We start from the raw sequence: 113396 nt of genomic DNA, 5'->3' as shown, positions 1-113396 counted from the left end.
CTCGGCCACGACTTCGAACGGGACCGCCCCGTCGTGCGCGGCAGGATCGGCGCGGCCGACGTACGCCTGTTCCCGTTGCCGGACGCGGTCGCCTACGCCGAGCGGTGGCTGCCCCTGCACCGCCCGCGCGTGTGAGACCCGTCCACGGTGCGAGAAGGGTTTTCCACACCCCCGCGCCCGGCCGGTCGTCCGTCTCCCTAGACTCGTGACCCATGCGAAGCGAGCCCGTGGTCCAGGTCCAGGCCCTGGTGAAGCGGTACGGCACGAAGACCGCGGTGAACGGCCTCGACCTGGTGGCCCGTACGGGCGTGACCGCCGTGCTCGGTCCCAACGGGGCGGGCAAGACGACCACGATCGAGACCTGTGAGGGATACCGCAGGCCGGACTCCGGGACGGTCCGCGTCCTGGGCCTGGATCCGGTGGGACAGGGCGCCGACCTGCGCCCGCGGATCGGCGTGATGCTCCAGTCCGGCGGCGTCTACTCCGGCGCCCGCGCCGACGAGATGCTGCGCCACGTGGCGAAGCTGCACGCCCACCCGCTGGACGTCGACGCGCTGATCGAGCGGCTCGGCCTCGGCTCGTGCGGCCGCACCACGTACCGCAGGCTCTCGGGCGGGCAGCAGCAGCGGCTCGCCCTCGCGATGGCCGTGGTGGGCCGCCCGGAGCTGGTGTTCCTGGACGAGCCGACCGCCGGCCTGGACCCGCAGGCCCGCCGCGCCACCTGGGACCTCGTGCGGGACCTGCGCGGCGACGGGGTCACGGTGATCCTCACCACGCACCACATGGACGAGGCCGAGCAGCTGGCCGACGACGTCGCCATCGTCGACGCCGGCCGGGTCGTCGCCCAGGGCTCCCCCGAGGAGCTGTGCCGGGGCGGCGCCGAGAACACCCTGCGGTTCACCGGCCGGCCGGGACTGGACGTCGCGTCCCTGCTCAAGGCGCTGCCCCCGGACTCCTCGGCCGCCGAGCTGACCCCGGGCTCCTACCGGGTGAACGGCGAGGTCGACCCGCAGCTGCTGGCGACGGTGACCTCCTGGTGCGCCCAGCACGGGGTGATGCCGGACCGCATCTCGGTGGAGCGGCACACGCTGGAGGACGTCTTCTTGGAGCTGACGGGCAGGGAGCTGCGCGCATGACCACGACCTCGACCACGGGCAGCACCGGCGCCACCGGTACGTACGCCCCCAGGCCCGGCGCCGCGCCGCTCGGGCGCATGATCGCGGCGCAGGCCGTGCTCGAGACCAAGATGCTGCTGCGCAACGGCGAGCAGCTGCTGCTGACGGTGATCATCCCGACGCTGCTGCTCGTCCTGTTCAGCTCCGTGGACATCATCGACACCGGAGCCGGCGAGGCGGTCGACTTCCTCACCCCCGGCGTCCTCGCGCTCGCCGTGATGTCGACGGCGTTCACGGGACAGGCCATCGCCACGGGTTTCGAGCGCCGGTACGGGGTGCTGAAGCGGCTGGCCGCCTCCCCCCTGCCGCGCTGGGCCCTGATGACCGCGAAGACGGCGTCGGTCCTGGTCACCGAGGTGCTCCAGATCGTGCTGCTGACCGTGATCGCCTTCGCGCTGGGCTGGTCGCCGCACGGCAACCCGGCCGCCGTCCTGCTGCTCCTGGTCCTCGGCACCGCCGCCTTCTCCGGGCTCGGACTGCTGATGGCGGGCACGCTGAAGGCGGAGGCCACGCTCGCCGCCGCGAACCTGGTCTTCCTGCTGCTCCTCGTGGGCGGCGGGGTGATCGTGCCGCTGGACAGGTTCCCGGACGCGGCGCAGAGCGTGCTGGGGCTGCTGCCCATCTCCGCCCTGTCGGACGGACTCCGCGACGTCCTCCAGCACGGCGCCGCGATGCCCTGGGGCGACCTGGGCATCCTCGCCGTGTGGGCGGCCGCGGGGCTCGCGGCCGCGGGGAAGTTCTTCCGCTGGGAGTAGGAACACATGCCGCGGACCGACCCTCGTGAAAGCGTGCACAAGCGGGCGCCTACGATGGACGGCGTGCCAAACGTGACCCGCGCCGACGCCGCAGCCGCCGTGCGCAATCCGCTCGCCTTCATCGCCGCACGCTGGACCCCGCACCCCCGGACGGTCCAGCGGGCGGCCCTCGCGCCCCTCGTGATGTCCGTGATCATCGTCATCACCGGCGGCGCCGTCCGGCTCACGGGCTCCGGTCTCGGCTGCCCGACCTGGCCGAAGTGCACCGACGACTCGCTCACCACCACGAGCGAGATGGGCTTCCACGGCGTCATCGAGTTCGGCAACCGCATGCTGACCTACGTGCTGTGCGCCGCGGTCGGCTGGGCGATCATCGCCGCCCGCTCGCAGAAGCCGTACCGGCGCAGCCTCACCCTGCTCGGGTGGGCGCAGTTCTGGATCGTGATGAGCAACGCCGTGCTCGGTGGCATCGTCGTGCTCGTCGGTCTCAACCCGTACACGGTCGCGGCCCACTTCGTGGCGACGACGGCACTGCTGACGGTGGCCACGGTGATGTGGCAGCGCACCCGGGAGGGCGACGGGGCACCGCGCCCGCTGGTCGGCGGGTCCGTGCAGCAGCTGGTGTGGGTGATGGTCGTCGTCTCCGCACTGCTGATCACGGTCGGCACCGTGGTGACCGGCGCCGGACCGCACGCGGGCGACTCCAGCGACGTGCCGCGGATGCCGGTCGACTGGGAAATAATCAGCAAGGCGCACGCCGTCCTGGCGTGGATCGTGGTGACGCTGACGTTCGCCCTGTGGTTCGTGCTGAAGGCGGTCGACGCGCCCAAGGGCCCGCTGGCCCGCACCCGCGACCTGTTCCTGGTGCTGCTGGCGCAGGGGGTCATCGGGTACGTCCAGTACTTCACCGACCTGCCCGAGGTCCTGGTCGGGCTGCACATGCTGGGCTCGTGCCTGGTGTGGATCGCGGTGCTGCGGGTGCTGCTGGCGCTGCGCGAGCGGCCCGAGGAGACGGTGCCCGGCCTGCCCGCTCAGGAGTACGAGGCCACCAGCGTGTCGATGGCCGGTCCCAGGTAGCTCCGGGTCAGGTCGGCGCGGCGGGCGGTCCACTCCGCCCTGGGTGCGGGCCGCGCGCGGTTCCCGTACCGCCGCTCGGCGACGTCCTCCACGACCTCGGCGGGCGCCCCCAGCGCGGGCAGCTCGGCCAGGGCCTCCCGCTTGGTGATCAGGCGGCCCTCCCGCAGCGTGACGGTGGCGCGGGCGAAGGTGACCAGACCCAGGTCGACCCAGACGTCCTGCCGCCACAGCTCCGCCCTGCGCACGTTCGGCCGCCAGAAGTCGCGCTGGTCGCGGACGACGAAGGCGTCCAGTTCCGGGCCCGGCACCGGCGGCAGCAGTCGGTCCGGCGCCTCGCCGTGCAGGACACGGCCGAAGCTGTGCAGTTCGCGCCGGGTGACGGGGGTGACCGGCCGCTTGAACAGCTGTTCGTGGGCCCAGGTCAGGTGCCGCCGGGCCGGGTCGGCGACCGTGTCCGGCGACAGGTAGGTGCAGTGCAGCAGCCCGGCCAGGGGTTCGTCGCGCAGCCGGGCGTGGAGCAGCGCGAGGCGCCAGGCCGTACGGGCGGTGGCCGGCCGGGGCAGGACCGCGATCAGGTCCAGGTCGCTGCGGCCCTCCTGGTAGTCGCCCGCGCCCAGTGAACCGTGCGCCCAGACGGCGACGGGCTCGAAGGGCAGCAGTCCGGCGAGGAAACGGTCGAGCAACGCGTCGGTCGGCATGCACCCAGTCTCGCCGACCCGCTCCGGTCCGTACACCCGTCACTCCAGTCCGTACACCCGTCCGGCGTTCCCCGACGCGATCATCCCCGCCACCCGCTGGGCGTCCCCGAGCGACCACGCCCCCTCGGCCACCCAGGCGCCCAGCACCCTGCCCAGGGCCTCGCGGAACAGCCGGGCGGCGACCACGTGCAGTTCGGGAAGGCCCTGGGCACCGCTGGAGAACAGGATCTTGCCGAAGGGCGCCAGCTCCAGGATCTCCGCGAGGACCGTCGCCGCGCGGGCGCCGGTGCGCACCAGGGCGGCGCCGGAGTCGGCGTAGACGTGCGGGAAGACGCCGGCCAGGTGGGCGGCGTGGCGGTGGTACGGGTAGCCGTGCAGCAGGACCAGGTCGGTGCCGAGGCCGGCGGTGGCCCGCACGAAGTCGGTGAGCAGCACCGGGTCGGTGCGGTCGATGCGCAGACCCGGTTCGCCGAGGCCCGCGTGCAGCTGGAGCGGCAGGCCCGAGGCGACGGCGATCCACAGCAGGTGGCGCAGCAGTACGGGGTCGCTCAGCTCCCCGCCGACCTCGCGCCCGGTGAGCCAGCGGGCGGCGGCCCCGCGCACCTCGCCGGGGCCGGGCGGTTCCGGGGCGAGGGACAGTCCGTGCCGTACCCCGGCGACGGAGGTGAAGGCGACCGCGTCCGCGGCGGCGCCGTGCACGGCCTCGGCGAGGTTGGCAAGGAAGGACTCGACGGTGCCGGAGGTGTCGGCGACCTGCTCGGCGAGGAGTTCCAGGCGCACGATCTCGCGGGTGTCGGCGTCCGCGGCGGAGGCCATCTCGCCGGGGCCGGTGAGGTCGCCGGGCAGTCCGGCGTCGACCAGGTAGGTGGTGATGCCGCTGCCGCGCAGCAGCCGGCGGTCGGCCTCCATGACGCCCAGTTCGCGGCGCCGGGCCAGGTAGCGGGCGGGCGGGCAGTGCGGTTCCAGGCCGAGCAGGGGCGGGCACCAGCGGCGTACCGCGAAGCCGGTCTGGGTGTCGAAGAGGGTGGTGCCCGGGGCGGGCGGACCCTCGGTGCGGGCCAGCTGGGCCTCGAAGGTGCCGAGGCCCAGCTCCGTTCTCAGGACGCCGTGGCAGTACTGGTCCACCAGGGACGGCGTTTCGATCATCCGGGCTCCCCGTGCTGGGACCGAGCGCCGCGCGGCTCGTGCGCCTCGCGGCCCGCGTGCCTCGCGGCTTCCTACGGTCCTAACGGGTGAACCCGGCCTCAGGTGTTGCTCGGGCCCCCGACCTGGATGCCCGCCATGCGCGACCACTCGTAGCGGCCGGTGGTGACCCTGGCCGCGTACTCGCCGTCGAAGTCGTCGTGGACGGTGATCCCGGACTGCTCCACGGCCTTCCGGGCCCGCTCGTGGGTGCGCGCGACCAGGTCGCCGAAGGCGCCGTCCGCACCGACGAGCACGATCCGGGCGCCGCGCTCACCGAGGTACGCCACCTGGGCCTCGGCGCCGCCGTGGGCCTTGGCGAAGGCCTCGATCCGCCCCGCCGTCCGGGTCACCTCGAACGCGTCCCACCGGTCGGCCCAGCCGCGCTTCGCGCCGGCCTGCTCCGTGTCCACCTGCTGCGTGTCTGCCATGACCAGGATGCTACCGACGGGTAGATCGAACGGCGACGGGCGGGGTGCGTGGCCTTGGCCACGCACCCCGCCCGTCGGACGTCTTCACCGGGGACTCAGCGCAGGAAGGGGTCCACCGCGATCGCGAGGAACAGCACCGACACATAGGTGATGGACCAGTGGAACAGCCGCATCTCCTTGAGCTTGCCGCCCGTGACCTCGGCCTTGGCGCGGTTCTGGAGCCCGTGCGCCTCCCACAGCCACATCCCGCCGGCCGCCAGGGCCACCGCCGTGTAGAACCAGCCGGTGTAGCCGAGCGGCTGCAACAGCAGCGACACGACGACCATCACCCAGCTGTAGATGACGATCTGCCGGGCGACGACCTTGTTGGAGGCGATCACCGGGAGCATCGGCACGCCGACGCGCGCGTAGTCCTCCTTGACCTTCATGGACAGCGGCCAGTAGTGCGGCGGCGTCCAGAAGAACATCACCCCGAAGAGGATGACCGGCGCCCAGGACATCGAGTTGGTCACGGCCGACCAGCCGATGAGCACCGGCAGACAGCCGGCGATGCCGCCCCAGACGATGTTCTGGGACGTGCGGCGCTTGAGGATCATCGTGTAGACGACGACGTAGAAGAGGAGGGCGCCGAGCGAGAGCCAGGCCGACAGCCAGTTGACCGTGAAGCCGAACAGCAGCGTCGAGACGACCGCCAGGGTGATGCCGAAGACGAGGCATTCCACCGGGCTGACCATGCCGGTCACCAGCGGGCGCTGCGAGGTCCGGTCCATCAGCGCGTCGATGTCGCGGTCGATGTACATGTTCAGCGCGTTGGCGCCGCCGGCCGACAGATAACCGCCGACGCAGGTCAGCAGCACCAGCTTCAGATTCGGAACACCCTGTTCGGCGAGGAACATCACCGGAACGGTGGTGATCAGCAGAAGCTCGATGATCCGCGGCTTGGTCAGCGCCACGAACGCCTTGACACGGGCCCCGAACGGCCGGTGACTCGGGCTCTGGCTCGTCCCGATTACCCCCGCAGGACGGGATTCAACGGCCGTCACGCACACCCCTGACAGAGACTCCCAGCAAGCCCGACCGTGTGAAGTGGCGGTAAAGGCTCGCGCGTACCACGCCACTTTAGACGTTGCCCATACCTCGGCCTTCGCGGGGGTGGGCTCGTGTTGTCGCGGGTGCTCCGACGTGCGCGCCGAGAGTCGATTGAGCAGTCAGATGAGCGCCTCCGTATTCACTTGCCGAATGCGGTTTCGCCCAGTCGACAGGCGGATCGAGAAGAGTCCCGGCAGTCTGGTTTCCAGCGGAAAAACGCACGTACTTACGGGGGTAGGCTCGGCCATGGCCGGCCGAACTCACGGACGCGCCGGCAGCCGGTGCACCCGTGCACCGGCAACCGACATGTGGAGAGGAGCCCTGACTCAGGGTGAGCACCAAGCCGACCACCACAGACCTCGAGTGGACCGAACTGGACCAGCGGGCCGTGGACACCGCCCGCGTCCTGGCCGCCGATGCCGTACAGAAGGTTGGCAACGGCCATCCGGGTACGGCGATGAGCCTGGCGCCCGCCGCCTACACCCTCTTCCAGAAGGTGATGCGGCACGACCCCGCCGACGCGAACTGGGTCGGGCGCGACCGTTTCGTGCTGTCCGCGGGTCACTCGTCCCTGACCCTCTACACCCAGCTGTACCTGGCCGGCTTCGGCCTGGAGCTGGCGGACCTGGAGTCCTTCCGCACGTGGGGCTCGAAGACCCCCGGCCACCCGGAGTACGGGCACACCACGTGCGTGGAGACCACGACCGGCCCGCTGGGCCAGGGTGTCGCCAACGCGGTGGGCATGGCGATGGCCGCCCGCTACGAGCGCGGACTGTTCGACCCGGAGGCCGCCGAGGGCGAGTCCCCGTTCGACCACTTCATCTACTGCATCGCCGGTGACGGCTGCCTCCAGGAGGGCATCTCCGCCGAGGCGTCCTCGATGGCCGGTCACCAGAAGCTCGGCAACCTGGTCCTGCTGTGGGACGACAACCACATCTCGATCGAGGGCGACACCGAGACCGCCGTCTCCGAGGACACCTGCAAGCGGTACGAGGCGTACGGCTGGCACGTGCAGCGCGTCGCGCCGAAGCCGGACGGCGACCTGGACCCGAACGCGATCTACGACGCGATCGAGGCGGCCAAGAAGGTCACCGACCGCCCCTCCTTCATCGCCATGCGCTCGATCATCGCCTGGCCGGCCCCGCACGCGCAGAACACCGAGGCCGCGCACGGCTCGGCGCTCGGCGACGACGAGGTCGCGGCGACCAAGCGGGTGCTGGGCTTCGACCCGGAGAAGTCCTTCGAGGTCTCCGACGAGGTCATCGCGCACACCCGCAAGGCCCTGGAGAAGGGGCAGGCGGCCCGCGCGGTGTGGGAGAAGTCCTTCCAGCAGTGGCGGGACAACAACCCGGAGCGCGCCGCCGAGTACGAGCGCGTGGCCAAGGGCGAGCTGCCCAAGGGCTGGGAGGAGAAGATCCCGGTCTTCGAGGCGGGCAAGGGCCTGGCGACCCGTGCCGCGTCCGGCAAGGTGCTCCAGGCGCTCGGCGACGTGGTCCCGGAGCTGTGGGGCGGCTCGGCCGACCTGGCCGGCTCGAACAACACGACGATCGACAAGACGTCGTCCTTCCTCCCCGAGGGCAACCCGCTGCCGGGCGCGGACCCGTACGGCCGCACCATCCACTTCGGCATCCGCGAGCACGCGATGGCCGCGGAGATGAACGGCATCGCGCTGCACGGCAACACCCGCATCTACGGCGGAACGTTCCTGGTCTTCTCCGACTACATGCGCAACGCGGTGCGGCTGTCGGCGCTGATGCACCTGCCGGTGACGTACGTGTGGACGCACGACTCCATCGGCCTGGGCGAGGACGGCCCGACCCACCAGCCGGTCGAGCACCTGGCCTCGCTGCGCGCCATCCCGGGCCTGAACGTGGTCCGTCCGGCCGACGCCAACGAGACGGCGATCGCCTGGCGCGAGATCCTGCGCCGCTGGACGAAGGAGTTCGGCAAGGGCCAGCCGCACGGCCTGGCGCTGACCCGCCAGGGCGTGCCGACGTACGAGCCCAACGAGGACGCGGCCAAGGGCGGCTACGTGCTCTTCGACGCCGAGGGCGGCGACGCCCGGGTCGTGCTGATCGCCACCGGGTCCGAGGTCCACGTGGCCGTCGAGGCCCGTGAGGCGCTCCAGGCCGAGGGCGTGCCGACCCGTGTGGTGTCCATGCCGTCCGTGGAGTGGTTCGAGCAGCAGGACCAGGGGTACCGGGACAGCGTCCTGCCCCCGTCCGTGAAGGCCCGGGTCGCGGTCGAGGCCGGGGTCGGGCTGACCTGGCACAAGTACGTGGGAGACGCCGGCCGCATCGTCTCCCTGGAGCACTTCGGTGCTTCGGCGGACGCCAAGGTGCTGTTCGCGGAGTTCGGCTTCACCGCCGAGAACGTGGCTTCCGCGGCGCGGGAATCCCTGGCCGCGGCCCAGCGCTGACGCCCATATACGACTCGTAGTAGGAGATGCAATTTCCATGACAGACGCACTCAAGCGCCTCTCCGACGAAGGCGTCGCGATCTGGCTGGACGACCTGTCGCGCAAGCGGATCACGTCCGGCAACCTCGCCGAGCTGATCGACCAGCAGCACGTCGTGGGCGTCACCACCAACCCGTCGATCTTCCAGAAGGCGATCTCGCAGGGCGACGGCTACGACACGCAGCTCACCGACCTCGCCGCCCGCGAGGTCACGGTCGAAGAGGCCATCCGCATGATCACCACGGCGGACGTCCGGGACGCCGCCGACATCCTGCGCCCGGTGTTCGACAACACCGGCGGCAAGGACGGCCGGGTCTCCATCGAGGTCGACCCGCGCCTGGCCCACAACACCCGGGCGACGGTCGCCGAGGCCAAGCAGCTGGCGTGGCTGGTGGACCGGCCCAACACGCTGATCAAGATCCCGGCCACCGAGGCGGGCATCCCGGCGATCGCCGAGACCATCGGCCTGGGCATCAGCGTCAACGTCACGCTGATCTTCTCGCTGGAGCGCTACCGCAAGGTCATGGACGCCTTCCTGACCGGCCTGGAGAAGGCCAAGGAGCGCGGCCTGGACCTCTCGCAGATCCACTCGGTGGCGTCCTTCTTCGTGTCCCGCGTGGACACCGAGATCGACAAGCGGATCGACGCGCTGGGCACCGACGAGGCCAAGGCCCTGCGCGGCAAGGCCGCCGTCGCCAACGCGCGCCTCGCCTACCAGGCGTACGAGGAGGTCTTCGGCACCGACCGCTGGGCCGCCCTGGAGAAGGCCGGCGCCAACAAGCAGCGTCCGCTGTGGGCGTCGACCGGCGTCAAGGACAAGGCGTACAGCGACACCATGTACGTCACCGACCTGGTGGCACCCAACACGGTGAACACCATGCCGGAGGCGACCCTCTTCGCCACCGAGGACCACGGCGAGATCGGCGGCAACACCGTCGCCGGGACGTACGAGCAGGCCCGTGCCGACCTCGACGCGGTCGAGAAGCTCGGGATCTCCTACGACGAGGTGGTCCAGCTCTTGGAGAAGGAAGGCGTCGACAAGTTCGAGGACGCCTGGAACGACCTGCTGAAGTCCACGGAGGCGGAGCTCAAGCGCCTCGCTCCCTCGAAGGGCTGAGAATTGTCGAGCAGCAATCCGCTGCGTGACCCCGCAGACCGACGGCTCCCGCGCATCGCGGGGCCGTCGGGTCTGGTCATTTTCGGCGTCACCGGCGATCTGTCCCGCAAGAAGCTCATGCCCGCCGTGTACGACCTCGCCAACCGGGGTCTGCTGCCGCCGGGCTTCTCGCTCGTCGGGTTCGCCCGCCGCGACTGGGAGCACGAGGACTTCGCCCAGGTCGTGCACGACGCCGTCAAGGAACACTCCCGCACCCCGTTCCGCGAGGAGGTCTGGCAGCAGCTCATCCAGGGGATGCGCTTCGTCCAGGGCACCTTCGACGACGACGACGCGTTCGAGCGGCTGCGCGGCACCATAGAGGAGCTGGACAAGGCCCAGGGCACGGGCGGCAACTTCGCCTTCTACCTGTCGGTGCCGCCGAAGTCCTTCCCGGTGGTCATCCAGCAGCTGAAGAAGCACGGGCTGGCCGACCAGTCGAGCGGCTCCTGGCGTCGCGCGGTGATCGAGAAGCCGTTCGGCCACGACCTGAGGTCGGCCGAGGAGCTGAACGCGATCGTCCACGAGGTCTTCGGCTCCGACCAGGTCTTCCGCATCGACCACTACCTGGGCAAGGAGACGGTCCAGAACATTCTGGCGCTGCGCTTCGCCAACACGATGTTCGAGCCGATCTGGAACCGGTCCTACGTCGACCACATCCAGATCACGATGGCCGAGGACATCGGCATCGGCGGCCGCGCCGGCTACTACGACGGCATCGGCGCCGCCCGTGACGTCATCCAGAACCACCTCCTCCAACTGCTCGCGCTGACCGCCATGGAGGAGCCCGCCTCCTTCGACGCGGACGCGCTGGCGGCCGAGAAGACCAAGGTGCTCGGCGCCGTCCGCCTCCCCAAGGACCTGGGCCGGGACACCGTGCGCGGCCAGTACGCGGCCGGGTGGCAGGGCGGTGCGAAGGCCGTCGGCTACCTCGAAGAGGACGGCATCGACCCCAAGTCGAAGACCGACACCTACGCCGCGATCAAGGTCGGGATCGACAACCGCCGCTGGGCGGGCGTCCCCTTCTACCTGCGCACCGGCAAGCGCCTGGGCCGCCGCGTCACCGAGATCGCGGTCGTGTTCCAGCGCGCCCCGCACTCCCCCTTCGACTCCACCGCCACCGAGGAACTCGGCTCGAACGCGATCGTCGTCCGCGTCCAGCCCGACGAGGGCGTCACCGTCCGCTTCGGTTCCAAGGTGCCGGGCACGTCGATGGAGATCCGGGACGTGTCGATGGACTTCGCCTACGGCGAGTCCTTCACCGAGTCCAGCCCGGAGGCGTACGAGCGCCTGATCCTGGACGTCCTCCTGGGCGACGCCAACCTCTTCCCGCGCACGGAGGAGGTCGAGCTGTCCTGGAAGATCCTCGACCCGATCGAGCAGTACTGGGACGCGCACGGCACCCCGGCCCAGTATCCGGCCGGCACCTGGGGGCCCGTCGAGGCGGACGACATGCTGGAGCGAGACGGACGGAGCTGGCGCCGGCCATGAAGACAGACCTCACGGACACCACGGCCAGCAAGATCAACAAGGCGCTGGTGCTGGGCCGCCGGGCGATCGGCACCCCGGCCATCGGCATGGTGCTCACCCTGGTCATCGTCACCGACGAGGAGAACGCCTACGACGCGCTGAAGGCCGCGAGCGACGCCGCGCACGAGCATCCCTCGCGCACGCTCGTCGTCATCAAGCGCGTCTCGCGCTCCCCCCGGGACCGCACCAAGTCCCGGCTGGACGCCGAGGTCCGCCTCGGTGCCGACGCGGGCACCGGCGAGACGATCGTGCTGCGGCTGTACGGCGACGTCGTCGACCACGCCCAGTCGGTGGTCCTGCCGCTGCTGCTGCCGGACGCGCCGGTCGTCGTCTGGTGGCCGGTGAACGCGCCGCTGGACCCGGCGAAGGATCCGCTGGGCGCGCTCGCCCAGCGCCGGGTCACCGACACCTACGCCTGCGAGGAGCCGATACGGGAGCTGGTGGCCCGCGCCGACGCCTACGCGCCGGGCGACACGGACCTGTCGTGGACCCGCATCACACCCTGGCGTTCGATGCTGGCGGCGGCCCTCGACCAGGTCGACTGCCAGGTGCAGGCGGTCGAGGTGGAGGGCGAGGAGTACAACCCCAGCTGCGAGCTGCTCGCGATGTGGCTCGCGGACCGGCTGGACGTGCCGGTGCGGCGCACGGTGTCGAGCGGCCCGGGTCTCACCGCGGTCCGCATGGACACCGACTGCGGTCCGGTCGTCCTGGACCGGGCCGACGGTGCGCTGGCGAACCTCTCCATCCAGGGCCAGCCGGCCCGCGCGGTCGCCCTCAAGCGCCGCGAGACGGCCGAGCTGATCGCGGAGGAGCTGCGCCGCCTGGACCCGGACGACACCTACGCCTCGGCGCTGCGCTACGGCGTGGACCGGCTGACCGCGCCGGCCAAAGGGGACGCCCGCAACGGGGAAGGCGCCGTCGCCGCTCCCGTGGAAGCGGTCGCGAAGGCTCCCGCGAAGGACGCGGCGCAGGAGAAGACACCGGTGAGGAAGGCGGCGGCGAAATGAGCGACACCCCGCAGCTGGTCGTGCACCGCGACAAGGAGCTGATGGCCGAGGCCGCGGCGGCCCGCCTGATCACGAAGATCGTGGACGCGCAGGCCTCCCGGGGCAGCGCGTCCGTGGTCCTCACCGGCGGCCGCAACGGCAACGGCCTGCTCGCGGCGCTGGCCGGCTCCCCGGCCCGGGACGCGATCGACTGGGGCCGCCTCGACCTGTGGTGGGGCGACGAGCGCTTCCTGCCGGAGGGCGACCCGGAGCGCAACGTCACCCAGGCGCACGAGGCGCTCCTCGACGCGGTGCCGCTGGACCCGAAGCGGGTGCACGCGATGGCACCGTCCGACGGCCCCTACGGCTCGGACGTGGAGGCGGCAGCGGCGGCCTACGCGCAGGAACTGGCCTCGGCCTCCGTCCCCGAGAACCACGCCGCGGTCCCGTCCTTCGACGTCCTGCTCCTCGGCGTCGGCCCGGACACCCATGTGGCGTCGCTCTTCCCGGAGCACCCGGGCGTCCGGGAGACGGAGCGCACGGTGATCGGCGTCCACGGCTCCCCCAAGCCGCCGCCCATCCGCATCTCCCTGACCCTGCCCGCGATCCGCGCCGCCCGAGAGGTGTGGCTGCTCGCGGCGGGCGAGGACAAGGCGAACGCGGTGGCGATGGCCCTGTCGGGCACGGGCGAGATCCAGGCCCCGGCAGCGGGCGCCCGGGGCCGCGCCCGCACCCTGTGGCTCCTGGACTCGGCGGCGGCTTCGCAGCTGCCGAGGTCGCTGTACCCGCCGGCGTCGGCCTGATTCAGCCCGTCCGGCGTTTGAGGACGAGGCCCGTTCAGGGCCGAAGCGTGGGTCTGGGGGCGCAGCCCCCAGGGACGGGAACGGGAAGGGGCGGCGGGGGCGAAAACCCTCCCCGCCCCAGCCCGCCCGTCACTTCACGGACCCCGCCATGACCCCCTGCACGAAGTGCCGCTGGAACGCGAAGAACACCACCACCGGCACCACCAGGGACAGGAACGCCCCCGGCGCCAGCACGTCGATGTTGCTGCCGAACTGGCGGATCTGCGACTGGAGCTCCACCGTCAGCGGCTGCGACGAACTGTCCGCGAAGAGCAGCGCGACCAGCATGTCGTTCCACACCCACAGGAACTGGAAGATGGCGAGGCTGGCGATGGCCGGCTTGCCGACCGGCAGCACCAGCCGTGTGAAGATCCGCCACTCGTTGCCGCCGTCCATGCGCGCGGCCTCCAGCATCTCCTTGGGCATCTCGGCGAAGTAGTTCCGCAGCAGGAACACCGCGAACGGCAGCCCGTAGGCGACGTGGAAGAGCACGACGCCCGGGATGGTGCCGAACAGGCCCAGCTGTCCGAAGAGCTTGGCGACCGGCAGCAGTCCGATCTGCACGGGCACCACCAGCAGCGCCACGACGACCAGGAAGACCGTCTCGCGCCCCGGGAAGTCCAGCCAGGCGAAGGCGTACCCGGCGAGCGCCCCGACGACCACGACGAGCACGGTCGTCGGTACGGAGATCAGCACCGTGTTCCAGAAGGCCTGGGTGATGCCGGAGTTGCCGAGCAGCGCCGAGTAGTTGTCGAAGGAGAGCTGCCCCGGGCTCGCCAGGGCCGTCCACCAGCCGCCCTTCGCCGTGTCCTCGGACGAGCGCAGCGAGGACACGAACAGCCCGGCCAGGGGTGTCATCCACACCAGCCCGATGAGCACGAGGAAGGCCTGGACGACCCCGTTGCCCAGATACCGCCGGACGGCGTTCATCGCTGACTCCTCATCGCTGACTCCTCTTGAAGCGGCGGACGTTGAAGACCATGGCCGGGACGACGAGCAGCAGGAGCAGTACACCCAGCGCGCTGCCGAGGCCCTGGTTGTTGCCGCCGCCGAACGACACCAGCCACATCTGCGTCGCGAGCACCGTCGCGTCCTCCTGCACGGGTCCGGGCGCGATGATGTAGACGAGGTCGAAGACCTTCATCACGTTGATCACGAGGGTGATGAAGACGACCGTGAGCACGGGTGCCAGCAGCGGCACGGTGATCCGCCGGAAGATCTGCCACTCGTTGGCGCCGTCCATCCGCGCCGCCTCCAGCGCGTCGCGCGGCAGCGAGGAGAGCCCGGCGCCGATCAGCACCATCGCGAACCCGGTCCAGATCCACAGGTACGCCCCGATGATGGCGGGCGTGACGAGAGCGGGTCCGAGCCAGGAGACGCCTTCGTAGGGCGGGGCGAAGTTCGAGGCGGGGAGCTTCACCGTGTAGGAGTCCGGGTCCAGCCCTTCGAACCGGAAGGCGCCGTCGTCGGAGGTGGTCGTGGTGGCGACCGTACGGCCGTCGCGCACCGCCTCGACCGTCATCCCGGGCAGCCCGCTCTCCCGCCGGTCGACCCGGCCCTGCTCCCCTCCCCCGCCGGGTGTGAAGTCCAGGTAGACGACGCCGCGCACCTCGTCGCCGGCGGCCCCGCGCCCCGCCGCCCCGTACGCGGGCTCCGCGCCGGACGGCAGGTCGTCGGGTGCCACGCCGACCAGGCCGAGGGCCACCGTGTCGCCGGGCGACACGCCCGCACCGGTCCGGTACGAGCCGTCGGCCCCCTTGACCAGACCGCCCTCCTGGCCCTCGCGTGCCCGGGCGCCCGGGTAGCTCGACGTACCGGCGAAGGCGTCGTGCACGCCGGTCACGGCGGCGTTGAGGACGCCCTTGTCCGGGTCGTGGTCGTAGGCGAGCCGGAAGATGATGCCGGCGGCGAGGAAGGAGACCGCCATCGGCATGAAGAGGAGCAGTTTGAAGGCGGTGGCCCAGCGGACCTTCTCCACCAGGACGGCGAGGATCAGGCCGAGGCCGGTCAGCAGGGTGGGCGCGACGACGACCCAGATCGCCGTGTTGCGGACGGCCTTGAGGGTGGCCGGGTCGCGGAACATCTCGGTGTAGTTCTCGCCGCCCACGAAGCGCGTGCCGGAGGCGTCGAAGAGGCTGCGGCCGACGGAGAAGAGCACGGGGTAGACGACGAGGGCGCCCAGCAGGAGCAGCGCGGGCAGGACGAAGAGCAGGGCGACGGCCGCCCGGCGCCGCCGGGGGCGCCGCAGGGGCGCCGGGCCGGGAGCGGCGGGCGGGCTCGCCTCTTTCACCAGGGTGGAGGTCATGACCGGTCGGCCCTCAGCCCTTGTAGGCCTTGGCCGCCGCGGTCTCCAGTGCGGCCGCGGTCGCCTTCGGGTCGGAGGGGTCGCGCAGGAAGTCCTGGAGGATCTTCCACTCGCCGGTGCCCTTGGTGCCGCCGAAGGCCGCGGGTGCCTGGTCGGACATGTCGAAGCGGACCGAGTTCCCGGCGCCGACGAGGGACTCGGCGGTGGCCCGGGTGACGTCGTCGCCGTAGGAGGCGGGGTCGAGGTTCTTGTTCGGGGAGAGGAAGCCGCCCGCCTCCGCCCACACGGCCGCGGCCTCGGGCGTCGCGAGGTACTCCAGGAGCGCCATGCCGGCCTTGGAGTTCTTGCCGTCCTTGAGGACGACGGCCGCGTCGCCGCCGCTGACCACGGGTGCCTCGCCGCCGCCGACCGCGGGGAACGGGAAGAAGTTCGCGTCCTTGCCGATCTCCTTGCCGAACTGGTCCTTGGCGACCCCGGCGACGAAGTCCCCCTCGTAGACCATGCCGGCCTCGGGCTTCGGGCCGAAGACCTTCTCCACCGAGCCCGGGAAGTCGGTGTTCAGGGCGCCCTTCTGACCGCCCGCGACGAGCTGCTTGTCCTTGAAGAGCTTGCCGAGGGTGGTGAGCGCCTCGACCACACTGGCGTCGGTCCACTTCAGTTCGTGGGCGGCGAGGGCGTCGTACTTCTCGGGTCCGGCCTGGGAGAGGTAGACGTTCTCGAACCAGTCGGTCAGTGTCCAGCCGTCCTGCCCGGCGACCGAGAAGGCGGCGAGCCCGGAGTCGGAGACGGTCTGCCCGGCCTTCAGCATCTCGTCGTACGTCTTCGGCGGCTCGACCCCGGCCTGCGTGAGGGCCTCGGGGCTGTACCAGACGGTCGACTTGTGGGCGGCCTTGAAGTAGAGGCCGTAGAGGGTGCCGTCGACGGTCCCGTACGTCTGCCAGACGTCGGCGAAGTTGGTGCCGACGGACTTCCGGGCCGTCTTGGACAGCGGCTTCAGCCAGCCGTTGCCGGCGAACTGCCCCAGCACGCCGACCTGCGGGACCATCACGACGTCGGGGGCGTTGCCGCCCTCGATCTTGCTGCCGACGACGGTGGAGACGTTGTCGCCGGTGGAGACGAAGGAGGTCTTGGCGCCGGTCTTCTCGGTGAAGGCGTCCAGCACCTTCTGGAAGTTCTCCTGCTCGGTGCCGGACCAGACGCCGGCCACGGTGACGGACTGTCCGTCGAGCGCCTTGTCGCCGCCGCCCGCGGTGACGGGTCCGGAGCCGCCGCAGGCGGTGGCGCCGAGGGCGAGGGCGAGGGCGGTGCAGCCGGTGAGCAGGGTGGTGCTGTGTCGTCGCATCATCGTTGATGTCCCTTCGAGGGTCGGGCAGGAAAAGGTCGGAGGCGAGGTCAGAGGTCGGCGATCCACCAGGCGGCGGTGGAGCCGGGCAGGACGCCGGGCGGGCAGGGGCCGTCGCTGGCGAGCAGCGGGGCTCCCGGCACGGGGGCGGGCGTGGGGGCGGTGCCGAAGTTGACGGCGCAGACCAGGCCGTCGCCGCGGACGAAGGCCAGGACGCCGGGCGGGGTGTCGAGCCAGCGCAGGGTGCCCTCGCCCAGCTGCGGCAGTTCCGAGCGGAGTTGCAGGCCGTCGCGGTAGAGGTGCCAGAAGGAGCGGGTGTCGGCGAGGGCGCGGTCGGTGGCGTACTCGGCGAAGTACTCGGGCTGCGGCAGCCAGGGCTTGGCACTCCCGTCGCCCGCGGTGAAGCCGAACGGGGACGCCTGGCCCGACCAGGGCAGCGGCACCCGGCAGCCGTCGCGGACGCGGGCACGGCTGCCGGTGCGGTGGAAGATCGGGTCGGTGAGCGCGTCGTCGGGCAGGTCGACGACCTCGGGCAGGCCCAGTTCCTCGCCCTGGTAGATGTAGGCGGCTCCGGGCAGCGCCAGCATCAGGAGGGCGGCGGCGCGGGCGCGGGCGGTGCCGAGTCCGCTGCCGTCGGTGGCGGGTTCGCCGTAGCGGGTGACGGTGCGGACCTGGTCGTGGTTGTTGAGGACCCAGGTGACCGTGGAGCCGGTGCCGGCGATGTCCTGCATGGCCTCGGAGATGACCTTGCGGAAGGCGTCGGGGTCCCAGGGGGCGCCGAGGAGGTCGAAGAAGAAGGCCTGGTGGAGTTCGTCGGGGCGGACGTAGCGGGCGTGTTCGCGGGCGCTGGGGACCGACACCTCGCCGACGAGGAGGCGTTCGCGGCCGTCGCGGGCGGTGTACTCCTCGCAGACCGCGCGCCAGTGCCGCCACACGTCGTGCACCTCGGGCTGGTTCCAGGCGAGCGGGTTGACCGAGTCGCGGGTGCGGGCGTCGGCCTCCGGGTCCGGGGAGTCGGGCAGTTCGGGGTGCTTGTAGAGGCCGGCGGCGACGTCGATGCGGAAGCCGTCGGCGCCCCGGTCCAGCCAGAAGCGGAGTATCCGGTCGAACTCGGCGGCGACCTCGGGGGTGCGCCAGTTCCAGTCCGGCTGCTCGGGCGTGAACATGTGCAGGTACCACTGGCCGGGGCGGCCGTCGGGCTCGGTCACCCGGGTCCAGGCGGGGCCGCCGAACATGGCGTGCCAGTTGTTGGGCGGCTCGTCGCCGTCCGGACCGCGGCCGTCGGCGAAGTGGAAGCGGGCGCGGGCCGGGCTGCCGGGCGGGGACGCGAGCGCCTCGCGGAACCACGGGTGCTCGCTGGAGCAGTGGTTGGGGACGATGTCGAGCAGGACCCGGATGCCGAGGCGCCGGGCCGCGGCGACCAGCGCGTCGAACTCGTCGAGGTCGCCGAAGAGCGGGTCGACTCCCCGGTAGTCGGCGACGTCGTAGCCGTGGTCGTGCTGGGGCGAGGGGTAGAAGGGGCTCAGCCAGATCCCGTCCACGCCGAGTTTGCGCAGGTAGGGCAGTCCGGACCGGACGCCGGCGAGATCACCGACGCCGTCGCCGGTGCTGTCGAGGAAGCTGCGGACGTAGACCTGGTAGATCACCGCGTCACGCCACCAGTGGTGCCTGTTCACCCCGAGGACCTGTCTGTCGAGAGCCGTCGCTGTTGTGCATGCATGTTAGGTAGCGGTGTCGCGAAGGTGTCAACGAACAGAACAGAAGCTACTGAACAGTTGGGGATTTATATGCGGACTTTTCACCGCACTGAAGGCAGAGATGAGACGTCGGCGTTACCTAACACGTAACTAGGCTTGGGGTTTCAGTGCCGCGAGATGTCGGCCAGCTCCCGGGCCAGCCGTCGCACCGCCGCCTCGGGCGTCTGCCGCCCGGTCATCGCGTCGTGCACGACCGCCTGCACGGCCAGGCTGACCTGGTCGTAGCGCGGGCTCTTGGGCCGCGGGGCGGCGGCGAGCACGCTCGCGCGCAGCGTCGGCAGGTAGGGGAACGCCTCGATCAGCGCGGGGTCCTCGTACAGGTCGGCCCGTACGGGCGGCAGCGCGCCCCGGGTGAGGACCTGGCGCTGGACGCGCTCGCTGGTGAGGTACGCGATGAGGCGCGCGGCCGAGTCGGGGTGCCGGGCGTGGGTGCCGACGGCCAGGTTGGAGCCGCCGAGGACGCTGGTGCCGGGGCCGTCGGGGCCGGGCAGCGGTACGGCGCCGACCTTCCCGGCGACCGCGGAGTCCGGGGCGGAGGCGCTGACGTAGGCGTAGGGCCAGTTGCGCAGGAAGAGCAGGCGGCCGTCCTGGAAGGCCTGCTTGGACTCCTCCTCCTTGTAGGCCAGCGCCGCCTTCGGTATCCAGCCCTCGCGCACTCCGCGTGCCAGGAATCCGATGCCCTCGCGGGCCGCCGCCGAGTTGACGGTGACGCGTTCGCCCTCGTCGCCGAGGATGCTGCCGCCGGCCGAGTAGACGGACTCGGCGGCGTTCACGGTCAGGCCCTCGTAGGGCAGGAACTGGCCCGCGTAGCCGTCCAGTCCGTGCTTCGGGGCGATGGTCTCGGCGTACCGCTCCAGCTCCGCCCAGGTGCGCGGCGGCGGCACGCCCTCCGCGGCGAGGACGTCCTTGCGGTACAGGAGGAGGCCGGCGTTGGTGACGTACGGGACGGCGTAGAGCCGGCCGTCGTAGGTCGCGGTGCCGACGACGGGCGGCAGGAAGGTGCCGAGCGGGAAGCGGTCGCGGGGCAGCGGGCGTATCCAGCCGGCGGCGGCGAACTCGGAGGTCCAGTTGACGTCGATGTTGAGGACGTCGAAGCGGTGCCGGCCGCCGTCGCGCAGGTCGGTGGCCATCTGCGCGCGGGTCTCGTCGGCGGAGTCGGGCAGTTCGACGAGGGTGACCCGTTCGCCGGGGTGGGCGCGGTTCCAGCCCTCGAGGAGCGGGCCGAGGTAGCCGGTGAGGTCGCCGGCGGTGGCCAGGGTGAGCGGGCCCCGGCCGCTCGCGGCACCCACCTGCGCGCGGGCGCCGGAGGCGGCGTACCCGGTCAGGACGACGAGGAGGACGAGGAGGCCCCTACCGGCGGCGTGGATCCACCGCATAGGTTCCTCCCTGTACACCCTCGTACACCGGGCTCACTGGCTCGCACCGGCACCGGGCGTCCTCGTCCCGGTCAGAGGCCATGTATACCTGTTAGGTATGCGCGATACTAGGGCCTGGAGCACATCCGGGGACTCGAACAGAAGCGGGAGGACGGCTGAGTGCGCCTGCACCTCCTGGCTCTCCTGGCCCGCGGTCCGGCCCACGGCTACGAGCTGAAGCAGGACCTTGAGCAACTGCTGGGCTCCGCGTACCCTCAGCCGAACGTCGGCCAGATCTACGTCACCCTCGGCCGTCTCGAGAAGACGGGACTGATCGAGGGCGAGGACATCGAGCAGTCGAGCCGGCCCAACAAGAAGGTCTACCACCTCACCGACGCCGGGCGCGACGAGCTGCGGGCCTGGTACGAGGAGACGACGGACGAGCCGCGGGTGCGCGACGAGTTCTTCATGAAGCTCGCCCTGGCTCCGCAGACCGGGCTCGCCGACCAGATCGCCCTGATCAACAAGCAGCGGCGCCAGTACCTGAACACGATGCGGCAGCTGTCGAAACTGGCCGCCGCCGAAGACCGGGACAACCGCGTCGCCCACCTCCTCATCGAGGGCGCGATGCTGCACCTCCAGGCCGACCTCGACTGGCTGGAACGGTGCCAGGAAGAGCTGGAGGAGCTGGAGTGAGCGCTGGGACGAGTGCCGGCCCCGCTCCCGTGCTGCGCGCCGAGGGCCTGGTCAAGACGCACCGCGGTGAGGGCGCCCCCGCGCACGCCGTGCGCGGGGTGGACCTGACCGTGCGGCGCGGCGAGTTCGTGGCGGTCACCGGGCCGTCCGGTGCCGGGAAGTCGACGCTGCTGCACCTGCTCGGCGGGCTCCAGCGGCCGGACGCGGGCAGCCTGTGGCTGGACGGCGCGTGCACGGACGCGTACAGCGAGAAACGCTGGGCGGTCGAGCGTCGGAAGCGGATCGGGATCGTCTTCCAGTTCTTCAACCTGGTCTCCGACCTGTCCGTCGCCGACAACGTGGAGCTGCCCGCCCTGCTCGCCGGGCTGCCGCCGAAGCGGGCGCGCGCCGAGCGGGCGGAGCTGCTGGCCGAGCTGGGCCTGACGGGCAAGGAGCGCAGCATGCCCGGTGAGCTGTCCGGCGGCGAGCAGCAGCGGGTCGCGCTCGCCCGGGCGCTGGTCAACCATCCGCCGCTGCTGCTGGCGGACGAACCCGCGGGCAGCCTGGACGGCAAGGGCACCCGCGAGGTGATGCGGCTGCTGTCCCGCTTCCACCAGCGGGGCCAGACGATCCTGCTGGTCACCCATGACGCGCGGCTCGCCAGCGCCGCCGACCGGGTGATCAGTTTCTTCGACGGGCGGATAGCCGACGACGCCGAGCTGGACGCCGCGACGCCACCGCGCCGCCGTCCCGGGGCGTCCGCCGTCCTGGAACTCAAGGACTGACATGCGGGCGTACGACCACCGCGCGCACCGCGCACCGGAGGGCTGAGGCCGTGCGAGCGACCCTGCGCTGGGCCCACTCCGATCTGCGCACGCACCGGGGCGAGGCGCTGTTCCTCGTCCTGGCGACCGCCGGGATCGTCGCGTCGCTGCTGCTGGCCGCGGCCCTGTTCGGGTACGCGACCAACCCCTGGCAGCGGGTCTTCACGCAGGCCCGCGGCGCCCACGTCTGGCTGCACACCGACCGTGCCGCCGACCCCGGCGAGCTGGCCGCGCTGGACGGCGTCCAGTCCGTCGCCGGCCCCTATCCCACGGCCTCCGCGACCGTCGCCGTACGCGGCACCCGGGCCTCCGTCGAACTGCGCGGCACCGGCGAGGAGCCCGACGTGGGGCGCCCGCTGCTCACCGCCGGGCATTGGCTCGACGCCGACGAACCCGACGGGGTGGTCCTGGAGAGCCACCTCGCCCGCGCGCTGCTGGCCCAGCCCGGCGACATCCTCACCCTGCCCGGCACCCCGCGGACCCTCACGGTGCTCGGCATCGCCGACAGCCCCGAACGCCGCTACCGGCCGGGCGAGCAGCCGGGCCTGGTGTGGGCGCCGCCGGCCGCGGTGCCCGACCCGGGCGGTCAGGTGATCGGCCTGCGGCTGACCGATCCCGGGGAGACGGACTACGCCGTGCAGCGGGCGGTGACCGTGCTGGGCGCCGGGGCGATCGGGCAGGTCTCCACCTGGGAGCAGGCCCGCGCGGAGGCGCAGGGCGACAACCGGCTGCTCGGTCAGGTCCTCGGCCTGTTCGGACTGGGCGCGCTGCTCGCCGCGGGGCTGGCGGTGCACGGGGCGATCGGCACCCGGATCCGCGGTCATCTGCGGGACATCTCCGTGCTGAAGGCGATCGGCTTCACGCCGGGCCAGGTCGTGCGGGTCTTCCTGCTCCAGCACCTCGCCTACGCGCTGCTCGGCGCGGTGGCCGCCGCCGGGCTCACCCAGGCCCTCGGCAGCCGGGTGCCGGGGCGGCTCGGGGACGCGGTCGGGGTGTGGCAGGGGTTGCCCGAGCACACGGTGGCGCTGTTCGTCGTACCGGCGTGCGCGGTGCTGTTCATCGGCGCCACCACCGGCCTCGCGGCGTGGCGGGCGGGCCGGGTGCCGCCGGTTCCGCTGCCGCGCCCGGCGGGGGCGCAGGGCGGCGGGCTGTCCGGGGCGGCTCGGCGGGTGCTGGGGCTGCGGGTGTTCCGGGTGCCGGCGGGAGTCCGGACAGGGGCGCGTGGTGTACGAGGGCGTGATGTACGGGCGCGTGGGGTTCGGGGTTCCGGCGGAGCCGGTGCACCGGGTGCCGAGGCGTCGCCCGGCGTGCGCGAACTGGAGGTACGCGTGCCGCCCGCGCTCGTGCTCGGCTGGCACAAGGCGTTCGCCCGCCGCCCGCGCTCGTTCGCGACGGTGGCCCGGCTCACGCTGCCGCTGCTGCTGATCGTGGTGGCGATGAGCGCGTGGACCACCATCGACCGCTTCCACAGCCGGCCCGAGGAGATCGGCCTGCCGACCGCGCTGACCGTCCGCGTGGACGCCGACGCCGGTGACCGGAACACCCGGGCCCTGCTGGAGCACGACCCCGGGGTAGCCGCCGCCTACCCGGGTGTCGAGGTGGCCGCCCTGGTGCCGGGGCAGACCGCCACGATCGCGCTGCGCGGACTCGGCACCCGCGAGGACCCCTACCCGTACGCCCTGGCCGAGGGCCGCCGCGCGCACGGACCGGACGAGGCGGTGGCCGGGCAGGGGCTGCTTGACCTGCTGGAGGTGGAGGTCGGCGACTGGGTGCGGATGACCGTCGGCGACCGGCCGCAGATCCTGCACATCGTGGGCCGCAGCATCGAACCGGAGAACGCCGGCCGAGTCGTCTCGACCTCCCTGGACACTCTCCGGGAGAACGATCCGCGGCTCGAGCCGGCCCTCTACCAGCTGCGTCTGCACGCGGGCGCCGATCCGGACGAGGTCGCCGGGCGGCTCGCCGAGGCCGGGCAGGGCCGGCTCGACGTGCATGCCGTGGCGAACCCGGCCGACGGGCTCTCCCCGCTGCGCGGAGTCGTCCTCGGACTGGTGGCCGTCCTCGCGCTCGTCGGGCTGATCGAACTGCTCACCGCCATCGGCGGCACCGTCCGGGAGGGCGAACGGGACCTGCTCGCCCTCAAGGCGATCGGGCTCTCCCCGCGCCAGATCACCGGCATCACCGTCACGGCCACGGGCTGCACGGCCCTGGCGGCCGTGCTCCTCGCCGCCGCCCTCGGGCTGCCGCTCGCCCACTGGCTGATCGACGCCCAGGGCGCCTCCAGCGGCATCGGCGCGGGGATCGCCCGGGCGCCCTCCGCCGGTCTCCTGGTGGCCGTGGGCGCGGCGGCCGTGCTCGGTGCGGCGGCGCTGGCCGCGGTGCCGTCGGCCCGGGCGGCCCGGCGCCGCCTCGCGGACACGCTGAGCGCGGTGGCCTGACCGGAACCGCTCCGGCCACCCCTGGCAGCCCCCAGTCCGACCACCGCGCCGGTTCCTCACTGCCGGTCGCGCAGCTCCCGGTAGGCGGCGACCAGCGCCTCGGTGGAGGCGTCCAGGCCGGGCACCTCGGCGCCCTCGGTCAGGGCCGGTTCGACGCGCTTGGCGAGCACCTTGCCGAGCTCGACGCCCCACTGGTCGAAGGAGTCGATGTTCCAGACCGCGCCCTGTACGAACACCTTGTGCTCGTAGAGGGCGACGAGCTGTCCGAGCACCGACGGGGTCAGCTCGCGGGCCAGGATCGTGGTGGTGGGGTGGTCGCCTCGGAAGGTCTTGTGCGGGACCAGTTCCTCGGGCACGCCCTCCGCGCGCACCTCGTCCGGGGTCTTGCCGAAGGCCAGGGCCTGGGTCTGGGCGAAGAAGTTGGCCATCAGCAGGTCGTGCTGGGCCTTCAGTTCGTCGCTCAGCTCACCCACCGGCCGCGCGAAGCCGATGAAGTCCGCCGGGATCAGCTTCGTACCCTGGTGGATCAGCTGGTAGTACGCGTGCTGCCCGTTGGTGCCCGGCGTACCCCACACCACCGGCCCCGTCTGCCACTCCACCGGATTCCCGTCCCGGTCGACGGACTTGCCGTTGGACTCCATGTCCAGCTGCTGGAGGTACGCCGTGAACTTCGACAGGTAGTGCGAGTACGGCAGCACCGCGTGCGACTGCGCGCCCAGGAAGTCGCCGTACCAGACGCCCAACAGCCCCATCAGCAACGGGACGTTGGACTCGGCGGGGGCGGTGCGGAAGTGCTCGTCGACGAGGTGGAAGCCGTCCAGCATCTCCCGGAAGCGGTCCGGGCCGATGGCGATCATCAGGGACAGCCCGATCGCCGAGTCGAAGGAGTACCGGCCGCCAACCCAGTCCCAGAACTCGAACATGTTCGCCGTGTCGATGCCGAAGTCCGTGACCTTCTCGGCGTTCGTCGACAGGGCCACGAAGTGCCGGGCGACCGCGGCGTCGTCACCGAGGGTCTCGAGCAGCCAGGTCCGGGCCGAGGTGGCGTTGGTGACCGTCTCGATCGTGGTGAAGGTCTTGGAGGCGATGACGAACAGGGTCTCGGCCGGGTCCAGGTCGCGGACCGCCTCGTGCAGGTCGGCGCCGTCCACGTTGGAGACGAAGCGGACCGTGAGCGAGCGGTCGGTGAAGGCGCGCAGCGCCTCGTAGGCCATCGCGGGGCCCAGGTCGGAGCCGCCGATGCCGATGTTGACGACGTTCCTGATACGCCGGCCGGTGTGGCCGGTCCACTCGCCGGAGCGGACCCGGTCGGCGAAGCCGGCCATCTTGTCGAGCACGGCGTGCACCTTCGGGACGACGTTCTCGCCGTCGACCTCGATCACCGCGTCGCGCGGGGCCCGCAGCGCCGTGTGCAGGACGGCCCGGTCCTCGGTGATGTTGATGCGCTCACCGCGGAACATCGCGTCGCGCAGCCCGAACACGTCGGTCGCGGCGGCCAGTTCCTGGAGCAGGGCCAGCGTCTCGTCGGTGACGAGGTGCTTCGAGTAGTCGACGTACAGGTCGCCCACGCGAAGCGTCCAGCCGGTGCCGCGCCCCGGGGCGGCGGCGAACAGCTCACGCAGCCGCACCTGGCCGAGCTGCTCGCGGTGCTTGGCCAGCGCGGCCCATTCGGGCGTCTGGTGGAGCCTGGTACGACCGTCTGCGTTCATGTCGGACGTCAGCCTTCTTCCTTGAGATGTCCCAGCTGTCCCGGCTGTACAGCTGTTCCAACCTAAGTGATCAGGAGTGAAGGCGACCGACCGAATCGGAAACCGACGGAGGCGGAGACCGACGGTGTACGGAGCTAGATCTCGCCGCGCAGTTTGGCGAGTGCCTCGGCGAGGATCGCCTCGCCGTCCGCGTCGCTGCGGCGCTCGCGCACGTACGCGAGGTGGGTCTTGTAGGGCTCGGTGCGGGGCGGGTCCGGCGGATTGTCCCGGTCCTGTCCGGCGGGGAAGCCGCAGCGCGGGCAGTCCCAGGTCTCCGGGACCTGGGCGTCGCTCGCGAAGCTCGGCTGTGTCTCGTGTCCGTTGGAGCACCAGAAGGAGATGCGCAGACGCGGCGCGGACTCGCCGCGCTCGGCCTCGCCCATCGGCCCCGCCCCGACCCGGCTTCCCCGGATCGCGTTGCCACTTGCCACGGTCGTAACTCCCTGCGTGATGGTGCCGCGAAGCGAGTCGGCGTTTCGCTTCGCTGCGAGCGCCTCAGTCTACGTAAGGCCCAACGCGCGTCCAGTATTTGGAGTTACAAGCTCCAGTGCACAGACGCAAGCCCCATGATAGGCGGCGCGCCGAGGCGCGTACCGGACATGGGGCTTTACGTGCACAAGTGTGTGACGGGTCGACGCGACCGGTCAGTTGTTGGCCTTCAGGAGCAGGCCGAGCACCATGATGCACGCGAACCAGGCCAGACCGACCACCACGGTGATCCGGTCGAGGTTGCGCTCGGCGACCGAGGAGCCGCCGACGGACGACTGCATGCCGCCACCGAACATGTCGGAGAGACCGCCGCCCTTCCCCTTGTGCATCAGCACCAGCAGCATCAGCAGCAGGCTGAAGACGATCAGGGCGATCGAGAACCCCAAAACCACGGCTGGACCAACTTCCTCGGATTCGGATGAACGACGGGGGCACGGTGACAGCAGGCCACCATGCCCCCGCAAGGGTACGACGTATCGCCGCTAGCGCATACTCACTGGTCGATCTGCCTTCCGACCAGCGCGCCGGCTACTGGTCGCGGAAGCGGACGATCTTGACGAACTCGTCCGAGTCCAGCGAGGCGCCGCCCACCAGGGCACCGTCGATGTCGGGCTTCGCCATGATCTCGGCGACGTTGCCGGACTTGACGGAGCCGCCGTACTGGATGCGGACCTGGTCGGCCAGCTCCTGGGAGTACAGCTCGGCCAGCTTGCCGCGGATCGCCGCGCAGACCTCCTGGGCGTCGTCGGCGCCGCAGACCTTGCCGGTGCCGATGGCCCACACGGGCTCGTAGGCGATCACGACGGTCTCGGCCTGCTCGGCCGCAAGGTCCTTCAGGCCGCCCTCGACCTGGGCGAGGGTGTGCTCGACGTGGTTGCCCGCCTCGCGGACGTCCAGCTCCTCGCCGACGCACAGGATCGGGGTCAGACCGTGCTTGTAGGCGGCCTTGACCTTGGCGTTCACGATCTCGTCGGTCTCGGCGTGGTACTGCCGGCGCTCGGAGTGACCGACGGCCACGTACGCGCACTTCAGCTTGGCCAGCATCGGGCCCGAGATCTCGCCGGTGTAGGCGCCGCCGTCGTGCGCGGAGATGTCCTGGGCACCGTACTTGATCTTGAGCTTGTCCCCGTCGACCAGGGTCTGCACGGAGCGCAGGTCGGTGAAGGGGGCGAGGACGGCGACCTCGACGGCGTCGTAGTCCTTGTCCGCGAGGGCGAAGGCGAGCTTCTGGACGTGGGCGATGGCCTCGAGGTGGTTGAGGTTCATCTTCCAGTTGCCCGCCATCAGCGGCGTGCGGGTGGTCATCGGGGTCAGTCCTCCAGTGCGGCGAGGCCGGGGAGCGTCTTGCCCTCGAGGTATTCGAGGGAGGCGCCGCCGCCGGTCGAGATGTGGCCGAATGCGTTCTCGTCGAAGCCGAGCGTGCGCACGGCGGCGGCGGAGTCGCCGCCGCCGACCACGGTGAAGCCCGGGGCGTCGACGAGGGCCTGGGCGACCGCTTTGGTGCCCTCGGCGTAGTCGGGGTGCTCGAAGACGCCCATGGGACCGTTCCAGAAGACGGTGCCGGCGTCGGCGAGCTTCGATGCGTACAGCTTGCGGGTCTCGGGACCGATGTCCAGACCCTCCTGGTCGGCCGGGATGGCGTCCGCGGCGACGGTGGTGGGGTTGGCGGGGGCCTTCGTCTTCAGGTCCGGGAACTCGGGCGCGACCAGGACGTCGACGGGCAGGACCAGCTCGACGCCGTTCTTCTCGGCGCGCTCGATGTACTCCTGGACCGCCGGGATCTGGTCCTCCTGGAGCAGCGAGATGCCGACCTCGTACCCCTTGGCCTTGAGGAAGGTGTACGCCATGCCGCCGCCGATGAGGAGCCGGTCGGCCCTGCCGAGCAGCTGGTCGATGACGGCGAGCTTGTCGGAGACCTTGGCACCGCCGAGGGCGACCACGTACGGGCGCTTGACGTCGTCGGTGAGCTTCTTGAGGACGCCGACCTCGGTGGCGATGAGGTACCCGGCGTAGTGCGGGAGCCGCTTCGGCAGATCGAAGACGGAGGCGTGCTTGCGGTGCACCGCGCCGAAGCCGTCACCGACGTAGACGTCCGCGAGGCCGGCCAGCTTGTCGGCGAAGGCGGCGCGCTCGGCGTCGTCCTTGCTGGTCTCACCGGCGTTGAAGCGCAGGTTCTCGATGACGGCGACGCCGCCGTCGGCGAGGCCGGAGACGACGGCCTCGGCGGAGGTGCCGACCGTGTCCTCGGCGAAGGCGACGTCGGCGCCGAGCAGTTCACCGAGGCGGGCGGCGGCCGGGGCGAGGGAGAAGGCGGGGTCCGGGGCACCCTTGGGGCGGCCCAGGTGCGAGGCCACGATCACGCGGGCGCCCGCGTCGGCCAGCGCCTTGACGGTGGGCACCACGGCGCGGATGCGGCCGTCGTCGGTGATGGTGGTGCCGTCCAGCGGGACGTTCAGGTCGGCGCGGACGAAGACGCGCTTGCCCGCAACGCCTTCGGAGAGCAGTTCGTCGATCGTCTTCAAGAGGGCTCCTGGATTCTCGGATCGCTCGTGATCCTACGAGGGCTGGTGGCGGCGGACGCGACGCAGGGCCCGGACAGCGCGACCTTGCGCTGCCCGAGCCCTGCTACCGCATGAGGTGCCTTGCTGAAGTGGATCAGAGCTGGTTGCCGACGAAGACCGTGAGGTCGACGAGGCGGTTCGAGTAGCCCCACTCGTTGTCGTACCAGCCGAGGATCTTCACCGACTTGCCCTCCTGGACCATGGTCAGGGAGGAGTCGAAGGTGCAGGAGGCCGGGTCGCCCGTGATGTCCGAGGAGACGATCGCGTCCTCGGTGTAGAACAGGATGCCCTTGAGGTCGCCGTCGTCGGCGGCCTTCTTGAACGCGGCGTTGACCTCGTCCTTGGTGACCTCGCGCTGGAGCTCGACGACCAGGTCGGTGGCCGAGCCGGTCGGGACCGGGACGCGCATCGCGATGCCGTCGAGCTTGCCCTTGAGCTGCGGCAGGACCAGCGCGGTGGCCTTGGCGGCGCCCGTGGTGGTCGGGATGATGTTCTCCGCGGCGGCACGGGCGCGGCGCAGGTCCTTGTGCGGGAAGTCCAGGATCCGCTGGTCGTTGGTGTACGCGTGCACCGTCGTCATCAGGCCCTTGACGATGCCGAAGTTCTCGTCGAGGACCTTGGCCATCGGCGCCACACAGTTGGTGGTGCAGGAGGCGTTGGAGATGACGTGGTGGCTGGCCGGGTCGTACTTGTCCTGGTTGACGCCCATCACGATGGTGATGTCCTCGTCCTTGGCCGGAGCCGAGATGAGGACCTTCTTCGCGCCACCGGCGATGTGCTTCTCCGCGTCCGCCTTCTTCGTGAAGATGCCGGTCGACTCGACCACGATGTCGACGCCCAGCTCACCCCACGGGATGTCGGCCGGGTTGCGCTCGGACAGGACCTTGATGGTCTTGCCGTCGACGGTGATGGTGTCCTCGGTGTGCGAGACCTCCGCCTTGAGGCGGCCGAGGATGGTGTCGTACTTCAGCAGGTGGGCGGTGGTCGCGGTGTCACCCAGGTCGTTGACAGCCACGATCTCGATGTCCGCACCCTGCTCCAGCAGCGCGCGGAAGTAGTTACGACCGATGCGGCCAAAGCCGTTGATGCCTACGCGGATCGTCACGAACCGATCTCCTCGTTGGTACGCCGGCCCGATGTGCCGGCGAGCTGTATTTGGGATGTCCCCGACCACCTCCGACCCTACCTCTCCGGGGCCTCGGGGGTGACATCGAGACGCCCCATACCCGGCAGGGCGGTCCGTACCCGCCAGTAGGGGTACGGACCGCCCTGGGCGACGGGGACCGATCACCCGATTTCGCTACACCGGGTCAGTCCCCCGCACACCGGAATTCACTCGTCCAGGGCACGCAGCGCCTGCCGGACCAGTGCCGCGCGGGCGGCCGGTTCGGCGAGGTGCTCCAGGCCGAAGCCGAGCAGCACGGTGTCGTCCGTGGTGACGGCGCCGTAGGTCTGGAACAGGGTCCCGGTGCGGGTCCAGTCCTTCAGGACGGCGGGGCTGCCCGCGGGCGGGCCGGAGACCCGCCAGGCGCCCAGCGAGGTCTCGAAGCCCTCGGTCTGCGCCGCCGCGCCCCCGACGACCAGGGAGGCCACGTCGGCGAGGACGCCGCGGCCGCCGCTGCCCGGGTCGGTGACGTACGCGATCGAGACCTCCACGGACTTCCCTGCGTAGGCGCTCAGGTCGAACTCGACCTGCTTCCAGCCGCCGGAGGAGCCGGTGAGGCTGTTCCACTGCCCGGTGGTGCCGGTCGCGGTGCAGCCCTCGTCGGACAGCGTCAGGTAGTGCGCCAGCCAGGGGTGCCCGGCCAGGTAGAACCCGGCCGCGCACTCGGCGGGCACGGCCGTGCCGGTGGCGCCGTTCGCCTCGGGCAGCGTGGTCCAGTCGTCGGCGCCGGTGGTGTGGGCCTCGACCAGGGCGTTGTCGTAGCCGCGCTCGGTGTCCCACAGCAGCTGGGTGCGGAGCGTGGGACGGTCGGAGGCGGTGACTCCGGTGAGGTCGACGGTGCGGGTGAGTCGCTTGTAGGCGTCGTCGGTGTGGACGGCGGCGGCCATCCACTCCCCCGCGTACGGCCCGTACGGGTTGACCGTTCCGGCGAACTTCCCGGCGCCCGCGCTCGCGAACTGCGGGTACGTGCCGGGGTCCAGCTCGTCGGAGGTCACGCTGTACGCGCCGGCGGCGTCCAGCGGGTTGCCGGGGGCGTCGCCGAGGGTGCCGTCGGCCTTGTCGAGCTTGCCGGAGCCGGTGAACCCGGTGGCGCCGGAGGTGGCGGTGCGGGTGTAGGCGCCCAGGTAGTACTGGCTGAAGTCGTCGGAGAGGGTGCCGCCGCCGAGGTCGACGTCGCCGCCGGCCTGCTCGCCGGCTTCGATCAGCTTGCCGCCCTCGTTGAGGAAGGCGCGCAGCTGGAGCTGGGTGGCGTTGCCGGGCACCGCGGCGCCCGTGTAGTGGACGACGGTGCCGAAGTGGCCGAGGACGCCGAGCGCGTCGGGGGCGCCCTGCGTGGCGACGTCCCAGACGGCGGCGCGGTGGCCGTTGGCCTTGAGCGCGTCGACGTACGTCTGGGTCTGCGTGGTCTTCGCGCCTTCCTCGGCGACGACGAGGACGTCGGCGCGGGGCCGCTCGGCGACCTTGTACGTGAAGTGCTCGCTCTCGGTGCGCTTGCCGTGCCGGTCGTGGCCGTGGTGGGTGCCCCGGGGTGCCTCGCCGGTGAACCAGACCTCGACGCGGTCGCCGGGGTCGGCGCCCCTGACCTCGGCCCGGTACTCGTCGAAGTAGAGGTTGTCCTCGCCGCCGTACGTCTCGCCGCCCCGCCAGGGCCGCAGCGTCGCGTCGTGGGTGCGGCCGCCGTTGACGCGGTACTTCAGCTCCTTGTCGCGCACGGACTTGCGGACGACGACGGAGACCTCCTGGTCGGCGCCGCGTGCGTAGGAGGTGGTGAAGGGGGCCGGGGTGAAGTCGGCGGCGTCCAGGCCGACCGAGGAGGACGGCCGGTCGGGGTGCGCGGCGGACTCGGCGACGGAGAGCGCGAAGGGGATGTTCTTGGCGAACTCCTGCTGGATCAGCTTCTCGTCGTCGGGGAAGTTGAAGCCCGACTGGCAGTCGCGGGCGTTCCACTGGTCGTCGGGGTCCACGTCGGAGGCCGTCTGGCAGGTCGACATCTCCGGGGTGAACATCGCCATGCCGTTGACGTTGGCCGCGTGCCCGTCGGCCTCGCCGTTGGTGGTGTACAGCTCGGAGGAGACCTGCGGGTGGTAGCCGGGGATCGCGGAGTTGTCGGGGGTGCCGGCCAGCGCCTGGTAGAGGACGTCGTCCGGGGTGTTGGTGGCCACCTGCCAGCCGACGCCGTAGAGGAGGAGTTCGGCGGCGGAGTGGTAGTTGATGCCGTACGTGAAGCCGATCCGCTTCTGGAAGGCGTCCAGTGCCTTGGTCTCGGGCTCGGAGCCGGGGCTCGCGCCGCGGTAGGTCTCGCTGGTGGGGTTGGGGGACGAGCCCTCGTCGTCGTAGCCCCACTTGTAGGCGAAGTTGCGGTTGAGGTCGACGCCGTCGCCGGTGCTGATGGTGCCGTCGCCGTTGACGTCGCGCAGGTTCTTGCGCCAGAGGCGGTTGTCGTCGCTCTCGAAGGTGTAGTCGTAGCCGTCGGGGTTGGCCGACAGGACGAACCACAGTTCGGTGGAGTCGACGATCTTCCTGATCCGCCGGTCCTTCTTGTAGTTGTCCAGGTAGTGGTGCATCAGCCGCCGGGTCATCTCCGGGGTGATCCACTCGCGCGCGTGCTGGTTGGACATGTAGAGGACGGAGGGCTTGGAGCCGTCCTTCGACTTCTTCGCGTGCTTGGTGAGCTTGAGCGCCAGGATGTCCTGGCCGTTGACCGTCTTGCCGATGGAGACGACCTTGGTGAGGCCGGGGTTCTCCTGGGCGGTGCGCAGGATCTCCTCGCGCAGGCCGCCGCTGCCGCTGTAGGGGCGGAAGACGCCGTCGGCGGCGTCGTCGACGCGCTCGGCGGCCTTGGCGGACAGGGTGTGCTCGGTGAGGTCGACGCCCTGTTCCTCGAGCGTGCCGGCCTGCTTGTCGGTCAGGTAGAGCTCGACGGCGGCGGTTCCCCGGGCGGGTACCTGCTCGCCGAGTTCGTGGCCGTCCTGGCCGGCGGCCAGCAGCAGGGGTACCTGCTCCTTGGTGACGTCGGCGCGGAAGACCTTCACTTCGTTCGCGTCCGGGGTCGCCGGGTCCGCGGGGTGTGCCTGGGCGTTGGGTGCGAAGCTCGCTCCGCCGATCAGGAGCGCGCCGACGGCGAGGATCGATCTCGCTCTTCGTCTCATGAAACCCCCTGGGTGGGGCCTGTCCGACAGGCCTGGGTCCGCCACGGCGGCGAACAGATGCCAGGCTCATGACAGCTCATGATCGAGTCAAGAGTGCGGCAAGGACACGCGAAAGCCGGTACCGGTCACCCAAGTGGGCGCCGGCACCGGCTCGTTGTCCTCGTTCCGTACGGCCCGGGGGCCCGGGGCCCGGGGGCGTCCGCTCAGCCGACGAGGTTGTCGGCCATCTCCTCCTCGCCGAGGTTGGCGTCCGTGCCGGCGATGCCCAGGTCCGAGGCCCGCTTGTCGGCCATGGCCAGCAGACGGCGGATGCGGCCGGCGACGGCGTCCTTGGTCAGCGGCGGGTCGGCGAGGGCGCCCAGCTCCTCCAGGGAGGCCTGCTTGTGCTCCATACGGAGCCGGCCCGCGGCGGCGAGGTGCTCGGGCACGTCGTCGGCGAGGATCTCCAGGGCGCGCTGGACCCGGGCGCCGGCGGCGACGGCCGCGCGGGCGGAGCGGCGCAGATTGGCGTCGTCGAAGTTGGCGAGGCGGTTGGCGGTGGCGCGGACCTCGCGCCGCAGCCGCCGCTCCTCCCAGGCCAGCACCGCGTCGTGGGCGCCGAGCCGGGTGAGCAGCGCGCCGATCGCGTCGCCGTCGCGGACGACGACCCGGTCCACACCGCGCACCTCGCGCGCCTTGGCGGGGATAGACAGCCGGCGGGCGGCGCCCACCAGCGCGAGCGCGGCCTCCGGGCCCGGGCAGGTCACCTCCAGGGAGGAGGAGCGGCCGGGCTCGGTGAGCGAGCCGTGCGCCAGGAATGCTCCGCGCCAGGCGGCCTCGGCGTCGCAGGTGGCCCCCGAGACCACCTGCGGCGGCAGACCGCGGATCGGGCGGCCCCGGCCGTCCACCAGGCCGGTCTGCCGGGCCAGCTGGTCACCGCCCGCGACCACCCGGACGACGTAGCGCGAACCGCGGCGCAGCCCGCCCGGCGCCATCACGATCAGCTCGGAACTGTGTCCGAAGATCTCCAGGATGTCCTGCTTCAGCCGACGGGCCGCCCTCGCGATGTCCAGCTCCGCCTCGATCACAATGCGCCCGCTCACCAGGTGGAGGCCGCCGGCGAACCGCAGAATGGCGGAGACCTCCGCCTTTCTGCAGCAGGTCCGGGTGACGGGGAGCCGGGAGATCTCATCCTTCACCGCTGCCGTCATCGCCATGGGCCGATCCTTCCATGCATCCGAAAAATACGGTCGTACGCGGCGGCCAGCAGCTCCGGGTCGTGCCTCGGGGTCCCGTCGGTCCGGGCGACCGGAGCCAGCTCGACCGCGGCGCCGAACCGTTTCGCGGCGTCGGTGAGCGAGTCACGGTCGGGCACGGCGGCCTCGTCGGCCAGCACCACGTCCAGGGCGAGTTTAGGGGCGTGTCGTCCCAAAACCTCCAAATGACGCTGCGGTGAGAAGCCCTCAGTTTCTCCGGGCTGCGGGGCGAGGTTCAGCGAGAGCACCCGGCGCGCCTTCGTCTCGACCAGCGCGTCCAGCAGATCCGGCACGAGCAGGTGCGGGATGACCGACGAGAACCAGGAGCCGGGGCCCAGCACCACCCAGTCGGCGTCCAGGACGGCGTCGACCGCGTCGGGGACGGCCGGCGGGTCGCTGGGCACCAGGTGCACGGACTGCACCTCACCGGGCGTGAGCGCCACGGTCGCCTGTCCCCGTACGGTGTCCACCTCGTCGGGCCGCTCCGGGTCGTGGCCCCTGACCAGGGCCTGGAGCTCCAGCGGGACGGCGGACATGGGCAGCACCCGCCCGTGCGCGCCGAGCAGCTTGCCCACCAGGTCCAGCGCCTGGACGTGGTCGCCGAGCTGCTCCCACAGGGCGACGATCAGCAGATTGCCGACCGCGTGTTCGTGCAGGTCGCCCTGGGACTGGAAGCGGTGCTGGATGACGCGGGCCCAGGTCTGGCCCCAGTCGTCGTCGCCGCACAGCGCGGCCAGCGCCTTGCGCAGGTCGCCGGGCGGCAGCACGCCCAGCTCGTCGCGCAGGCGCCCGCTGGAGCCGCCGTCGTCGGCGACGGTGACGACGGCGGTGAGGTCGCCGGTGATCCGGCGCAGTGCGGCGAGCGAGGCGGACAGGCCCATGCCGCCGCCGAGGGCGACGACCTTGGGCTGGGCCCCCCGGCGGCGCGGCTTGCCGCCGCGCGTCTGTTCGGGCCGGGCCGCCCGGGCGTCGGCGGGCCTGCCGCCGCGCCCCTCGGGCACCACCCGGCGCAGCCTGCTCAGCCGCGGAGTGCGTCCTGTCATTCCCCTGTCATTCCCGTCCCATGTCCCGGTGGACGACCACCGTCTCCACGCCCTCGGCGGCGAGCCGGGCGGCGAGCTTCTCCGACATGGCCACGGACCGGTGCTTGCCGCCGGTGCAGCCGACGGCGACGGTCACATAGCGCTTGCCCTCCCGACGGTAGCCCGCGGCGATCAGCTGGAGCAGCTCGGCATAGCGGTCGAGGAACTCCTTGGCCCCGGGCTGGTTGAGGACGTAGCTGGAGACCTCCTCGTTGAGCCCGGTGAAGGGGCGCAGCTCCGGGACCCAGTGCGGGTTGGGCAGGAAGCGCATGTCGACGACGAGGTCGGCGTCGACCGGGAGCCCGTACTTGAAGCCGAAGGACATCACCGTGGCCCGCAGCTCGGGCTCCTCGTCGCCGGCGAACTGCGCGTCCATCTTGGCGCGCAGCTCGTGCACGTTGAGGCTGGAGGTGTCGATCACCAGGTCGGCGTCGCCGCGCAGCTCCCGCAGCAGCTCGCGCTCGGCGGCGATGCCGTCGACGATGCGGCCGTCGCCCTGGAGGGGGTGCGGGCGGCGCACCGACTCGAAACGGCGCACCAGGGCGTCGTCGGAGGACTCCAGGAAGACGATCCGGCGGGTGACACCGCGGGCGTCGAGGTCCGCGAGGGACTCGCGCAGGTTGTCGAAGAAGCGCCGGCCGCGGACGTCGACGACCACCGCGATGCGGGCCACGTTGCCCTGGGAACGGGCACCCAGCTCCACCATCGTGGGGATCAGCGCGGGCGGCAGGTTGTCGACGACGAACCAGCCGAGGTCCTCCAGACACTTGGCGGCCGTCGAGCGGCCGGCCCCGGACATGCCGGAGATGATCACCAGCTCGGGGATGGCCGCCTCGTGCGCCCCGGCTGTTTCCTTGCCCGTACTCACCTGTGCTCCGTCGTCGCGCGTCTGTTCTCGGTCCGCTGCGGGCTGTGCCTCGTGCTCGGTCATCTCTCCTGCCCCCGTCGTTCGTCCGGGGTGCCCGCGGACACGGGCTCCCCCGGGGCATCCGCCGTCGTCTCGGGTGCCCCGTCCTCGTCATCCATGATCTCTCCGGTCGCCGTGTTCACGGCGGGCCCGGCCGGGGTGGCCCCGGCCAGGGCCGCGGCGACGGTCTCGGCCGTCTTGCGGCCTATGCCGGGCACCTCGCAGATCTGGTCGATCGTCGCCGACCGCAGCCTCTTCACCGAACCGAAGTGCTTGATCAGTGCCTGCTTGCGGGTCTCCCCCAGGCCGGGCACCTCGTCCAGCGGGCCGGCGCGGAAGCGTTTGGCGCGCTTGGCGCGCTGGTAGGTGATCGCGAAGCGGTGGGCCTCGTCACGGACCCGCTGGAGCAGGTAGAGGCCCTCGCTGGTGCGGGGCAGGACGACCGGGTCGTCCTCCCGGGGCAGCCAGACCTCCTCCAGGCGCTTGGCGAGACCGCACACGGCGACGTCGTCGATGCCCAGCTCGTCCAGCGCCCGCTGGGCGGCCGCGACCTGCGGCTGCCCACCGTCGACGACGACGAGCTGCGGCGGGTATGCGAACCGCTTGGGCCGGCCGTCCTCGTCCTTGAGCGCCGGGCCGTGGGTGAGGGCCTCGCCGTCGTCCGGTCCGGTCCCACCGGCCGTGCCGGCTTCACCGTCGGTGCGCTGCCCGCCGTCGGTGCGCTGCTCACCGTCAATGCGCTGCTCACCCTCGGTGCGCTGCTCACCGTCGGTGAGTCCCTCGCCGTCCGCCCACTCGCCGGTCTTCTCCTTCTCGGCGAGGTAGCGGCGGAAGCGGCGGGTGATGACCTCGTGCATGGAACGGACGTCGTCCTGTCCCTCGAAGCCCTTGATCTGGAACCGCCGGTATTCGCTCTTCCGGGCCAGCCCGTCCTCGAAGACGACCATGGAGGCCACGACGTCGTCGCCCTGGAGGTGCGAGATGTCGTAGCACTCGACGCGCAGCGGGGCGCTGTCGAGGTCGAGGGCCTCGGCGATCTCCTCCAGCGCGCGCGAGCGCGTGGTCAGGTCGGAGGCGCGCTTGGTCTTGTGCAGGACGAGGGCCTGCTGGGCGTTGCGCTGGACGGTCTCCATCAGCGCCTTCTTGTCGCCGCGCTGCGGAATGCGCAGCGACACGCCCGACCCGCGGCGCTCGGTCAGCCACAGCTGGACGGGCTCGACCGGGTCGGGCAGGGCGGGGACCAGGACCTCCTTGGGGACGGCGTCGCCGCTCTCCTCGCCGTACAGCTGCTGGAGGGCGTGCTCGACGAGGGCGCCGGTGGTGATCTCCTCCACCTTGTCGGTGACCCAGCCGCGCTGGCCGCGCACCCGTCCGCCGCGCACGTGGAAGATCTGGACGGCCGCCTCCAGCTCGTCCTCGGCGACCGCGATCAGGTCGGCGTCGGTGGCGTCGGCGAGCACGACCGCGCTCTTCTCCATCGCCTTCCTGAGGGCACCGATGTCGTCCCGCAGGCGCGCCGCCCGCTCGTACTCCATCTCCTCCGCGGCGTCGGCCATCTGCCGCTCCAGGCGGCGCAGGTAGGTCCCGGTGCGGCCGGCCATGAAGTCGCAGAACTCGTCGGCCAGGTCCCAGTGGTCGTCTGGCGTGATCCGGCCGACGCAGGGCGCGGAGCACTTGCCGATGTAGCCGAGCAGACAGGGACGGCCCGTACGGGCGGCGTTCTTGAAGACGCCCGCGGAGCAGGTGCGCACCGGGAAGACGCGGAGCAGGAGGTCGACCGTGTCGCGGATCGCCCAGGCGTGGCCGTAGGGCCCGAAGTAGCGCACGCCCTTCTTCTTGTGGCCGCGCATCACCTGGACGCGCGGGAACTCCTCGTTCATCGTCACCGCGAGGTACGGGTAGCTCTTGTCGTCGCGGTACTTGACGTTGAACCGGGGGTCGTACTCCTTGATCCAGGAGTACTCCAGCTGTAGCGCCTCGACCTCCGTGGACACCACCGTCCACTCCACGGACGCCGCCGTGGTGACCATGGTGCGGGTGCGGGGGTGCAGGTTCGCCAGGTCCTGGAAGTAGTTCGCCAGGCGCTGGCGCAGGCTCTTCGCCTTTCCGACGTAGATCACCCGGCGGTGCTCGTCGCGGAACCTGTACACCCCCGGGGAGTCCGGGATCTCTCCCGGCCTGGGGCGGTAGCTGGAGGGGTCGGCCATGACTCACACCCTACTGGCGCGGACCGACACTACGGCGGGGCTGTGGACGACGGGCCGGGCCCTCTGTGGACAACCGGCGGGGAGACCGTGGGCACCCGGCGAGGAGGGGGCGCGGGCAGCCGGAGAAGGAGGTGGCGGGCAACCGGAGAGGGGGTCCGGGGCAGCCGGAGGAGAGAACGCGGGAAGACGGTGCGGGGCCGGCCGGTCACGGTGGGTGGCCCCCGGGAGGGCGGGCCCGTGCGTTCTCGGCCAGGAGCGCACGGCGGTGGGCCGCCAGGTGTTGTCGGGACTAGGTCAACACGCTTCAATGCGGGGGGACTCGGGGCCTGAAGCGCGGCGTACGGATGTGAAGACCTCTGCGCCGCGACCGGGGGCGGCCCCGGCCGATCCGTGTCGACGGTCTGACCAGCCGTCGTGAACTTCACAGAAGGGCCCCTGCATGCCGCACGCCACACAGCACGCGGACGTCGCCACCGCTCAACTCGACTCGGCCCTGCGCGGTGGCCCCTTCCACGTCGCGCTGCGCGCGGCGATCGCCGCACGCGGGCTGCCGCTGCAGCGCGTGCAGCACCATCTGTCCCGCCACGGTGTGAAGGTGGGCGTCACGAGTCTGAGCTACTGGCAGCAGGGGGCCCGGCGCCCGCAGCGTCCGGAGTCCCTGCGCGCCGTGCGGGCCCTGGAGGAGATACTCCAACTGCCCGAGGAGTCGCTGATCCGCCTGCTCGCCGAGTCCGACGCACAGGCCCCGGACCGGCGGCCCGCCCACCACACCTACCGCGCCCGCCTGGCGGCCTCGGGCGTCCTGGACGGGCTGCTGACCGAACTGGGATGCCCGTCACCGGACGGCGGGGTGCACACCCTCGGACACCACGAACGGATCCGCGTCGGGCCCGGCCGTGAACTGGCGGGGCGCGAGTCCCACCTCATCGTCCGCGCCCACCGGGACGGCGTCGACCGCTTCGTCGCCGTCCACTACGGCGATCCGGGGTGCGTCCCCGCGCGGATGAGGGTCCATGCCCTGGAGAACTGCCGCACGGGGCGGGTGCGCGCCCACCACGAGACCGGTCTGCTCGTGACCGAGCTGCTCTTCGACACGCGACTGGGGACCGGCGACACCCATCTCTTCCGTTACGGCGTCGAGGACGGCACGGCCGGTGTGTCGCGCGAGTACGTCCGCGGGTTCGGTACGGCGGGCGGGCAGTACGCGCTCCAGGTGCGGTTCGACGTCGCGGCCCTCCCGGTGCGCTGCCACCGGTTCACGCAGCACTCGCCGGCGGCACCGCGCGGCGGCCGGCAGGAGCTGGCGCTCAGCGGACGGCACCACTCGGTGCACCTGGTGGAACCGCGGGTCAGGTCGGGGATGCTGGGCATCGGCTGGGACTGGGAGTAGGCCTTACGAGGAGGACGCCGGCCCCTTCCGGGGAGGACGACGCCCCCTTCCCGGGAGGACGACGGCTCCCCACCGGTCAGGTCCCCGGGCTCGCGACGATCCGGCCCTGCTTCACCTCGACCGGCAGCTCGACGAGGGGCACGGTCGCGGGGGCGTGCAGCACTTCGCCAGTGCGGGCGTCGAACTCGCTGCCGTGGCAGTTGCAGACGAGGGTGGTTCCCTCCAGCTTCTTGATGGGGCACCCGGCGTGCGTGCACACCGTGCTGAACGCCTTCAGGGAGCCGTCCTCGGCCCGGCTGACCACCACGTTCCCGTCCGGGAAGAGTTTCGTCGCGCCCTTGGCGACCTCGCCGTCCGCGCCGAGGTCCACCGGCGCGGTCGGCCTGGCCGGGACGGCGCCGTCGTCGCCCGGGGAGCAGGCGGCCAGACCGAGTCCGGCGACGGGCGTGGCGGCCACCGAACGCAGGACGGTACGGCGACTCGGAACGGGGCGGCCGGTCATGGGGTCTCCACTGGTCGGGCGGGGTGTGGCGTGAGCGGGGCTGCACTTCGGAGCGACGATATCCGGCTGTCCGGGCGGCCCCGCGGCCCGGGTGGCGGGGAGGCGGAGGCCGCCGTCCGTGGGCGCGTAAACGCTTGCGCAAGCGTTTACGCGTCCATCGGGCATGGGGTACGGTCCGGGCCAGAGCGCGACCGCGAGGCAAGCGAAGGGGGGTGCGCGGTGACGACCATGGCCGACGTCGCGCGGAGCGCCGGGGTCTCCGTGGCGACCGTCTCCCACGTACTCAACGACACCCGCCCGGTGCTGCCGCACACCCGCCGGGCGGTGCTCGACGCCGTCGAGGAGCTGGGCTACACCCCGAACACCCTCGCGCGGTCCCTGGTGACCTCCCGCACCCGCTCCATCGGGCTCGCGGTGTCGGCGATCAGCAACCCGTACTTCACGGAGATCCTCCAGGGCGTCGAGGCCAGTGCGCTCGAACACGGTTACGGCCTGCTCATCGCCGATCCGCACGACGACCCCGGGCACGAGCGCAAGGTCGTCCAGCTGCTGCACGAGCGGCGCGTGGACGGCATGATCGTCGCGCCCTCCGCCGACCCCCGGGATCTCGTCGCCTACCTCGCGCGCCACCGGGTGCCCACGGTGTTCCTCGACCGGATGGTCGACGTACCGGAGGCCGAGGACACCCCGCGTTTCGACCAGGTCTGCGCCGAGGGGGCCGAGCCGACCACCGGACTCGTGGACCATCTCGCCGGGCTGGGCCACCGCCGGATCGGACTGGTGGCCGGCCGGCCGGGACTCAGCACGACCCGCGAGCGGATCACCGGGTACCGGCACGGCCTCGCCGCCGCCGGGCTGCCCTTCGACGAGCGGCTGCTGGTCCACGGCGACTCCGAGGCGGCCGGCGGCGAACGGGCCGCGGCACGACTGCTGTCCCTGGCGGTGCCGCCCACCGCGCTGGTCACCGCCAACAACGCCATGACCATCGGCGCCCTGCGCGCCGTCCGCGAGCGCGGCCTGTCCGTGCCCCGCGACCTCGCGCTGTGCTGCTTCGACGACTTCGCCTGGGCGGACCTCTTCTCGCCCCGGCTCACCGCGGTCGCCCAGCCCAGCAGGGACATCGGCGCGCGGGCCGTACGGCTGCTGCTGGAGCGCCTCGCCGAGCCGGACCGGCCCGCGCGGACCGTACGGCTGCCCTGTTCCTTCGTCCACCGCACCTCCTGCGGCTGCCCCGAGCAGCCCGAAAAGCCCGAACGGCCCGCGCAGCTCCCGGAGCGGTCCGGGCGGTTTTCCTGGCCGTCCGGACCAGCCCACGCCAAGGCCCACGAAAGGACCCTCCCGTGATCGTCGTCGCCGGTGAGGCACTGATCGACCTGGTACCGCAGGGCACGGGCGCCCTCGCCGCGCTGCGGCCCGCGCTCGGCGGCGGTCCGTACAACACCGCCGTCGCGCTGGGCCGCCTCGGCTCGCCCGCCGCGTTCTGTTCCCGGGTGTCGTACGACGCCTTCGGTGAGGCGCTCCTCGACCGGCTGCGCGAGACCGGCGTGGACGTCTCGCCGGTGCAGCGCGGGACCGAGCCGACGACCCTCGCGGTGGCCTCGCTCGAGGCGGACGGCTCGGCGGCGTACTCCTTCTACGTGGACGGGACGGCCGACCGGCTGTTCACGACACCCGCCGGTCTGCCGCCCGGCACCCGGGCCGTCTCCTTCGGGACCTGTTCGCTGGTGCTGGAGCCGGGCGCGAGCGCGTACGAGGAACTGCTGCGCGAGACGGCCGCGCGGGGTGTGTTCACGGCCCTGGACCCGAACATCCGGGCCGGGCTGATCCCGGACCCGGACGCCTACCGGGCCCGGTTCAAGAGCTGGCTGCCGTCGGTGTCGCTGCTGAAGCTGTCCGCCGAGGACGCCGAGTGGCTCGGCGGCACGCCCCGGGAGTGGCTCGCGGCGGGCCCGGCCGCGGTCGTGGTCACCCGGGGCGGCGACGGCCTGACGGCGTTCACCCGTGACGGGGGCGAGTACACGGTGCCGGGGGAGCGCGTCGAGGTGGTGGACACGATCGGCGCCGGCGACACGGTGAACGCGGCCCTGCTGTACGGCCTCGCGGCACGGGACGCGCTCGGCGAGGTGGCGGTGGCCGCTCTGGGGGCGGACGGCTGGGCCGGGCTGCTGGGCTTCGCCGCCCGTGCGGCAGCGGTCACGTGCTCCCGCGCGGGCGCGGAACCGCCGTATGCCCATGAGGTCGCCGGTGCCCATGAGGTCGCCGGCTGACGGACGGACACGGACACCGGATACGGCGCCGGGCCCCACGGACGATTCCGTGGGGCCCGGCGCCGACCGGACTCAGGCCTTGCTCGTCCGCGTGGTCTTCTTCGCGGCGGGCGCGGCGGCCTTCTTGGACGTCTTGGACGTCTTCGCCGCCGTCGCCGTCTTGGCGGCGGTGGCCTTCTTGGCGGCCGTGGCGGTGACCGCCTTGGTGGCGGTCTTCTTGGCGGTGGCCTTGGTCGCGACGGTCTTCGCCGCCTTGCGCGGCCTGGTCACCGAGGCCGCGTCGCTGACCCGGTCGGCGCCGAGAACGTCTTGCAGGAACTTGCCGGTGTGGCTGGCGGGGACGCCCGCGACCTGCTCGGGCGTGCCCTCGGCGACCACGAGGCCGCCGCCGGCGCCGCCCTCCGGGCCCATGTCGACGACCCAGTCGGCGGTCTTGATCACGTCGAGGTTGTGCTCGATGACGATGACCGTGTTGCCCTTGTCGACGAGACCGCCGAGGACGGTCAGCAGCTTGCTGATGTCCTCGAAGTGCAGACCGGTGGTCGGCTCGTCCAGGACGTAGACCGTGCGCCCGGTGGAACGGCGCTGCAGCTCGCTGGCGAGCTTGACGCGCTGGGCCTCACCGCCGGACAGGGTGGTCGCGGACTGGCCGAGCCGGACGTAGCCGAGGCCGACGTCCTTGAGGGTCTTCATGTGCCGGGAGATGGCGGGGACCGCCTCGAAGAAGTCGGTCGCCTCCTCGATCGGCATGTTCAGCACGTCGGCGATGGACTTGCCCTTGTAGTGGACCTCCAGGGTCTCCCGGTTGTACCGGGCACCGTGGCAGACCTCGCACGGGACGTAGACGTCCGGGAGGAAGTTCATCTCGATCTTGATGGTGCCGTCGCCCGAGCAGTTCTCGCAGCGGCCGCCCTTGACGTTGAAGGAGAAGCGGCCGGGCAGGTAGCCCCGGACCTTCGCCTCGGTCGTCTCGGCGAACAGCTTGCGGATGTGGTCGAAGACGCCGGTGTACGTCGCCGGGTTCGACCGCGGGGTGCGGCCGATGGGCGACTGGTCGACGTGGACGACCTTGTCGACGAGGTCGTCGCCGTCCACGCGCGTGTGCCGGCCCGGGACGTTCCGCGCGCCGTTCAGCTCGCGGGCCAGGTGGGTGTACAGGATGTCGTTGACCAGCGTCGACTTGCCGGAGCCCGAGACGCCGGTGACGGCCGTGAAGACGCCCAGCGGGAAGGACACGTCGATGTCCTGGAGGTTGTTCTCCCGGGCACCGTGCACCGTGAGCCGCCGGGAGGGGTCCTGCGGGCGCCGGATGTCGGGCAGCGGGATGGCCTTGCGCCCGGACAGGTACAGGCCGGTCTGCGACTCGGCGTTGTCGAGCAGCTCCTTGAGCGAGCCGCTGTGCACCACCTTGCCGCCGTGCTCTCCGGCACCGGGACCGATGTCGACGATCCAGTCGGCGACCTTGATGGTGTCCTCGTCGTGCTCGACGACGATGAGGGTGTTGCCCATGTCGCGCAGCCGGACGAGGGTCTCGATCAGCCGGTGGTTGTCGCGCTGGTGCAGGCCGATGGACGGCTCGTCGAGGACGTAGAGCACGCCGACGAGTCCGGAGCCGATCTGGGTGGCCAGCCGGATGCGCTGGGCCTCGCCGCCGGAGAGGGTGCCCGCCGCGCGGTTCAGCGAGAGGTAGTCGAGGCCGACGTCGACCAGGAAGCGCAGCCGCTCGTTGACCTCCTTCAGCACTCGCTCGGCGATCTTCTTGTCGCGGGCGTTGAGCTTCAGCTCGCCCAGGAAGTCCGCGCAGTCGCTGATCGACATCGCCGAGACCTCGGCGATCGACCTGCCCATGACGGTGACCGCGAGGACGAGGGGCTTGAGGCGGGTGCCCGCACAGGTGGGGCAGGGCACCTCGCGCATGTAGCCCTCGAAGCGCTCGCGGCTGGAGTCGCTCTCGGCCTCGCTGTGCCGGCGCTTGACGAAGGGGATGGCGCCCTCGAAGGCCGTGGTGTACCGGCGCTCGCGCCCGTACCGGTTGCGGTAGCGGACCTCGACCTGGGTCTTGTGGCCGTTGAGCAGGGCCTTGCGGGCGCGCAGCGGCAGGCCGGCGAAGGGGATGTCCGTGCGGAAGCCGAGCGCGTCCGCGAGGGCGCCGATCAGGCGGCCGAAGTAGTCCTTGGTGTGCCCGTGCGACCAGGGGTGGATGGCGCCCTCGTCGAGGGACTTGTCCTCGTCGGGGACGATCAGCTCCGGGTCGACCTCCATGCGCGTGCCGATGCCGGAGCAGTCGGGGCAGGCGCCGAAGGGCGAGTTGAAGGAGAAGGAGCGGGGCTCCAGCTCCTCGAAGGACAGGTCGTCGTAGGGGCAGTAAAGGTGCTCCGAGTACATGCGCTCGCGCTCGGGGTCGTCCTCGGGGAGGTCGACGAAGTCGAGCACGACCATGCCGCCGGACAGGCCGAGCGCGGTCTCCACGGAGTCGGTGAGGCGCCGCTTGGCGGTCTCCTTCACGGTGAGGCGGTCGACGACCACCTCGACGGTGTGCTTCTCCTGCTTCTTCAGCGTGGGCGGGTTGGACAGCTGGACGGTCTCGCCGTCCACCCGCGCGCGGGAGTAGCCCTTGGTCTGGAGGTCCGCGAAGAGGTCGACGAACTCGCCCTTGCGCTCGCGCACCAGCGGCGACAGCACCTGGAAGCGGCTGCCCTCCGGCAGCTCCAGGACCTTGTCGACGATGGCCTGCGGCGACTGGCGCGAGATCGGCCGGGAGCACTCCGGGCAGTGCGGCTTGCCGATGCGGGCGAAGAGCAGGCGCAGGTAGTCGTAGACCTCGGTGATGGTGCCGACCGTGGAGCGCGGGTTGCGCGAGGTCGACTTCTGGTCGATGGAGACCGCCGGGGAGAGGCCCTCGATGAAGTCGACGTCCGGCTTGTCCATCTGTCCGAGGAACTGCCGGGCGTAGGAGGAGAGCGACTCCACGTAGCGCCGCTGGCCCTCGGCGAAGATGGTGTCGAAGGCCAGGGAGGACTTGCCCGACCCGGACAGGCCCGTGAAGACGATGAGCGAGTCACGAGGCAGGTCGAGCGAGACGTTCTTCAGGTTGTGCTCACGCGCGCCACGGACGATGAGACGGTCGGCCACGCCGGTCCGCACCTTTCTTGAGAGAAGTGACAGGGGCGGGGCCCCCGTCTTTCTCAGACTAGGGGGAGCCACTGACAACGCCGGTCGGATTCACCGGTTGTCAACAAACCCCGACTTCCCAGCATGCCCGACGCCGCAGTCGAGCTTATAGCACGTGCATTCGATTTACGGGGGTCGGCCGCAACCTTCACCCGAAGGTGTGGTGCGGTCTAGGGTCAGCAGCATGATTGATCACGCTCATGACCTGGCGTCTGTACGTGACGCTACCGAGCGGCTGCTGACCGCGGTCGGGAAACTGGACAACGCGTCCGTGACGCAGTCGTCACGGCTGCCCGGCTGGAGCCGCGGTCACGTCCTCGCCCACCTCGCCCGCAACGCCGACGCCCTCGTGAACGTCCTCGAAGGACGCCCCATGTACGTCTCCGGCGAGGCCCGGGACGCCGACATCGAGCGGGACGCCCCGCGCCTCCTCGACGCCCAGCTCGCGGACGTGCGCGAGAGCGCGGCCCGGTTCCAGGACGTCGGTGCCGCCCCCGCGGACTGGTCGCGCACGGTGGAGCTGCGCAACGGGATCACGGACTCGGCCTCCAGGGTGCCGTTCCGCAGGTGGGTCGAGGTGGAGCTGCACCACGTCGACCTGGGCATCGGCTACGAGCTGGAGGACCTTCCGGCGGAGTTCACCGAGCGGGAGACCGACTTCCTCGCCGCCCGGTTCACCGGGCACCCCGACGTACCGCCCACCCGGCTCACGGACGGCACGCGCACGTGGAGCACGGGACGGGAGGCCGACGCCCCCGAGGTGACCGTCACCGGTCCCCCGGCCGATCTGCTGGGCTGGCTCGCCGGTCGCCGTGCGGGCACCGCGCTCACGGCGGAGGGCGGCGCGCTGCCGGCACTGCCTCCGCTGTAGGCAGGCGGAAGGCGGCCGGGGAGGCGGCTTGCGGGCCGCCTCCCGGCGCTAGGCTGGCCGTCATGACGTACAGCGGAGAGGTGACGGTCGGCGGACCCGCCGACGTGCACGAGCTCAAGGATCTGATGATCACCAAGGTCGCGGTCGGCCCGATGAACAACAACGCCTATCTGCTGCGCTGCCGGGCCACCGACGAGCAACTGCTGATCGACGCCGCCAACGAAGCGCACACCCTGCTCGGCACGATCGGTGACGACGGCATCGCCTCCGTCGTCACCACCCACCGGCACGGCGACCACTGGCAGGCGCTCGCCGAGGTCGTCGCGGCCACCGGCGCCCGCACCCACGCCGGCCGGCACGACGCCGAGGGCATCCCGGTGCCGACCGACGTCCTGGTGGACGACGGCGACACCATCCGGGTGGGCCAGGTGGAACTCACCGCACGCCACATCGTCGGACACACACCGGGCTCCATCGTCCTGGTCTACGACGACCCGCACGGGCATCCGCACGTGTTCACTGGCGACTGTCTCTTCCCGGGCGGGGTGGGGAACACGTTCAAGGACCCGGAGGCCTTCGCGAGCCTGATCCACGACGTGGAGACCAAGGTCTTCGACGCGCTGCCGGACGAGACCTGGGTCTACCCGGGGCACGGCGACGACACGACGCTCGGCGCGGAGCGGCCGCACCTGCCGGAGTGGCGGGCGCGCGGCTGGTGACGGGCGGGCGCGCGGGCCGGCGGCGGGTGGACCCGCGCCGGTGACGGACCGGCGGGCGCGTGCGGTGCGAGCCCGCCGACCCGCGCACGGCCGCGCGTACGCGCTCCGCGACCTCCGTACGCGCCCCGTGTGAAGCGTTCGCACACACCCGCGGGCCGCGCGCGCTCCCGCCGCACCGGTGCGGCGCGGTCGACTGGTGGCAGCCCCGCACAGGATCGACGGCTCCTGGGCGGCACGGGCCGCCGGCCTCCCGATCCCCGCCCTCGGCCGGCGGCCCCGGCGCCTCAGGTCCTGGCCGAGCCCGCCCCGGCCAGGGCCGCGATCCGCTCCACGCCGAACACGTACCCCTGGACTCCGCATCCCGCGACGACGCCGTCGGCACGCTGCGAGACGTAGGAGTGGTGACGGAACGGCTCGCGCTGGTGGATGTTGGAGATGTGGACCTCCACCACCGGCAACCCGTCGCACGTGTTGAGGGCGTCCAGGATGGCGACGGACGTGTGCGAGTAGGCGGCGGGGTTGATCACGATCCCGCAGTGGTTCAGCCGGGCCTCCTGGATCCAGTCGACCAGTTCGCCCTCGTGGTTGGACTGCCGGAAGTCCACCGTGCCGCCGTGTGCGGCCGCCGCCTTGACGCACAGCGCCTCGACGTCGGCGAGGGTGTCGGAGCCGTAGATCTCCGGCTGGCGCTGGCCGAGCAGGTTCAGGTTGGGCCCGTTGAGGATCATGATCGGGGCGGTCGCCAGGGTGCGGGGCACGGTTCCTCCGGTCCGTGAGGGGTGCGGCGGCCCTTGCACGACCGCTGCTCGGTCCCCGGTTTATCACGGTGCGCGGCCGCCCCGGCGAGCCGTACTCTCCGCGTATGACGGTGATCGCGTACCCGCCCAAGCCCTCGCCGGGTGACCGCGTCGCGGTGGTGTCCCCCGCGTCCGGACTGCCGGGACTCTTCCCGCTCCCCTACGAGTTGGGCGTGGAGCGCCTGCGCAAGGAGTACGGCCTCGAGCCCGTCGAATACCCGGCTACCCGGAAGACGGGCTCGTCGCCCGCCGAGCGTGCCGCCGACCTCCACGCGGCCTTCGCCGACCCCGGCATCAAGGCGGTCTTCGCGTCGATCGGCGGCGACGACCAGATCACCGTGCTGCCGTTCCTCGACCGGGAGCTGATCCGGGCCAACCCGAAACCGTTCTTCGGCGTGAGCGACAACACCAACCTGCTCGCCTACCTGCGCAACACCGGGATCGTCGGCTTTCACGGCGCGAGCGTGATGGTGGAGCTGGGCCGTCCCGGCGCCATGCACCCGCAGACCGCCGACTCGCTGCGTGCCGCGCTGTTCACTCCGGGTCCGTACGAACTGCGGCCCGCCGAGCGCTGGAACGACGTCGACCGCGACTGGGCCGACCCCGCGACCTTCGACGCCGAACCCGAGACGCGCCCCGGGGCGGGCTGGTCCTGGGAGAACGCCGGCCGGGTGGTCGAGGGACGTACGTGGGGCGGCTGCCTGGAGATCCTCGCCTGGCTGCTGATGGCCGACCGCGAGATCGCGCGCGATCCGGCGGAGTACGACGGTGACGTGCTGTTCCTGGAGACGTCCGAGGAACTGCCGGCCGCGGAGGAGGTTTTCCGCATCCTCCGCAACATGGGCGAGCGCGGGCTGCTCGGACGCTTCTCGGCGCTGCTGATGGGCCGCCCGAAGACCTGGTCCTTCCAGCGTCCCAACGGCCCCGAGGAGGCTGCCCGGTACGCGGCGGAGCAGCGTGCGGCGGTCCTGCGCGCGATGCGCGCCTATGCTCCGGACACCATGATCGTGTTCGACGTGGACCTCGGCCACACCGATCCGCAGGTGGTCGTCCCGTACGGGGGCACCGTGCGGGTCGACGGACCCGCCCGGCGCATCACCGTGACCTACTGACCCTCCCGCCCGGTCTACGGATTGACGGCCAGCTCCAGGTACGCCGCGAACAGCACCAGGTGGACGCCGCCCTGGAGGGGCGTGGCCCGGCCCGGTACGACCGTCAGGGAGGCCACGACCACGGTCAGGGCGAGCAGCACCATGTGGATGGAGCTGAGGCCCAGGACCAGCGGCCCGGAGAGCCACACGGAGGCCAGGGCGACCGCGGGGATGGTCAGGCCGATGCTGGCCATGGCGGAGCCGAGTGCGAGGTTCAGGCTGGTCTGCACCCGGTCGCGGCGCGCGGAACGCACCGCGGCGATCGTCTCGGGGAGCAGGACCAGCAACGCGATGACCACGCCGACGACGGCGTGGTGGAGTCCGGCGGCCGCGACCACGCTCTCGATGGTCGGCGACACGCCCTTCGCGAGGCCGACGACCCCGATGAGTGCCAGGCCCAGCATGCCGAGGCTGGTCAGGGCCGTGCGCGAGGACGGCGCGTCGGCGTGCTCCTCGGACGTGATCACTTCGCCCTGCCGGGTGATCGGCAGGAAGTAGTCGCGGTGCCGCACGGTCAGGGTCGCGATGAACAGGCCGTAGAGGACGAGCGAGGACAGTGCCGCGAAGGTCAGCTGCACGGTGGAGAACTCCGGGCCGGGCGCGCTGGTGGTGAACGTCGGCAGCACCAGGCTGAGGGTGGCCAGGGTCGCCACCGTCGCGAGGGCGGCGCCGGTGCCCTCCGGGTTGAAGACCGCGATGCCGTGGCGCAGGGAGGCGACGAGGAGGCTGAGGCCGACGACCCCGTTGCAGGTGATCATGACGGCGGCGAAGACGGTGTCCCTGGCCAGGGTCGCGCTCTTGTCGCCGCCGTCCGCCATGAGGGTCACGATGAGCGCGACCTCGATGACCGTGACGGCGATGGCGAGGACCAGGGAGCCGAAGGGCTCGCCGACCCGGTGGGCGACCACCTCGGCATGGTGCACGGCGGCCAGCACGGACGCCGCCAGGACGATGGTGAGCAGGGCGACGACCACACCGGGCAGCGAGCGGCCCCAGGTGAGTACGAGCAGCACGACCGCGACCACGGGCGTGACGGTCGTCCACCGTGCGAGGAACGCCCTGGGACCGGTGACCATGCGGTGATCGTCGCAGAGGGCGACGGGGCACGCACGCCGGGTCCCCGGGCCGCTCACCCGCCGGGCCGGCCGCCCCTGCCCGGCACGCGAAGGGCGCCGGGCATGCGGGGAGCGGCGAACGGCTCCGCGCCGTTCGCCGCTCCCCGGCCCGGTGGGTCAGGCCTCGACGCTGTCCTTCGAGGCGTCGCCGCTCCCGGCGGCCGCCGCTTCCGCCTCGGCCTGCTTCTTCGAGGCGCGGAGGCTGGTGATCGTGGTGACGATCAGGACGGAGCAGATCACGCCGAGCGAGACCGGAATGCTGATCTCGGGGACATGGACGCCGGACTCGTGCAGAGCGTGCAGCACCAGCTTGACGCCGATGAAGCCCAGGATCACGGAGAGTCCGTACGAGAGGTGGACCAGCTTCTTCAGCAGACCGCCGATGAGGAAGTACAGCTGGCGCAGGCCCATCAGCGCGAACGCGTTGGCCGTGAACACGATGTACGGGTCCTGGGTCAGGCCGAAGATCGCCGGGATGGAGTCGAGGGCGAAGAGCACGTCGGTGGTGCCGATCGCGAGCATCACGACCAGCATCGGGGTCATGATCCGCTTGCCGTTCTCCTCGATCCACAGCTTGGTGCCGTGGTACCGGTCGGCGACGCCGAAGCGGCGCTCGGCGGCCTTGAGGAGCTTGTTCTCCTCGAACTCCTCGTCGTCCTCGTCGGCCCGGGCCTCCTGGATGAGCTTCCAGGCGGTGTAGATGAGGAAGGCGCCGAAGATGTAGAAGACCCAGGCGAAGCTGGCGAGGATCGCGGCACCCGCGGCGATGAAGATGGCCCTGAGGACCAGGGCTATGAGGACACCGATGAGCAGGACCCGCTGCTGGTACTGCGAGGGCACCGCGAACTTCGCCATGATCAGGACGAAGACGAAGAGGTTGTCCACGCTCAGCGACTTCTCGGTGATGAAGCCCGCGAAGAACTCGCCGGCGGGTTCACCGCCGCCGAAGAGGAGCAGGCCGAGCCCGAAGAGGCCCGCCAGGGCGATCCAGACGCCGGTCCAGATGCCGGCTTCCTTGATCGATACGTCGTGCGGCTTGCGGCCGATGAAGAAATCGACCGCGATGAGGGCGGCGAGGCCCACGATGGTCAGGACCCACAGGGTCACCGAAACTTCCACTTACGCCTCCGGCAGTACGTCACACGGCAGATGTCAGCGTCGTCGCTGCCGGAGGTCTCTTCCACCCCGGTCCGGGACACGTGAAGCGTCCGAACCACGGGCCGACGCCCCGGGATCTGGCCTGATCCGTATTGACGGGTACGCCGCAGCAGACAGGGAGTACTCCCCTCCGTACGGACGACAGTACCCCAATCACCAAGGGAAGGTAAAGAGATTTGCAAATTAAGCTCAAAAGACCAGCTCGGAGGCGGTCACCGATCCCATGAGCGGCGGGCGGCGGCGACCTGCGCGAGCACCTGCTGGAGCACCTGGCTGCCGGGCGGCACGAGCGGCGGCTCGTACGTCCAGGCATGCCCGACCCACGGGTCGGCGAGGTGGTCCTCGGCCACCGGTGTCAGCCGGAGCAGGGAGCGCCACAGCGGGTCGAGCAGCGGACCGAACCCGGAGGACTCCTCACGGTCGGCGACCATCATCAGGTGGACACCGACGGCCGGCCCCTCGTCGGCGAGGTAGCGCAGCTGGTTGACGGCCCGGTCGTCGAAACCGTGCGGGAAGTCGTTGACGATCAGCAGTTGGTGCGAGGTGTCGAGGCCGGGCGGGAGCGCGTCGGGAGCGCCCCCGCGCAACGCCATCTGCACCAGGTCGACGCGCTCGGTGAGACGGGACAGCACCTCCGTCGCCCCCGCGGCGCCCTGGGCCGGCGGCGCGGCGAGCACCCCGCTGTGCACCAGCGGCGCCAGTGCCTGCGCGCCGGAACCGGCCGGGTCGATGACGTGCACGGTGAACTCGCCCGGCGGATAGACGGCGAGCAGCCGGGCCGCGTGGGCGACGGCCGTCTCCAGGCCCAGGCGCCTCATCTCGTGGGAGTCGGCGAACGAACCGTCGAGCGAGGCGGAGCGTCCGCTGTCGATCCACAGGCCGCGCTCGAGCGGCAGCCGGATCAGCATGGGGATGCGTATGCGGTCGGCCTCGGGCAGGTGGAGATCGCCCAGCCGCAGCGCCATCGGGATCTCCATGGGGACGCGGTAGGCGTGCCAGACGGGGTTGTCCCAGCGCGCGAACGCGGCCGGGAGCGCGGGCTCCACGACCTCGGCCTCCGCGACGAGCTGGGCGACGTCCCGGTCCAGGACCTCCCGGGCCTGGGACACCAGCTCGCCGTGCCGGGCACGCGCCGCCTCCCGGGCGGCGTCGCCCTGTCCGCCGATCCGGTTGCGCGGGTCGGACAGGACCTGGTCGAGCTCCTTCTCCATGCGGGAGTCGGCGAAGTCGACGGCGCTGCGGTAGGCGGCCGTGGTGCGGGCCAGGTCCTCGAACATGCCCCACACCTGGTTGTAGAGCCGCTCCTCCATGGACCAGCCGGTGGCGTCACCGGCGACGGGCCGGGCGGGCCGGCCCGGTTCGGCCGGGGCCGCGGCCGGCGGGGGCGGGGGCGGCGCCGCGGTCTGCCGGCGCGGGTGGCTGTAGTCGATGGGGCCGTCTCCGCCGGGCGCGGCCGGCTGGCCGGCGGTGGCGGGCTCCCCCGGACCGCCCGGGTACGGCTGCTGCGCTCCGTGCTGTCCGGGCGCCCCGGGACCCTGCGGGCCGGGCCCGGAACCGGGGGCACCCTGGGAGTCGTACGGCGACGACGCCGGCGGTACGGAGCCGCCGGTACCGGTCCGCGGCGCGGTGCCTTGGTCCGGACGGTGCGCCGGGGCGGCGGCCGGAGGGGCCGGCACCGAACGGGCCAGCCCGCTCGCCACCGCCTCGTGGATGCTCCCCGCGAGCTGGTGGGCCTGGGGCAGCTGCTGGTCGGCGAAGAGTTCGGCGAGGCCGCCCGCGTAGCCCTGGCCGACGGCGCGCACCTTCCAGGCGCCCTGGCGCCGGTAGAGCTCCAGGGCGACGACGGCGGACTCGGCCTCCAGGCCGGTGATGGTGTAGCTGGCGACCTCGGCGCCGTCGAGGCCGGTGACGGCGACGAAGGGCGCGGCGACGGCGCCGAAACGGGCCGGTCCCCTGCCGCCGGTGGGCAGGGCGAGCAGCACGCTGACGCGGTGCACGGCGTCCGGGACGGCGTCCAGGTCCACCGCGAGGCGGTGGTCGGCGGCGGCCTGCCGGGAGACCTCCAGGCCGGGCAGGGTGGGCGCGCCCGGGTGTGCCACCTGTGCGACGCCGTGGACGGTGCCGTCCTCGTCGCCCAGCGTGGCCCCGGCCACGACCGGTGTGCCGGCCGAGACCCGGATCTCGAGACGAGCCCCGGGAAGCGGGTGGTTCTGTCCCCGCGTCAGCTCGGCCGTCATCGCCTGTCCCCCTGTGTCAGTCGTACGTCGCCCGCGAGGCGTCACGCGGGTCTGGCCGGCCCCGCGTACGGGACCGGCCGGTTGTGTCGGACGGCTGCGGGCCGGACCGCCGCAGCCGGCTCCAGCGTGCCGGGCGCTACAGGACCGGCAGGATCGCCGGCATCAGGTCCTGGAAGGTGCGGCCATTGGCCGGGGTGCCGATCGCGGTCATCGCCCAGCCCTGGCCCGCGCGGTGCACCTTGGCCATGATCTGCGCCGTGAAGGCGCCGCCGCCGGCCAGGGTGTAGCGGGCCAGTTCCTGGCCGTTGGTCTCGTCGACCAGGCGGCAGAAGGCGTTCTGCACCTCCTGGAAGGTCTGGCCGGTGAAGGAGTTCACCGTGAAGACGATCTGGTCGATGTGGACCGGAACGCGCTGGAGGTCGACGAGGATCGCCTCGTCGTCCCCGCCCTGGCCGACACCGCCGACGAGGTTGTCCCCGGTGTGGCGCACCGAGCCGTCGTCGCTCACCAGGTGGCGGAAGAAGACGACGTCGACCGGCTGCTTGTCCGCGAAGAGGACCGCGGAGGCATCCAGGTCGATCTCCCGGGTGCGCGAACCGAACAGGCCGCGCCGGGGAGCCGCCTGCCAGCCGAGACCCATGCGCACGGACGTCAGGGTGCCGCCGTCGCTCTTCTGCAGACTGATGGCCTGACCCTTGGTCATGTTGACGGTCACGCGCTGATCCCCTCTCGAACTGTCCCCTGTTGCCGCGTTGCCCGCGGTTGACCAGAACACTACGCAGGGGCACTGACAGTGCCCCACCCCGGACCGCGCTTTGTGTCGGTCTTGCAACACAGTGCGCTGTTCCGACGGGCCGTCAGGCCAGGCCCGCCTCCTTCATCTGACGCAGTTCCTTCTTCATTTCGGAGACCTCGTCGCGCAGCCGGGCCGCGATCTCGAACTGGAGGTCGGCCGCGGCGGCGCGCATCCGGTTGGTGAGATCCTCGATCTGCTCGGCCAGATCCGCCGCCGGGCGGTCGCTCACCGCCGTTTCCTTCGCCCGGCCCTTGGCCGCCTTGGTCCCGCCCGTCGTCTGGCCGCCCAGCGCGGGCACCGGGGCCTTGGCGCCCTTGCCCTCCTTCGTCTGGCGGTAGCCCGAGCCGAGGAGCTGCTCGGTGTCGACGTCCTCGCGGGCGATCTGGGCGACGATGTCGTTGATCTTCTTGCGGAGCGGCTGGGGATCGATGCCGTTCGCCTTGTTGAACGCGACCTGCTTCTCGCGGCGCCGGTTGGTCTCGTCGATGGCCTTCTCCATCGCCGGCGTGATCTTGTCCGCGTACATGTGGACCTGGCCGGAGACGTTGCGCGCCGCGCGGCCGATGGTCTGGATCAGGGACGTGCCGGAGCGCAGGAAGCCCTCCTTGTCGGCGTCGAGGATCGCCACCAGGGACACCTCGGGCAGGTCGAGGCCCTCGCGCAGCAGGTTGATGCCGACCAGGACGTCGTACTCGCCGGCGCGCAGCTCACGGAGCAGCTCGACGCGGCGCAGCGTGTCGACGTCGCTGTGGAGGTAGCGGACCTGGATGCCGAGCTCCACGAAGTAGTCGGTGAGGTCCTCGGCCATCTTCTTGGTGAGGGTGGTGACCAGGACGCGCTCGTCCTTCTCGGTCCGCGTGCGGATCTCGTGCACCAGGTCGTCGATCTGCCCCTCGGTGGGCTTGACGACGACCTCCGGGTCGACCAGGCCGGTGGGGCGGATGATCTGCTCGACGGCGCCGTCCCCACGGGAGAGCTCGTAGGCGCCGGGGGTCGCGGACAGGTACACGGTCTGCCCGATGCGCTCCTGGAACTCCTCCCACTTCAGCGGGCGGTTGTCGAGGGCGGAGGGCAGCCGGAAGCCGTGGTCGACCAGGGTCCGCTTGCGGGAGGCGTCGCCCTCGTACATGGCGCCGATCTGCGGGACGGTGACGTGCGACTCGTCGATGACGAGCAGGAAGTCGTCCGGGAAGTAGTCGAGGAGCGTGTTCGGCGGGGAGCCGGGCGAGCGGCCGTCGAAGTGCATCGAGTAGTTCTCCACGCCGGAGCAGGAGCCGATCTGGCGGAGCATCTCGATGTCGTACGTGGTGCGCATGCGCAGCCGCTGGGCCTCCAGGAGCTTGCCCTGCTTCTCCAGCTCGGTCAGGCGCTCGGCCAGCTCCTTCTCGATGTCGTTGACCGCCCGCTCCAGGCGCTCGGGGCCGGCGACGTAGTGGGAGGCCGGGAAGACGTACAGCTGCTGGTCGTCGCTGATGATCTCGCCGGTGACCGGGTGGAGCGTGGACAGGGCCTCGATCTCGTCGCCGAACATCTCGATGCGGACGGCCAGCTCCTCGTAGACCGGGAAGATCTCGATGGTGTCGCCGCGCACCCGGAAGGTGCCGCGGGCGAAGGCCACGTCGTTGCGCGTGTACTGGATGTCGACGAAGCGGCGCAGCAGCTCGTCCCGGTCGTGCTCCTCGCCGACCCGCAGGGGGACCATGCGGTCCACGTACTCCTGGGGGGTGCCGAGGCCGTAGATGCAGGAGACGGAGGCGACCACGACGACGTCGCGGCGGGTGAGCAGCGAGTTGGTGGCGGAGTGACGCAGGCGCTCCACCTCCTCGTTGATCGAGGAGTCCTTCTCGATGTAGGTGTCCGACTGGGGGACGTACGCCTCGGGCTGGTAGTAGTCGTAGTACGAGACGAAGTACTCGACGGCGTTGTTGGGCAGCAGCTCGCGGAACTCGTTCGCCAGCTGGGCGGCCAGGGTCTTGTTCGGCGCCATCACCAGGGTGGGGCGCTGGAGCTTCTCGATCATCCACGCGGTGGTGGCGGACTTGCCGGTGCCGGTGGCGCCGAGCAGGACGACGTCCTTCTCGCCTGCCTGGACGCGCCGGGCCAGCTCGGCGATGGCGGTCGGCTGGTCGCCGCTGGGCTGGTAGGGGCTGACGACCTCGAAGGGCGCCACCGTGCGTTCGATCTGGGAAACGGGCCGCATGGGTTCCACCGTACGACCCCGCACTGACAACGGGTCCCGGTCAGCGGTTCTGCGGGGTGCGGGAGCGCCGGTGGGCGAGGGGCCGGCGGGCGCGCCGGGCGGGGTGGTGCGCCGGGTGCCGGACCGTGCGCGGCACCTCGGTGTGGGCGGGGATGCCCGGTTTCCGCTCCACGGGGGCCACGGCGGGCCTCCCCATGACCATCAGCGGGTCGAACAGGACGACGACGCCGGCCAGGAGGAGGAAGGCGAGGGGGCCGATCAGCATGGGCGCGAGCAGTTCGGCGGACGATCCGCCGACGGTGGGCTCGGTCGTGCCGGTGAGATGGACCTCGAGGGCGGCCATGCCCGTGTAGTGCATGCCGGTGACGGCCAGCCCCATGACCAGGGCGGCGCCCACGCTCCACAGGAAGCCCCGGACCTGTCCGGCCGCCCACAGGGCGGCGGTGGCGGCGGCCATGGCTATGACGACGGACGCGGCGACGGTGACGGTGTTGTACGTCAGCTGCCCGTCCAGGTGCATCCCGGCCATTCCCAGGTAGTGCATCGAGGCGATGCCCAGGCCGGTGACGGTGCCGCCGGTGAACAGGGCCGTGCCGCGCGCGCCCCGGTAGCCGACGATGAAGATCCCCACGCCGACCATGACCACGGCGACGGCGAGGCTGGCGAAGGTCATCAGCCAGTCGTAGCGGATCGGGGTGTGTTCGATCGTGAACCCCATCATCGCGACGAAGTGCATGGTCCAGATGCCGGAACCGATCGCGGCCGAGCCGAGGGCGAGCCATCCGGGGCGCCACGAGCGGGTGACCAGCATGGCCCTGGCGGTGCAGCGCAGACCGAGGGCGCCGCCGAGGCAGGCCATCAGATAGGCCACCAGCGGTGTGACGAGTCCGTAGCTGAATCCGTCGACCGTGCTTTGCATGTGCGGCTGCCTTTCCGCCTTCTTACACCCCGGTGGTGTCCCGGTTGCTCCTGATGTGCGCCCCCTCCCAGGACCGCGCGGGCGATCAGGGTCGAGGCAGAGAGTATGACTTCCACCGGAATGGTCGAACGATTCTCCGGCAAAGAATCACGGTCTCGCCCCAGTTGTGCCGCCTCCGTGAGCGTAGTTGAGCAACTCCATTCAGCCCGTGGCCACTCCGCGCCCCTCTTTTGTTGACGCTCTGGTGTCACAGTGGTGCTGTCCGTGATCGTTCGAGGCGAGGAGTACGCATGCCCGTACGCGCAGTAGCCGTCACGACCACCGCTCTTCTGGGGGTCGCCCTCACAGCACCCCTCTCGCACGCCCGGGCCGACGAGGCGGCCGGCGACGGGCCCGTGGTCGTCGCCCACCGGGGTGCTTCCGGGTACGCGCCCGAGAACACGCTGGCCGCCGTCGACCGGGCGGCGGAGCTGGGTTTCCGCTGGGTGGAGAACGACGTCCAGCGCACCCGGGACGGCGAACTCGTCGTCCTCCACGACGAGAGCCTGGCGCGTACGACCGACGTGGAGGAGGTCTTCCCGGACCGGTCGCCCTGGAAGGTGAAGGACTTCACCGCCGCCGAGATCGCGCGGCTGGACGCGGGGAGCTGGTTCGGGCCCGAGTACGCGGGCGCGCGCGTGCCGACGCTGGAGCAGTACGTGCACCGCGTGGAGCACAACCACCAGAAGCTGCTGCTGGAGCTGAAGAGCCCCGGACTGTACCCGGGCATCGAGCGGCAGACCCTCAAGATCCTCGCCAACGAGGGCTGGCTCGACCGGCGGCACGTGGCGGGACGGCTGGTCGTGCAGAGCTTCGACGCCGACAGCATCCGAACGGTCCACGATCTCAAGCCGGCCGTCAAGACCGGTTTCCTCGGCACTCCGGCCGTGTCGGAGCTGCCGGCGTACGCGGAGTTCGCCGACCAGATCAACCCGTCGCACGGCTCCCTCTCCATGAGCTACGTGTCCTCGGTGCACGCGTTCACGGGCCCGCACGACAGGCCGCTGGAGGTGCTCACCTGGACGGTGAACGACGCGGAGACCGCGCGCCGGGTCGCCGGGTACGGGGTCGACGGCATCATCACCAACAAGCCCGACGTGGTGCGGGACGCCGTGGACTGACCCGGGCGCCGTGGACCGGCGGGGCGTTGTCAGTGGCGGGTCGTACGGTGGGCGCATGGACAGCCATGGGCAGTACGAGCAGCGGGTCGTGTGGACCGTCGTCGGCACCGGCATCGGTCCGCTGCTGCTGGCCGCCACCCGCGACGGCCTGGTCAACGTCGTGTTCCACGCCACCGACGCCGCGCGGGACCGGGCGCTCGAAAGGCTCGCTGCCCGGCTGGGCACGGAGCCCGTCGAGGCGTCCGGTTCTCCGCTGCTGACCGAGGCGATACGTCAGGTGGAGGCGTACTTCGCCGGCCTCAGGCGCGACTTCGAGCTGCCGCTTGACTGGTCGCTGATCTCGGGCTTCAACCGGCAGGTGCTGCGCGAGCTGGCCTCCGGCGTTCCCTACGGCGAGGTCGTCGGTTACGGCGACCTCGCCGGCCGGGTGGGCCGCCCGGGCGGCGCGCAGGCGGTGGGCATGGCCATGGGGGCCAATCCGTTGCCGGTCGTCGTGCCGTGTCACCGGGTCGTGGAGAGCGACGGCGGCATCGGCGGGTTCGGCGGCGGCGTGGACACCAAGCGGCGGCTGCTCGCCCTGGAGGGCGTGCTGCCCGAGCCGTTGTTCTGACGGGCGGCACCGGCCTCCGGGCGGGCAGGCAGGCAGTCGGGCGGGGGGCGGGACCAGCAGGCCGCTACTCGTAGTGCCTGGCCTCGATGATGTTGCCGTCCGGGTCGCCGAAGTAGAAGCTGCGCCGGGCGCTGCCGCGGGCTCCGTAGGCGCCGTGCGAGAGGTCGGACATCGGTATGGACTGCTCGTCCAGGCGGACGCGCAGGGCGTCGAAGTCGTGCGCGGACAGGGATACGCAGATGTGGTTGACGGGATGCCCGGCACTGGCGTCGGCTCCGGGCAGCATGCGCATCCGGGCCGCCATGGAACGCGGTGCGAGGTCGAGGATGGTCTCGTCGTCGATCCGCACGGAGGGGAAGCTCACGGTCCCCGCGGTGTACTCGCCGACCCGCAGGGGTTCGAAGCCCAGGTTCTTCTCGTAGAAGCCGGCCGCGGCGACCGGGTCGCTCACCCACAGGACGACGTGGTCGAGACGTGTCGTGTTGTCTGTCATGGCCCCAGGCTCACGGCCCGCCCCGGGGGCCGCAACGGTTTTGTTCCCGCACCGGCGGGGTTTGGCCGGGGCCCCGGCCCGCCAGGGATGAGGGAGAGCTGAGCACAGGGAGACCGTCCGGACGGGAGGCAGGCACGTGATGCTGGTGGTGTCGGAAGAGGTGCGGGAGGGGGTCGACGCACGTCGCCCCGTGGTGGCCCTGGAGTCCACGATCATCGCGCACGGCCTGCCGCGCCCGCGCAACCTGCTGGTGGCCCGGGAGCTGGAGGAGGCGGTGCGGCGGGAGGGCGCCGTACCCGCGACGGTCGCCGTGCTGGACGGTCGGCCGCATGTCGGCCTGGACAAGGAGCAGCTGGAGCGGGTCGCCAATGAGGACGGCATCCGCAAGCTGGGTCACCGGGACCTGCCCCTCGCGGTGGCCTCGGGGGCGAGCGGGGCGACCACCGTGTCGGCGACCGCCCTGCTGGCGGCCCTCGCGGGCGTGCGGGTGTTCGCGACGGGCGGGCTGGGCGGCGTCCACCGGGAGTGGACGGTGACCCAGGACGAGTCGGCCGACCTGGGCCTGCTGGCCCGCACCCGGATCACGGTGGTCTGCGCGGGCGTGAAGTCCATCCTGGACGTCCCGGCGACCCTGCAACGGCTGGAGACGCTGGGCGTCGCGGTGGCCGGTTACGGGACGGACCGCTTCCCCGGCTTCTACCTGTCCGACTCGGGACACCCGGTGGACTGGACGCTGGACGACCCGGAGCAGGTGGCGGCGGTCATGCGGGCGCAGGACGCGCTGGGCGTGCCGCCGTCCGCGCTCGTGGTCGCCAACCCGGTGCCCGAGGAGGAGCAGCTCGATCCCGCGCTCCACGCGCGCGTGCTCGCCGACGCGCTGCACGCGTGCGAGGCGGAGGGGATCTCGGGCCAGGCGGTCACGCCGTTCCTCCTCGAACGCCTGGTACGGCTCACCGACGGTGCCTCGCTGAGCGCCAACCTGGCGGCGGTGCGGGGGAACGTGCGGCTGGCGGCCCGGATCGCGGCGGCCTGGACCGGGGCATGAGCACCGCTCCGGTGAGCACCGCCCCGGAGGGCACCGCCCCCGGGGACGCGCTGCTGGTCGTGGGGGACGTGGTCACGGACGTCGTCGCCCGGCACCGGGGACCGCTGGCCGCCGGCACGGACACCGCCGCCTCGATCCGGCGGCTGCCCGGCGGAGCGGGGGCCAACGTGGCCTGCTGGGCCGCGTACGCGGGCTGCGCGGACGTAAGGCTGCTGGGCCGGGTGGGCGCGGACGCGGCCGCGTGGCACGAGCGGGAGCTGGCGGCGTGCGGGGTGCGTCCGCTGCTCGTCGTCGACGCGACGGCGCCCACGGGGACGGTGATCTGCCTCGTCGACACCGGTGACTCGGCCGAGCGGACGTTCCTGACGGACAGCGGGGCGTCGCTGCTGATCGGGCCGGACGACTGGTCGGACACGCTGCTCGACGGCGTCGGCCGGCTGCACCTGTCGGGCTATCTCCTCTTCTCGGAGCCGGGCCGCGCCCTGGTGTCGGCCGCCCTGGCCGCGGCCCGCGCGCGTGGGGTGCCGGTCAGCCTGGACCCGGCGTCGGCCGGGTTCCTCACCGAGCTGGGCGTCGGCCGTTTCCTCGGCCTGGTCGAGGGCGTGGACGTGCTGCTCCCCAGCCGTGCCGAGGCGGGTCTGCTCACCGGCCTGCCCGACGCGGCGGACGCGGCCGCGAAGCTCAGCCGGCACGTTCCGCTGGTGGTCGCCAAGCAGGGCGCGGAAGGGGCACTGGTGGCCCGGTCCGGCACGGTGAGCGCGCGGGTCGCCGCCGTCACGGCGTCGCCGCGGGACAGTACGGGCGCGGGGGACGCCTTCACCGGCGCGTTCCTCGCCGCACTGCTCACGGGCGCGGAGCCCGAGGAGGCGGCGGCCGCCGGGTGCCGGGCGGGCGCACGGGCGGTCGAAGGGGTGGGCGGGAGACCGCCGCGTGCGGAGGAACCGCGTACGGAGGAACCGCGTACGAACGAGCCGCGTACGGACGGGCCGCGTACGGACGGGCCGCGAGCGGCCGACGGGTAGCCGCGGTCACCCCTTGCGGCCCCATGCCGAGATCATCGGCGCGGTCGCGAGGTCCATGCCGCCGGACGCGACGTTCGCGAGGTGGCGGTCGATGTCGTCGTGGGAGGCCACCCCCGCGGAGACCAGCTGGTCGCGGACCTGACGTACGGTCGCCGACTCCAGGGCGGCGCACGCCGGCGAGGTGACCGGAAAGTAGGCGTCGGCCTCCACCCGGCGCAGGCCCGCATCCCGCAGCAGCCGGGGCAGCCGGCGGCCGTAGGACAGGTCGGCGCCACGCCGGGACAGCAGCTGGCGGAAGCCGTGCCGCAGCCGGTTCGCCAACTGCTGCTCCGGGCCGTGCTCGTCGGGGCAGAGCAGGGGCTGGAGCGCCGGGTCCGCGTCCTCGACCAGGAGGCGGCCACCCGGCCGCAGGGCCTTGATCATGGACCGCAACGCCTGTTCCCGGTCGGGGACATGGACGAGCACGAGCCGCGCGTGGACGAGGTCGAAGCCGTCCCCCGGCGGTTCCTCCGCGCCGACGTCGTGCACCCGCACCTCGACCGGCGGACGGCCGGCCGGGGCGACGCGTGAGGTGTCGATGTCCGTCGCGAGAACCCTGCCGGTCGGCCCCACCCGCTTGGCCAGCCACGACACCACCGACGTGCCGCCGGCCCCGACCTCCCAGCAGCGCCACCCCGGGCCGACGCCGAGCGCCTGGAGGTGCCGGAACGTGGTGGGGTCGAAGAGCGTGGCGAAGGCGTCGAAGCGCTCCGCAGCCTCGGACTGACCGTTGTCGAGGAGGTATCCGTCGGTTCGCGTCATGCTGGGATCATCCCAGTTGTCCCGCTTGCCCGAAGGGGGCGACGCTCCGGCGGCGGGGCCCTCCGGGTCAGCCGTTCCAGGCGGGACGGCGTGGATCGTCGGCGCGCACCACGACGTCGGCGGTGCCGGACGGGTCGGTCTCCTCGTCGTAGCGCGCGAAGGCGGGCAGGGTCCAGTGCTCGCTCTCGGGAGTGCGGCGGCGCAGCGCGCCCGGGGTCAGGACGAGGTGGACGCTCAGGTCCAGGGGGAACCAGTGGCGCAGCAGGAAGGGGCCGTGGAGCAGCAGCGCGCCGCCGGCGGGCAGCCGGACGCGGGGGCTGCGGGTGGCGCGGTCGGTGACCGGGTCCCACAGGTCGGGCAGGACCCGCCCGTCGCCGCCGGGCCCGAGGGGGTCGAAGACCTCCCGCCACAGGGCGCCGGTGTCGTACCAGCCGTTGTAGTAGGACTCGACGTCCTGGTGCCCGTATTCCAGACGGAGCGAGGCGGGGCGCAGGAATCCCGCCGTCCCCACGACGAGCGAGGGGCGGCCGCGGACGCGCAGCGCCTCACCGACGCGGTCGGCGAGGTCGCCGGGGCGGGCGGCCGGGGCGCCGTCGAGGGCGACCCGCGTCCAGGTACTGCCGTCGGCGGGTTCCACGTCGAGCAGTCGCTCGGCGAGCCGGTCGCCGAGCCGGTCCCAGGTGATCGCTTCCAGTCGCACCCGCCCATGATGCGTCACCCGGCGGGCCGGCCGTCGCGTCGTCGTGCGGGCGGTCGTGCGGGCGGTCGCCGGCCCGGCGGCCTGGACGCTCGCGCATGGGTCCGCGGCGCTCGGCCATGGTCACCGTGCCGACGGGGAGGTTGACTTGGGGTGATCGGTGGCCGGGAGGACGGCCGCCGCGCGAGGGGTGGGAGTGGACAGGACATGACCGACGGACCGTACTTCGTGCTGACGGTGCTGGGCGTGCTCGGGACCGGCGTGGTGGCCGGTGTCTTCTGCGCCTTCTCCACGTTCGTCATGCGGGGACTCGCCGCGCTGCCGCCCGCGCAGGGTGTCGCCGCGATGAACGCGATCAACACGGCCGCGGTACGGCCGGCCTTCATGTCGGTGTTCCTCGGGACGGCGGTACTGGCCGCGGCGATCGCCGTGGTGACGCTCGTGCTGTGGCCCGAGGAGGCCGCGGTGGAGTTGCTGCTCGGCAGCGCGCTGTACCTGGTCGGGGCGTTCGGGGTCACGGCGGCCGCCAACGTGCCGCGCAACGAGACGCTGAGCCGGCTGGAGCCGGGCTCGGCGGAGGCGGCCGACCGCTGGCCCGCCTACGTGCGCGAGTGGACGGCCTGGAACCACGTCCGCGCCGTCGCCTCGGCCGCCGCGGCGGTGGCGTACGTGCTGGCCCTCGCCTGAGCCGGTGGGTGCGGACCGGCGGGGCGACGAGCCGCCGGCCGCCCGGCCGCCGTCGGCTCGTCGCCTCGCCGGCCGGGTGGTCGTCCTTTCACTCCAGGTGGTGAGTCCTCCTCGCGACGGGTGATCGACTCAGTGCCAAACAGCTTAAAAACAACAATCCGAAGCGCAGGGTTCAGGACAGCAGGAAGTCCGCCTCTCCCGCCTTGGCGCCCTGGATGAAGGCCGTCATCTCGGCCGAGGTGTAGATCAGCGCCGGCCCGTCCGGGTCGGTGGACTGCCGTACCGCGATCCGGCCGTCGGAGAGCTTCATCGCCTCCAGGCAGTTGCCTCCGTTGCCGCCGCTCCACGGCTTGTGCCAGCCCTCGCTGCCCAGTTCGCGGGCGGGCATGCCGTTGTAGATCCGCTCACCGCGGGTCAGTGGCGGGCGCTGGGGTTTGATGCGGTTCATTCACAGCTCCTTGCGGAGATCCCTGAGGATCTCCTTCGTGCGATGTGCCGTGGCGGACTGCGCCGCCATGCGGTCCATGACCTCGAGGTGGGTCGCCACCTCGGCACGCGCGTCGAGATAGACGGCGCCGGTCAGGTACTCGCTGTAGACCATGTCCGGGAGTTCCGGCATGGCGAATCGGAACAGCACGAAGGGCCCGTACGTGCCGGGGTGCGGCCCGTTCGCGAACGGGGCGATCTGAAGCGTCACGTTGGGCAGCTTCGCGGCCTCGAGCAGCCGGTCGATCTGGGCACGCATCACCTCCGGTCCCCCGACGGGGCGGCGCAGCGCGGTTTCGTCCATCACGACCCACAGCCGGGGTGCGTCGTCACGGGTGAGCAGTTCCTGGCGTTGCATGCGCAGGTCGACGTGGCGCTCGATGTCGTCCGGCCGGGTCTGTCCGATGGCGCCCGAGCGCAGCACCCCGCGCGCGTAGTCCTCGGTCTGGAGGACTCCGGGGACGAAGTGGGGCTCGTAGGAGCGGATCAGGGAGGCCGCGCCCTCGAGGCTGACGTACAGCGAGAACCAGCCGGGGAGGATGTCGTGGAAGCGCTGCCACCATCCCGGCTTGTTGGCGTCCTCGGCCAGCCGGACGAAGGCGTCGGCCTCCTCGTCGCCGACACCGTAGGCCTTCAGCAGGAGCTGGAGGTACGGGATCTTGAGGGCGACCTCGGCCATCTCCATGCGGCGCACCGTGGCGGGGGCGACGCGCAGGACGCGGGCGGCTTCCTCGCGCTTGAGACCGGCGCGTTCCCGCAGGTCCAGCAGGCGCCGGCCGAGTACGACCTGGCCGACCGTCGGCGCGGACCGCGGCTCGCTCACCGCCCACCTCCTGAAGAGTCCCGAAAGAGTCCTTGCTTCCCTGTTCCGTTGTACGGACAGCCTCGGCGAGCCCGGCGTGTCCTGGTGCGGACAGCCCGGCGGCGCCATTCGAAGGTCTGTTCGAAAGCCGGAAAGGCCTTTCGAACGACCTGAAGTGGCGCCGCTCGACGTGCTGTTGCGAGCAGTGTGCCACGGCCGTCCAGAACGTCACACAGCACTCTGCATTTTTCAGAGTGACACTTGCCAAGTGTTCACGGCGGGGCGATAGTGGCAAGCGTGATTCCGTCCGCGCCCTTAGGAACAGACGCCACCGTGGGCTCCCTGGGCCTCGGTGCCGCCATGGGAGCCGGCTCCTCGGGAGCCACCGCCGCCGAGCGCCGGTTCCGTTTCGAGCTGGCCGCCCATCCGGGCTCTCCCTCGCAGGCCAGACGCCTGACCCGGGCCCGGCTGAGCGGCTGGGCGGTGTGCGAGGACACCTGCGACACCGCGGCCCTGGTGGTCTCCGAACTGGTGACCAACGCGATCGTGCACACGGCGAGCAGACACATAGTGTGCGAACTGCACGACGCCGACGACTTGGTCCGCATAGCCGTGCGCGACGAGGGCTGCGCTCCCGGCCAGCCCCACCCCTCGGAGGATCAGCAGCCCGAGGACGAGCACGGCAGGGGCCTGCTCCTCGTCGACGCCCTGTGTGACGCCTGGGGCGCCCACGAGAACGGTCCCGGACTGCTGGTCTGGGCCGAACTGCCGCGCAGGGCCGACGGACCGACCGGCCCCGCGGAGCCCCGCAACGACCTGGGCTGGGGCGCCCGCCCGAAGCCCGGCCCCGCGGACACTCCCGGAGACGAGGACGAGGCGGAGGCCCGCCGCCGGGTGAGCCGGGAGAGCCGAGAGACACGCCGCGGAACGGGGACCGAATGGCTATGAGGGCTACGTCCGGCATCCGACCGCTCGGCCTGGACACCATGGTCCGCCTCCAGCGCGGACGGCGCGGTGCCGGGACGCCCGTGCGGCTGCCCGTGCCGGACGGCATGACGGCACCGCTGGGCTGCGACGCGGTGGCGGTACCCGCCCTCCTCGCCCAGCAGGTTCTGCCCCGGCTGCCGCGCGTGGGGTGCGTCTACGCCGATGAGACGCACTGGTGGTGGATCGTTCCGTCCGACTCCGACTACGCCCTGGAGTGGCCCGCGCCCGCGCGCTACGCCACCGGTGCGGTGGTGCCCGGGGCCGCGGATGTCCCCGGCCTCCTGCACCGCTCGGACGGCACGGTCCCCTACACGCCGCCCATCCCGCTGTACCTGGCCCTGTGCCGGCTGACGAACACGACGCCCACCTGGTCGCGGACGGTGGGCGCGCAGGCGCAGTGAGCGCTTGGGCACCGTGAGCGCGGCGGAACAGTGGCGCCTGTGCCCCGTGAGCGCCTCGGCGCCGGGCGGCCGCGCGTCAGGCGGCCGCGTCACCCACGGCGTCGCCACGGTGCACGACGACCAGGAACATGTCCGTGGCGAGGTCCATGACGACCTCGGCGGGCAGGCCTTCCAGACGCCGCGCCTGTGCGAACTCCTCCGCCGGCCAGGATCCTCGGGGTCCGCCGGCGGGAAAGCGTTCGAGCACCGTTCGCCCGTTCACTCCGCACCTCCATGTAGCGCTGTACTCGTAGAGTTAAACGCCAACCATGGAGCGAACGCCTCGCGTGGTGATGGTACTGAGACACAGTTGACACCCGTTCACCGCAAAGTGTGAGCGGCGCCTCGGCCGTTCGGCCGTTTTCGCTACGGAGCGTCTCAGTCCTCGTACTCGTCGTGGTATCGGACTCTCCCACTGCCCACAGGCGCACCGAGGGCCGCCGCGCGCCCCTCGGGTTTCTCCCAGGGCTCCCGCCGGCCGAGCGCGGTCAGGTCGAGCAGGCTGGTGGTCGAGCCGATCCCGTCCAGGCCGCGCCCGTACACGGAGTAGGTGTGGAAGACCCGTTCGCGGTCCCGCAGGAAGCAGCTCAGCCCCGGCCGCTCCACCAGCTCGCCCTCGTGCTCGAGGGTCGCCTCGAAGTCGGTGTTGAAGTCGCTGACGAACGACGAGTACCAGGGCAGCGTCCAGCCCATCCGCGCCTTGAACGGCAGGATCCTCGGATACGGCGCCCGGGAGACGGCCGCGAACGACGTACCGCGGGCCCTCAGGTGCGCGAGGTGCCCGATCTGGTCCAGGAACGCCGAGCAGCCGCGACAGCCGGACTCCCACTCGGGCGCGAACATGAAGTGGTGGACGACGAGCTGGTCCCGGCCCTCGAAGAGGTCGAGCAGAGTGGCCTTGCCGTCGCCGCCCTCGAAGACGTACTCCTTGTCGACCTCCACCATGGGCAGCCCGCGCCGCTCGGCGTTGAGGACGTCACGCGCGCGGGTGGCCGCCTTCTCCTTGGCCAGTAAGGCCTCGCGCGCCGCGCGCCAGTCCGCGCGGGTGACGATCTCGGGCAGCGACATGGCTCCAGCCTCCTGTGCGACATGCGTCGTGCTTCGGTCCGACGGCCGGCGGTCCGCAAGCGGCCGGGCCGTCCGGGTGGTGACCGAAGGGCGGAGCGGAACTCATCGCTGCCCGGGAGGTTTTTTTCCCACGCGCCTCTGAACAGGCGTTTCAGGTGTCGTACTCCTGGATGCGCCGCCCGTGCCGCCGGTCGGTCAGGGCGGGCAGCCGCTCCCCCAGCTCCCGGACCACCTCGGGCACGTCCACGGTGAGCAGTCGGCGGTCGCGCATGAGGACGCGCCCGTCGACGATCGTCGTGCGCACGTCGGCGGAGCGCGCGCTGTGCACCAGGGTGGCGGCGAGGTCGTGCACGGGCTGCGTGTGCGGTCCGGTGAGGTCGACGAGGATCAGGTCGGCCCGCCGCCCCGGTGCGATGCGGCCGACGGCGTCCCCGAGCCCGACCGCCTCGGCGCTCTGCACGGTGGCGTGGTGCAGTGCCTGACGGGAGGTCAGCCAGCGGGGGTCGCCCTCGGTGGACTTCTGGATGAGGGACGTGAGTGCCATCGACTCCCACACGTCGAGGGAGTTGTTGGAGGCGGCTCCGTCGGTGGCGAGCCCCACGGGGACGCCGATGTCGCGCAGGGCGCGCACGGGCGTGGTGCCGGGCCAGGCGAACTTGAGGTAGCCGCGGGGCGCGGTCGCCACCGCCGTACGGCCGTCCGCACGCGCGAGGAGCGGCAGGTCGCCCTCGGTGATGCCGGTGCCGTGGGCGATGAGCACGTCGGTGCCGAGGACGCCGGTGCGTTCCAGGACCCCGATCGGGGTGACCCCGTGGCGGGCGAGGCTGGTGTCGGTCTGGTCGCGGTTCTCGGCGGCGTGGAGGTGCACGGGCAGGCCGTGCTCGCGGGCGAGTTCGGCGGTCGCGGCCAGGTCGGCGTCGACCACCGTGTAGGGGGCGTGCGGAGCGAGGGCGGTGGTGATCCGGCCGCCCGCGGCGCCACGGCGGCGCAGCGCGAACTCCAGCGACGCCGCCATGCCTTCGGGCCCCTGCGAGGAGAAGTACGCCTGCCCCAACTGCGCCCGCATCCCGCACTGGTCGACGACCGCGGCCACGGCGTCCATGTGGAAGTAGCTGTCCGCGAAGGCCGTGACGCCCGCGCGGATCATCTCGGCGCAGGCCAGTCGGGCGCCCAGGATCACGTCCCGCACCGTCAGGTTGGACTCGACGGGCCAGACGACGTCGTTGAACCACTCCTCGGTGGGCAGGTCCTCGGCGAGTCCGCGCAGCGCGACCATCGGCGCGTGCGTGTGGCAGTTGATCAGCCCGGGCAGGGCGACCTGACCGCGTGCGTCGATGCGTTCGGCGGCGGGCACCGCGGCCCCGGCCGCGGCGGTGGTCACGGAGTCGACGATGCCGTCGCGCACGACGACGGCCGCGTCCTGCTCGAATCCGATCCGTCCCCGGTCGTCGTGCACGAGAACGGTGCAACCGGTGATGACGAGATCGGCCGGCCGGCCGGAACTGCCGCGGCAGGCGCCGGGCTGCGGCTTCTCATGCGGAGAGGGCGTCATCACGCCAACGTACGGCCCCGGGAGTCGGCCCGGCATCCGGCCCGGCTGATCAGCCGGCCCGCCGCGTCACCCGGACCGGGCCGTCCGCACGGCCTCGTCGAGCAGCGTCCCGCAGTCGTCGACCGCGCGTGCCAGGCTCTCCGGCTCCGGTGTCAGGGCCGCGACCAGTGCGTCGACCCCGTCCAGTCCGGCCCGGCCGACCATCCCCTTCTCGTTCGTCACCCATTCCCCGCGTGCCGCCAGGACCGCGTGCGCCGTCTGGGTCGTGGCGAGGGCCAGGGCGCCGGCGACCTGGGTGAGGGCGCCCCTGGGGGCGTGTCCGGCCCTGGCGTAGGCGAGGGTGGCGGTGGCGGCGCCGTACCAGCGGTCGGGGGCTGTGGTGCGGAGGGCCTCCGGGTAGGCGGGGCGGGGCAGACTGCCGCGCAGCACCTTGTTGATCGCCAGTTCGGCGACCACGAGGTACGTGGGGATGCCCGCCAGGTGGAACATCAACGGTTCGACGCCGAAACGGCCCGCCCGTGCCTCGGTCTCCTCGTGCTCGACCACGTCCAGGTCGCGGTAATGCACGTCGACCCGGCGCCCGTCGACCGTCAGCCAGGCACCGCCGTTGAACACGCCGCCGCCCCACGCGCCGATCTCCGAGATCTCGCCCTCCCAGCCCACCGCCCGGAGGTCGTCCGGGTCGAAGGCGCCCCGGTAGTAGACCGCCAGGTCCCAGTCGCTGTCCGGTCCGTGCGTGCCCTGTGCCCGGGAGCCGCCGAGGGTGACCGCCCGGACCGCGGGCAGGGCGGCGAGCCGGTCGGCGGTGGTGTCGAGGAACGCCTGGTCCGTGAGTGTGGGGGTGGAGGTGGGGGTGGGCACTGGGTGGGCTCCTGGCGTGGGAGGGGGAGGCAGGGCGGGGCTGATGCCGGGAGCCTAGGCGGCCGGGACGCGGGTCGCGAGCGAAATTCGGGTGCGCGGCGCGGGCCGGGAACGGACGATCGGGATGTTGTCCGCCCCTCTTCCAGGAGTCCCCGTGATCCAGCGCGTCACCGTGCCCGGTCTCTTCCCGCCGCCCGTCTACTCCCACGCCACCGTCGTCGAGGCCGGGACCAGGCTCGCCTTCCTCGCCGGGTCCGTGCCGCTCGACGCCGAGGGGAAGCTGGTCGGTGCGGGGGATCCGGCCCGCCAGGCCGAGCAGGTGATCGCGAACCTCACCGAGCAGTTGCGCGCCGTCGGGAGCGGCCTGGAGCACGTGCTGTCGACCGACGTGTACGTCGTGAGCACCGAGACCGCCGCGCTGTCCGCCGTCTGGGACGTCGTCGAGGCGTCCGGGCTCAGTGCGGGCCCGCACTCCTCGACGCTGCTCGGGGTGTCCTGTCTCGGGTATCCGGGGCAACTGGTGGAGATCACCGCGACCGCTGCGGTGCCGGAGGGCGGACGTCCGTGAACCGGGGAGCCGAGCCCGTTGCGGAGGCCGGGACGGGCGCCGGTGCGGTCCTCCTGCGGCGCGCCTCCGCCGCCGACGCGCGCGCGGCGGCCGACGTCTGGCTGCGCTCCTTCGCCGCCGCACTGCCGGACGTGGTCCGGCCGCGCACCGACACGGAGGTGCGGGCGTACTTCCGGCACGTGGTGGTGGAGCAGTACGAGACCTGGGTGGCGGAGGCGGCCGGCGGCGCGGTGGTCGGGGTGATGGTGCTGGAGGGCGAGGAGCTGTCGCAGCTCTACCTCGCCCCCGAGTGGCGCGGCATCGGGCTCGGGGACCGGTTCGTCGCCCTGGCCAGGCAGCGGCGGGCGGCCGGGCTGTCGCTGTGGACGTTCCAGGCCAACACGCCCGCGCGCCGCTTCTACGAACGGCACGGTTTCACGGCCGTGGAGTGGACGGACGGCGCCCGGAACGAGGAACGGGAGCCGGACGTGCGCTACGTGTGGCGGCCCTAGGTCCTCACGCCCCGGTGCCACCGAGTCCTTCGCACCCTGGTGTCGCGGCGTCCTTCACACCCCGGTGTCGCCGCGTCCTTCACGCCCCGGTGTCGCCGCGTCCTTCACGCCCCGGTGTCGCCGCGCGCGTACTTGTCCGTCGCCGCGATCAGCGCCTCGTCGCCGGCCGCTCCGGCGTCGTGCCCGGCCTCGTCCACGACCACCAGCTCGCTGTCCGGCCAGGCGTGGTGGAGCCGCCAGACGATGCCGAGGAGGTTGCCGAAGTCGAGGCTGCCCTGGACCAGCGTGCCGGGGACGCCCCGCAGCAGGTGCGCGTCCCTGAGGATCACGCCCTCGTCGTTGCCGTCGCCCAGGAAGTGGTCGTTGCCCCAGTAGTGCGTGACGGTACGCGCGAAGCCCATGCGGAACTCCGGGTCCCGGAACCGGGCGACCGAGCCGGGCGGTGCCGGGATGATCGCCGTCTCCCAGTCGGTCCAGGCCCGCGCGGCCCGTTCCCGCACCGCCGCGTCCGGCGACTCCAGCAGGCGGTGGTACGCGGCCGCGAGGTTGCCGTCGCGTTCGTCCGGGGGCAGCTCGGCGAGGAACCGCTCGTGGGCCTCCGGGAAGATGTTTCCCAACCCGCGGGTCAGGAGGGCCACTTCGGCGTCGGAGCCGGTGGCAACGCCCGTCAGCACCAGCTCGGTCACCACTCCGGGGTGCGTCTGCGCATACCGCAGGCCCAGGGCCGAGCCCCACGACACGCCCCACACCAGCCACCGCTCGATGCCCAGGTGGGCGCGGAGCAGCTCGAGGTCGGCCATGAGGTGGGCGGTCGTGTTGACGCTCATGTCGGTGTCGGGAGCACTCGCGCGGGGCAGCGAGCGTCCGGCGCCCCGCTGGTCGAGCAGGACGATCCGGTAGGCGGCGGGGTCGAAGTACCGCCTCAGGCCCGGACTCGCGCGGCTGCCCGGCCCGCCGTGCAGCACCAGCGCGGGCCTGCCGTGCGGGTTTCCGCACGTCTCCCAGTAGACGCGGTTGCCGTCTCCGACGTCGAGCATGCCGTGGTCGTACGGTTCGATCTCCGGGTACCGGCCCATCGGGACACCGTAGTCGCAGCGGCCCCGGGCACTCATCTCCTTTTACGGGGTGAGGCCTACCGGGCGGCCAGGCCCGCCGTCTCCGCCGCCCCGCGCAGCACGTCGCGCAGCATCTCGGGGGTGAGCCGGCCGGTGAAGGTGTTGCGCTGGCTGACGTGGAAGCAGCCGAAGAGGTGCAGGTCCGGTCCGTCGGGCGCGTCCAGCGTCACGTGTCCGCCGTGCGCGAAGGCCGGGCGGGGGCGGGGCACGGTCCAGCCCGCTCCGGCGAACGCGGGCAGCGCCGCCTGCCAGCCGAAGGCACCCAGGACGACCACCGCCCGCAGCGTCGGCCGCAGCAGTTCGAGCTCCTGGACCAGCCAGGCCCGGCAGGTGTCCCGCTCGGCGGGGGTGGGCTTGTTGGCGGGCGGGGCGCAGTGCACCGGCGAGGTGATGCGCACCCCGTACAGTTCCAGGCCGTCGTCCACGCGGACCGCGGTGGGCTGCGAGGCGAGGCCCACGTCGTACAGCGCCTGGTACAGGACGTCACCGGAACGGTCGCCGGTGAACATCCGGCCGGTGCGGTTGCCGCCGTGGGCGGCGGGCGCCAGTCCGACGATCAGCAGCCGCGCGTCCGGCGGGCCGAAGCCGGGCACCGGCCTGCCCCAGTACGTCCAGTCGGCGAACGCCGCCCGTTTGGTACGGGCCACCTCCTCCCGCCACTCGACCAGCCTCGGGCAGGCCCGGCAGCCCGCGATGCGCTGGTCGAGCACGGAGAGTCCACCGGTGTCCATGCGTCCACCGTAGGACCGTCCCGGCCTCCGTGAGGTACGCCGGGGCCGTGCTGCCCGGTTCCACCCGCCGGCCGGCCGGGGAAATCGGGGCCCGTGCCACCGTGCCGGGCGGTTAAGGTCGAGGCATGGCTTCCGAGCATGACGAAAGCGGAAGCGGCCGGGTGGCCGCCCCGCAGGACGGTGCCGCTCCCGCCGCCGGGACACCGGACCCGAAGACCGCCGCGGCGATCGCCGCCGCCGAGGCGGCCGGGCCGCAGAACGGCGAGAGCGTCCGCGTGGACAGCTGGATCTGGGCCGTCCGTCTGATCAAGACCCGCTCCCTTGGCGCCACCGCCTGCCGCGGCGGCCATGTCCGGGTGAACGGCGAGCGGGTGAAGCCCGCGTACTCGCTCCGCGTCGGTGACGAGGTGCGCCTGCGGCAGGAGGGCCGGGAACGCGTCGTCGTCGTGAAGCGGCTGATCCGCAAGCGCGTCGGTGCCCCGGTCGCCGTCCAGTGCTACATCGACAACTCCCCGCCGCCCCCGCCCCGCGAGGCCGTCGCCCCCGCCGGCATCCGCGACCGGGGAGCCGGCCGCCCGACCAAGCGCGACCGCCGCGAGATGGACCGGCTGCGCGGGCTGGAGGGCCTGAGCAGCTCCCGAAGGGACGCCGGGAGCAGGCCCTGAGCCCGGCCGGGGCACGGCAGGGTTGGCTCAGCCCCGCCGGACCCGGGCCCGCACCAGGCGGCCCAGCTCCTCGTTGGACCCTCGGCGGGCCCGGGCGACGATCAGGAGCGGCACCATCAGGATGAGCGGTGTCGCCGCGTTCTCACCGTCGAAGTACATGAGCTGGACGACGAACGCGCCCACCATCAGCGCGCTCAGGGCCGTCGCCGCCACCGACTGCAGCAACGGGACCATCAGCGCCACCGCTCCCGCCAGCTCGAGGACACCGATCGCGTACATGCCCGCGTCGCCCCAGCCCATCTCGGCGAAGGTGTCGGCCGCCGAGGAGTGCCCGATCAGCTTGGGCAGGGCGCTCGCGACGGCGAAGAACAGCGCGAGGAGCACCTGCACGACGCGCAGGGCGACCCGGAGGCCGCGCCCGCGGGCCGGCAGGGTGGTGGCGGGGGACGTGGTGGTGACGGGGGACGTGGTGGTGTCCGACATGGCGGTCTCCTGAGCCGAGCGGTCCGTGCTGCTGTCGGGATACAGACCGCTCGCCGCCCCGGAACTCATCGCCGGACCGTCGCCCTTCTTCCTCCCGTTCTCTCCACTACCCGTGCCGCACGGGCACGGCCCTCACCCATGTCCCGTCGTCGGTGAGATACCGGTCCACCGCGAGTCCCGCCTCCCCGAGCGCCTCCTCGAACTGCTCCGTGGTCAGCGGCCGGGCCCGGAAGGTCTGGGTCCAGACCGCGTCCGGGAACTCGTACTCGGCCCGGACCGAGTTGACTCCGTCCCCCACCGGATCCGCCGACAGGATCCGGACGGTGAAGCCGCTGGGGTCCACCCGCTCACGCGGCAGATTCGTGTGGTAGTCCGCCCCCTCGCGCTGGATCAGTACACAGCCGTCCGCCGCGACATGCCGGGCGCAGGTGCGCAGCAGCCCTCTCCGCACCTCGGCCTCCCCGGTGTGCACGAGGAACGACGCCAGCATCACCGCGTCGAAGCGCTCGTCGAGGTCGAGGTCCTCGATCGGGCTGCATATGGTGCGCGCCCCGCGCACGCGCTCCAGCATCTCGGCGGACTCGTCCACCGCGGTGACGGTGAAACCCCGCTCCAGCAGCGGATGGGTCATGCGTCCCACGCCACTGCCCAGCTCCAGGATCCGCGCGCCCTCGGGCACGGCGGCGGCGACGATGTCCGGCTCGGCTCCGGCGGGCAGCCGCGCATAGAGCTCGACCGCGCAGCCGTCCGGGGTGATGGCCCCGGGTCCCGTGCCCTGGTGTCCCTCTCGCATTTTCAGCTCCATGCCCGTCCAACGGCCCGCCCTCGCACGCCCGTTCCCTCGTAGCGGCGGTTCACCCGACCGAGTGAACGGACCCGGTCGCGTGGTGCGGCCGGCCCGGCGGCAGGCCACGCTTCCCCCTCGCGGTCCGCCGGAGTACGTTCGTTGCAGGAAGTGGTGAACCGATGCGTACGGGCAGTGAACCGGCCACCGCGCGCAGTGCCCTGCGGGCGCGTTTCTGGCTGAGCCTGTGGGGGCTGGCCTGGGCGGTCTTCGGCACGGCCGCCTTCGCGCTCACGGGACGGTTCGGCTGGGCGCTCGCCTGCGGGGTGCTGTGGCTGATCGCCACGATCGACCTGACCGTGATCCTCCGGCACATCCGCCAGGGCCCGCACTACCAGCCGGGCCGTGACATCCCGCCGTACCTGCCGCCGAAGCGCTGACCGGCCCTCGACCGCCCGCACACCCCGGAGCGGCGGCCGTCGGGAGCCGAGCGGTGGTCAGGCATTGAGGGCCGTCAGGAATCGAGCCGCCGTCAGGAGTCGAACCGCGCCTGCTGCAAGTACTCCGGGTTCGGGTCCAGCGCCGCCGCCAGCCGGAAGTGGCGCCTGGCCTGGTCGGGGCAGCCCCGGCGCTCGTAGGTGCGGGCGAGTGCGAAGTGCGCGAACGCGTTGTCCGGCTCGCGCTCCAGCACGATGGTGAACTCCAGCTCGGCCGGTCGCAGTTGCGCCGCCGCGAAGAAGGCACGCGCACGCAGCATCCGCGCGGCGGTGTTCTCGGGATGGGCGCCGATGACCCCGTCGAGGAGCTTCACCGCGCCACGCGGGTCCCGCGCCGCGAGCAGCTGCTCGGCGGCACGGAAGTCGATGACATCCGTCTCCGGCGTACGTCCGGTCGAACCGCTTGTCTCGGGCACGGCAGAGTCCTTCCCTCGCTGGAAGGGATCAACGCGCGCGCGGGGTTCGCTATTCCGTGCGCCGCCCGGCGTGCCGTTCTGTGTGCGCCTTGCGCACCAGTCCGGCCCACACGTCTGCCACCCGTCGGCGCAGTTCCTCGAGCGGTACGTCGTTGTCGACGACCACGTCGGCGATCTCCCGGCGCTGCTCGCGCGTCGCCTGGGCGGCCATGCGGGCCCGCGCGTCCTGCTCGGTCATGCCCCGCAGCCGTACCAGCCGGTCGAGCTGGGTGGCGGGGTCGGCGTCCACGACGACCACGAGGTCGTACAGCGGGGCGAGGCCGTTCTCCGTGAGCAGGGGGACGTCGTGGACGACGACGGCGTCCTCGGCGGCGGCCTCCTCGAGGGCGCGGGAGCGCTCACCCACCAGGGGGTGCACGATGCCGTTCAGAACGGACAGCTTCTCCGGGTCGGCGAAGACGATCGAGCCCAGTTTCGGCCGGTCCAGGCTGCCGTCCCGGGCGAGGACGTCCTCGCCGAACGCCTCCACGACCGCGGCGAGCCCCGGCGTCCCGGGGGCGACGACCTCGCGCGCGATCCGGTCCGCGTCGATCAGCACGGCGCCGTGCTCGACGAGGAGCCGGGACACCTCGCTCTTGCCGGCGCCGATCCCGCCGGTCAGGCCCACCTTCAACATGAGCGGAAGCTTAGGGCCTGCCGGTTGCGGCGTCAGCCGTCGCCCTCCCGCTCCGCCAGGAACCGTTCGAACTCGCGGCCGATCTCGTCCGCCGAGGGGATCTCGAGGGGCTCGGCGAGCATGTTGCCCCGGGTCTCGGCGCCGGCGGCCGCGTCGTACTGGTGCTCCAGGCCCTGGACGAGCGCGGTGAGTTCCTCGTCGCCCTCCTGGATCTGCCGGTCGATCTCCGTCTGGGTGCGGTGGGCCTCCGTGCGCAGGGCGTGCGCGATGCCGGGCAGGACCAGACCGGTCGCCGCGGTGATCGACTCCAGGACGGTCAGCGCCGCGTCCGGGTACGCGGAGCGGGCGATGTAGTGCGGGACGTGCGCGGCGACGCCGAGCACCTCGTGGCCGGCCTGCGCGAGCCGGTACTCGACGAGCGCCTCCGCGCTGCCGGGGACCTGCGCCTCCTCGAAGGGGCTGCGGTGGCCCGGCACGAGGTCGGTGCGGGTGCCGTGCGGGGTGATGCCTACGGGACGGGTGTGCGGGACGCCCATGGGGATGCCGTGGAAGCTCACCGACAGACGGACGCCGAGCCGCTCCACGATCTGCCGTACGGCGGCGGCGAAACGCTCCCACTCGACGTCCGGCTCGGGGCCGGACAGGATCAGGAAGGGCGCTCCGGTGGCGTCCTGGACGAGCCGCACCTCGATGGTGGGTTCCTCGTAGTCCGTCCAGGTGTCGCGTTTGAAGGTCAGCAGCGGCCGGCGCGCCCGGTAGTCCACGAGCCGGTCGTGGTCGAAGCGGGCGACGACCTGGTGGGGCAGCGAGTCGAGCACCTGGTCGACGATCTGGTCGCCGGTCTCGCCGGCGTCGATGTATCCGTCGAAGTGGTACAGCATGACCAGTCCGGCCGACTCCTGGGCGAGTGCCATGTCGACGACGGCAAGGCCCTTCGGCTCCCAGGCGTACAAATCCTGCGGATCAAGCACAGTGACCGCTCCCCTCCTCGTGTTCACACGTGACAACGCCCTTGCGGGGCGGGGCATTCCCAGAAGGAACCGCCCCGGGAGAAACCCGAAGGGGCCGCACCTCGGAAGGTGCGGCCCCTCGGTCAACCGCTGTGCTTCAACCGCCGTGGGTCAGCGGCCGGTGTGCGGAGCTTCAGCTCTGGCCGCCGGCCAGCTTCTCGCGCAGCGCGGCCAGCGCCTCGTCCGACGCCAGGGCGCCGGAGTTGTCGCCACCCTCGGAGGAGTACGAGCCACCGCCGCCGCCACCGCTGCCGGACGCGGCCTGAGCCGCACCCGCGGTGTCGACACCCTCGGCCGCGGCCTTCTCGTCCGCCTCGCGGGACTTGATGACCTGCGCCTGGTGCTGCTCGAAGCGCTGCTGGGCCTCGGCGTACTGCGTCTCCCAGGCCTCGCGCTGGGTCTCGTAGCCCTCGAGCCAGTCGTTGGTCTCGGGGTCGAAGCCCTCGGGGTAGATGTAGTTGCCCTGGTCGTCGTAGGACGCGGCCATGCCGTACAGGGTCGGGTCGAACTCGACCGCCGACGGGTCGGCACCGAAGGCCTCGTTGGCCTGCTTCAGCGAGAGGCTGATGCGGCGGCGCTCGAGGTCGATGTCGATGACCTTGACGAAGATCTCGTCGTTGACCTGGACGACCTGCTCCGGGATCTCCACGTGGCGCTCGGCCAGCTCGGAGATGTGGACCAGACCCTCGATGCCCTCGTCCACGCGGACGAACGCACCGAACGGCACCAGCTTCGTGACCTTGCCGGGCACGACCTGGCCGATCTGGTGGGTGCGGGCGAACTGCTGCCACGGGTCTTCCTGGGTCGCCTTCAGCGACAGGGAGACACGCTCGCGGTCCATGTCGACGTCGAGGACCTCGACGGTGACTTCCTGGCCGACCTCGACAACCTCGGACGGGTGGTCGATGTGCTTCCAGGACAGCTCGGAGACGTGGACCAGACCGTCGACGCCACCCAGGTCCACGAAGGCACCGAAGTTGACGATCGAGGAGACGACGCCGGAACGGACCTGACCCTTCTGGAGGGTGGTGAGGAACGTCTGGCGGACCTCGGACTGGGTCTGCTCCAGCCAGGCACGGCGGGACAGGACCACGTTGTTGCGGTTCTTGTCCAGCTCGATGATCTTCGCCTCGAGCTCCTTGCCCACGTAGGGCTGGAGGTCGCGGACGCGACGCATCTCGACCAGGGAGGCCGGGAGGAAGCCGCGGAGGCCGATGTCGAGGATGAGACCACCCTTGACGACCTCGATGACGGTACCGGTGACGATGCCGTCCTCTTCCTTGATCTTCTCGATGGTGCCCCAGGCACGCTCGTACTGGGCGCGCTTCTTCGAGAGGATCAGGCGGCCTTCCTTGTCCTCCTTCTGGAGAACAAGGGCCTCGATCTCGTCACCGACGGCGACGACCTCGTTGGGGTCGACGTCGTGCTTGATCGAGAGCTCGCGGCTCGGGATGACACCTTCGGTCTTGTAACCGATGTCGAGCAGGACCTCGTCCCGGTCGACCTTCACGATGACGCCGTCGACGATGTCGCCGTCGTTGAAGTACTTGATCGTCTCGTCGATCGCGGCGAGGAAGGCTTCCTCGTTACCGATGTCGTTGACCGCAACCTGCGGGGTGGTGGCGGTGGTCTCGGTGCTGCTCGTCATGTGGGAAAGGGCTCCGGTACGGACATTGAGTCGTAGGTACTGCTTGCGCCGGGAGCCCGTTTCGCTCTGAAGAAGCCGGACAGCTTAGGAAGCGTCACCGAAACCAGGGGTGACACCTCGAGAACCGAGGGGACATACAACAGATGCGAGCGCGACCTGCTACGTCTGAGGTGCGCAGGCCCGCAGCGCAACTTGTAGCATACGGGGGCAGCCGGGCAGGGTCAATGCGCGAAGCCGCACACCCGGGGCGGATCGTCGCATACCCGGCACAAAAGCCGTCTCCCGAGGCCACACGGAGCCCTGGACGCCCCTTGCGCGACACGCGGGCGGCGGCACGGAAGAGCCCGCAGACTAGTACGAGGGAGCCGGTCATCCAAGAGCCCGCAACGTCCGAAGCCGTATCCGGGGTCGCATCCGGGGCCGAGGGAGCCGAAGGACCAGAACCCGAGGCCACCCGGCGTGCCGCCGGTGTCACGGAGAGTTCCCGCGCCAACCGCGGCTGGTGGGACCGGAACGCGGACGAGTACCAGACCGAGCACGGCACCTTCCTCGGCGACGACCGCTTCGTGTGGTGTCCCGAGGGGCTGGACGAGGTGGAGGCCGAGCTGCTCGGCCCGCCGGAGGACCTGAAGGGCAAGGACGTCCTGGAGATCGGGGCCGGCGCCGCCCAGTGCTCGCGGTGGCTGACCGCCCAGGGTGCCCGCCCGGTGGCACTGGACCTCTCCCACCGCCAGCTCCAGCACGCCCTGCGCATCGGCGGCTCGTTCCCCCTGGTGTGTGCCGACGCGACGGTCCTGCCCTTCGCGGACGGCTCGTTCGACCTGGCGTGCTCGGCGTACGGGGCGCTGCCGTTCGTCGCCGACCCGCGGCTGGTGCTGCGGGAGGTGCACCGGGTGCTGCGGCCCGGCGGCCGCTTCGTCTTCTCGGTCACGCACCCGCTGCGCTGGTCGTTCCCGGACGAGCCCGGGCCCGAGGGGCTGTCGGTGTCCGCGTCGTACTTCGACCGCACGCCGTACGTGGAGCAGGACGACGAGGGCCTCGCGGTGTACGTCGAGCACCACAGGACGCTCGGCGACCGGGTGCGGGACGTGGTGACGTCGGGGTTCCGGCTGGTGGACCTCGTGGAGCCGGAGTGGCCGGAGTGGAACACCTCGGAGTGGGGCGGCTGGTCGCCGCTGCGCGGGCATCTGATCCCGGGGACGGCGATCTTCGTCTGCGAGCGCGACTGAGCCGCGGCGGCATCGGCCCGGGTGCGGGTCCACGCGCGCGTGGAGGGCGGTTTCGCGGACGTACGACACTGGGGGCATGATCCGTTACGACGCCCTGGACGCGCTGCCCGTGCGCGGCGCCCTGCCCGCGCTGCACGACGCCCTGGAGGGGCCCGGCACCGCGGTGCTGGTCGCGCCGCCCGGCACCGGCAAGACGACGCTGGTGCCGCTGGCGCTGGCCGGGCTGCTGGGCGGGGAGGAGGCTCCCGCGCGGCGGGTGGTCGTCGCCGAGCCGCGGCGGATCGCGGCGCGGGCGGCGGCGCGGCGGATGGCGTGGCTGCTGGGCGAGAAGCCGGGCGAGCACGTCGGGTACACGGTGCGCGGTGAACGGGTGGTCGGGCGCCACGCGCGCGTGGAGGTCGTCACGACCGGTGTGCTGCTCCAGCGGCTCCAGCGGGACCAGGAGCTGACGGGCGTCGACGTGGTGGTGCTGGACGAGTGCCACGAGCGGCATCTGGACGCGGACACGACGGCCGCGTTCCTGTGGGACGTGCGGCAGGCCCTGCGGCCCGAGCTGCGGCTGGTGGCCGCGTCGGCCACGACCGACGCGGAGGGCTGGTCCCGGCTGCTGGGCGGCGCGCCGGTCGTCGAGGCGCCGGGTGTGTCGTATCCCGTCGAGGCCGTGTGGGCGCCACCGGCGCGTCCCGTGCGGCCGCCGCACGGGATGCGGGTGGACCCGGCCCTGCTCGCGCACGTGGCGTCGGTGGTGCGGCGGGCGCTGGCCGAGCGGGACGGGGACGTGCTGTGTTTCCTGCCGGGGGTCGGCGAGATCTCCCGTGTCGCCGGGCATCTGGGGGCGCTCGGGGACGTCGACGTGCTCCAGGTGCACGGCCGGGCACCCGCGGCCGTACAGGACGCCGTGCTGGCGCCCGGGGCGCGCCGCAGGGTGGTGCTGGCGACCTCGGTGGCCGAGTCGTCGCTGACGGTTCCGGGCGTGCGGGTGGTCGTGGACGCGGGCCTCGCGCGGGAGCCGCGCGTGGATCACGCGCGCGGGCTGAGCGCGCTGGCGACGGTACGGGCCTCGCGGGCGGCGGCGCGGCAGCGGGCGGGCCGGGCCGGCCGTGAGGCCCCGGGGGTGGTGTACCGCTGCTGGGCGGAGGCGGAGGACGCCCGTCTGCCGCGGTTCCCGGCGCCGGAGATCAAGGTGGCCGACCTGACGGCGTTCGCGTTGCAGGCGGCTTGCTGGGGCGACCCGGACGCGTCGGGTCTGGCGCTGCTCGATCCGCCGCCGGGCGGGGCGATGGCGGCCGCCCGGTCGGTGCTGGAGGCGGTCGGCGCGGTGGATCCGGCCGGCCGGGCGACGGAGCGGGGCGCACGGCTGGCCCGCCTCGGGCTGCACCCCCGGCTGGGCCGGGCGCTCCTGGACGCGGAGGAGCTGAGCGCTTCCAGGGCCGGCGGCTCCGGGGCGGACGCGGCCGGAGCGGCCCCCTCCACGACGGACGCCCCCGGGACGGCCTCCCCCCGGGCGGGCATCGCCGGGACGCACACCGCCGCCGCAGGCGATGACCGGACCGGCGGCTTCGAGGGCCGGGGAGCCGGGGTGGGTGAGGTGGTGGCCGAGGTGGTGGGGCTGCTGAGTGAGGAGGCGCCTCGGGAGTACGGGGACGACCTCCCGGCCGTCCTGCGGGCCGCTCGGCGCGGCGGGGACGCGTACGCGGCGCGGTGGCGGGCCGAGGTGCGGCGGCTGCGGGGCGCCGTGGAGGGCCGGGGCGGTGGACGCGGACGGCGGGTGGGCGAGGAGGCTCTCGCCGGACTGGTGGCCGCCCTGGCGTTTCCCGAACGGGTGGCCAGGAAGGACGGCGGTTCGTATCTGATGGTGTCCGGCACCCGGGCGGAGCTGCCGGAGGCGTCCGCGCTGCGCGGGGCGCCGTGGATCGCCGTGGCCGTGGCCGACCGGCCCGTGGGAAGGGGGCACGCGCGCGTGCAGCTCGGTGCGGTCGTCGACGAGGACACCGCCCGGCTCGCGGCCGGGGCACTGCTGACGGAACGGGACGAGGTGCACTGGGCCGACGGCGACGTGGTGGCCCGGCGTGTCGAGCGGCTCGGGGCCGTGGAGCTGGCGGTGCGGCCCCTTTCCGCCGCCGACCCCGGTCTCGTGCGGGGCGCGCTGCTGGAGGGGTTGCGGCGGGAGGGGTTCGGGCTGCTGCGCCGGTCGGCGGACGCGGAACTGCTGCGCCGACGGCTCGCGTTCCTGCGGAGCCACCTGGGTGAGCCCTGGCCGGACGTCACCGACGACGCGCTCCTCGCGCGCGCGGACGAGTGGCTGGAGCCCGAGCTGAGCCGGGCCCGGCGGCGGTCCGACCTGGGGCGGATCGACGCCGCGGAGGCGCTGACCCGGCTGCTGCCCTGGGCCTCCGGGGAGGCGGCGCGCCTCGACGAGCTGGCCCCCGAGCGGATCGCCGTCCCCAGTGGGTCCAGGATCCGGATCGACTATGCCGACCCCGAACAGCCCGTGCTCGCGGTGAAGCTGCAGGAGATGTTCGGGCTCCAGCGGTCACCGGAGGTCGCCGGGGTGCCGCTCCTCGTGCATCTTCTCTCCCCCGCCGGCCGTCCCGCCGCGGTCACGGCGGACCTGGCCTCGTTCTGGAGGGACGGATACAAGGGCGTACGGGCGGAGCTGCGCGGCCGGTATCCGAAGCACCCGTGGCCCGAGGACCCGGCCACGGCGGAGCCGACGCGGTACACGAAGGCCCGGCTCGGCAGGTGACCGCGACGGCCCGGCGGGGCGGAGGGCGCCCGCCGGGCCGGGCGGCCTAGGCCTCCGGTCCGGTGGACGGTTCGGCGGTGGGCGTCTCGGACGGGCCGGCGGAAGGGGTCCCGGACGGGTCGGTGGAGGGTTCCGGTGTCGTTCCGGCCGCCTTGGCCACCGTCAGGGTGACGTCGAGCGTGCCACCGCCCGGCGTGGTGAGGCGGAGGATGTACGTGCCCTCGGCGTCGTCGGCGAAGAGCTTCGGCAGCTCCAGCACGCCCTTGGCGTCGGTCTTCCGGCCGGTCAGCGTGCGGACGGCCTTCCCGTCGGCGTCCTTGAAGTAGGGACCCTTGTCGTTCTCGGTCGGGTCGGCGTCCGACTTGATGAGCGTCGCGGTGACGGCGACCTTGTCCGCGACCGCGCCCTTGAGCGTGGCCTTCACGGCGACCGGGTCGGCGAACTCGCCGCCCGGCGTGCAGGTCAGCTCGGTGTCGGTGGTACGGGTGAGGGTGTCGGCGACGCGCTCGGTGACGGTGGCCTTGTAGTCCAGGCCCGGGAGGGTACGGCCGATCACCGTGGCGCGGACGGTGAACTCGCCGGTCTGCTCGCCGGCCACCAGCGCGGGTGCCTCGGCGGTGCCGGAGGCGTCGGTGGTGACCGCGGCGAACTTGTCACCGCCGGTGAAGGCGGCGTCCGTGTCGCCCAGGACCGTGAAGCGGATGCGCACCTTGCCGACGGCGTCTCCGGCCTTGGTCTCGGCACGGGCGCTGATCCTCTTGGCGAAGGTGTCGCCCGCGGTCGCGGTGAGCCCCGTGGCGCCGGCGTTCTCCAGGTGGTGAACGGTGTCGGTGGGGGTCGGGACCGGCGTGGGGGTGCTGGTCGGCGGCTCCGGGTCCTTCGGGGGCTTGGTGCTCGGACCGCCGGGGTTGGTGGTCTCGCCCGACGTCGGCGGCGTACTCGGGCTCTTGCCCGGGCCGGGCGTCTTACCGGGGGCCTTGGGCGGGGTGCTCGTGCTCGTCCTGCCCGGCGCGGGACTGGCGCCCGCGCCGGTGTCGTCGCTGCGGCCGACCGGGAGGCTGCCGGTGCCGTCCGGGATCTCGTGGGTTCCCCTGCGGTAGTGCTCGAGCCACGACAGGACCGTGTTCAGGTAGTCCTGCGAGTTGTTGTAGCTGAGGATCGCGCGGTCGAGGTCGGCCTGGTCGGACAGGTTCCAGTCGTAGCGGCACAGGTAGTGGCCTGCGGCGAGCGCGGCGTCGTAGACGTTGTTGGGGTCTTCCTTGCCGTCGCCGTTGCCGTCGCGGCCCGCCCATGCCCAGGTGGACGGGATGAACTGCATGGGGCCCACGGCGTTGTCGTAGCTGCTGTTGCCGTCGTAGACGCCGTTGTCGGTGTCCTTGATGAGCGCGAAGCCGTTGCCGTCGAGCTGCGGGCCGATGATCTTGCCGATCGTGGTGCCGCCCGCGTCCACGCGGCCGCCGCGGGCCTGACCGGACTCCACCTTGCCGATGGCGGCGAGCAGTTGCCAGGGCAGGTTGCAGCCGGGCTTGGCACGGCGCAGCTCCGCCTCGGCCTTCTTGTAGGCGTCGAGGACGGTCGCGGGAATGCCGGCCTCGGGCGAGCCCGGGGAGGTGGGCGTGCCCGTGGTCGGGGCGGGGCTGGGGCTGTTGAGCGGCGGCAGGTCGGTGTAGTAGGGCGAGTTGCCGGTGGCGCTCTCCGCGGAGGGTGTGTCGGACGTCGGCACGTTGTCGGCGGTGGTCTGTCTGCCGTTGCCGTCGGCCGTCACGTCGGGAGCCTGGGACGCGGACAGGGCCGCGACCGCGACCGCCGCCACGGTGGTGGTGACCGCCGCCTTGCGGAGCCTCCTGTCGAAATGCGCCGCCATAGAGTGATCCCCTCCCCTGGACGCCCGCGCGTCCTTTCCCGTCCGTCTTCCGCTGTCGTGCTCGCCCGTTGTACCCGCTGTATCCGCCCTGTTGTGACGATCGTCGGGCACCGACGGTTGCACCGCACTCCTCCGAGCACGGTGTCCGTCTGTTCGACCCGTACGGTGCCGCAGGCGACCCTACGACAACTTGCTTTGCACGGGCACCCGTTCCTGCCCGATATTCACCACTTGGCCATATGAGCCCCAGGGCCGTGCTCAGTACGGAGCCGTACCTCCGCGTCGTGCGCCCAGAGGGTCGGCGCTCGCGACGAAGACGGTGAAGGTGCGGGCGGGGCGCGGCCGGGGCAGCAGGCTGAGGGTCAGGGCGAGGTAACCGCGGGCCAGGCCGGCCCACAGGCGCCAGGCGGGTGTCTCGTGCGGGGCGGAGGTGGCGGAGGTTCCGGGGACCGCGGGAGCCTTGCGGGCGAGGCTGCGGCGGAGGTCCTTCGCGGTGTGCCGCAGGGCCGTCGTGAGGGTGGCGGGGGTGCGGCCGGTACTTGCGCCCGGCGCGAAGACCGGGACGGGGAGGAGTGGCACGCGGGCGGGTCCGTCTGTGCGTGCCCGTGCCGGTGTTGTCCGGGGGTGGAGCATGCGTATACCCATGCCCGCATCCTCGGCGGAGAGCGGGGGCGGGGCGTTTCCTCGGGGGCCAGCGGAGTGACGGGGGGGGGCGGGGCACGGGTGTCCCGAGTGGAACAGGGGGGCCGCCCCCGGTCCGACAGGGCCGCCCGGCGTTGGCTGGGGGCGGGGGGGGGGAGGGCGCAGCCCGGCGTCGCCGGGTGCCTCCCCCACTCTCGGCTTCGCTCGAGCGGGGGGATCCCCACCGCCCACCCGTGCCGCCCCAGCGGCAGGGCGGCAGGGAGGCAGGGAGGCAGGGAGGCTAGTGCGCTGCCGACTCCCAGTCCCGGCCCGCGCCCACCGAGACCCCCAGGGGGACCCTGAGCCGTACCGCGTCGGCCATTTCGCGGCGGACCAGTTCCTCTGCCGTCGCGCGCTCACCCGGCGCGATCTCCAGGACGATTTCGTCGTGGACCTGGAGGAGCATGCGGGACTTGAGGCCGGCCTCGCGCAGCGCCTTGTCCACGTTGAGCATGGCGATCTTGACGATGTCGGCCGCCGTGCCCTGGATCGGCGCGTTCAGGGCCATGCGCTCGGCCGCCTCGCGGCGCTGGCGGTTGTCGCTGTTGAGGTCGGGCAGATAACGGCGGCGGCCGAAGAGGGTCGCCGTGTAGCCCGTGGCCCGTGCCTCGTCGACGACCCGGCGCAGATAGTCCCGTACGCCGCCGAAGCGCTCGAAGTAGGCGTCCATGAGGCCGCGGGCCTCGGCCGCCTCGATGTTCAGCTGCTGGGAGAGACCGAAGGCGGACAGGCCGTACGCCAGGCCGTAGGACATGGCCTTGATCTTGCGGCGCATCTCCGCGTCCACGGCCGACTGCTCGACGGAGAAGACCTGGGCCGCCGCGGTGGTGTGGAGGTCCTCGCCGGACGTGAACGCCTCGGTCAGGCCCTCGTCCTCGGACAGGTGGGCCATCACGCGCAGCTCGATCTGGCTGTAGTCGGCCGTCATCAGGGACTCGAAGCCCTCGCCCACCACGAAGCCGCGGCGGATGGCGCGTCCCTCGTCGGTGCGGACCGGGATGTTCTGCAGGTTCGGGTCCGTGGAGGAGAGGCGGCCGGTCGCGGCGACCGTCTGGTTGAAAGTGGTGTGGATGCGGCCGTCCGCGGCGATCGTCTTGATCAGGCCCTCCACCGTGACCCGCAGCTTGGCCTGCTCGCGGTGGCGGAGCATGATCACCGGCAGTTCGTTGTCCGTCTGGGCGGCGAGCCAGGCCAGGGCGTCGGCGTCGGTGGTGTAGCCGGTCTTGGTCTTCTTGGTCTTCGGCAGGTTCAGCTCGCCGAAGAGGACCTCCTGGAGCTGCTTGGGCGAACCCAGGTTGAATTCTCGTCCGGCCGCCGCGTGCGCCTCCTTCACCGCCTGCTGGACGGCGCCCGCGAACATCTGCTCCATCGCCTGGAGGTGCTCGCGGTCGGCCGCGATGCCGTGCCGCTCCATGCGGGCGAGCAGCGCGGACGTGGGCAGCTCCATGTCGCGCAGCAGGTCGGCGGCGCCGACGTCCGCCAGGCGGCCCTCGAAGGCCTCGCCCAGGTCGAGGATCGCGCGGGCCTGCACCATCAGCGCCTCGGCCTCGGCGCCCTCGTCCGCGCCGAAGGCGAGCTGTCCGTCGGCCGCGGCGGCGGGGGCCAGCTCGCGGTGCAGGTACTCCAGGGACAGCGCGTCCAGGTCGAAGGAACGGCGGCCGGGCTTGACCAGGTAGGCGGCGAGCGCGGTGTCCATACCCACGCCGGCGACGCTCCAGCCGTGCTCGGCGAAGACGCGCATCGCGCCCTTGGCGTTGTGCAGGACCTTCGGCCGGTCCGGGTCGGAGAGCCAGGCCCGGAACGCCGTCTCGTCGGCCTCGTCGGTCTCCGTCGGGTCGAACCAGGCGGCCTTGCCGTCGGCCGCCGCCAGCGCGACCTCGGTGACCGAGCCGGTGCCCAGGGCCCAAGTGTCGACCGTGGCCACGCCGAGCGGCCGGTCGCCGTGCTCGGTGAGCCAGCCGGCCAGCTCGCCCGTGCCGAGCACCGTGCCGTCCAGCTCCACGCCGTCCGCGACCACCGGGGCGGCCTCGGCCTCCTCGGCGCCCGGGTCCACGGCGTAGAGCCGCTCGCGCAGGGAGGGGTTCCGGATCTCCAGGGTGTCCAGGATCACCGCGACGCCCTTGCGGTCGTACGCCGTCCGCTCCAGGTCGGTGACCGTCTTCGGCAGCTCGACGCGCCGCTCCAGCTCGGTGAGCCGGCGGTTGAGCTTGACCGACTCCAGGTGGTCGCGCAGATTCTGCCCGGCCTTGCCCTTGACCTCTTCGACACGCTCGACCAGCTCCGCGAAGGACCCGAACTGGTTGATCCACTTCGCGGCCGTCTTCTCGCCGACGCCCGGGATGCCGGGCAGGTTGTCGGACGGGTCGCCGCGCAGCGCCGCGAAGTCGGGGTACTGGGCGGGGGTCAGCCCGTACTTCTCGAAGACCTTCTCCGGGGTGAAGCGGGTCAGCTCGGAGACGCCCTTGGTCGGGTAGAGAACCGTGGTGTGCTCGCTGACCAGCTGGAAGGAGTCCCGGTCACCGGTGACGATCAGCACGTCGAAGCCCTCGGCCTCGGCCTGGGTGGCGAGGGTGGCGATGACGTCGTCCGCCTCGAAGCCCTCGACGGCGAACCGGGGGACGTGCATGGAGTCGAGCAGCTCGCCGATCAGCTCGACCTGCCCCTTGAACTCGTCCGGGGTCTTGGAGCGGTTCGCCTTGTACTCGGTGAACTCCTCGGACCGCCAGGTCTTGCGGGAGACGTCGAACGCCACCGCGAAGTGCGTGGGCGCCTCGTCACGCAAGGTGTTGGCCAGCATCGACGCGAAGCCGTAGATCGCGTTGGTCGGCTGGCCCGTCGCGGTCGTGAAGTTCTCCGCGGGCAGCGCGAAGAACGCGCGGTACGCCAGGGAGTGCCCGTCCATGAGCATCAGCCGCGGTCGGCCGCCGGAGGTGCTGTCGGTCTTCTTCGATGCTGTCTTCGCCACGACACCGATCCTGCCACGTGGCACTGACAGCCGGTGCCGCGATCGCCGGTGGCACCAGCGCGGTCACTCCGGCTGCGGGTGCGTCGTGGCTGGTCGCGCCGTTCCCCGCGCCCCTGCGGGCGCGGCTCCCGCCCGGCGCCACTAGCTCGCCCTCGTTCCGCCGGCGCAAGCACTGCCTGCGGCCCCGCCCCGCCCCGCCCCGCCCCGCCCCGCCCCGCCCCGCCCCGAGCAGCCTCGCCGTGACCGGCGCGTGCGAGGATCGGAGACCTACTTCACAACGCGTAAGCGAAGGAGCGCGCGATGGCGACCAAGCCGCCCAAGGGCGACCCGGTTCAGGACGCGCCGCAGGTCTCGGAGCCGCAGCACGCGGCGGCGGGCATCCCGGCGATCGGCCACACCCTGCGGATCGCGCAGCGGCAGATGGGCGTGCGGCGGACGGCGCTGACGCTGCTGAGCGTCAACCAGAAGGACGGCTTCGACTGCCCGGGCTGCGCCTGGCCGGAGGGCGACCACCGGCACAAGGCGGAGTTCTGCGAGAACGGTGCGAAGGCGGTGGCCGAGGAGGCCACCCTGCGCCGGGTCACCCCGGAGTTCTTCGCCGCGCACCCCGTGGCCGACCTCGCGACCCGCAGCGGCTACTGGCTGGGCCAGCAGGGCCGGCTGACGCACCCGGTGTACCTGCCGGAGGGCGGCGAGCACTACGAGCCGGTCACCTGGGAGCGCGCCTTCGACATCGTCGCCGAGGAGATCACCGCCCTGGACTCGCCCGACGAGGCGGTCTTCTACACCTCGGGACGCACCAGCAACGAGGCGGCGTTCCTCTACCAGCTCTTCGCGCGCGAGCTGGGCACCAACAACCTGCCGGACTGCTCCAACATGTGCCACGAGTCGTCCGGCTCGGCCCTGTCCGAGACCATCGGCGTCGGCAAGGGCAGCGTCCTGCTGGAGGACCTCTACAAGTCCGATCTGATCATCGTGGCGGGCCAGAACCCGGGCACCAACCACCCGCGGATGCTCTCCGCCCTGGAGAAGGCCAAGGCGAACGGCGCGCGGATCATCAGCGTCAATCCGCTGCCCGAGGCCGGTCTCGAGCGCTTCAAGAACCCGCAGACCCCCAAGGGGCTCACCGCGGGCGCGTCCCTCACCGACCTGTTCCTGCAGATCCGGCTCGGCGGCGACCAGGCCCTCTTCCGGCTCCTCAACAAGCTGATCCTCGAGACGGAGGGCGCGGTCGACGACGCCTTCGTCGAGGAACACACGCACGGCTACGAGGAGTTCGCCGCGGCCGCCCGCGCCGCCGACTGGGACGACACGCTCGCCGCGACCGGTCTCACGCGCGCGGAGATCGAGGAGGCGCTGCGCATGGTGCTCGCCTCGAAGCGCACCATCGTGTGCTGGGCGATGGGCCTGACCCAGCACAAGCACTCGGTGCCCACCATCCGCGAGGTCGTGAACTTCCTGCTCCTGCGCGGCAACATCGGACGTCCGGGTGCGGGCGTCTGCCCGGTGCGCGGCCACTCCAACGTGCAGGGCGACCGCACGATGGGCATCTTCGAGCGGCCCGCGCCCGCGTTCCTGGACGCCCTGGAGAAGGAGTTCGGCTTCGCCCCGCCGCGCGAGCACGGCTACGACGTCGTACGGGCGATCCGCGCGCTGCGGGACGGCGAGGCGAAGGTCTTCTTCGCCATGGGCGGCAACTTCGTCTCCGCGTCCCCCGACACGGAGGTCACCGAGGCGGCCATGCGCCGTGCGCGGCTCACCGTGCACGTGTCGACGAAGCTGAACCGCTCGCACGCCGTCACGGGCGCACGGGCGCTGATCCTGCCGACGCTGGGCCGCACGGAGCGTGATCTCCAGGGTGGCGGCGAGCAGTTCGTCACCGTCGAGGACTCCATGGGCATGGTGCACGCCTCGCGCGGCCGGCTGGAGCCCGCGAGCCGGCAGCTGCTGTCCGAGCCGGCGATCGTGTGCCGCCTGGCCCGCCGGGTGCTGGGCGAGGGCAGCCGCACGCCGTGGGAGGAGTTCGAGAAGGACTACGCGACGGTCCGTGACCGCATCGGGCGTGTCGTGCCGGGCTTCGAGGACTTCAACACGCGCGTGGCGCATCCCGGGGGCTTCGCGCTCCCCCACGCCCCGCGCGACGAGCGCCGCTTCCCGACGGCCACGGGCAAGGCCAACTTCACCGCCGCGCCGGTCGAGTTCCCCGAGCTGCCCGAGGGGCGGCTGCTGCTCCAGACACTGCGCTCGCACGACCAGTACAACACCACGATCTACGGCCTGGACGACCGTTACCGGGGGATCAGGAACGGCCGCCGCGTCGTCCTGGTCAATCCGGAGGACGCCCGGAAGCTGGACGTCGCGGACGGTGCGTACGTCGACCTGGTGAGCGAGTGGCGGGACGGGGTGGAGCGGCGGGCGCCCGGTTTCCGCGTCGTGCACTACCCGACGGCACGGGGCTGTGCGGCGGCGTACTACCCGGAGACCAACGTCCTGGTGCCGCTGGACGCCACGGCGGACACCAGCAACACCCCGGCCAGCAAGTCGGTGGTCGTCCGTCTGGAACAATCGGCGACCGACTGAGCGTTTGCTCAGCTAACCGAAGCGAAGCGATGCGAAGCAGCCTGCCGGTCACCGCGACCGGCAGGCGGGCGGACGCACGGACGGATCGACGAAACGGAGCCGGCCCATGGGCGAGCAGCAGCAGGTGCAGTTCCCGCAGGAGGTCATCGACGAGTACGCCGCGCTCGGCGTCGACCTGCCCGCCCTGTTCTCCGCCGGGCACCTGGGGACGCGCATGGGCGTCCAGATCGTGGCGGCCTCGGCCGACCGGGTCGTCGGCACCATGCCGGTGGAGGGCAACACCCAGCCTTACGGGCTGCTGCACGGCGGCGCCTCGGCCGTGCTGGCCGAGACGCTCGGGTCGGTCGGCTCGATGCTGCACGGCGGCGCCTCCAAGATCGCCGTCGGTGTCGACCTGAACTGCACCCACCACCGCGGCGTCCGCTCCGGCCTGGTCACCGGGGCGGCCACGCCGGTGCACCGGGGGCGGTCGACGGCGACGTACGAGGTCGTGATCAGCGACGAGCAGGACCGCCGGGTGTGCACCGCCCGGCTGACCTGCCTGCTGCGGGACGTGAACCCCGGCGACGGGGCCGGGGCGGGCAAGGCGGGCTGAGCCGTACGCCCGCCCCCGGCGGCCCCGTGACGGCCCGTCAGCACCCTCGTGCCGCGCGCCCCGGGCCCGCGCGCCACGGGTCCGCGGCACCCCCTGACCGTGGCACGCCCCCTAACCGTGGCACGCCCCCTGACCGCGGGGCGCACTCCTGACCGCGGCATTGCCCCCGCTCGTCCCGCGCCCTAGCGTCGGGCCATGGGACGGGGAGGGGTGCTCCGGCCGGGACTGGCGGCACTGGGGCTGGTGATGGCCGTCGCGGCCGCCGGCTGCGGCGGCTCCGGTGACCCGGTGGGCGCTTCCGCCGGTGCCGCGCACAGCGTGCCCGCGCCGTCGGCGACGTCCGGGCCCCCGCGCCCCCTGTCCGGCACGGAGTTGTGCGTGAGCGCCGTCGGGTACTGGGCGCACGAGATGCTGGACGGCGGCGAACCGTACGGCGACTATCAGTCGATGGGACTGTCCAACCGGCAGTACGACATCCTGCGCCAGGTCGTGGAGGCGGCACGGGCCGCTAAGCGGACCCAAGGCGTTCGCGCAGCCGAAGAGTTGATCGGCCGTCAGACGCGTGAGGCATGCACCGAGAGGTACCGCGACGGCGGTCCGAGCCGCGGTCCGTGGCGGTCATGAGCGGCGTGGGCCCCGTCGAGCCCGGCGAGCACACCCTCGTCCGGGAGACACCGCCGCCCCGGCCGCGCGGACGGCTGGCCCTGCGCTACGAGCGCCACCGCCGGACCGTCCTCGCCTCCGCCACCGTCCTCGTCGCCCTGGCGGGCGGCGGCTACCTGTACGCGAGCCGGCCGCAGCCGCGTCCCGCTCCCCCGCCGCCCTACCCGTCGCAGGCGATCGACCTCGTCTACGTGGCGCCGGTGACCGGCCCGCCCGGAGCCGCGGCCGACGGCTTCAGCTTCACGGTGCTGCTGAGCGTGCGGTCGGGCCCGCCCGTCACCGTGACGCGGCTGACCCAGCCCTACGACGGCCTGTCGGCGACCTCCTCCCCCGCGGCACCTTTCCAGACAAAATCGCATTCCGCCCGCAAGATCATTGTCACGCTCCGGGTGACGGAATGTGAAAAAGCGCCCCGGAATCCCGGACTCCCTTTCCTGGATGTAACGCTGCGTAATGCGCGCGCAATAGAGGCGCACAGTTTCATCCTGGGGACGCGCTATGCGCGGGACCTCTCCCGAACCCTTGCGGTCGCCTGCGGCAACGTTTCCAGGTAATCACCAAAACGCCCCAGACACCTGAACACGCACCGTCGGTCCTGCGGGTTCTCAGCATGCGGACAGGGCGAATCGGCCTGAATTCAGCCCTTCTTCCCAGCCAGTACCGCTCTGCAATACCCGGTGTCATAACAAGAGAGTCACAGCCTGAGTCAGACCCTCCTCCACCTTCCCTACACACGCTTAGAGTCACGGCCAGTCACCGCGCCGTCGGATTGTCATTTCGGCCTCGCGCTCGACTCGACCGCCTCCACGGGGAAGCGGCCGTGCCAGGGAAAGGACTGATCGTGCGTCAACGTTCGCTCATCGCCATCACCGCCGCTCTGGCGGCGGGAGCGCTCACCCTCACCGCCTGCGGCTCGCGCGACGACGACGGCGGCGGCTCGGACTCCGGCAACGGCGGCGGTGGCACCACCGTCGTCATCGGCGTCGACGCCCCGCTGACCGGCGACCTGTCCGCGCTCGGCCTCGGCATCAAGAACTCGGCGGACCTCGCGGCCAAGACTGCCAACAAGGAGAAGACCGTCGAAGGCGTCACCTTCAAGGTCGAGGCCCTCGACGACCAGGGCCAGCCCTCCGTCGGCCAGCAGAACGCCACCAAGTTCGTCGCCAACGACAAGGTCCTCGGCGTCGTGGGTCCGCTGAACTCCTCGGTCGGCGAGTCCATGCAGAAGGTCTTCGACACGGCCAAACTGGTCGAGGTCTCCCCCGCCAACACCAACCCCTCGCTCACCCAGGGTGTGGACTGGCAGACCAAGAAGGTCCGGCCGTACAAGTCGTACTTCCGTACCGCGACCACGGACGCCATCCAGGGTCCGTTCGCCGCGCAGTACGTCTACAACGACTCCAAGAAGCGCAAGGTCTTCGTCATCGACGACAAGAAGACCTACGGCGCCGGCCTCGCCGCCACCTTCACCCAGGAGTTCAAGAAGCTCGGCGGCAAGGTGGTCGGCACCGAGCACATCAACCCGGACACCAAGGACTTCAACGCGGTCGCCACCAAGGTCAAGAACTCCGGCGCCGACGTCGTCTACTACGGCGGCGAGTACCCGCAGGCCGGACCGCTCAGCAAGCAGATCAAGGCCGCCGGTGCCAAGATTCCGCTGGTCGGCGGCGACGGCATCTACAGCGCCGACTTCATCAAGCTCGCCGGCGCCAGCGGCAACGGCGACCTCGCGACCTCCGTCGGCGCCCCGGTGGAGGAACTCCCCTCCGCCAAGGAATTCGTCGCGAACTACAAGGCCGAGGGATACAAGGAGGCCTACGAGGCGTACGGCGGCTACTCCTACGACTCCGCCTGGGCGATCATCGAGGCCGTCAAGAAGGTCGTCGAGGCCAACGACGGGAAGCTTCCCAGCGACGCCCGGGCCAAGGTCGTCGACGCCATGCAGGACGTCTCCTTCGACGGTGTGACCGGCAAGGTCTCCTTCGACGAGTTCGGTGACGCCACCAACAAGCAGCTCACCGTGTACGCCGTCGAGAACGGTGCGTGGGGCTCCGTGAAGTCCGGCACCTTCACCGGCTGACCCCGGACACCCGCACCACAGCCCACGAGCCGCGCGGGGCGCTGTTCCACAGGCGCCCCGCGCGGACTCGCATCCGGCCACATCCGTCGATTATCCGAAAGTCTCGGAGGACATGCGGTGAACGAACTGCCGCAGCAGCTGGTCAACGGCCTGCTACTGGGATCCATGTACGGGCTGATCGCCATCGGCTACACAATGGTCTACGGCATTGTCCAGCTCATCAACTTCGCCCACGGCGAGATCTTCATGACCGGCGCCTTCGGCGCGCTCACGGTCTACGTCTACATCCTGCCCGACGGCACCTCCATGCTGATCGCCCTGCCCCTGATGCTCCTCGGCGCCATGGTCGTCTCCGTCGCCGTCGCCGTCGGGGCGGAACGGTTCGCCTACCGTCCGCTGCGCGGCGCACCCCGTCTCGCGCCCCTGATCACCGCCATCGGCCTCTCCCTCGCCCTCCAGCAGGCGGTGTGGGCCTGGTACCCCGAGGCCAAGTCGGCCCGGACCTTCCCGCAGATCGACGGCGGCCCCTTCCACATCGGCAGCGTCACCCTGCAGACCGGCGACATCTTCCTGTTCATCGCCGCCCCGGTGAGCATGGCCATCCTCGGCTTCTTCGTGATGCGCACCCGCACCGGACGGGGCATGCAGGCCACCGCGCAGGACCCGGACACCGCCAAGCTGATGGGCGTCAACACCGACCGCATCATCGTGGTCGCGTTCGCGCTCGGCGCCGTCTTCGCCGCCGTCGGCGCCGTGGCCAACGGCCTCAAGTACGGCCAGATCGACTTCAAGATGGGCTTCATCCTCGGCCTCAAGGCGTTCACCGCGGCCGTCCTCGGCGGCATCGGGAACATCTACGGCGCCATGATCGGCGGCATCACCCTGGGCGTCGCCGAGACCCTGGCCACCGCCTACATCGCCGACATCCCCGGCCTGGACAAGTTCGGCAGCCAGTCCTGGTCCGACGTCTGGGCCTTCATCCTCCTCATCCTCGTGCTGTTGTTCAGGCCACAGGGCCTGCTCGGCGAACGCGTTGCGGACAGGGCGTGACACCGATGACCACACAGACCACCGCGCCGAAGAACACCGGTGCCCCCGCCGCGGGCGACGCGTCCGGCCTCATCGGCATCCCCGCGCACATCGGCCGCGCCCTCGCCACCGGCGGCGGCGTCCTCACGGTCGTCTCCACCTTCCTCGCCTGGACCTGGACCGCGGAGTTCCCCGGCGACCTCACCGTCTACGGCTACCCGGGCGGCCTCCAGGTGCTGGTGCTGGTCGCCGGCGCCCTCACCGCCCTCATCGGCCTCGCGTCGTACGGCGTCAAGGGGCTGCGCTGGCTCGTGCCGGCCGGCGCCGACGCGGCCCTCCGGTTCGCCGCGCTCGCCGCCTTCGCCACCGCCTGGTACACGGTCATCGCGATCAGCACCCAACTCGGCGGCCTCGTCAACCTGGAGCCCGGCGGCTACATAGCCGCCGCCGTCACCCTGATCGCGCTGCTCGGCTCCCTCGCCCTGCCCGTCGAGCGCCCCGAACCCGACCCGTTCGACCCGGACGACACCGGCTGGGAGCGGTTCAAGCACACCAGCGCGCACAACTGGCAGATCGTCAAGGCGGCCTTCGCCTCCGGCAGCCCGCGCCCCGTGCGCGCCCTGCCGTCCTACGCCGAGATCCTGATCATCGTCGCCGTCCTCGCCGCCGGCCTGTTCGTCTTCACCTACGGCATCGGGACCGAGTACGACGAGCTCTTCGTCGGCTTCCTCATCACCGCCGGCTTCGGCTTCGCCGCCCTCAACAAGTCCGGCCTGATCGCCCAGGCCTCCGAGATCACCGCACGGCACCAGAACATCACCGTCTGCGGCGCCTTCATCGCGGCGGCCTGCTTCCCCTTCACCCAGTCCGACGACCAGTACGCCACCATCGGCGTCTACATCCTCATCTTCGCCACGGTCGCCCTCGGTCTGAACATCGTCGTCGGCCTCGCCGGTCTGCTGGACCTCGGCTACGTCGCGTTCCTCGGTGTCGGCGCCTACGCCGCCTCCATGGTCTCCGGCTCCCCCAGCTCCCCGTTCGACCTGCACCTCCCCTTCTGGGGCGCCGTCCTCGTCGGCGCCGCCGCCTCCCTGGTCTTCGGCGTCCTCATCGGCGCCCCCACCCTGCGGCTGCGCGGCGACTACCTGGCCATCGTGACGCTCGGCTTCGGCGAGATCTTCCGGATCACCGCCAACAACCTGGACGGCACGTCGGGCCCGGACATCACCAACGGCTCCAACGGCATCTCGTCCATCCCCGACCTCAAGGTCCTCGGCTTCGACCTCGGCATCGCGCACGAGTTCGGCGGCTTCACCATCGGCCGGTTCGCGAACTACTTCTTCCTGATGCTCGTCATCACGGCCGTCGTCGTCCTCGTCTTCCGGCGCAGCGGCGACTCCCGCATCGGCCGCGCCTGGGTCGCCATCCGCGAGGACGAGACCGCCGCGCTCGCCATGGGCATCAACGGCTTCCGCGTCAAGCTGATCGCGTTCGCCGTCGGCGCCTCGCTGGCCGGACTCGCCGGCACCGTCCAGGCACACGTGACCTACACCGTCACCCCCGAGCAGTACCTCTTCGCCGGCACCACCCCGCCCAACTCGGCCTTCCTGCTCGCCGCGGTCGTGCTGGGCGGCATGGGCACCATCGCCGGCCCGCTCATCGGCGCCTCGCTGCTCTTCCTCATTCCCAACAAGCTCCAGTTCCTCGACGACTACCAGCTCTTCGCCTTCGGACTCGCGCTGGTCCTGCTGATGCGCTTCCGCCCGGAGGGTCTCATCGCCAACCGGCGCCGGAAGCTGGAGTTCCACGAAGAGGACGAAGCGCCCGCAGTCCTGAGCAAGACAGGGGCCTGACCACCATGACCACCGACACCACCACCAAGGACACCGCACCGGGCGCCCCCGCCCCCGGCACCACCATCCTCGACGCACGCGGTGTCACGATGCGCTTCGGCGGACTGACCGCCGTCAACGGCGTGGACCTCACCGTGAACAGCGGCGAGATCGTCGGCCTGATCGGCCCCAACGGCGCCGGCAAGACGACCTTCTTCAACTGCCTGACCGGCCTCTACATCCCGACCGAGGGCGAGGTCCGCTACAAGGACCGGGTGCTGCCGGCCAAGTCCTTCAAGGTGACCGCCGCGGGCATCGCCCGCACCTTCCAGAACATCCGGCTGTTCGCCAACATGACGGTCCTGGAGAACGTGCTGGTCGGCCGCCACACCCGGACCAAGGAAGGCTTCTGGTCGGCCGTGCTGCGCGGCCCCGGCTTCCACCGGGCGGAGAAGGCGTCCCGGGAACGCGCCCTGGAACTCCTGGAGTTCGTGGGACTCGCCGCCAAGGCCGACCATCTCGCCCGCAACCTGCCCTACGGCGAGCAGCGCAAGCTGGAGATCGCCCGCGCGCTGGCCAGCGAGCCGGGGCTGCTGCTCCTGGACGAGCCGACGGCCGGCATGAACCCGCAGGAGACGCGGGCCACCGAGGAACTGGTCTTCGCCATCCGCGACAAGGGCATCGCCGTCCTCGTCATCGAGCACGACATGCGGTTCATCTTCAACCTCTGCGACCGCGTCGCCGTGCTCGTCCAGGGCGAGAAGCTCGTCGAGGGCGACAGCGCCACGGTGCAGGGAGACGAACGCGTCGTCGCCGCCTACCTCGGCGAGCCCCTCGCCGACGACCCCGGCGCCGCGGAGGCCGCCGAGGTGGAGGCCGCCGAAGCCGCCCAGGCACAAGCCGCGGAAGCCACCGGAGCCGCGGAGACCGCCGAGGCCGACACCACCACGGACACCGCGGCCGGCAAGGAGAACGACCGATGACCGCACTGCTCGAGGTCGAGGACCTCCGCGTCGCCTACGGCAAGATCGAGGCCGTCAAAGGCATCTCGTTCAAGGTGGACGCCGGCGAGGTGGTCACCCTCATCGGCACCAACGGCGCGGGCAAGACCACGACCCTGCGCACCCTGTCGGGGCTGCTCAAGCCGGTCGGCGGCCAGATCAGGTTCGGCGGCAAGTCCCTCAAGAAGGTCCCCGCCCACCAGATCGTCTCCCTGGGGCTCGCCCACTCGCCCGAGGGCCGGCACATCTTCCCGCGCATGACGATCGAGGACAACCTGCGCCTCGGCGCCTTCCTGCGCAGCGACCGGGCCGGCATCGAGAGGGACATCCAGCACGCGTACGACCTCTTCCCCATCCTCGGGGAACGCCGCAAGCAGGCCGCGGGCACCCTCTCCGGCGGCGAGCAGCAGATGCTCGCCATGGGCCGCGCGCTGATGTCCCAGCCCAAGCTGCTGATGCTCGACGAACCCTCCATGGGCCTCTCGCCGATCATGATGCAGAAGATCATGGCGACCATCGCCGAGCTGAAGTCCCAGGGCACCACGATCCTGCTCGTCGAGCAGAACGCCCAGGCGGCCCTCTCCCTGGCCGACCACGGCCACGTCATGGAGGTCGGAAACATCGTCCTGTCCGGCAGCGGCCGGGACCTGCTCCACGACGAGTCGGTCCGCAAGGCCTACCTCGGCGAGGACTGACGCCCCGGCGGACCGTGCACACGCGTGAGGCCCGCGCCCCCGCACCGGGGACGCGGGCCTCACCCGTACGTCGGGGGATCAGCCCTTGGACGCCTTCTTCTCCTCGGCGTCCTGGATGACCGCCTCGGCCACCTGCTGCATCGACATCCGCCGGTCCATCGAGGTCTTCTGGATCCACCGGAAGGCGGCCGGCTCGGTCAGCCCGTACTCCGTCTGGAGCACCGACTTGGCACGGTCGACCAGCTTGCGGGTCTCCAGGCGCAGGCTGAGGTCGGCGACCTCCTTCTCCAGCGCCTTCAGCTCCGTGAACCGCGAGACGGCCATCTCGATCGCCGGTACGACGTCGCTCTTGCTGAACGGCTTCACGAGGTACGCCATGGCCCCGGCGTCCCGGGCCCGCTCCACCAGGTCGCGCTGCGAGAAGGCGGTCAGCATCAGGACCGGCGCGATGCTCTCCTCGGCGATCTTCTCGGCCGCGGAGATGCCGTCCAGCTTGGGCATCTTCACGTCCAGGATCACCAGGTCGGGCTTGTGCTCCCGGGCCAGCTCGACGGCCTGCTCACCGTCACCCGCCTCGCCGACGACGGAGTACCCCTCCTCCTCCAGCATCTCTTTGAGGTCCAGCCGGATGAGCGCCTCGTCCTCGGCGATGACGACACGGGTCGTCAGCGGAGGAACGTGCGACTGGTCGTCGTCGGTCACGTCGGCGGGCTGGGGCGACTCGGGGGCGGTCACGTGAGCTCCTCGTTCGGGGCAGGGGTACTGCTGACAAGAGCCTACCTAGCTCCTGTATGTTTGAGTCACCGAGGGGCTACACTGACCTTCGGTTCGAAGAGGCTCCGGTAGTCCAATCGGCAGAGACGATGCCCTCAAAAGGCATTCAGTGTGGGTTCGAGTCCCACCCGGGGCACTTTACCTTCGTTTCGAAGGCTCCCCAGGCGCAGCGGTGACACCCGTTCAGCTGTCGTCCTCCCCGATGTGGTGCACCCTCACCAGGTTCGTCGTGCCCGACACCCCCGGCGGTGAGCCGGCCGTGATGACCACGACGTCGCCCTTCTCGCAGCGCCCGTAGCGGGTGAGCAGCTCGTCCACCTGGTCGACCATCGCGTCCGTGGAGTCCACGTGCGGGCCGAGGAAGGTCTCCACGCCCCAGGTCAGGCTCAGCTGGGAGCGGGTCGCCGGTTCCGGGGTGAAGGCGAGCAGCGGGATGGGCGAGCGGTAGCGGGAGAGGCGGCGGACGGTGTCGCCGGACTGGGTGAAGGCGACCAGGAACTTGGCGCCGAGGAAGTCGCCCATCTCGGCGGCGGCGCGGGCGACGGCACCGCCCTGGGTGCGCGGCTTGTTGCGTTCGGTCAGCGGGGGGAGCCCCTTGGCGAGGATGTCCTCCTCGGCGGCTTCGACGATCCGGGCCATCGTGCGCACCGTGTCGGTCGCGTGCTTGCCGACGCTGGTCTCGCCGGAGAGCATCACGGCGTCGGTGCCGTCGATGACGGCGTTGGCGACGTCGGAGGCCTCCGCGCGGGTCGGGCGGGCGTTGTCGATCATCGAGTCGAGCATCTGGGTGGCGACGATGACCGGCTTGGCGTTGCGCTTGGCGAGCTTGACGGCGCGCTTCTGGACGATCGGCACCTGCTCCAGGGGCATCTCGACGCCGAGGTCGCCCCGGGCGACCATGATGCCGTCGAAGGCGGCGACGATGTCCTCGATGTTCTCGACGGCCTGCGGCTTCTCGACCTTGGCGATGACGGGCAGGCGGCGGCCCTCCTCGTCCATGATGCGGTGGACGTCGAGGACGTCGCGTCCGCTGCGGACGAAGGAGAGGGCGACGACGTCGAAGCCGGCCCGCAGCGCCCAGCGCAGGTCGTCCTCGTCCTTCTTCGAGAGGGCGGGCACGGACACCGCGACGCCGGGCAGGTTGAGGCCCTTGTGGTCGGAGACCATGCCGCCCTCGATCACCTTCGTGCGCACGCGGGGCCCGTCCACGCCGGTCACCTCGAGGCAGACCCTGCCGTCGTCGACGAGGACCCGTTCACCGGGGGTGACGTCTTCGGCGAGGCCGGCGTAGGTGGTGCCGCAGATGTGGCGGTCGCCCTCGACGCCCTCCTCGACGGTGATGGTGAAGCTGTCGCCGCGTTCAAGGAGTACGGGTCCCTCACCGAAGTGGCCGAGGCGGATCTTCGGGCCCTGAAGGTCGGCCAGGGCGCCGACGCTGCGGCCCGTCTCGTCGGACGCCTTGCGGACACGGCGATAGCGCTCTTCGTGTTCGCCGTGGGTGCCGTGGCTGAAATTGAAACGGGCGATGTCCATTCCGGCGTCGACCAGGTCCTTGATCTGGTCGTACGAGTCGGTGGCAGGACCAAGAGTGCAGACGATCTTTGCTCGGCGCATGGGTCGAGCCTATGACTTACTGCCGGGTAGCGAATTGGCCACGCATGACCACTCAACAACCTTTGCGTAAAGGGGTATTGACAAGTGTTGAATTGTGCGCCGGGCCGCTCTGATGAGCGTCCGGAAGGCGTGCGTGGGCCGGTCGAGGGACGTGCGCGCCCGCCACCACCTCTTGACACGCGGCATGTTCAGGACAGAATCTACGCGCGTTGCCACTGTCTGCACGGGTCTCCGAGGAGAGTCAGTCATGCCGTTGAACCGCCGCACGTTCCTGAGCAGGTCCGCCGTGACGGGGGCGGGTGTCGCGCTGGCCGGCGCGGCGGCGGCTCCTGCGGCCGAGGCGGCGGCCCCCGCGCACCGGGGGCGCAGGAAGCCCAAGCGGTTCGCGCTGACGGTGCTCGGCACCACCGACCTGCACGGGCACGTCTTCAACTGGGACTACTTCAAGGACGCCGAGTACCAGGACGCGGCGGGCAACGCCCAGGGCCTCGGCCGGATCTCCACCCTGGTGGACCAGGTGCGCGAGGAGAAGGGCCGCCGCAACACCCTGCTGGTGGACGCGGGCGACACCATCCAGGGCACCCCGCTGACGTACTACTACGCCAAGGTCGACCCGATCACCGCCGAGGGCGGTCCGGTGCACCCGATGGCGCAGGCGATGAACGCCATCGGCTACGACGCGGTGGCGCTCGGCAACCACGAGTTCAACTACGGCATCGAGACGCTGCGCCGGTTCGAGGAGCAGTGCGACTTCCCGCTGCTCGGCGCGAACGCGGTCGACGCGAAGACGCTGAAGCCGGCCTTCCCGCCGTACTTCATGAAGACGTTCCGGGTGAAGGGCGCGCCGCCGGTGAAGGTGGCGGTGCTGGGGCTGACCAACCCGGGCATCGCGATCTGGGACAAGGCGTACGTGCAGGGGAAGCTGGCCTTCCCGGGGCTCGAGGAGCAGGCGGCCAAGTGGGTGCCGAAGCTGCGGTCGATGGGCGCCGACGTCGTGGTCGTGTCGGCGCACTCGGGCTCCTCGGGCACGTCCTCCTACGGTGACCAGGTCCCGTACGTCGAGAACGCGGCGGCCAACGTGGCCCGGCAGGTGCCGGGCATCGACGCGATCCTGGTCGGGCACGCGCACGAGGAGATCGCCGAGCTGAAGGTCGTCAACGAGGAGACCGGGAAGACGGTCGTGCTGTCGGAGCCGTTGTGCTACGCCGAGCGGCTCACCCTGTTCGACTTCGAGCTGTTCTTCGAGCGGGGCCGCTGGCACGTCGAGTCGGTGAAGGCGTCGCTGCGCAACTCCAACGAGGTCGACGACGACCCGAGGATCACGAAGCTGCTGGCGGACGAGCACGCGAAGGTCGTGGCGTACGTCAACCAGGTCGTCGGCACGGCGACCGAGACGCTGACCACGGTCGAGGCGCGGTACAAGGACGCCCCGATCATCGACCTGATCACCAAGGTGCAGGAGGACGTGGTCAAGGAGGCGCTGGCGGGCACGGAGTACGCGTCGCTGCCGGTGCTGGCCCAGGCCTCGCCGTTCTCGCGGACCTCCGAGATCCCGGCGGGCGACGTGACGATCCGCGACCTGTCGAGCCTGTACGTCTACGACAACACGCTGGTCGCGAAGCTGCTGACGGGCGCCCAGGTGCGGGCGTACCTGGAGTACTCGGCGGAGTACTACGTGCGGACGGCGGCGGGTGCGCCGGTGGACGTGGACAAGCTGACCAACGCGAACGGCCGCCCGGACTACAACTACGACTACGTCTCGGGACTGACATACGAGATCGACATCGCGCAGGCGGCCGGTTCCCGGATCAAGAACCTCGCCCACGCCGGTGCTCCGCTGGACGACGCCCAGCAGTTCGTGCTGGCGGTGAACAACTACCGCGCCAACGGCGGCGGCGCCTTCCCGCACGTGGCGTCGGCCAGGGAGCTGTGGTCGGAGTCGACGGAGATCCGCACCCGGATCGCGGAGTGGGCGACGGAGAAGGGTGTGCTGGACCCGAAGGACTTCGCGTCCGTGGACTGGTCGCTGACGCGGGACGGCGAGCCCGTCTTCTGAGCCGGGGTCGCGCGGGGCTGCCTCAGATTCCGTCCACCAGGGGGGTGAGTGCCCGGTGGTTGCGCGCGGACGGGATCTGGGGCAGGCCGTCCTCCAGGCCGAAGGTGGTGAAGGCGGTGCGGCCGGGCAGCGGGTACGGCTCGTGCCCGGTGAGGTCGTTGAGGATGGTCGCGCTGCGCCAGGCGGCGAGGCCCAGGTCGGGTGTGCCGACCCCGTGGGTGTGCGTCTCGGCGTTCTGGACGTAGACGGAGCCGGTGACGGAGGGGTCGAGGAGGAGGCGGTGGCGGTCGTCGACGCGGGGGCGTTCCCTGCTGTCGCGCCGCATGTAGGGGTCGAAGCCGGCGAGGAGGCGGCCGAGGGGGCGTTCCCGGTGGCCGGTGGCGAGGACGACGGCGTCGGTGGTGAGGCGGGAGCGGGTCTTCTGCTGTTCGTGTTCGAGGTGGAGTTCGACCTGGGTGGCGCCGACGCGGCCGGCGGTGCGGACGTGGACGCCGGGGGTGAGGGTGGTGTCGGGCCAGCCGCCGTCGAGGGTGCGGCGGTACAGCTCGTCGTGGATGGCGGCGGTGGTGTCGGCGTCGATGCCCTTGTGCAGCTGCCACTGGGCGGCGACGAGGCGGTCGCGGACCGGTTCGGCCAGGCCGTGGAAGTAGCGGGTGTAGTCGGGGGTGAAGTGTTCCAGGCCGAGCTTGGAGTACTCCATGGGGGCGAGGGCCTCGGTGCGGCCGAGCCAGTGCAGCCGCTCGCGGCCGGCGGGGCGCCGGCGGAGCAGGTCGAGGAAGACCTCGGCGCCGGACTGACCGGTGCCGACGACGGTGACGTGTCCGGCGGCCAGCAGCGTGTCGCGGTGGCGGAGGTAGTCGGCGGCGTGGACGACGGGGACGGCGGGGTCCTCGACGAGGGGTCTGAGCGGGTCGGGCACGTGGGGTTCGGTGCCGACGCCGAGGGCGACGTTGCGGGTGTACGTGCGGCCGAGCGCCTCCGCCTCCCCGTCGGCGTCGAGCTGGGTGTAGTCGACCTCGAAGAGGTCGCGTTCGGGGTTCCAGCGGACGGCGTCGACCTGGTGGTGGAAGCAGAGGGCGGGCAGGCGCTCGGCGACCCAGCGGCAGTAGGCGTCGTACTCGGCGCGCTCGATGTGGAAGCGTTCGGCGAAGTAGAAGGGGAAGAGGCGTTCTCTGGCCCTGAGGTGGTTGAGGAAGCTCCAGGGGCTGGCCGGGTCGACGAGGGTGACGAGGTCGGCGAGGAAGGGCACCTGAATGCGTGCGCCGTCGATCAGCAGGCCGGGGTGCCAGCGGAATTCGGGGCGCTGTTCGTAGAAGACGGTGTCGAGGCCGGTGAGGGGGTCGGCGAGGGCCGCGAGGGAGAGGTTGAAGGGGCCGATGCCGATGCCGACGAGGTCGCGCGGGGCGTCGGGGCCGGGGTGCGGGGTGGCGTTCATCGGGGGGTGTGTCCTTCCACGAGGGCCAGGAGGGCGGCGAGGTCGTCCGCTCGGGCGTGCGGGTTGAGGAGGGTCGCCTTGAGCCAGAGCCGGCCGTCGGCGCGGGCGCGGCCGAGGACGGCGCGGCCGGTGCCGAGCAGCGTGCGGCGTACGGCGGCGACGGCGTCGTCGGTGGCGCCGACGGGCCGGAACAGGACCGTGCTGATGGTGGGCGGTGCGTGCAGTTCGAACCCGGGGTGGGTCTCGACCAGCCCGGCGAACTCCCCGGCGAGGGAGCAGACCGCGTCGACGAGCGCGCCCAGTCCGGTGCGGCCCAGGGTCTTGAGGGTGACGGCGGCCTTGAGGACGTCGGGGCGGCGGCTGGTGCGCGGGGAGCGGTGGAGGAGGTCGGGGAGGCCGGCGTCGGTGTCGTCGTCGGCGTTGAGGTAGTCGGCGCGGTGGCGGAGGGCGGCGAGGTCGCCGGTGTCGGTGACGGTGAGGAACCCGGCGGGGATCGGCTGCCAGCCGAGCTTGTGCAGGTCCAGGGCGACGGTGTCGGCGGCCTCCAGGCCCGCGAGCAGTGCGCGGTGCCGCTCGCTGAAGAGGAGGCCCGCGCCGTAGGCGGCGTCGACGTGGAGACGGGTGCCGTGGGCGGTGCAGCGGTCGGCGATCTCGGGCAGCGGGTCGATGAGCCCGGCGTCGGTGGTGCCGGCGGTGGCGGCGACGAGGTGGGGGCCGGGGATCCGGGTGAGCGCCTCGTCGAGGGCGGCGGGGTCGAGGGTGCCGGCGGGGGCCGGGACGACCACGGGTTCGGGCAGGCCGAGGAGCCGGGTGGCGCGGGGCAGGGAGTGGTGGGCGTTCTCCCCGTGGAGCAGCCGCAGGCCGGCGCCGTGCTTCTCGCGGGCGAGCAGGACGGCGAGCTGGTTGGACTCGGTGCCGCCGGTGGTGACGAGAGCGTCGGCGGCGCCGGTCTCGCGGGCGAGGGCGCGGGTGACGAGGGCTTCCAGGGCGGAGGCGGCGGGTGCCTGGTCCCAGGAGTCGAGGGAGGGGTTGAGGACGCTCGCGGCGAGGTCGGCGGCGGCCGCGACGGCCAGCGGCGGGGCGTGCAGATGGGCGGCGCACAGGGAGTGGGCGGGGTCGGCGGCGCCTTCGGCGAGGGCGGTGACCAGGACGCGGAGCGCGTCGGGGTCGCCCCGGTCCGGCAGGATGTCGCCGGCCGCGTCCGCCACCCGGGCGGCGACGGTGTCGGGGCCGCCCGGGGGCAGCGGGCCGCCGCGGGCGACGGTGCCGGTGCGCAGGGCGTCGAGCACGGTGTCGAGCAGGGGCCGCAGGGCGTCGTTGCCGTGCGGGCCCGAGGCGAGGGGCGGCATGCCCATGAGCCGTCCTTGGGGCACGGGGACTGGGGTTCCAGCTTGTACGCACGGATGCGTGTACGCCGGACAGCTCAGTGATCGCAACCCGAAAGGGGTATCCCGGCGGCCCGCGCCCCGGGTGCCGCGGCCGGTTCTCCCCGCCCCGCAGGGGGGACCGGCCGCGTCCGGTCTCAGTCGGCGTGTGCCTCCCGTACCCGCAGCGCGCGGGCCAGGTCGTCGAGCTGGTCGGTGAGCTTGCGGCGCAGGGCGGGGATCGGGTCGGCGTCGGCGAGGCACTCCTGGCCGAGGCGGAGGGTGTCGGTGTCGACGGCGTGGGCGGGGAAGGCCCAGCGGCCGGCGGCGTCGGCGATGGCGGGGCCGCGGCGGGCGGCGAGGGCGACGGCCTCGGTGTAGTAGCGCGGCACGTAGTCCCGTACGAGGTCGGCCTGTTCGGGCTGCCAGAAGCCCTGGGCGGTGGCGGTGAACAGGTAGTTGGAGAGGTCGTCGGAGGCGAACATGGCGTCCCAGGCGCGGGCCTTGGCGTCGGCGTCGGGCAGCGCGGCGCGGCAGCGGGCGGCGCCCTCCTGGCCGGTGGCGCTCGGGTCGCTCGCCAGTTCGGCGGCGATGGCAGCCTCGTCGGTGGCGCCGAGGACGGCGAGCCGGGTGAGGATGCGCCAGCGCAGCTCGGGGTCGAGTTCCGGACCGCCCGGCACGGTGCCGTCGGCGAGCCAGGCGGCGATGGTGTCGGGGTGGGCGGCGGTGGAGATGCGGTGGCGTACGGCGATCAGGCGCAGGCCGGGGTGGTCTCCGTCCTCGGTGCGGCGGATGAGGTCGCGGCACAGCTCGGCGAGGGTGTTGAGGGCGGCGGGCCGCTGCTCGGGGGTGACGTAGCGGTCGGCGACCTGGCCGGCGGCGAAGGCGAGGACGCCGTCGACGAGGGCGAGGTCGGTCTCGTGCGGGAGGTGGGTGCGGGCGATGCCGAGGTAGGCGGCGGCGGGGAGTTCGCCGTCGCGGACGGCGTCCCTCAGGGCGTTCCAGACGACGGCCCGGGTGAGCGGGTCGGGCAGGCCGGACAGGCTGTCGCTCAGGGTGCGGAAGGAGTCGGCGTCGAAGCGGATCTTGGCGTAGCTCAGGTCGCCGTCGTTGAGGACGACCAGGGCGGGGAGCTTGCCGATGGGCCGGGGTTCGGCCTGCGGGACGTCGAGGTCGAGCCGTTCGCGCGGGGTGAGGCGGCCCTCCTCGCCGGGGTCCTGGTCGTAGAGGCCGACGGCGATGCGGTGGGGGCGCTCGCCGGTGCGGTGGACGGTGAGGGCGCGGCTGCCGTTGTCGCCGGTGATGCTCGGGGTGAGGGTGTCGACGCCGGTGGTGCGCAGCCAGGCGTCGGCCCAGGCGTGGACGTCGCGGTCGGTGGCGGCGGCGAGGGAGTCGATGAAGTCGGCGAGTGAGGCGTTGGCGAACTTGTGCCGGTCGAAGTGGATGTTGATGCCGGCCAGGAAGTCCTTCTCGCCGAGCCAGGCGACGAGCTGGCGCAGGGCGGAGGCGCCCTTGGCGTAGGAGATGCCGTCGAAGTTGAGGAGGGCGGAGGCGGTGTCCCGGACGTCCTCGGGGGCGACGGGGTGGGTGGAGGGGCGCTGGTCGGCGTCGTAGCCCCAGGCCTTGCGGGTGACGCCGAAGTCGGTCCAGGTGTCGGTGAAGCGGGTCGCCTCGGCGGTGGTCTGGTAGCCCATGTACTCGGCGAAGGACTCGTTCAGCCAGATGTCGTCCCACCAGCGCAGCGTGACGAGGTCGCCGAACCACATGTGGGCCATCTCGTGGGCGATGACCATGGCGCGGGTCTGGCGCTGGGTGTCGGTGACGGCGGAGCGGAAGACGAACTCGTCGCGGAAGGTGACCAGGCCCGGGTTCTCCATGGCGCCGGCGTTGAACTCGGGGACGAACGCCTGGTCGTAGGAGTCGAAGGGGTAGGGCTCGGTGAACTTCTCGTGGTAGCGGTCGAAGCAGGCCCGGGTGACCTCGAGGAGTTCGTCGGCGTCGGCGTCCAGGTGCGGGGCGAGCGAGCGGCGGCAGTGGAGGCCGAAGGGCAGGCCCCGGTGCTCGGTGCGCACGGAGTGCCAGGGGCCGGCGGCGACGGCGACGAGGTAGGTGGAGATCAGCGGGGTGGTGGCGGCCTTCCAGCGGCCGTCGCCGGTGTGCTCGGTGACGCCGTTGGCGAGGACGGTCCAGCCCTCGGGGGCGGTCACGGTGAGGTCGAAGACGGCCTTGAGGTCGGGCTGGTCGAAGGCGGCGTAGACGCGCTGGACGTCGTCCAGGAAGAGCTGGGTGTAGACGTAGGTCTCGCCGTCGGAGGGGTCGGTGAAGCGGTGCATGCCCTCGCCGGTGCGGGAGTAGCGCATGGCGGCGTCGACGCGCAGCTCGTGCTCGCCGGGGGCGAGGTTCTTCAGGGCCAGCCGGTTCTCGTCCAGGGCGGCCGGGTCCAGGGGGTGTCCGTCCAGGGTGACGGTGCGCAGTTCGGCGGGCTTGACCTCGACGAAGGTGTCCGTGCTGTCCGTGTCGCCGCGGACGGTGAACCGGATGACGGTACGGGAGTCGAAGGTCTCGTCCCCACGGGTCAGATCGAGTTCGATCGCGTAGTGGTGGACGTCGAGGAGCCGGGAACGGGTCTGCGCTTCGTCGCGCGTCAGTACGGACATGCACGACATGCTGCCTGATGCGGTGGGCAGGGCACAGAGGCGGTTCGGTACGTACGGTATGTCCGGTCCGCCGCGCCGCCCGCGCGTCTGCGTCGCACTCCCCCGGCGCGCGCCCCCGGGGCGGGGGCGCACCCGGTCTCAGCCGGCGGCCGGTGCGTCGCCGGCGGCGTTGCTCTCCGCGATGCGCTCGTGGTGGTGGATCACCTCGGCGACGATGAAGCCCAGGAACTTCTCGGCGAACGCCGGATCCAGCTTGGCGCTCTCGGCGAGGGTGCGCAGCCGGGCGATCTGCTGGGCCTCCCGGCCCGGGTCGGCGGGCGGCAGCCGGTGGCGGGCCTTGAGGTGGCCGACCTGCTGGGTGCACTTGAAGCGCTCGGCGAGCATGTGGACGACGGCCGCGTCGATGTTGTCGATACTGTCCCGCAGCCGGGCCAGCTCCTCGCGGACCGCGGGTTCGACGGCACCGGTACCGGTGTTGCTGGTGGTCATGGGCGCACACCCTACGGGTGGCGGCCCGGCTGTCGCAGACCGTCTCAGGCGCTGAACGCCGCACGGTCCCCGTGCGGCTCCTACAGTGGGACCGGCAGGGCTCAGGGAGCAGGGTTCAGGCGTCTTGGGGGTAGGGCGTGGCGAACGGCGGACCGGTCGAGCACGGGTTCCCGCACCTGGAGACGGTGCGGGAGGCGGTCACGGCGCTGTACCGGCGGCTGTCGTACGACACCGTCCGGACCTTCTCGGCCAGTGTGGCCCCGGTGGACGTGGCGTTCTGCGACACGGACGACCTGTACCTGGGCACGCAGCGGGTGGCCCGCGAGCTGGTGCGGCACTACCGGCTGCCCGACGCCCGCATGATCGTCTCCTTCCGCGAGATGACCCACGCGGCGAACGTGGAACTCACGGCCGGCCCGGAGTACTTCATCGAGCTGAACGACCGGTTCCGCACCCATCGCCGGGACATCGGCGCGGCCCTCGCGCACGAGGTGATGCACGTCTACCTCCACCGTCTCGACCTGTCCTTCCCCGGCACCCGGGCCAACGAGATCCTCACCGACACGGCGACGACGTACCTGGGCGCGGGCTGGCTGCTCCTGGACGCCTACCGGGAGGACTCGGCGTCCTCGCAGAAGCTGGGGTATCTGACGCCGGAGGAGTTCGGGTACGTCCTGGCCAAGCGGGCGCGGCTGTTCGGCGAGGACCCCTCGGTGTGGTTCACCAGCCCCCAGGCCTACACGGCGTACAGCAAGGGGCTGGCCCGGGCGCGCCGGGACGAGCAGCAGCCGCCGCTGACCGCGGCCGGCTGGGCGGGCCGCCGCCGCTACGCCCGGGACCGCCGCCACGCGCAGGACCCGCACGCGGCCGGTGCGGCGGCGGACGGCGACGCGTACGCGTTCACGGCTCAGGCGCCGGGGCAGCTGCGGGTGTCGTTCCCCTGCCCGACGTGTCACCAGCGGATCAGGGTGCCGGTGCGGGGCCGGGTACGGGCGCGGTGCGGGCTGTGCCGGACGGTGCTGGAGTGCGACACGTAATCGGGGGCGCGGAGTGCGGGGGCGCTGTTTGAATGCCCGTATGACACAGGCGATCGAAGAACCCTGGGGCATCAGCGTGTTCGGCTCGGGCACGATGCGGGCCGAACCGTCCGTCGCACGGGTGCGGCCGGCGGTGGACGTCCTGGAACCGACGCCGGAGCAGGCCTTCCAGCGGGCCGGGGAGGCGGTGGCCCGGCTGCGGGAGGCGTTGCGGCGGCACGGGGTGCCGGACGCCTCGGTCTCGGGTTCCCGGCTGGGCCTCAGCTCGGAGTACGACGGTCACGGCGGTCGCCGCACGATGGTCGGGTACCGGTGCCAGGCCTCGTACGCGGTGGAGACCGAGGAGCTGGACGGGCTGGAGCGGCTGATCGCGGACGTGGTCGAGGCGGGCGCGCACCGGATCGACGGCGTCGAGTTCGACGTGCACGACCGGTCCGCACTCCTCGACGAGGCGCGGCGCAGGGCCGTGGCAGCGGCCCGCCGCAAGGCCGAGGTGTACGCCGAGGCGGCGGACGCGCGGCTGGGGTCGGTCCTGCACATCCAGGACGTGGAGTCGGAACCCGTCGCCGCGTTCCGTGTCTCCGCGGGCGGCGGCCCGCCGGGCGCGCTGGTTCCGGGCGTGGTGGAGGTGTCCGCCCGGGTCGCGCTGGGCTTCTCCCTCAGGCACTGAGCGCCGTCCTCAGGCGGGCCGCACGATCCCCTGGGCGCGTGCGGCCGCCAGCCACTGGGGGAACTCGCCCACCAGCCGGTCGTACAGCTCGGCGTCGGTGACCTTGCGGGGGTCGCGGCCCGCGTGGAAGAAGCCCGCGTTGTCGACGACCCGCTTGCCGGGCACCGCGAGTTCGTCCAGCTTGCGCAGGTACTCGAACTGGCGGCTGCCCGGGTCGCCGAAGCCGACGAACTGCCAGAACAGCGGCAGCGGGGCCGCCTTGCACAGGTAGCGCTCGGCGGCGAGCCGGTTGATCGGGCCTCCGTCGGTCTGGAAGACGACCAGGGCGGGGTGGTGGGAGCCGCTGTCCAGGTAGTGGTCGATGACGGCGTCCATGGCCAGGTGGTAGCTGGTCTTGCCCATGTGCCCGAGGCCGGACACGATCCGCTCGATCCGGCCCTCGTGGTCGGCGAGCGCGATCTCGGTGACCGCGTCGACGTCGGTGGAGAAGAACACCACCGGCACGGTGCCGTCGTCGTCGAGGTGCGCGGACAGGCTCAGCACCCGGTCGGCGAGCGCCTGCACGCTGCCGTCCTTGTAGTACGGCTTCATGGAGCCGGAGTAGTCGACGACGAGGTAGACCGCGGCCCGGGTCCCCTCCATGCCGTGCTTGGTGAGCGACACCCCGGCGGTCTTGTACAGGTCGACCAGCGCGGGCGCCGTCTCCCGCACCTTGGTGAGACTGATCGCGGTCATGCGGACTCCCCCCGTCACTGCCGCCCAGCGGCATCCGGGTGCCGAGGGTACGGCACGGCGCACCCCGCCTCCCGCCCGGTCCACCGGCATTCGCTATTTTGTTCGCCGCCGTCCCCACCGGCTCACCGTCCGCCCGTCCCGAGGAGCCGGCCCCGTGGATTCCGAGTCCACCGCCACCACCTGCTACCGCCATCCCGCGGTGGAGTGCCACGTCCGCTGCACCCGCTGCGAGCGGTACATCTGCCCGGACTGCATGCGGGAAGCGCCCGTCGGCCACCAGTGTCCGGAGTGCGTGAAGGAGGGGGCGCGGTCGGTACGGCAGGCCCGCACCCTCGTCGGGGGCAGGATCTCGACGACGCCCGTGGTGACGTACGCGCTGTTCGCGCTGAACGTGCTGGCGTACCTGGCGGAACTGGTGCGGCCGGAGCTCGTGGACCGGTTCGCCATGGTGGGTGCGCGGCTGGTCGGCGCGGACGGTACCCGCTATGTCGGCGACGGCGTGGTCCTGAGCTCCGGGCCGCTGCGGGTGGAAGGTGTCGCCGGGGGCGAGTGGGAGCGGATGCTCACCAGCGCCTTCCTGCACCAGCCGCCCTTCGAGGGCACGTTCGGGATCCTGCACATCACGATGAACATGGTCGTGCTGTGGCAGTTGGGACGGGTGGTGGAACTGATGCTCGGCCGGGTTCGTTTCGTCGTTCTGTACCTGCTGTCGGCGCTCGGCGGTTCCGTCCTGGAGCTGGTGCTCGCCGATCCGGGGCAGGTCTCGGTCGGCGCGTCCGGGGCGGTCTTCGGGGTGGGGGCCGCGTACTACGTGCTGCACCGCAGGCTGGGCGCCGAGCGGGGGCGGGTCAACCGTTTCATGGCCTGGCTGCTGCTGTGGCTGGTGGTGTCCGCCTGGTTCA

At 71.9% G+C, this 113396-nt stretch carries 100 protein-coding genes and 1 tRNA gene (2 of these 101 running past the window's edge); 45 read left to right on the top strand and 56 right to left on the bottom strand.

Features of this window, described 5'->3' with window-relative positions; genetic code table 11:
• From Sco07f_RS29885 to Sco07f_RS29870, 4 genes are all read left to right on the top strand, one after another.
• On the top strand, positions 1–135 hold the final stretch of the coding sequence (locus Sco07f_RS29885; protein ID WP_007448311.1) for an AAC(3) family N-acetyltransferase. It extends 654 nt beyond the left edge of the window; the window shows 135 of its 789 coding nt (coding positions 655–789); the start codon falls outside the window, past its left edge; it ends in the stop codon at positions 133–135.
• Between the two features lie 77 nt (positions 136–212).
• Positions 213–1136: an ABC transporter ATP-binding protein gene (locus tag Sco07f_RS29880; RefSeq protein ID WP_108989665.1), complete on the top strand. Its 924-nt coding sequence runs from the start codon at positions 213–215 to the stop codon at positions 1134–1136.
• The gene (locus Sco07f_RS29875) at positions 1133–1930 is read left to right on the top strand and encodes an ABC transporter permease (protein WP_007448319.1); all 798 of its coding nucleotides are present in this window, start codon (positions 1133–1135) and stop codon (positions 1928–1930) included. Before Sco07f_RS29880 ends, Sco07f_RS29875 begins: the two co-directional genes overlap by 4 nt.
• Before the next feature lie 54 nt (positions 1931–1984).
• Complete coding sequence (locus tag Sco07f_RS29870) at positions 1985–3007, top strand: COX15/CtaA family protein (protein ID WP_244942166.1); 1023 nt, start codon at positions 1985–1987, stop codon at positions 3005–3007.
• Here the strand turns inward: Sco07f_RS29870 and Sco07f_RS29865 are convergent.
• From Sco07f_RS29865 to Sco07f_RS29850, 4 genes are all read right to left on the bottom strand, one after another.
• On the bottom strand, positions 2962–3705 hold the full coding sequence (locus tag Sco07f_RS29865) for a nucleotidyltransferase domain-containing protein (RefSeq protein ID WP_167468268.1): 744 nt from the start codon (positions 3703–3705) through the stop codon (positions 2962–2964). The genes Sco07f_RS29870 and Sco07f_RS29865 overlap by 46 nt on opposite strands.
• Positions 3706–3744: 39 nt before the next feature.
• Positions 3745–4851, bottom strand: coding sequence for an amidohydrolase family protein (locus tag Sco07f_RS29860; RefSeq protein WP_007448290.1), 1107 nt, complete (start codon positions 4849–4851; stop codon positions 3745–3747).
• 98 nt (positions 4852–4949) lie between these two features.
• Positions 4950–5318 carry a hypothetical protein gene (locus tag Sco07f_RS29855; protein ID WP_167468267.1) on the bottom strand — a complete coding sequence of 123 codons (369 nt, stop codon included), beginning with the start codon at positions 5316–5318 and terminating at the stop codon, positions 4950–4952.
• A 95-nt stretch (positions 5319–5413) separates the two neighbouring features.
• The gene (locus Sco07f_RS29850; RefSeq protein ID WP_063739967.1) at positions 5414–6367 is read right to left on the bottom strand and encodes a heme o synthase; all 954 of its coding nucleotides are present in this window, start codon (positions 6365–6367) and stop codon (positions 5414–5416) included.
• Between the two features lie 371 nt (positions 6368–6738).
• Here Sco07f_RS29850 and tkt point away from each other — a divergent pair, with 371 nt between their 5' ends.
• From tkt to pgl, 5 genes are read left to right on the top strand one after another with little or no spacing between them, the layout of a single operon-like run.
• Complete coding sequence (gene tkt, locus Sco07f_RS29840) at positions 6739–8826, top strand: transketolase (protein WP_108989661.1); 2088 nt, start codon at positions 6739–6741, stop codon at positions 8824–8826.
• Positions 8827–8863: 37 nt separating this feature from the next.
• Positions 8864–9982, top strand: a complete 1119-nt coding sequence (gene tal, locus Sco07f_RS29835; protein WP_007448324.1) for a transaldolase — start codon at positions 8864–8866, stop codon at positions 9980–9982.
• Positions 9983–9985: 3 nt separating this feature from the next.
• Positions 9986–11509: a glucose-6-phosphate dehydrogenase gene (gene zwf, locus Sco07f_RS29830; protein WP_007448325.1), complete on the top strand. Its 1524-nt coding sequence runs from the start codon at positions 9986–9988 to the stop codon at positions 11507–11509.
• Positions 11506–12555, top strand: a complete 1050-nt coding sequence (gene opcA, locus Sco07f_RS29825; RefSeq protein WP_007448326.1) for a glucose-6-phosphate dehydrogenase assembly protein OpcA — start codon at positions 11506–11508, stop codon at positions 12553–12555. The genes zwf and opcA overlap by 4 nt, the downstream gene beginning before the upstream one ends.
• Entirely contained in the window at positions 12552–13337 is a 786-nt protein-coding gene (gene pgl / locus Sco07f_RS29820) for a 6-phosphogluconolactonase (protein ID WP_054102431.1), read from the top strand. Before opcA ends, pgl begins: the two co-directional genes overlap by 4 nt.
• A 129-nt stretch (positions 13338–13466) precedes the next feature.
• Here pgl and Sco07f_RS29815 read toward each other — a convergent pair whose 3' ends face one another.
• The 5 genes from Sco07f_RS29815 to Sco07f_RS29795 all read right to left on the bottom strand — a co-directional run bounded on the left by Sco07f_RS29815 (position 13467) and on the right by Sco07f_RS29795 (position 20156).
• On the bottom strand, positions 13467–14306 hold the full coding sequence (locus Sco07f_RS29815) for a carbohydrate ABC transporter permease (RefSeq protein ID WP_054102429.1): 840 nt from the start codon (positions 14304–14306) through the stop codon (positions 13467–13469).
• 10 nt (positions 14307–14316) lie between these two features.
• Positions 14317–15681, bottom strand: coding sequence for an ABC transporter permease (locus Sco07f_RS29810; RefSeq protein ID WP_108989660.1), 1365 nt, complete (start codon positions 15679–15681; stop codon positions 14317–14319).
• 13 nt (positions 15682–15694) lie between these two features.
• Positions 15695–17023 (bottom strand): ABC transporter substrate-binding protein, encoded by a 1329-nt coding sequence (locus tag Sco07f_RS29805; RefSeq protein ID WP_439959701.1) that lies wholly within the window; start codon positions 17021–17023, stop codon positions 15695–15697.
• 50 nt (positions 17024–17073) lie between these two features.
• Positions 17074–18699 (bottom strand): glycoside hydrolase family 13 protein, encoded by a 1626-nt coding sequence (locus Sco07f_RS29800; protein WP_108989658.1) that lies wholly within the window; start codon positions 18697–18699, stop codon positions 17074–17076.
• Between the two features lie 185 nt (positions 18700–18884).
• Positions 18885–20156 carry an ABC transporter substrate-binding protein gene (locus tag Sco07f_RS29795; RefSeq protein WP_054102425.1) on the bottom strand — a complete coding sequence of 424 codons (1272 nt, stop codon included), beginning with the start codon at positions 20154–20156 and terminating at the stop codon, positions 18885–18887.
• 159 nt (positions 20157–20315) lie between these two features.
• Between Sco07f_RS29795 and Sco07f_RS29790 the strand changes: the two genes are divergently transcribed.
• Genes Sco07f_RS29790 through Sco07f_RS29780 form a run of 3 tightly spaced genes read left to right on the top strand, consistent with a single transcriptional unit; the run spans position 20316 to position 24072 of the window.
• The gene (locus Sco07f_RS29790) at positions 20316–20831 is read left to right on the top strand and encodes a PadR family transcriptional regulator (protein ID WP_007448335.1); all 516 of its coding nucleotides are present in this window, start codon (positions 20316–20318) and stop codon (positions 20829–20831) included.
• On the top strand, positions 20828–21595 hold the full coding sequence (locus Sco07f_RS29785) for an ABC transporter ATP-binding protein (protein ID WP_087791527.1): 768 nt from the start codon (positions 20828–20830) through the stop codon (positions 21593–21595). Before Sco07f_RS29790 ends, Sco07f_RS29785 begins: the two co-directional genes overlap by 4 nt.
• Positions 21596–21645: 50 nt before the next feature.
• Positions 21646–24072 (top strand): FtsX-like permease family protein, encoded by a 2427-nt coding sequence (locus tag Sco07f_RS29780; protein ID WP_108989657.1) that lies wholly within the window; start codon positions 21646–21648, stop codon positions 24070–24072.
• A 56-nt stretch (positions 24073–24128) separates the two neighbouring features.
• Here the strand turns inward: Sco07f_RS29780 and pgi are convergent, their stop codons facing one another.
• From pgi to uvrC, 11 genes are all read right to left on the bottom strand, one after another.
• Entirely contained in the window at positions 24129–25781 is a 1653-nt protein-coding gene (pgi, locus tag Sco07f_RS29775; RefSeq protein ID WP_108989656.1) for a glucose-6-phosphate isomerase, read from the bottom strand.
• A gap of 134 nt (positions 25782–25915) precedes the next feature.
• Entirely contained in the window at positions 25916–26251 is a 336-nt protein-coding gene (locus Sco07f_RS29770; protein WP_003976875.1) for an RNA polymerase-binding protein RbpA, read from the bottom strand.
• 213 nt (positions 26252–26464) lie between these two features.
• Entirely contained in the window at positions 26465–26701 is a 237-nt protein-coding gene (gene secG / locus Sco07f_RS29765; protein WP_007448240.1) for a preprotein translocase subunit SecG, read from the bottom strand.
• A 136-nt stretch (positions 26702–26837) separates the two neighbouring features.
• Positions 26838–27614 carry a triose-phosphate isomerase gene (gene tpiA / locus Sco07f_RS29760; protein WP_007448242.1) on the bottom strand — a complete coding sequence of 259 codons (777 nt, stop codon included), beginning with the start codon at positions 27612–27614 and terminating at the stop codon, positions 26838–26840.
• A 5-nt stretch (positions 27615–27619) separates the two neighbouring features.
• Positions 27620–28831, bottom strand: a complete 1212-nt coding sequence (locus Sco07f_RS29755; RefSeq protein WP_007448243.1) for a phosphoglycerate kinase — start codon at positions 28829–28831, stop codon at positions 27620–27622.
• 133 nt (positions 28832–28964) lie between these two features.
• Positions 28965–29975 (bottom strand): type I glyceraldehyde-3-phosphate dehydrogenase, encoded by a 1011-nt coding sequence (gene gap / locus Sco07f_RS29750; protein WP_007448244.1) that lies wholly within the window; start codon positions 29973–29975, stop codon positions 28965–28967.
• 227 nt (positions 29976–30202) lie between these two features.
• On the bottom strand, positions 30203–33184 hold the full coding sequence (locus Sco07f_RS29745) for a M14 family metallopeptidase (protein WP_108989655.1): 2982 nt from the start codon (positions 33182–33184) through the stop codon (positions 30203–30205).
• A gap of 203 nt (positions 33185–33387) precedes the next feature.
• Positions 33388–34380, bottom strand: a complete 993-nt coding sequence (gene whiA / locus Sco07f_RS29735; RefSeq protein ID WP_007448247.1) for a DNA-binding protein WhiA — start codon at positions 34378–34380, stop codon at positions 33388–33390.
• Entirely contained in the window at positions 34371–35462 is a 1092-nt protein-coding gene (locus Sco07f_RS29730; protein WP_054103417.1) for a gluconeogenesis factor YvcK family protein, read from the bottom strand. Before Sco07f_RS29730 ends, whiA begins: the two co-directional genes overlap by 10 nt.
• Before the next feature lie 7 nt (positions 35463–35469).
• Positions 35470–36432: an RNase adapter RapZ gene (rapZ, locus tag Sco07f_RS29725; protein WP_007448225.1), complete on the bottom strand. Its 963-nt coding sequence runs from the start codon at positions 36430–36432 to the stop codon at positions 35470–35472.
• Positions 36429–38615 (bottom strand): excinuclease ABC subunit UvrC, encoded by a 2187-nt coding sequence (gene uvrC, locus Sco07f_RS29720; protein ID WP_108989654.1) that lies wholly within the window; start codon positions 38613–38615, stop codon positions 36429–36431. Before uvrC ends, rapZ begins: the two co-directional genes overlap by 4 nt.
• Positions 38616–39054: 439 nt before the next feature.
• Here uvrC and Sco07f_RS29715 point away from each other — a divergent pair, with 439 nt between their 5' ends.
• Positions 39055–40005, top strand: coding sequence for a hypothetical protein (locus Sco07f_RS29715; RefSeq protein WP_007448229.1), 951 nt, complete (start codon positions 39055–39057; stop codon positions 40003–40005).
• A gap of 76 nt (positions 40006–40081) precedes the next feature.
• On the opposite strand, the gene Sco07f_RS29710 is transcribed toward Sco07f_RS29715, so the two are convergent.
• Complete coding sequence (locus tag Sco07f_RS29710) at positions 40082–40507, bottom strand: Rieske (2Fe-2S) protein (RefSeq protein ID WP_007448228.1); 426 nt, start codon at positions 40505–40507, stop codon at positions 40082–40084.
• A gap of 219 nt (positions 40508–40726) precedes the next feature.
• On the opposite strand from Sco07f_RS29710, the gene Sco07f_RS29705 reads away from it, so the two are divergent.
• Both Sco07f_RS29705 and Sco07f_RS29700 read left to right on the top strand, forming a co-directional pair.
• Entirely contained in the window at positions 40727–41851 is a 1125-nt protein-coding gene (locus tag Sco07f_RS29705) for a LacI family DNA-binding transcriptional regulator (protein WP_108989653.1), read from the top strand.
• The gene (locus Sco07f_RS29700) at positions 41848–42774 is read left to right on the top strand and encodes a carbohydrate kinase family protein (protein ID WP_108989652.1); all 927 of its coding nucleotides are present in this window, start codon (positions 41848–41850) and stop codon (positions 42772–42774) included. Before Sco07f_RS29705 ends, Sco07f_RS29700 begins: the two co-directional genes overlap by 4 nt.
• A 72-nt stretch (positions 42775–42846) precedes the next feature.
• On the opposite strand, the gene uvrA is transcribed toward Sco07f_RS29700, so the two are convergent.
• Positions 42847–45906 carry an excinuclease ABC subunit UvrA gene (uvrA, locus tag Sco07f_RS29695; RefSeq protein ID WP_108989651.1) on the bottom strand — a complete coding sequence of 1020 codons (3060 nt, stop codon included), beginning with the start codon at positions 45904–45906 and terminating at the stop codon, positions 42847–42849.
• Between the two features lie 223 nt (positions 45907–46129).
• Here uvrA and Sco07f_RS29690 point away from each other — a divergent pair, with 223 nt between their 5' ends.
• Both Sco07f_RS29690 and Sco07f_RS29685 read left to right on the top strand, forming a co-directional pair.
• Entirely contained in the window at positions 46130–46816 is a 687-nt protein-coding gene (locus Sco07f_RS29690; RefSeq protein WP_108989650.1) for a maleylpyruvate isomerase family mycothiol-dependent enzyme, read from the top strand.
• Positions 46817–46878: 62 nt separating this feature from the next.
• A complete protein-coding gene (locus Sco07f_RS29685; RefSeq protein WP_108989649.1) occupies positions 46879–47535 on the top strand; it encodes an MBL fold metallo-hydrolase in 657 nt (218 codons plus the stop codon).
• Between the two features lie 284 nt (positions 47536–47819).
• On the opposite strand, the gene aroQ is transcribed toward Sco07f_RS29685, so the two are convergent.
• Complete coding sequence (gene aroQ, locus Sco07f_RS29680; RefSeq protein WP_007448354.1) at positions 47820–48293, bottom strand: type II 3-dehydroquinate dehydratase; 474 nt, start codon at positions 48291–48293, stop codon at positions 47820–47822.
• Between the two features lie 104 nt (positions 48294–48397).
• Here aroQ and Sco07f_RS29675 point away from each other — a divergent pair, with 104 nt between their 5' ends.
• Entirely contained in the window at positions 48398–49444 is a 1047-nt protein-coding gene (locus Sco07f_RS29675) for a S66 family peptidase (protein ID WP_007448356.1), read from the top strand.
• Between the two features lie 14 nt (positions 49445–49458).
• Here the strand turns inward: Sco07f_RS29675 and Sco07f_RS29670 are convergent, their stop codons facing one another.
• The 6 genes from Sco07f_RS29670 to Sco07f_RS29645 all read right to left on the bottom strand — a co-directional run bounded on the left by Sco07f_RS29670 (position 49459) and on the right by Sco07f_RS29645 (position 57908).
• Positions 49459–50559, bottom strand: coding sequence for a calcium:cation antiporter (locus Sco07f_RS29670; RefSeq protein ID WP_042825936.1), 1101 nt, complete (start codon positions 50557–50559; stop codon positions 49459–49461).
• Positions 50560–50715: 156 nt separating this feature from the next.
• The gene (locus tag Sco07f_RS29665; protein ID WP_007442053.1) at positions 50716–51717 is read right to left on the bottom strand and encodes a TerC/Alx family metal homeostasis membrane protein; all 1002 of its coding nucleotides are present in this window, start codon (positions 51715–51717) and stop codon (positions 50716–50718) included.
• Between the two features lie 251 nt (positions 51718–51968).
• Entirely contained in the window at positions 51969–53993 is a 2025-nt protein-coding gene (locus Sco07f_RS29660) for a TerD family protein (RefSeq protein ID WP_108989648.1), read from the bottom strand.
• Positions 53994–54129: 136 nt separating this feature from the next.
• The gene (locus Sco07f_RS29655; protein WP_007448387.1) at positions 54130–54708 is read right to left on the bottom strand and encodes a TerD family protein; all 579 of its coding nucleotides are present in this window, start codon (positions 54706–54708) and stop codon (positions 54130–54132) included.
• Between the two features lie 142 nt (positions 54709–54850).
• Complete coding sequence (gene uvrB, locus Sco07f_RS29650; protein WP_007448389.1) at positions 54851–56989, bottom strand: excinuclease ABC subunit UvrB; 2139 nt, start codon at positions 56987–56989, stop codon at positions 54851–54853.
• A 40-nt stretch (positions 56990–57029) separates the two neighbouring features.
• The gene (locus Sco07f_RS29645) at positions 57030–57908 is read right to left on the bottom strand and encodes an MHYT domain-containing protein (RefSeq protein ID WP_054103408.1); all 879 of its coding nucleotides are present in this window, start codon (positions 57906–57908) and stop codon (positions 57030–57032) included.
• A gap of 290 nt (positions 57909–58198) precedes the next feature.
• On the opposite strand from Sco07f_RS29645, the gene Sco07f_RS29640 reads away from it, so the two are divergent.
• Together Sco07f_RS29640 and Sco07f_RS29635 are read left to right on the top strand one after the other, a co-directional pair.
• Positions 58199–59068, top strand: a complete 870-nt coding sequence (locus Sco07f_RS29640; RefSeq protein WP_108989647.1) for a glycerophosphodiester phosphodiesterase — start codon at positions 58199–58201, stop codon at positions 59066–59068.
• 55 nt (positions 59069–59123) lie between these two features.
• A complete protein-coding gene (locus Sco07f_RS29635; protein ID WP_108989646.1) occupies positions 59124–59678 on the top strand; it encodes a methylated-DNA--[protein]-cysteine S-methyltransferase in 555 nt (184 codons plus the stop codon).
• Positions 59679–59742: 64 nt separating this feature from the next.
• On the opposite strand, the gene Sco07f_RS29630 is transcribed toward Sco07f_RS29635, so the two are convergent.
• On the bottom strand, positions 59743–60171 hold the full coding sequence (locus Sco07f_RS29630; RefSeq protein WP_108989645.1) for a VOC family protein: 429 nt from the start codon (positions 60169–60171) through the stop codon (positions 59743–59745).
• A gap of 136 nt (positions 60172–60307) precedes the next feature.
• On the opposite strand from Sco07f_RS29630, the gene Sco07f_RS29625 reads away from it, so the two are divergent.
• Together Sco07f_RS29625 and Sco07f_RS29620 are read left to right on the top strand one after the other, a co-directional pair.
• Complete coding sequence (locus Sco07f_RS29625; RefSeq protein ID WP_167468266.1) at positions 60308–61216, top strand: pseudouridine-5'-phosphate glycosidase; 909 nt, start codon at positions 60308–60310, stop codon at positions 61214–61216.
• A complete protein-coding gene (locus Sco07f_RS29620) occupies positions 61213–62238 on the top strand; it encodes a carbohydrate kinase family protein (RefSeq protein ID WP_108989643.1) in 1026 nt (341 codons plus the stop codon). The genes Sco07f_RS29625 and Sco07f_RS29620 overlap by 4 nt, the downstream gene beginning before the upstream one ends.
• A gap of 6 nt (positions 62239–62244) precedes the next feature.
• Here the strand turns inward: Sco07f_RS29620 and Sco07f_RS29615 are convergent, their stop codons facing one another.
• Both Sco07f_RS29615 and Sco07f_RS29610 read right to left on the bottom strand, forming a co-directional pair.
• Positions 62245–63039, bottom strand: coding sequence for a methyltransferase (locus Sco07f_RS29615; protein WP_007448397.1), 795 nt, complete (start codon positions 63037–63039; stop codon positions 62245–62247).
• Positions 63040–63106: 67 nt separating this feature from the next.
• Positions 63107–63739, bottom strand: coding sequence for a nucleoside/nucleotide kinase family protein (locus Sco07f_RS29610; RefSeq protein WP_007448398.1), 633 nt, complete (start codon positions 63737–63739; stop codon positions 63107–63109).
• Positions 63740–63943: 204 nt separating this feature from the next.
• On the opposite strand from Sco07f_RS29610, the gene Sco07f_RS29605 reads away from it, so the two are divergent.
• Complete coding sequence (locus Sco07f_RS29605; RefSeq protein WP_108989642.1) at positions 63944–64423, top strand: anthrone oxygenase family protein; 480 nt, start codon at positions 63944–63946, stop codon at positions 64421–64423.
• A 172-nt stretch (positions 64424–64595) separates the two neighbouring features.
• Here Sco07f_RS29605 and Sco07f_RS29600 read toward each other — a convergent pair whose 3' ends face one another.
• Together Sco07f_RS29600 and Sco07f_RS29595 are read right to left on the bottom strand one after the other, a co-directional pair.
• A complete protein-coding gene (locus Sco07f_RS29600) occupies positions 64596–64871 on the bottom strand; it encodes a DUF397 domain-containing protein (protein ID WP_007448399.1) in 276 nt (91 codons plus the stop codon).
• Positions 64872–65732 (bottom strand): Sco1979 family transcriptional regulator, encoded by an 861-nt coding sequence (locus Sco07f_RS29595; RefSeq protein ID WP_054103402.1) that lies wholly within the window; start codon positions 65730–65732, stop codon positions 64872–64874.
• A gap of 267 nt (positions 65733–65999) precedes the next feature.
• On the opposite strand from Sco07f_RS29595, the gene Sco07f_RS29590 reads away from it, so the two are divergent.
• Together Sco07f_RS29590 and Sco07f_RS29585 are read left to right on the top strand one after the other, a co-directional pair.
• The gene (locus Sco07f_RS29590; RefSeq protein WP_108989641.1) at positions 66000–66659 is read left to right on the top strand and encodes an ATP-binding protein; all 660 of its coding nucleotides are present in this window, start codon (positions 66000–66002) and stop codon (positions 66657–66659) included.
• A complete protein-coding gene (locus tag Sco07f_RS29585) occupies positions 66656–67099 on the top strand; it encodes a hypothetical protein (protein WP_007448432.1) in 444 nt (147 codons plus the stop codon). The genes Sco07f_RS29590 and Sco07f_RS29585 overlap by 4 nt, the downstream gene beginning before the upstream one ends.
• A gap of 76 nt (positions 67100–67175) precedes the next feature.
• Here Sco07f_RS29585 and Sco07f_RS29580 read toward each other — a convergent pair whose 3' ends face one another.
• The 4 genes from Sco07f_RS29580 to Sco07f_RS29565 all read right to left on the bottom strand — a co-directional run bounded on the left by Sco07f_RS29580 (position 67176) and on the right by Sco07f_RS29565 (position 70619).
• Complete coding sequence (locus Sco07f_RS29580; protein WP_007448401.1) at positions 67176–67361, bottom strand: DUF8839 family protein; 186 nt, start codon at positions 67359–67361, stop codon at positions 67176–67178.
• A gap of 155 nt (positions 67362–67516) precedes the next feature.
• The gene (locus Sco07f_RS29575; protein ID WP_007448403.1) at positions 67517–68206 is read right to left on the bottom strand and encodes a DUF899 domain-containing protein; all 690 of its coding nucleotides are present in this window, start codon (positions 68204–68206) and stop codon (positions 67517–67519) included.
• 151 nt (positions 68207–68357) lie between these two features.
• Entirely contained in the window at positions 68358–69758 is a 1401-nt protein-coding gene (locus tag Sco07f_RS29570) for an amidohydrolase (protein ID WP_108989640.1), read from the bottom strand.
• A gap of 66 nt (positions 69759–69824) precedes the next feature.
• The gene (locus tag Sco07f_RS29565; RefSeq protein ID WP_108989639.1) at positions 69825–70619 is read right to left on the bottom strand and encodes a nucleotidyltransferase domain-containing protein; all 795 of its coding nucleotides are present in this window, start codon (positions 70617–70619) and stop codon (positions 69825–69827) included.
• 154 nt (positions 70620–70773) lie between these two features.
• Between Sco07f_RS29565 and Sco07f_RS29560 the strand changes: the two genes are divergently transcribed.
• Both Sco07f_RS29560 and Sco07f_RS29555 read left to right on the top strand, forming a co-directional pair.
• Entirely contained in the window at positions 70774–71187 is a 414-nt protein-coding gene (locus Sco07f_RS29560) for a RidA family protein (RefSeq protein ID WP_007448433.1), read from the top strand.
• Positions 71184–71678 (top strand): GNAT family N-acetyltransferase, encoded by a 495-nt coding sequence (locus tag Sco07f_RS29555; RefSeq protein WP_007448434.1) that lies wholly within the window; start codon positions 71184–71186, stop codon positions 71676–71678. The genes Sco07f_RS29560 and Sco07f_RS29555 overlap by 4 nt, the downstream gene beginning before the upstream one ends.
• Positions 71679–71782: 104 nt before the next feature.
• Here Sco07f_RS29555 and pip read toward each other — a convergent pair whose 3' ends face one another.
• Together pip and Sco07f_RS29545 are read right to left on the bottom strand one after the other, a co-directional pair.
• Positions 71783–72754, bottom strand: coding sequence for a prolyl aminopeptidase (pip, locus tag Sco07f_RS29550; protein ID WP_108989718.1), 972 nt, complete (start codon positions 72752–72754; stop codon positions 71783–71785).
• Between the two features lie 56 nt (positions 72755–72810).
• Entirely contained in the window at positions 72811–73524 is a 714-nt protein-coding gene (locus Sco07f_RS29545) for a uracil-DNA glycosylase (protein WP_007448412.1), read from the bottom strand.
• A 125-nt stretch (positions 73525–73649) separates the two neighbouring features.
• On the opposite strand from Sco07f_RS29545, the gene Sco07f_RS29540 reads away from it, so the two are divergent.
• The gene (locus Sco07f_RS29540) at positions 73650–74189 is read left to right on the top strand and encodes an RNA-binding S4 domain-containing protein (RefSeq protein ID WP_007448435.1); all 540 of its coding nucleotides are present in this window, start codon (positions 73650–73652) and stop codon (positions 74187–74189) included.
• 27 nt (positions 74190–74216) lie between these two features.
• Here the strand turns inward: Sco07f_RS29540 and Sco07f_RS29535 are convergent, their stop codons facing one another.
• Together Sco07f_RS29535 and Sco07f_RS29530 are read right to left on the bottom strand one after the other, a co-directional pair.
• Positions 74217–74672 (bottom strand): DoxX family protein, encoded by a 456-nt coding sequence (locus Sco07f_RS29535; protein WP_244942165.1) that lies wholly within the window; start codon positions 74670–74672, stop codon positions 74217–74219.
• 106 nt (positions 74673–74778) lie between these two features.
• Positions 74779–75465, bottom strand: a complete 687-nt coding sequence (locus Sco07f_RS29530; protein WP_108989637.1) for a class I SAM-dependent methyltransferase — start codon at positions 75463–75465, stop codon at positions 74779–74781.
• A gap of 173 nt (positions 75466–75638) precedes the next feature.
• Here Sco07f_RS29530 and Sco07f_RS29525 point away from each other — a divergent pair, with 173 nt between their 5' ends.
• Positions 75639–75896, top strand: a complete 258-nt coding sequence (locus Sco07f_RS29525; protein WP_007448438.1) for a DUF6343 family protein — start codon at positions 75639–75641, stop codon at positions 75894–75896.
• A gap of 92 nt (positions 75897–75988) precedes the next feature.
• On the opposite strand, the gene Sco07f_RS29520 is transcribed toward Sco07f_RS29525, so the two are convergent.
• From Sco07f_RS29520 to rpsA, 4 genes are all read right to left on the bottom strand, one after another.
• Positions 75989–76369 (bottom strand): tetratricopeptide repeat protein, encoded by a 381-nt coding sequence (locus Sco07f_RS29520; protein WP_007448420.1) that lies wholly within the window; start codon positions 76367–76369, stop codon positions 75989–75991.
• A gap of 49 nt (positions 76370–76418) precedes the next feature.
• Positions 76419–77045, bottom strand: a complete 627-nt coding sequence (gene coaE, locus Sco07f_RS29515) for a dephospho-CoA kinase (RefSeq protein ID WP_054103392.1) — start codon at positions 77043–77045, stop codon at positions 76419–76421.
• A gap of 32 nt (positions 77046–77077) precedes the next feature.
• Positions 77078–78016 (bottom strand): PAC2 family protein, encoded by a 939-nt coding sequence (locus Sco07f_RS29510; RefSeq protein WP_007448422.1) that lies wholly within the window; start codon positions 78014–78016, stop codon positions 77078–77080.
• 172 nt (positions 78017–78188) lie between these two features.
• Complete coding sequence (gene rpsA, locus Sco07f_RS29505) at positions 78189–79703, bottom strand: 30S ribosomal protein S1 (protein WP_007448423.1); 1515 nt, start codon at positions 79701–79703, stop codon at positions 78189–78191.
• Between the two features lie 224 nt (positions 79704–79927).
• Between rpsA and Sco07f_RS29495 the strand changes: the two genes are divergently transcribed.
• Both Sco07f_RS29495 and Sco07f_RS29490 read left to right on the top strand, forming a co-directional pair.
• Positions 79928–80932, top strand: coding sequence for a methyltransferase domain-containing protein (locus tag Sco07f_RS29495; protein ID WP_381502835.1), 1005 nt, complete (start codon positions 79928–79930; stop codon positions 80930–80932).
• Between the two features lie 76 nt (positions 80933–81008).
• The gene (locus Sco07f_RS29490) at positions 81009–83678 is read left to right on the top strand and encodes an ATP-dependent RNA helicase (RefSeq protein WP_108989636.1); all 2670 of its coding nucleotides are present in this window, start codon (positions 81009–81011) and stop codon (positions 83676–83678) included.
• Between the two features lie 46 nt (positions 83679–83724).
• Here the strand turns inward: Sco07f_RS29490 and Sco07f_RS29485 are convergent, their stop codons facing one another.
• The 3 genes from Sco07f_RS29485 to polA all read right to left on the bottom strand — a co-directional run bounded on the left by Sco07f_RS29485 (position 83725) and on the right by polA (position 89188).
• Complete coding sequence (locus Sco07f_RS29485; RefSeq protein WP_108989635.1) at positions 83725–85542, bottom strand: lytic transglycosylase domain-containing protein; 1818 nt, start codon at positions 85540–85542, stop codon at positions 83725–83727.
• 258 nt (positions 85543–85800) lie between these two features.
• Positions 85801–86121, bottom strand: a complete 321-nt coding sequence (locus Sco07f_RS29480; RefSeq protein WP_244942164.1) for a hypothetical protein — start codon at positions 86119–86121, stop codon at positions 85801–85803.
• A gap of 343 nt (positions 86122–86464) precedes the next feature.
• Positions 86465–89188: a DNA polymerase I gene (gene polA, locus Sco07f_RS29475; RefSeq protein ID WP_108989633.1), complete on the bottom strand. Its 2724-nt coding sequence runs from the start codon at positions 89186–89188 to the stop codon at positions 86465–86467.
• 300 nt (positions 89189–89488) lie between these two features.
• Between polA and Sco07f_RS29470 the strand changes: the two genes are divergently transcribed.
• The 9 genes from Sco07f_RS29470 to Sco07f_RS29430 all read left to right on the top strand — a co-directional run bounded on the left by Sco07f_RS29470 (position 89489) and on the right by Sco07f_RS29430 (position 99663).
• A complete protein-coding gene (locus tag Sco07f_RS29470; protein WP_007448379.1) occupies positions 89489–91768 on the top strand; it encodes an FdhF/YdeP family oxidoreductase in 2280 nt (759 codons plus the stop codon).
• A gap of 106 nt (positions 91769–91874) precedes the next feature.
• Positions 91875–92363: a PaaI family thioesterase gene (locus Sco07f_RS29465; RefSeq protein WP_108989632.1), complete on the top strand. Its 489-nt coding sequence runs from the start codon at positions 91875–91877 to the stop codon at positions 92361–92363.
• Between the two features lie 195 nt (positions 92364–92558).
• Complete coding sequence (locus Sco07f_RS29460; protein WP_174855430.1) at positions 92559–92987, top strand: hypothetical protein; 429 nt, start codon at positions 92559–92561, stop codon at positions 92985–92987.
• Positions 92984–93580 (top strand): Tat pathway signal sequence domain protein, encoded by a 597-nt coding sequence (locus Sco07f_RS29455; RefSeq protein WP_087793045.1) that lies wholly within the window; start codon positions 92984–92986, stop codon positions 93578–93580. Before Sco07f_RS29460 ends, Sco07f_RS29455 begins: the two co-directional genes overlap by 4 nt.
• Positions 93581–93867: 287 nt before the next feature.
• Positions 93868–95106, top strand: coding sequence for a branched-chain amino acid ABC transporter substrate-binding protein (locus Sco07f_RS29450; RefSeq protein WP_007388354.1), 1239 nt, complete (start codon positions 93868–93870; stop codon positions 95104–95106).
• A gap of 117 nt (positions 95107–95223) precedes the next feature.
• Positions 95224–96156 carry a branched-chain amino acid ABC transporter permease gene (locus tag Sco07f_RS29445; protein WP_007388355.1) on the top strand — a complete coding sequence of 311 codons (933 nt, stop codon included), beginning with the start codon at positions 95224–95226 and terminating at the stop codon, positions 96154–96156.
• A 5-nt stretch (positions 96157–96161) separates the two neighbouring features.
• The gene (locus Sco07f_RS29440; RefSeq protein ID WP_108989631.1) at positions 96162–97988 is read left to right on the top strand and encodes a branched-chain amino acid ABC transporter permease; all 1827 of its coding nucleotides are present in this window, start codon (positions 96162–96164) and stop codon (positions 97986–97988) included.
• A 5-nt stretch (positions 97989–97993) separates the two neighbouring features.
• Positions 97994–98950, top strand: coding sequence for an ABC transporter ATP-binding protein (locus Sco07f_RS29435; RefSeq protein WP_042822166.1), 957 nt, complete (start codon positions 97994–97996; stop codon positions 98948–98950).
• Complete coding sequence (locus Sco07f_RS29430) at positions 98947–99663, top strand: ABC transporter ATP-binding protein (protein ID WP_042822168.1); 717 nt, start codon at positions 98947–98949, stop codon at positions 99661–99663. Before Sco07f_RS29435 ends, Sco07f_RS29430 begins: the two co-directional genes overlap by 4 nt.
• 78 nt (positions 99664–99741) lie before the next feature.
• On the opposite strand, the gene Sco07f_RS29425 is transcribed toward Sco07f_RS29430, so the two are convergent.
• The gene (locus Sco07f_RS29425) at positions 99742–100398 is read right to left on the bottom strand and encodes an ANTAR domain-containing response regulator (RefSeq protein WP_007388346.1); all 657 of its coding nucleotides are present in this window, start codon (positions 100396–100398) and stop codon (positions 99742–99744) included.
• A 101-nt stretch (positions 100399–100499) separates the two neighbouring features.
• Between Sco07f_RS29425 and Sco07f_RS29420 the strand changes: the two genes are divergently transcribed.
• Positions 100500–100573 (top strand) — tRNA-Leu (locus Sco07f_RS29420).
• 47 nt (positions 100574–100620) lie between these two features.
• On the opposite strand, the gene pyk is transcribed toward Sco07f_RS29420, so the two are convergent.
• Entirely contained in the window at positions 100621–102051 is a 1431-nt protein-coding gene (gene pyk, locus Sco07f_RS29415) for a pyruvate kinase (RefSeq protein ID WP_007388347.1), read from the bottom strand.
• 247 nt (positions 102052–102298) lie between these two features.
• Here pyk and Sco07f_RS29410 point away from each other — a divergent pair, with 247 nt between their 5' ends.
• The gene (locus tag Sco07f_RS29410; RefSeq protein WP_108989630.1) at positions 102299–104107 is read left to right on the top strand and encodes a bifunctional metallophosphatase/5'-nucleotidase; all 1809 of its coding nucleotides are present in this window, start codon (positions 102299–102301) and stop codon (positions 104105–104107) included.
• Between the two features lie 22 nt (positions 104108–104129).
• Here the strand turns inward: Sco07f_RS29410 and Sco07f_RS29405 are convergent, their stop codons facing one another.
• From Sco07f_RS29405 to Sco07f_RS29390, 4 genes are all read right to left on the bottom strand, one after another.
• A complete protein-coding gene (locus Sco07f_RS29405; RefSeq protein ID WP_108989629.1) occupies positions 104130–105542 on the bottom strand; it encodes a lysine N(6)-hydroxylase/L-ornithine N(5)-oxygenase family protein in 1413 nt (470 codons plus the stop codon).
• On the bottom strand, positions 105539–106897 hold the full coding sequence (locus tag Sco07f_RS29400) for a pyridoxal phosphate-dependent decarboxylase family protein (protein WP_108989628.1): 1359 nt from the start codon (positions 106895–106897) through the stop codon (positions 105539–105541). The genes Sco07f_RS29405 and Sco07f_RS29400 overlap by 4 nt, the downstream gene beginning before the upstream one ends.
• A gap of 167 nt (positions 106898–107064) precedes the next feature.
• The gene (gene pepN, locus Sco07f_RS29395) at positions 107065–109563 is read right to left on the bottom strand and encodes an aminopeptidase N (protein WP_167468264.1); all 2499 of its coding nucleotides are present in this window, start codon (positions 109561–109563) and stop codon (positions 107065–107067) included.
• A gap of 138 nt (positions 109564–109701) precedes the next feature.
• Positions 109702–110052: a chorismate mutase gene (locus Sco07f_RS29390; protein ID WP_007388351.1), complete on the bottom strand. Its 351-nt coding sequence runs from the start codon at positions 110050–110052 to the stop codon at positions 109702–109704.
• 137 nt (positions 110053–110189) lie between these two features.
• Between Sco07f_RS29390 and Sco07f_RS29385 the strand changes: the two genes are divergently transcribed.
• Complete coding sequence (locus Sco07f_RS29385; protein ID WP_054103386.1) at positions 110190–111089, top strand: hypothetical protein; 900 nt, start codon at positions 110190–110192, stop codon at positions 111087–111089.
• 40 nt (positions 111090–111129) lie between these two features.
• Positions 111130–111759 (top strand): SIMPL domain-containing protein, encoded by a 630-nt coding sequence (locus Sco07f_RS29380; protein ID WP_167468263.1) that lies wholly within the window; start codon positions 111130–111132, stop codon positions 111757–111759.
• Between the two features lie 9 nt (positions 111760–111768).
• On the opposite strand, the gene Sco07f_RS29375 is transcribed toward Sco07f_RS29380, so the two are convergent.
• A complete protein-coding gene (locus Sco07f_RS29375) occupies positions 111769–112494 on the bottom strand; it encodes a vWA domain-containing protein (protein WP_007448364.1) in 726 nt (241 codons plus the stop codon).
• A gap of 154 nt (positions 112495–112648) precedes the next feature.
• Between Sco07f_RS29375 and Sco07f_RS29370 the strand changes: the two genes are divergently transcribed.
• A protein-coding gene (locus Sco07f_RS29370; RefSeq protein WP_007448370.1) for a rhomboid family intramembrane serine protease crosses the window boundary here: on the top strand, positions 112649–113396 show its 5' portion. 188 nt of this gene lie beyond the right edge of the window; 748 of the gene's 936 nt are visible here — the first part of the coding sequence; the start codon lies at positions 112649–112651; the stop codon falls past the right edge of the window.

This window comes from Streptomyces coelicoflavus (assembly GCF_003112555.1).
GTDB lineage: Bacteria > Actinomycetota > Actinomycetes > Streptomycetales > Streptomycetaceae > Streptomyces > Streptomyces coelicoflavus.
This window is presented reverse-complemented; position numbering and strand designations above follow the sequence as displayed.

What these genes read in the sequence shown, in the direction of transcription:
- Sco07f_RS29880 (WP_108989665.1), top strand. Translation starts at nt 213, where the DNA reads ATGCGAAGCGAGCCCGTGGTCCAGGTCCAGGCCCTGGTGAAGCGGTAC.
- Sco07f_RS29875 (WP_007448319.1), top strand. Translation starts at nt 1,133, where the DNA reads ATGACCACGACCTCGACCACGGGCAGCACCGGCGCCACCGGTACGTAC.
- Sco07f_RS29870 (WP_244942166.1), top strand. Translation starts at nt 1,985, where the DNA reads ATGGACGGCGTGCCAAACGTGACCCGCGCCGACGCCGCAGCCGCCGTG.
- Sco07f_RS29865 (WP_167468268.1), bottom strand. Translation starts at nt 3,705, where the DNA reads ATGCCGACCGACGCGTTGCTCGACCGTTTCCTCGCCGGACTGCTGCCC.
- Sco07f_RS29860 (WP_007448290.1), bottom strand. Translation starts at nt 4,851, where the DNA reads ATGATCGAAACGCCGTCCCTGGTGGACCAGTACTGCCACGGCGTCCTG.
- Sco07f_RS29855 (WP_167468267.1), bottom strand. Translation starts at nt 5,318, where the DNA reads ATGGCAGACACGCAGCAGGTGGACACGGAGCAGGCCGGCGCGAAGCGC.
- tal (WP_007448324.1), top strand. Translation starts at nt 8,864, where the DNA reads ATGACAGACGCACTCAAGCGCCTCTCCGACGAAGGCGTCGCGATCTGG.
- opcA (WP_007448326.1), top strand. Translation starts at nt 11,506, where the DNA reads ATGAAGACAGACCTCACGGACACCACGGCCAGCAAGATCAACAAGGCG.
- pgl (WP_054102431.1), top strand. Translation starts at nt 12,552, where the DNA reads ATGAGCGACACCCCGCAGCTGGTCGTGCACCGCGACAAGGAGCTGATG.
- Sco07f_RS29815 (WP_054102429.1), bottom strand. Translation starts at nt 14,306, where the DNA reads ATGAACGCCGTCCGGCGGTATCTGGGCAACGGGGTCGTCCAGGCCTTC.
- Sco07f_RS29810 (WP_108989660.1), bottom strand. Translation starts at nt 15,681, where the DNA reads ATGACCTCCACCCTGGTGAAAGAGGCGAGCCCGCCCGCCGCTCCCGGC.
- Sco07f_RS29805 (WP_439959701.1), bottom strand. Translation starts at nt 17,023, where the DNA reads ATGCGACGACACAGCACCACCCTGCTCACCGGCTGCACCGCCCTCGCC.
- Sco07f_RS29795 (WP_054102425.1), bottom strand. Translation starts at nt 20,156, where the DNA reads ATGCGGTGGATCCACGCCGCCGGTAGGGGCCTCCTCGTCCTCCTCGTC.
- pgi (WP_108989656.1), bottom strand. Translation starts at nt 25,781, where the DNA reads ATGAACGCAGACGGTCGTACCAGGCTCCACCAGACGCCCGAATGGGCC.
- tpiA (WP_007448242.1), bottom strand. Translation starts at nt 27,614, where the DNA reads ATGACCACCCGCACGCCGCTGATGGCGGGCAACTGGAAGATGAACCTC.
- Sco07f_RS29745 (WP_108989655.1), bottom strand. Translation starts at nt 33,184, where the DNA reads ATGAGACGAAGAGCGAGATCGATCCTCGCCGTCGGCGCGCTCCTGATC.
- whiA (WP_007448247.1), bottom strand. Translation starts at nt 34,380, where the DNA reads ATGGCGATGACGGCAGCGGTGAAGGATGAGATCTCCCGGCTCCCCGTC.
- Sco07f_RS29730 (WP_054103417.1), bottom strand. Translation starts at nt 35,462, where the DNA reads ATGACAGGACGCACTCCGCGGCTGAGCAGGCTGCGCCGGGTGGTGCCC.
- rapZ (WP_007448225.1), bottom strand. Translation starts at nt 36,432, where the DNA reads ATGACCGAGCACGAGGCACAGCCCGCAGCGGACCGAGAACAGACGCGC.
- uvrC (WP_108989654.1), bottom strand. Translation starts at nt 38,615, where the DNA reads ATGGCCGACCCCTCCAGCTACCGCCCCAGGCCGGGAGAGATCCCGGAC.
- Sco07f_RS29715 (WP_007448229.1), top strand. Translation starts at nt 39,055, where the DNA reads ATGCCGCACGCCACACAGCACGCGGACGTCGCCACCGCTCAACTCGAC.
- Sco07f_RS29710 (WP_007448228.1), bottom strand. Translation starts at nt 40,507, where the DNA reads ATGACCGGCCGCCCCGTTCCGAGTCGCCGTACCGTCCTGCGTTCGGTG.
- Sco07f_RS29690 (WP_108989650.1), top strand. Translation starts at nt 46,130, where the DNA reads ATGATTGATCACGCTCATGACCTGGCGTCTGTACGTGACGCTACCGAG.
- Sco07f_RS29685 (WP_108989649.1), top strand. Translation starts at nt 46,879, where the DNA reads ATGACGTACAGCGGAGAGGTGACGGTCGGCGGACCCGCCGACGTGCAC.
- Sco07f_RS29675 (WP_007448356.1), top strand. Translation starts at nt 48,398, where the DNA reads ATGACGGTGATCGCGTACCCGCCCAAGCCCTCGCCGGGTGACCGCGTC.
- Sco07f_RS29670 (WP_042825936.1), bottom strand. Translation starts at nt 50,559, where the DNA reads ATGGTCACCGGTCCCAGGGCGTTCCTCGCACGGTGGACGACCGTCACG.
- Sco07f_RS29660 (WP_108989648.1), bottom strand. Translation starts at nt 53,993, where the DNA reads ATGACGGCCGAGCTGACGCGGGGACAGAACCACCCGCTTCCCGGGGCT.
- uvrB (WP_007448389.1), bottom strand. Translation starts at nt 56,989, where the DNA reads ATGCGGCCCGTTTCCCAGATCGAACGCACGGTGGCGCCCTTCGAGGTC.
- Sco07f_RS29645 (WP_054103408.1), bottom strand. Translation starts at nt 57,908, where the DNA reads ATGCAAAGCACGGTCGACGGATTCAGCTACGGACTCGTCACACCGCTG.
- Sco07f_RS29640 (WP_108989647.1), top strand. Translation starts at nt 58,199, where the DNA reads ATGCCCGTACGCGCAGTAGCCGTCACGACCACCGCTCTTCTGGGGGTC.
- Sco07f_RS29635 (WP_108989646.1), top strand. Translation starts at nt 59,124, where the DNA reads ATGGACAGCCATGGGCAGTACGAGCAGCGGGTCGTGTGGACCGTCGTC.
- Sco07f_RS29630 (WP_108989645.1), bottom strand. Translation starts at nt 60,171, where the DNA reads ATGACAGACAACACGACACGTCTCGACCACGTCGTCCTGTGGGTGAGC.
- Sco07f_RS29620 (WP_108989643.1), top strand. Translation starts at nt 61,213, where the DNA reads ATGAGCACCGCTCCGGTGAGCACCGCCCCGGAGGGCACCGCCCCCGGG.
- Sco07f_RS29615 (WP_007448397.1), bottom strand. Translation starts at nt 63,039, where the DNA reads ATGACGCGAACCGACGGATACCTCCTCGACAACGGTCAGTCCGAGGCT.
- Sco07f_RS29605 (WP_108989642.1), top strand. Translation starts at nt 63,944, where the DNA reads ATGACCGACGGACCGTACTTCGTGCTGACGGTGCTGGGCGTGCTCGGG.
- Sco07f_RS29600 (WP_007448399.1), bottom strand. Translation starts at nt 64,871, where the DNA reads ATGAACCGCATCAAACCCCAGCGCCCGCCACTGACCCGCGGTGAGCGG.
- Sco07f_RS29585 (WP_007448432.1), top strand. Translation starts at nt 66,656, where the DNA reads ATGAGGGCTACGTCCGGCATCCGACCGCTCGGCCTGGACACCATGGTC.
- Sco07f_RS29575 (WP_007448403.1), bottom strand. Translation starts at nt 68,206, where the DNA reads ATGTCGCTGCCCGAGATCGTCACCCGCGCGGACTGGCGCGCGGCGCGC.
- Sco07f_RS29570 (WP_108989640.1), bottom strand. Translation starts at nt 69,758, where the DNA reads ATGACGCCCTCTCCGCATGAGAAGCCGCAGCCCGGCGCCTGCCGCGGC.
- pip (WP_108989718.1), bottom strand. Translation starts at nt 72,754, where the DNA reads ATGGGCCGGTACCCGGAGATCGAACCGTACGACCACGGCATGCTCGAC.
- Sco07f_RS29545 (WP_007448412.1), bottom strand. Translation starts at nt 73,524, where the DNA reads ATGGACACCGGTGGACTCTCCGTGCTCGACCAGCGCATCGCGGGCTGC.
- Sco07f_RS29540 (WP_007448435.1), top strand. Translation starts at nt 73,650, where the DNA reads ATGGCTTCCGAGCATGACGAAAGCGGAAGCGGCCGGGTGGCCGCCCCG.
- Sco07f_RS29535 (WP_244942165.1), bottom strand. Translation starts at nt 74,672, where the DNA reads ATGTCGGACACCACCACGTCCCCCGTCACCACCACGTCCCCCGCCACC.
- Sco07f_RS29530 (WP_108989637.1), bottom strand. Translation starts at nt 75,465, where the DNA reads ATGCGAGAGGGACACCAGGGCACGGGACCCGGGGCCATCACCCCGGAC.
- Sco07f_RS29525 (WP_007448438.1), top strand. Translation starts at nt 75,639, where the DNA reads ATGCGTACGGGCAGTGAACCGGCCACCGCGCGCAGTGCCCTGCGGGCG.
- coaE (WP_054103392.1), bottom strand. Translation starts at nt 77,045, where the DNA reads ATGTTGAAGGTGGGCCTGACCGGCGGGATCGGCGCCGGCAAGAGCGAG.
- rpsA (WP_007448423.1), bottom strand. Translation starts at nt 79,703, where the DNA reads ATGACGAGCAGCACCGAGACCACCGCCACCACCCCGCAGGTTGCGGTC.
- Sco07f_RS29495 (WP_381502835.1), top strand. Translation starts at nt 79,928, where the DNA reads ATGCGCGAAGCCGCACACCCGGGGCGGATCGTCGCATACCCGGCACAA.
- Sco07f_RS29490 (WP_108989636.1), top strand. Translation starts at nt 81,009, where the DNA reads ATGATCCGTTACGACGCCCTGGACGCGCTGCCCGTGCGCGGCGCCCTG.
- Sco07f_RS29485 (WP_108989635.1), bottom strand. Translation starts at nt 85,542, where the DNA reads ATGGCGGCGCATTTCGACAGGAGGCTCCGCAAGGCGGCGGTCACCACC.
- Sco07f_RS29470 (WP_007448379.1), top strand. Translation starts at nt 89,489, where the DNA reads ATGGCGACCAAGCCGCCCAAGGGCGACCCGGTTCAGGACGCGCCGCAG.
- Sco07f_RS29465 (WP_108989632.1), top strand. Translation starts at nt 91,875, where the DNA reads ATGGGCGAGCAGCAGCAGGTGCAGTTCCCGCAGGAGGTCATCGACGAG.
- Sco07f_RS29460 (WP_174855430.1), top strand. Translation starts at nt 92,559, where the DNA reads ATGGGACGGGGAGGGGTGCTCCGGCCGGGACTGGCGGCACTGGGGCTG.
- Sco07f_RS29455 (WP_087793045.1), top strand. Translation starts at nt 92,984, where the DNA reads ATGAGCGGCGTGGGCCCCGTCGAGCCCGGCGAGCACACCCTCGTCCGG.
- Sco07f_RS29440 (WP_108989631.1), top strand. Translation starts at nt 96,162, where the DNA reads ATGACCACACAGACCACCGCGCCGAAGAACACCGGTGCCCCCGCCGCG.
- Sco07f_RS29435 (WP_042822166.1), top strand. Translation starts at nt 97,994, where the DNA reads ATGACCACCGACACCACCACCAAGGACACCGCACCGGGCGCCCCCGCC.
- Sco07f_RS29430 (WP_042822168.1), top strand. Translation starts at nt 98,947, where the DNA reads ATGACCGCACTGCTCGAGGTCGAGGACCTCCGCGTCGCCTACGGCAAG.
- pyk (WP_007388347.1), bottom strand. Translation starts at nt 102,051, where the DNA reads ATGCGCCGAGCAAAGATCGTCTGCACTCTTGGTCCTGCCACCGACTCG.
- Sco07f_RS29410 (WP_108989630.1), top strand. Translation starts at nt 102,299, where the DNA reads ATGCCGTTGAACCGCCGCACGTTCCTGAGCAGGTCCGCCGTGACGGGG.
- Sco07f_RS29405 (WP_108989629.1), bottom strand. Translation starts at nt 105,542, where the DNA reads ATGAACGCCACCCCGCACCCCGGCCCCGACGCCCCGCGCGACCTCGTC.
- Sco07f_RS29400 (WP_108989628.1), bottom strand. Translation starts at nt 106,897, where the DNA reads ATGGGCATGCCGCCCCTCGCCTCGGGCCCGCACGGCAACGACGCCCTG.
- pepN (WP_167468264.1), bottom strand. Translation starts at nt 109,563, where the DNA reads ATGTCCGTACTGACGCGCGACGAAGCGCAGACCCGTTCCCGGCTCCTC.
- Sco07f_RS29390 (WP_007388351.1), bottom strand. Translation starts at nt 110,052, where the DNA reads ATGACCACCAGCAACACCGGTACCGGTGCCGTCGAACCCGCGGTCCGC.
- Sco07f_RS29380 (WP_167468263.1), top strand. Translation starts at nt 111,130, where the DNA reads ATGACACAGGCGATCGAAGAACCCTGGGGCATCAGCGTGTTCGGCTCG.
- Sco07f_RS29375 (WP_007448364.1), bottom strand. Translation starts at nt 112,494, where the DNA reads ATGACCGCGATCAGTCTCACCAAGGTGCGGGAGACGGCGCCCGCGCTG.